The following is a 115,343-nucleotide window of genomic DNA, read 5'->3' as shown; positions in this document are numbered from 1 at the left end:
TTAGTTCTTACCACAATGGAAATTACCGTTCTGCATTAGTAATGTTATATTCTGTAACCATTTGCGATTTGCTTTATAAAGTAACAGACTTAAAGGAACTATATAATGACCAAACTGCTATTTCTATTATGAGTGAAGTAGAAGCACTGCAAAAAGCTAATTCAAAATCGTCTGAATGGGAAACAAAGTTAGTAGATTTGATTCAGGATAGAACGTCCTTAATCAATGTTGCAGAAAAGCAACATATTGAAAATCTAAGATTAAATCGCCACTTATCTGCACATCCTGTAGTGAATGAAAATTATATCTTGTACGCTCCGAACAAGGAGTCGGTTAGGGCGCACATTAGGAACATTCTTGAAAGTGTGTTAATTAAGCCCCCTCTTTTGTCTAAAAAAATTACAATTGAGTTGCTTGAGGATTTAGCTAGATTAGATGGGGCATTGTTAGATGATCAAAGATTAAAAAGGTATTTGGAAACAAAGTACTTACGACACTTTGTCCCTGAAGTTGAATCTAAGGTCTTCAGAGACTTTTGGAAAATGGTGTTCAAGACAGAGAATGATGAAACAACTAAGTATAGAGATTTAAACTACCGAGCCTTAAAAATAATGTATGAAAGAAACCATGTGAATCTTTTAACACAAATTAACAATGAAAAAAATTACTACAGTGATATTACACTAGGCGTCCCAATAGAGTATCTGATAAGTTTTCTTACTCTGTATAACGGCGTATACAATGCACTCAATGAAGCTTGCAAAGCTTTAATTGAAAGGACTGTCGAAAATAGTAGAAGTTTACTCATTTCTGCTTGGTTTTTGCAGGATAATATAGAAAGGCATATTGATTATGTGAAGTCTACAATGGTTTCTGAGTTAGGTAACTATCTTGATGTAGAACGAATAAGAGATCTAATAATAATTGCTGAAGACCAGGGATTGCAAAATAAAGTATACGAACTCAACATAGCTATTTTTGCTAACAGTTATAATTTTGACCAAGCTGATTATAATTATAGCCAATTTATTAAACCTTATATTAAAAAATTCAATAAAGATAATATATTATCTTTGTTAAAAGAAGCAAACGGTAGTTCCCAAATATACAATCGTTCAAGAAAACGAGAGGAATCTGAAGAGATTAAAGAAGTTGTGATTCAAATCCTTGGAAATGATTTTGATTTGAGTGAGTATTCTAGGTACTTTTGATTCGTGGACTAAGAATTAATGCTTTGTTTTTAACGAGTGTTTTCCTAGCGGAATATATCTAGTAGTTAAAGTATCATGTGGGGAGAATTGCGATTTGGTTCAAATTGTAGGGAGCCATCCTAAAAATACTTATGATGGGGCGTTATTTTTAAACAATGAACATGACTTTGAATTCTTTTATAAGTAAGGAACGAAAAAAATGAAGTCAACCGCTGTTGCGGTTGGCTTCATTTTTTTATCTTATAACTATCGTTGTCTGATTTCAACATAAAATATTCATTTTGTCTATTAATGTTATATAATTGTGTTTTTGTGCTTTTTCAACGCTGACATCAAATTATTGCATGTCAATTAGGACAATGATTTGATATTTTCAATTTGAAACAACAAGCAGTTTTGTATAAGTGTTATATACTCACTCCTCAGTATATATGTAAAAGGAATGATTTTTAATGCTTTAAAAAGTTAAAGGAGAATTCAGTAACTAATGCTATTATGTATAAATTTTGAATTAGATAAAGACAATACAACAGAAAACCAATAATAAAAGAAGGTAGGGTGATGGGAAGATGGGAAGAGGCAACGCGTGGAGTAAAAGAAGTAGTTAAACCGGCATACGATGCACTTGTTGGTGGCTATAAGGGGGCAACAGATATTCTTCAATCATGTAGCGAGGCAGCATTAGCGCGAACACCAAGATTGATTCTTGATACAGTAATATCTCCATATATATCGTATATTCAGATTTTAAATAAATACCGAATTATACCTTCGGATTTAATCGATGATATATGGAATTCGATATTTAGAAAAGTTAAACAAGATCCTGATCCTCGTCTATATCGGGTGACAAATCCCGGTCCAGCTGCTCGAGGGGAGGAAGCCTATAATCTTGTAAGGGTACCGAAATCAGATTCCTTAAACGATTACCCGTACATATTTATATATGGGATGGAAAATGATAATAGCGAAAAAGATTCTTTGGATTTTTATAAAGCTTTTGAGAAAACTGCTAATATGTTTACAAACAGCCATACAAATTATGACCACGTCAGCATATATATTCTTGCATATGATAGTAAATTATCTGATGAGAAGAAGACTTTAGTGCAAAAAGCAATTGAAAGTATTTTCGGCACATTTCCTGGAGGAGTACCTTTTGATTTGTACACATCAGTAGTTTGGCGTGAATTGGAAAGAAGAGCTAGAGTTTCTGGGGATTATCTTAGTACTAATTTCTTAAGTAAAATGTCTAATTACTCACAAGGCCGAGTCTTCACTCATTCACTGGGGTGTTACGTCTTTGCACATGCTGCGCATCTATTAAATGCCGACAGGCCTCTTTTTGCGAGCGGGTTCTGCATGGCTGCAGCGTTACCTTCAAATGCTTTTGCACCTAATGGGGAATTTTATAATGCTCCAAAGGCTATTGCTATTGGAGATAGCCATGGTACTTATGGAACGACTGTGTGGTTCTCGATGCTTGACTCTATTCTCATGTTAGCTTATCCCGCAGCTACTTTTTATACAGCATTAGGGCAAACGGGTTCTCTTCAATCGAATTCAGTGCTCGTTATAGATTTGGATGTAACTGCGTGTGTAGGTGAGGCACATATGATTAAACAAGATTATTTCAAAAAAGCAGGCAAAGATATCAGGAGACTTCTTCGTACCGAATTATGGTCAGAAACTCCACAATGTTCTGTCTTTATTCCAGGATACGGCTACCCAGAATCATTAATGAAAATTACCAGTAATTAGATACCTATATGAGGGACAAAATCATGATCTCATTGAAAGTCGCTAATTAGCGGCTTTTTTATTTTTTTGGGACAAGTTCTTGTCCCAAGCCAAGGACAGTAACCTGATACGATTACCGATTAGACTTATACCTGATCAATTTTCGCCCGTAACTTATTAAGCTAACGGGCAGATAAGAAGCTTATAGATCATGAGTGTACAAATAAGTGTTAAACTAACGGGAAACGATAGCTTAATAAAACCAACAAAGCAGCTGAACAAAGTAATCGGCTGCTTTGTTAACTAAACGGATAGGTTAATAGCAATCTCTCCAGTGAAAAGCCCCTAGCCCCTAAATGGGACTTTTTCACTTTACTAAGTCTGCAGTTCAACTCCAGTTTCAATGCCCGACCTCAGCATGCATACTTCTGCAAGACCGCGATATCTGAACGTGGCATTTATAATTCAGTATTCCTTGATCAATTGTTTCTGTGGGGAACAATAGCTCTGCAAAGAAAAACGGCAGCCGCAGTTAAACCCGTTATCATTAATGGTATCAGGAGTAAGAAACCATACGCTAACGGGAAACCATAGCTCAATAAACTCAAGTGAAGTCAATCATATTAGTGGTTGGCTTATTTGATTTTAAAGATTTCATTTAAAGTATAATTTAAACTGCCTCTAACTCAAATTGTACATTTTGAATCTCGAAACCGATAATTTTAGTGATTTTTCATTCATAAAGGTCCTGAAACGGTCACTTTTTGCACATTTTCAAAGCGGAATAGGAATGTGTGTTTGCATATGGGTGAATTGGAAGCATAAGGTTGCCATGATCTTTTGGAAGCATAAGCTTGCCAAATGGCAAACTTATGGGTTAAGTCGCAGAGGTTCCTGTCACCATAGACGTATTAAAAGTTGCACACCACGGTAGCAAAACATCGTCAACGGAAGCTTGGTTACAGTACTGGAATGCATCTGCATCCGTGATATCTGCTGGGGCCAACAATACATATGGACATCCCAATCCTGGGGTGCTTGAACGTCTTGTAAATTCGGGTACAGAGATCTATCGAACAGATCAAATGGGGGAGATTCAGATGAAGATCAAAGATGGGAAGATTGATGTGCGCTACAAGTTGACGATGGATGATTCATGAATTTCTGTGGGAGTTGGCTAAAATGGATTACTCTCTTGCTTTTGAAATACCAACTATTAAGCTAATTATAGTCGCACTGAATAAGTTAATCGTGTGATCGATTTGATCCCAAGTTTTATGGCGTATCATCATATTATATACAATAAATAATAGACTACAGAGTAGAAAAAATCCCAGGAAGTACTTTAAAAAGATTTTCAAATTCATTTAATCTGCCTCATATCTGCATAGAAATTTTGTTGCGCCGTTGTGAGTTCTAGTTCGTCTTTGCGACTTGAATTACTATTAAATAGTGTCCAGTTTTCCGTTAGTTGTCTGATTTCGCTCCTCTACGTGCCTATATTTTCTATTTTAAGTTATAAAATGGGATTGATTATGCTGTTTATGTGAAATTAATGTAAAATTTCGTGAAAGATACGTAATACTTCTGTGTTCATCATGTTCGCTCAATAAAGATAAAATCTATACAGTCCCAATCTACAACTGGTTGTCATTTATTAATTTTCTCTATGAAGTACATCATTTGCTCGAAGAATGAAACCAAAAGCCCGCTTTCCGGTATGCTCCTCGGGGAGAATGCCGGAAAGCGGGCTAATTTTGGAATGACTTATAACAACGAATTATTCAACGCCATCTTTGAAGTGTTTACTCCAATGTTTGTCGCCTTTGTGCAACAGATCTTCTACGGTTTTCTCAAGCGTCAGCAAGAGCTGTGCTCGTACATCAAGCACGGTTTCTCTGTACAAGCGTTCTTCCGATCCGACGATTTTATCGCCGTATAATGCCTGTGCAGCGGTGTATTTCCGATGTTCCTCAACCAGAGTATCAATAGACTGCAAAGCATGTTCCACAAAATGGGATATGCTTTGATATTCTTTGGGCATTTGTTCTTTTAACGCTTGAATTTTTGCAAGAGCTGGCATGCTCATCACCTCGTGTTATGAATGTAAATTTACAATACACTGTTTTCATGAAAATTACATTAAAACGAGCTTAAATTTGTACAAAATTTGAACTTTTTTATTTTCAATGCTATAAGTGTTGTTAGCTATAATGTATGCCATTGTAATAAAATTGAGTCGTGTAAGTACTGGAATGACTTTTGAGCTGGCTTGATGACTCGTTATGCAATTTCTGTTATTCTAAGAGAAGATTTCAGCGGCCCCAATACATAAGCCGTTATTTTGTTATGGCAATAAAAAAAATACTTAACTTTGCAACAATTTTATTGATGGTCACGTCTGTAAGGTTGCAGGGAGAGGGGGATCCTTTGTGGTAGAGCCGGAACTCATCAGAGCCGCTCAATCGGGCGATCGCGACGCTCTAATTACCCTATTGCGGGACATTGAACAGCATGTTTATCGGACCGCATATTACATTCTAAATAATGAACAAGACGCTTTGGATGCTGCTCAGGAAGCGTTGATCCGAATTTACACCAAGATTAATTCATATGAGGAAAAGGCCCAGTTTAAGACATGGGTTCAGCGCATCGTCACGAATATCTGTATTGACAAATTCAGAAGAACCAAGCCCTCCGTCTCCATTGACGAGCATGATATGGTTTTTCAGGACAATCAGGATGTGGAATTCGAAGTGATGTCCACATATGTGGCAAAGGATATTCAGGATGCCATTAACAAGCTGCCTGAGCATCATCGTACCGTTATTGTTCTAAGATATTTGCAGGACTTATCCTATAACGAAATTGCGGATTGCCTCGATCTTCCGTTGAATACGGTTAAATCTTATTTATTTAGAGCCAGACAGCAATTACAGAATCTACTACAGGAGTATCAGAAAGGTGGTGTGACAGGATGAAATGCGAAGAGGTGGTGGAATGGATGCACCGGTATCTGGATCATGATCTGGGCGAGGCGGAAACTGCGCAGATGCTACAGCATGTGGCCCAATGCGCGGAGTGCGCCGAAAATTTTAGTTTGCTCAGAGCTCTCTCCAGAGAACTGGAAGATTTGCCGCAGGTAACCCCGAGATTCAGTCTGGTTGATGCCATTATGCCGCAACTGGATGCAATCGACGAAGCGAAAAGGGAACAAAGCAGTACAATACAGGAAATGAGTCCTGTCCCTGCTGCATTTGAGAATTTACAGCGTTCAAGTGAGCGGAAACCGAAGCAAAAATGGTTGAATTCTATGGCGGGCCGGATGTCCATGGGCGCAGCAGCAGCCGCTGTTGTACTGGGCGTTGCCATTTTTGGATATCAGCCAGAGAAGATTGAAAATGCAGAAATGATAATGAGCACGGGCAGTACCCAAGAAGGCGGGAATGAGGATCAAAATCCACTGAGCAGAGAGATCAACAATGAAGATTCTTCCTCCTCACTACAGAGCGATAACAGTGTGTGGATCGATAGTTCGGAAAGTCAGCCATCCGCTGAAGATAAACAAGCTCAAGAGGTTGGTCCTGAAGAAAATGGTTCAGAAAAGGTGCAGGAACCAGAATTGAAGGAAGACCAACCTTCTAAACAGCCGGATACTGGATCAGAATTGAAAAAGAGTGATTCAACGAAAAACGCCCCTTCCAGTTCCAATCCTGCCGATAGTACCAAGAGTGCAGATCAGCAAAAAAGTCAGGGTTCAGGAGCTGCTACCGGACCTTCGGCAGGTTCTACTGAGAGCGGAGCAACGGAGCCTGAAAATGGGGATGCACAATCATTCACTACTTCTCAGGATATGCCTGATGTTAAGGTAGAAGAGCCAACAGAGGGCGTGACGAGTCCTGATTCCGAGACAGGCATGGATGCAGCGGGAGGAAATAAGGGATTGGCTGCCACGGATTCAGGTGCACTTGCTACGACGACTCCAAAAGAATGGAAGTCACCCGATGGCTCCTATCTGGTCATGCTACTCGGCGATCAGATCAGCATTTACTCTAAACCTGCTGCTGACCCGGATGTGCTTAATCTGGTCGAGCAACGTAGTGTGGAGGGTACACTAAAATCTGCGAGCTGGTCCAAGGATAGCACCGTATTCAATTACGAGACAGATCAAGATGGGACAACAGTGAAGAAATCGTTTAATGTGTCCACTGGTTCAAGCGGGACCTCTGGTAAATAGGCTGTAAATTATACGTTTGGCCTTAAGACTTGCCGAACATTTCTGTTGTATCAAGAATATATTGAAAGTAACAACAACGTCCTATCTCAGTTGGCATAACTGACGTCGTATGACCGCGCACCAGCTTTTTCTAGAATTGTTGGTGTCAGCGTTTATATAGATGTAGGACAGGGGGCCTTCATCCGTAACCGGATGTAAGGCCCCTTTGTTGTCTGTCACGATTTCTGGTAGGATAAGAGGGATAAGGGGGCACCGTGATGGATGTAAAGAGTGCGACAAAGGCAATACGTAATGGAGAAACGGCTCCGGTATATGTGCTGTACGGAACGGAGAAGTACCAGATACAGCAATTTACGGATATGTTAAAACAACAGGTAATTGAAGAAGAGCACCGAGAATTTGCGATCATTCCATATGATCTCTCTGAGACACCTGTGGAGGTGGTCATTGAAGAAGCGGAGACGGTTCCTTTTCTTGTTCCACGTAAACTCATTATCGTTCGCGATGCTAATTTGTTTACAGCAGGCAAGGATTCCAAAATGGATCACCAGATTGATCGGCTGCTTACATATATGGACAATCCGGCAGATTATAGTATTATTGTGTTTCTGGCCCAAGGGGATAAGCTGGATGAGCGTAAAAAACTAGTTAAGGCAGCCAAGAAACAAGCCGTTGTCCTTGCGTTCGCTCCACTAAGTGGTGAAGAGCTGCTGGGTTGGATTGTAAAGCTGGCGAAGCAACGGGATGTATCTTTTGAGACTGGAGCAGCTGACACGCTTGTTAGTTATGCAGGAACAGGCTTGCAGACGTTATCTGCGGAAGTGGACAAGTTGTGTTTGTTCGCTGGTAACGGAGGCACGATTAAACGCGCAGATATCGAATCTTTGGTGGCGCGAAGTACCGAGCAGAATGTGTTCGCGTTGGTGGAGGAGCTTGCTAACTTGAGGCTGGAGAAAGCGTTGGGTCTTTTTTATGAGTTGCTGAAGCAGCGTGAAGAACCAATCAAAATTGCTGCCTTGATTGCCCGTCAATTTCGAATTATGATTCAGGTAAAGGAGTTAGGGCAGCAGAGTTACTCCCAACAGCAGATTGCCAGTCAGCTTGGTCTGCATCCGTATGCTGTCAAAATTGCTGGTGAACAGGCTCGCAAGTTTCAGGCAGAACGTTTGAGGCTAATTCTGAGTCATCTCAGTGAACTGGATTATCAGATGAAGACCGGGGCAGTGGATAAAGTGCTCGGACTAGAGCTTTTCTTGTTAAGGCTCGGTGCTTAAACTTAGATATAACTGTAACACAAAGCGGCCTCTATTCCGTTGATGGTGAGATCATCGGAATAGAGGCCGCCCCGTTTGAATGAGTGCTTATAGAATCAGATACTAAAAAATCCTGAAAGCTCGTGCTGTTCAGGATTTTTCCATTAGATCGTATAAGTAACGCTTCTTACGCTTGTGCGGAAAGAGCGTTCAGTTTTTTCGCCAAGCGAGACTTTTTGCGGGCTGCAGCATTTTTATGAACCAGACCTTTAGTTACAGCCTTGTCCAGCTTTTTGGAAGCAGCTTGAATCGCAGCTTTTGCAGTATCAACTTCGTTACTTACCAGAGCAGCATCAGCAGCTTTAACAGCTGTACGGAGTGCAGATTTCTGGGAAGCGTTGAGTGCGCGGCGCTTGTCGCTCGTTTTTACGCGTTTAACAGCGGATTTGATGTTTGGCATTACATTCACCTCCTGTAAGGCATTTGCATGAATACAAACGTTTCACAACTTAAAATATTCTAGCACGCTGGCATGCAAATTGCAACAGATTTTCCTATGATGTTCGATGGTGCTGCATAAAGCACACCATTTTCCCACACAATATGCTCAAATGCGGTAAGGGAGGCAGGGACAGATGACACTGGATTTGCAAAATTATGCAGTTCGTACCGACTTGGCAATTGACTCCAAGGAGATGGCTCAGGGGGGACAGAAACAGACGATTCCCGGGCTGCGGGAGGATGTGGATGAGAAAGACGGTATCAAAATCACACGTATTGATGTGCTTGATGATGCAGCCGCTACAGCAATTGGGCGTGTAAAGGGGCACTATGTCACTTTGGAGGTTCCATCGCTTCGTAACGGGGATACCGATCTTCAGGAGCGGGTGGCGGCAGAATTCACGCGAGAGATGGAAGATTTTTTGGCCAAAGCGGGAATTAACAAGACGTCCAAGGTGCTGATTGTGGGTTTGGGCAACCTGAACGTCACGCCTGATTCACTTGGTCCGCTGGTAGTGGAGAATCTGATGGTTACCCGTCAGTATTTTGAGCTGGTGCCGGATCAGGTTGCACCGGGGTATCGGGAAGTCAGTGCCATTGCGCCAGGTGTGCTGGGGACAACGGGTATAGAATCCAGTGACATCGTACAAGCGATCGTGGATCGAACGAAACCGGATGCAATCATTGCGATTGATGCGCTGGCTTCACGCTCCCTCGAACGTGTTAATACAACGATTCAAGTGGCAGACATCGGCATTCATCCTGGCTCAGGAATTGGGAACAAGCGACGTGGACTGACACGTGAAATATTGGGTGTTCCCTGCATTGCCATCGGTGTACCTACCGTATGTTATGCGTCGACCATTGTGAATAACGTCATCGAAATGATGCGTACTCATTTTCGGCAGGAGACCGACCAAACGAAACAGATTATGGGCATGCTGGACGATATCGGCGAAAATGACCGTCTCAGTTTGGTAAAAGAGGTACTGGAGCCACTAGGCCATGATCTGATCGTTACGCCCAAAGAAATCGACGAGTTTGTCGAAGATATTGCCAATATTATTGCAACCGGTCTAAATGCAGCTCTCCATGATGCGGTAAATGCGGAGAATGTAGCTGCCTACACCCATTAATTAACATTTGAAATTTAAATGCTTGAGACTCCTGTGAAGAAGGTCCGAATCTATCGGACTTTCTTTTTTTGTGCAATCTTCTTTTTCCTGTTCTATCAAATCTGGCAGGCTCATAGAGTTGAAGTATAAGCGTTGTCCAGCAGGGAAGGAGACAGAAGCAATGAACAAAATATTGGCCTGGAATATTGGTAAATGGAAAAAGAGATGTTTGCACGTGCTGGCCATGGGCCGTACGTTGTTGTTGCTTATGATCATATCTGCTTTGTTTTTTGTTGTACTCGGTCTAGGGGGCATGGCAGAGAAGCGTTTGAATAGCTCACCCGTTTCTTCTATGAAAGGGTTTGCGGGAGCCGTATCAAGCAGCTTTTTTGTGGACATGCTCGGCATGGAAATGCCGCATCTAACTCAGAAGGAACAAGCCTCTGCATTTTCTGGTGAAAATCTGACTTCATTTGTGTTCCAACTGCTGACGAATGTGAATCCGCAAGACCCCAAAAGCCTGATCGCTAGAGAAATGCCTGGCATGGGTTCCAATCAACCCGTACTGCTGCGACCGGGCTCGGGAAATGAAAAAGCTGAAGCTCCAGAAGATTATCAGCCGGGTCCTGGACTCATTGATACGGCATCGGCAGGCGGAGGGAAATCAGGTGGCGAGCAGCATATCCCACCAGGTCAGGATAACCCCGATCCATCTGATCCGCAGAATCCGGGTGATGGTGAAGTAAAGGGTGATCCCCCACCGAAGAGTGGCGGTAAAGATGAACCGAGCAAACCAACGACAGGAAAAAAAGCGATTCTTGTCTACCATTCCCATCCACGTGAAGGATACAATCCTCTCTTGGGCACAAAGAGTGACAATCCTTCTTCTGGTAAATCGACGGGCAATGTTTTTCAAGTGGGAACCTACTTATCCGACAGTTTGGAGAAGCTGGGGATTGGGGTGGAGCATGCACAGGAAGATTATCCGACCAAGGTGAAGGATTATAACTGGAATTATTCCTATAAATACTCTCGTCAGACGGTGAAAACTGCACTCGCTCAAAATGACGATCTTACGTATCTCATCGATATCCACCGTGACTCACAACGTCATAACAAAACAACAACGACCATTAATAATCTGGGTTATGCCAAAGTATATTTTATTATAGGACATGAAAATCCAAACTGGCAGCAGAATGAGGCCTTTGCGGCCAAAATTCATAAGAAGCTGGAAGCGAAATATCCAGGGGTATCTCGGGGCGTATGGGGCAAGGACGGCGGCGGGGCCAACAATGGTGAATACAACCAGACGCTTTCTCCCAACAGCATATTGATTGAGATTGGCGGCATCGACAATACAGCTGCTGAACTGGAGCGGACATCCAAAGTGCTCGCCGACATGATTGCAGAGGTGTACTGGAATGATCAGAAGGTGGACAAAGCTAGTGCGGAAAAGACATCACAAGGTGGCTAGTATTCCTGATATGGAAGAATAGAAGAATTGAAGATATAACAGGAGGCGAGGAATGTGTCCAGATTCGGCAAAAGATTGTTTTCCATCTGTTTATTAATGTTGCTGGGTGTGCTGTTTGGAATGCAGCTGGCAGGCAGCAACTTTAATAGGGGCGATGATTCGACTGGCAACCCTGCAGTGGTGAAAACTGAGCCGGCGGCACCGGCTGCCGAGTCTGTTCCGATCGCGGCGGTACAACAGGAGGTCAAAGAACCCCCAGCCGTACCTGTTCTGTCACCGAGTCAAGTGCTTGGCGCAGAGCAGAGCAAAGCACCGGTCGACGTGCTGGCTGACAAAACGGCAGGTCTTCTTCAAAATCTGTCCCATAACGGAATGAAGTGGGTAGTATCCTTATTTAGCGGAGTCGCTGAATAAAAGGTTATGAAATATAGGCAAAATATACCCTTGGGAGTTCGCAATTGTGACGATAATTATAAAGTTGGGGCAACGCGGGATTGATGCACCCTGCATCAACTGTTATAATGATGTGATTGACACTAGGCTGTTTCTGGGGGTAAGGAATGACTGACATTCGGGCAAGACAACGTAAAATTCGTAACTTTTCAATTATTGCACATATAGATCACGGCAAATCAACACTTGCGGACCGGATCTTGGAGCACACAGGTGCGCTCACGTCACGTGAAATGCAGGAACAGGTTCTCGATAAAATGGACCTTGAACGCGAACGTGGAATAACGATCAAGCTACAAGCAGTAGCCTTGACTTACAAAGCGGATGACGGTGAAGAGTATTTATTGAATCTGATTGATACACCAGGACACGTAGACTTCACGTATGAAGTATCACGCAGTCTTGCTGCATGTGAAGGTGCTCTGCTGGTTGTAGATGCGGCTCAGGGAATTGAAGCCCAAACACTTGCCAACGTGTATCTGGCGTTGGATAACAATCTTGAAATTTTACCGGTTATCAACAAAATTGACCTTCCGAGCGCTGATCCTGAACGGGTGAAGCAGGAAGTGGAAGATGTTATTGGTTTGGACACAAGTAATGCGGTTTTGGCTTCGGCCAAATCAGGAATCGGAATCAAAGAAATTTTGGAGCAAGTGGTGAAAAGTGTTCCGGCACCAACTGGTGATCCTGAACAGCCTTTGAAAGCGCTGATTTTTGACTCGCACTACGACCCGTACAAAGGTGTAATCGTATATGTGCGTGTTGTTGACGGCAAAATCAAATCCGGTTCCAAAATCAAAATGATGGCAACAGGTAAATCATTTGAAGTCATTGAAGTTGGAGCGTTCAAACCTCGTATGACCATCGTGGACGAGCTGAACGTCGGGGATGTTGGATTTATTGTTGCCGGTATTCGGCATGTAGGCGATACACAAGTCGGGGATACGGTAACGGATGCCAAAAATCCAACACCGGAACCTTTGCCGGGTTATCGTAAAATTAACCCAATGGTATATTGTGGTCTCTATCCGATTGAAACATCGGACTATGTTGATCTGCGTGAAGCGTTGGAGAAATTGCAGTTGAACGATGCGTCTCTGAGCTTTGAACCGGAAACATCCAGTGCACTCGGTTTTGGATTCCGTTGCGGATTCCTTGGACTGCTTCACATGGACGTTATCCAGGAGCGGATCGAGCGGGAGTTTAATATTCCGTTGATCACAACGGCACCAAGCGTAATCTATCACGTCACCTTAACGAATGGTGAAGTGATGAAAATCGACAACCCATCCAACTATCCTGAGGTGGGACGGATTGATTACGTCGAGGAACCATATGTCAAGGCAGACATTATCGTACCGAATGATTATGTAGGTACCATTATGGAGCTGTGTCAGAATAAACGTGGTGAATATGTGAATATGGAATATCTGGACACAACACGGGTTACCATTACCTATGAGATTCCGTTGTCCGAGATTGTATATGACTTCTTCGACCAGCTGAAATCCGGTACCAAAGGATATGCATCCCTTGATTATGAGCTGTCCGGTTACCGTCAGTCCAATCTGGCGAAAATGGATATTGTACTCAATGGCGAACAGGTGGATGCTCTGTCCTTCATCGTTCACCGTGACCGTGCCTATAACCGTGGACGCATTGTCTGTGAGAAACTGCGCGAGCTGATTCCACGGCAAATGTTCGAGGTGCCAATTCAGGCATCTGTAGGTACCAAAGTTGTAGCTCGTGAAACGGTAAAAGCAATGCGTAAAAACGTACTTGCGAAGTGTTATGGCGGTGACATCTCGCGGAAACGGAAACTGCTTGAGAAGCAGAAGGAAGGTAAGAAGCGGATGAAGCAGGTTGGTAACGTAGAGGTGCCGCAAGAAGCATTCATGGCGGTGCTGAAAATTGATGATTAAGAACGCAATCTCTGAGTACATCAAATTTTGTGTATCGGAGAATGCGTTTAAAAAGACGTTTGCTTGCAAACGTCACGTGAACCCTTTCGGTACATCAATAATTTGTGTATGAAAGGATAAACGATATTTTGTCTCGGGTACAGCACAAATGTGTGTATTTAAATTAGATTAATAATTCATTTTTGGGTACAACACTGAGTGTGTGTATCAAAATTGAATTGCAAGACGTTTGCTTGCAAACGTAGGTACAACACAGAATAACCAATAAACCAAGCTGAAAGGGAAGCCGGATGGCTTTCCTTTTTTCAAATAGAGGGGGACTTGCCATGACATTGGCAGCACACAGCCGGAAAACAGGTGCACCCCAAGCGGTGTATCTTCACATTCCCTTTTGCACAAATAAATGTTTCTACTGCGATTTTAACTCTTATGTATTGAAGGACCAGCCTGTTATGCAGTACCTTGAAGCGCTGGAACGGGAGATGGAACATACGGTTAAAGCGAATCCGCCGGGAGAAATCAAAACCATATTTGTGGGCGGCGGTACGCCTACTGCACTGAAACCGGATGAAATGGCCGTATTCCTGAAGTCCGTTAAGACCTATTTCCCCAATTGGGCAGATGATATTGAGTTTTCGATGGAAGCTAATCCGGGCACGACCGATGCGGAGAAACTCGCCGTTATGAAAGAAGGCGGAGTGAACCGCGTCAGCTTTGGGGTACAGGCTTTTCAAAATGATCTGCTGACAGGTATTGGCCGGATTCATAATACAGATGATGTATACCGCAGTTTGGAAAATGCCCGAGCAGCTGGATTGCATAACTTGTCCATTGACCTCATGTTTGGTTTGCCAAACCAAACTGTCGAGATGCTGAACGAGAGTATTGATAAAGCGCTGGAACTGGATCTGCCGCATTACTCCATATACAGCCTGAAGGTGGAAGAGAATACTCTTTTCCATACGTTGTATCAGAAGAACCAGCTACCGCTTCCTCATGAAGACGATGAGTTGCAAATGTATCTTCTATTAATGAAGCGTATGAAAGAAGCAGGTTACGGACAATACGAGATCAGTAACTTTGCCAAACCCGGCTTCGAGAGCCGTCACAATATCACGTACTGGCGTAATGAGGACTATTACGGTCTGGGTGCAGGTGCACATGGATATGTAGGCCGCGAACGCCATATGAATATAAAAGGTATAAACCCGTATGTTGAAGCTTCCAAAGGAGGTCTGCCGCGTCTCGATCATTTTGAGATCAGCCGCGCCGAGGCAATGGAAGATTATCTGATGGTTGGATTGAGAATGCTGGAAGGTGCTTCATCCTCACGGTTTAGCGATCAGTTCGGGGAGCCTATGGAGGAAGTGTTTGCGAAGCCTTTGGGCAAAATGCTGAATGCAGGACTGCTGGAGAAGACGACAGACGGCTTCCGGCTTAGTGAACAGGGCATCCTGTTCGGAAATGACGTTTTTGCCGAGTTTATCGGGTCTATATCGCTGAATTCGTAGCTTGAAATTCTATACGCTCTGTTGTATATTTATTCATATTGATTTTACAGAGCGTGTAATTTATACAACTACGAAGTCGGCTTTCCTCTGGAAAGCTTCTTATAGGAGGAGAGCTGGATGTCGGCCATATGCAGAAAAGCCGTACCGGAAGATGTTGAACCATTATTTGAAATGATTAAGGGCTATGCAGAGCGTGGGATCATGCTTCCGCGTTCACGGGAAGTACTGCAACGGCAGCTGGAGCACTTTGTTGTAGCAGAAGTGAATGGTCAGGTTGTAGGCTGTGGATCTCTCTGCCGTTTGGGAAATGATCTGGTGGAAGTCAGATCGCTCGGCATCTCCGAAGGTCACAAAGGCATGGGCATTGGCTCACTGCTGCTGGACCGGCTGGTAGAGGAAGCGGAGAAACAGCAAATTCCCAAGGTCATGGCGTTGACATATGAGGTGTCCTTTTTTCTCAAAAACGGTTTTGCCGTTGTGAACAAGGAAATTTTCCCGGAAAAAGTATGGACCGACTGTGTTCATTGCAGCAAGCAGGATTGCTGTGATGAGATTGCTGTATTGAAAGAGTTGAATATTTCAGCCTGATAAATGAATGAACCGTATGGATTGAGCCGAGTATACTCTATCTCACCTGCGGTTCTTTTTAATTCATGAGATGTACAGTAAAGTTGTTATGTCTTGGAGACATTGGTCTATACTATAAATAGATGAGCGTACTCATCAAACTGACTTGACAATGCTCACGTCATTTTGGTATTTTTGTATTACCGCTTAGCACTCATCTAACCGGAGTGCTAACGACATGGGACAGTACAGTCAGAAGGAGGGAATACTCACCATGTTAACAGAGCGTCAACGAATGATTCTGAACGCTATAGTGGATGACTATATCCGTTCAGCTGAGCCCGTAGGGTCCCGGAGCATTTCCAAAAGGGGAGATGTTGGATACAGTCCGGCGACGATCCGTAATGAAATGGCGGACCTTGAAGATATGGGCTTTCTGGAACAGCCGCATACATCGGCTGGTCGCATACCTTCGCACAAAGGCTATCGATATTATGTCGATCATTTGGTTCCCTGGAATCAGGTGGAGCCGCAAGAGCTGGACGACCTGAAATCATTTTTCGCAGAAAAGCTGAACGTGATGGAACAAGTTATTCAGCATGCCTCAGTCATTTTGTCACATATGACGAATTATACTTCGATCCTGCTTGGACCGGAAGTTTTCCACACGTCACTTCGTCATTTTCAACTGCTTCCGCTTAATGAAAGCGAGGCTGTAGCCATCATCGTAACGAACACGGGTCAGGTAGAGAACAAGACAGTTCAGATTCCACCTGAAATTTCGGTAGCGGAGATGGAGAATGTAGTTCGTTTATTAAACAGCAAGCTGGTCGGCGTGCCGATTTACAAATTAAAGTCTCGTCTCTACACCGAGCTTGGGCAAGAGATGGAACGGCATATTACACGTTATGAGGAAGTCATGCAGGTGCTGAACAGTGCCTTTGACAACGAGCATGATAATCGTCTGTTCCTTAGTGGTGCCACCAATATGTTGACCCAGCCAGAGTTTAAAGATATTGAAAAGGTAAAAGATATTCTTGACCTGCTGGATGAGACACCAACACTCATGAAATTGATGATGCCCGTGCAGGGTGGATCTGGTATTCAGGTGCGAATAGGCACCGAGAATGATCATGAAGCCTTCGCCAATTGCAGCCTGATAACGGCATCCTATTCATTGGATGGAGAGGCTTTGGGCTCCATCGGAATTTTGGGACCTACGCGAATGGATTACGCACGTGTCATTCATATTTTAAATACATTATCCCGTGATTTGACGGCCATGCTAACGCATCGCTTCAAATAAGGGAATGAACCATTTCATTCTTATAAGGAGGTGAACATCTTGAAAGAGGAGCAATCATTCGCAGCAGAAGAACAGGAACAGCAAGCAACTACAGCAGCGGAGCAGGAGCCTGTCAACGAAGCCGGAGCTGCAGAAGCGCAGGCGGAAGAGATGACAGATCAGGAGCAAGATGAGATCGCACGTTTGAAGGAGGAAGCTGAGGAACATCAACAGCGTTTTGTCCGTGCGCAAGCTGATTTTGATAACTTCCGTCGTCGTACACAAAAAGAAAAAGAAGAACTGGCGAAATACGCTTCGATGAAGCTGGTCACCGAACTGGTGCCGGTCATTGATAACTTCGAGCGTGCCATGGCTACTGTACCGGAAGGTGCTGAAGTCGAGTCCTTCTCCAAAGGTATCCAAATGATCTTCCGTCAGCTGGAAACTGTGCTGAACAATGAAGGTCTGACGTCAATGGATACGGTAGGACAACCGTTTAATCCCGAATTCCACCAGGCGATTATGTCCGTGGAGAGCGACGAGTATGAAGAAGGTACCGTTGTCGAGGAAGTCCAAAAAGGCTATATGCTGAAGGATAAAGTACTTCGTCCGGCTATGGTTAAAGTTAGCTCATAATTTCTATTAAAGAATGAAATGAGTTCACTCTTGATTGTACGATGCCACCGAAGTTTAATATAAAGGTTAGTACACACATAGAGCACGATTAGGAACAACAAATACAAATAAGGATCAATCTGATCCATTTTAAATTGTCGAGGGAGGAAATTTTCCGATGAGCAAAGTAATCGGTATTGACTTAGGAACAACAAACTCATGTGTAGCGGTTATGGAAGGCGGCGAGGCTGTCGTTATTCCAAATCCGGAAGGCGCACGTACAACCCCATCCGTAGTGGGTTTCAAAAAAGATGGAGAACGCGTTGTCGGTGAAACGGCTAAACGTCAAGCGATCACGAATCCGGATCGTACGATCATCTCGATCAAACGTCATATGGGTACATCCCACAAAGAAACAATCGATAGCAAAGACTACTCACCACAAGAGATCTCTGCAATCATCCTGCAAAAACTGAAATCCGATGCTGAAGCTTATCTGGGTCAAACGGTAACTCAAGCGGTTATCACAGTACCAGCTTACTTCAATGACAGCCAGCGTCAAGCAACAAAGGATGCAGGGAAAATCGCAGGTCTGGAAGTTCTGCGTATCGTCAACGAGCCAACAGCAGCAGCTTTGGCATACGGTATGGAGAAATCCGAAGACCAAACGATTCTCGTATATGACTTGGGTGGCGGTACATTCGACGTATCCATCCTTGAACTGGGTGACGGCTTCTTCGAAGTTAAAGCAACTAGTGGTGATAACCAACTGGGTGGCGATGACTTTGACCAAGTGATCATTGATTATCTCGTAAGTGAGTTCAAAAAAGATCAAGGCATTGACTTGAGTAAAGATAAAGCAGCGGTTCAACGTTTGAAAGATGCAGCAGAAAAAGCGAAAAAAGAACTTTCCGGCGTATTGACTACAACTATTTCCCTGCCGTTCATTACTGTGGCTGATGGCGTTCCTCAACATTTGGAGTTGAACCTGAGCCGTGCGAAATTCGAAGAAATCTCTGCTGGTCTGGTTGAGCGTACGCTTGAACCAACTCGTCGTGCACTGAGCGATGCTGGAATGACAGCTAACGATATCGACAAAATCGTCTTGGTTGGTGGTTCCACACGTATTCCTGCAGTACAGGAAGCAATTAAAAAACTGACAGGTAAAGACCCTCACAAAGGTGTTAACCCGGATGAAGTTGTAGCTTTGGGTGCTGCTGTACAAGCGGGCGTACTGACAGGTGACGTGAAAGACGTTGTATTGCTTGACGTAACTCCATTGTCCCTGGGTATTGAAACTGCGGGTGGCGTATTCACTAAAATGATCGAGCGCAACACAACGATCCCTACAAGCAAATCCCAAGTGTTCTCCACTTATGCAGACAACCAACCAAGCGTTGAGATTCATGTTCTGCAAGGGGAGCGTGAGATGGCAGCGGGTAACAAATCCCTCGGTCGCTTCATGCTGGGAGATATTCCTCCAGCTCCACGTGGCGTTCCACAAATCGAAGTTAGCTTCGATATTGATGCTAACGGTATTGTTAACGTATCTGCAACAGACAAAGGTACTAACAAAACTCAAAAAATCACCATCACTTCTTCCAGCGGTCTGAGCGATGCTGAAGTTGAACAAATGATGAAAGATGCTGAGTTGCATGCTGAAGAAGACAAAAAACGCAAAGAACTCGTTGAAGCGAAAAACAGCGCAGATCAACTGATCTACTCTGTTGACAAAACGATCAAAGATCTTGGCGAAAAAGCTGACGCTGGTGAAGTTGAAAAAGCGAATGCTGCAAAAGAAAAACTGCAAGGCGTTCTGGCTTCCGACAATCTGGAAGACATCAAAGCCGCTACAGAAGAATTGACAGAGATCGTTCAACAACTGTCTGTAAAACTGTATGAGCAAGCACAAGCTCAAGAGCAAGCAGCTCAAGGTGCTGAAGAGCAACAAGGTTCTGCAAAACGTGACAACGTCGTAGACGCTGATTACGAAGTTGTGGATGAAGATAAAAAACAAAACTAATTCACGATTTCTAGTGAATTAATCATCGGTGACGTTCGGATCGAAGGGAAAGTCATAGCCGGGGCTCCCGTGCTTTGGCTTTCCTTTTGTCACGATGTGCGATATGGTGAATGATATGGGGGTGGAAGAGTGGCTGAAAAACGTGATTATTATGAGGTACTCGGCGTCGGCAAAAATGCCAGCGACGAGGAAATCAAAAAGGCATACCGCAAGCTTGCCCGTCAGTATCACCCTGACGTAAACAAGGCTGCTGACGCGGAAGCCAAGTTTAAGGAAGTTAAAGAAGCTTATGATGTGGTCAGTGACGGCCAGAAGCGGGCGCAGTATGATCAATACGGTCATATTGATCCAAATCAGGGCGGATTCGGCGGCGGTGGCGATTTTGGCGGCGGCGGCTTTGGCGACATCTTCGATATGTTCTTTGGCGGTGGCGGTGGACGACGTGATCCAAATGCTCCGCAACGGGGGAACGATCTGCAATACACCATGACGATTGAGTTCAAGGAAGCGGTATTTGGTAAGGAAACTGACATTACCATTCCTCGTACCGAAGGCTGTGATACTTGTCATGGCTCAGGTGCGAAACCGGGAACCAAACCAGAAACCTGTTCCGTCTGCCAAGGTAGTGGTCAACAGGAAGTGGTTCAAAATACACCGTTTGGCCGTATGGTCAACCGTCGTGCTTGTTCGAACTGTAATGGTTCGGGACAAATTATCAAGGAAAAATGTACTACGTGCAGCGGCAGCGGTAAAGTACGTAAACAACGCAAAATTCATGTTCGCATTCCAGCGGGTGTAGATGATGGCGCTCAATTGCGTATGACTGGTGAAGGTGAAGGTGGTCTGCGCGGAGGACCAGCAGGAGATCTGTATATTGTCATCCGTGTGAAATCACATGATTTCTTCGAGCGTGAAGGCGATGATATCTATTGCGAAATTCCGCTTACCTTCGCTCAGGCAGCATTGGGAGATGAGATTGAAATTCCAACGCTGTCCGAGAAAGTGAAGCTGAAAGTACCTGCCGGTACACAGACAGGAACGTATTTCCGTCTCAAAGGCAAAGGCGTACCACGCCTGCGCGGTATGGGGCAAGGGGATCAGCATGTGAAAGTCGTTGTAGTTACGCCTAGCAAGCTGAATGACGAGCAGAAAGATCTGCTTCGCCAAATTGCTGCGCTGGATGGAGAACAAACTCATGAGCATGAGCAATCCTTTTTTGACCGGGTGAAACGGGCATTCCGTGGAGACTGAGTCTTAATCATTAATTTAAAAAAGGACACCACAGCGGTTTTTCCGCAGGGTGTCCTTTTTTGCATAATATGGGCACGCTTGCGGAAAGATACCAGACATGAGCATTCAGTGGTTTACTGATGTGCCGAAACTAGGGAAGCAGGTGAACCGGATGACCGAAAAAAATATTTTGGCTTATTTCCATAGCCCGGAGCAAGCGGAAGGGGCAGCCAAAAAACTGGAGGCATTACGAGTGGAAGACCTGTCTATCAATCGATTCAGTCGTTACGCGGGTGTCGGGCCAAGTGGAGCATCCTATACGCCGGGTGTTTCCGGCAGTTTTTCTTCCTGGGTACCAGGTGCTCTAGGCACAAATGCCAGCGCGGGAATCATGGCTGCAGCAGATCCTTCTGCAAGCGGTATGAGCGATGGCGGACAAGAGGGCCCGACAGGCAGAGATGTATTACTGACCGTCGTTGTTGACGAGGCAGTACATCATCGTGCCCTATCCATTATCGAACAAGCCGGCGGTATGATTTAGTTTTTCAATTAATTTCTATTCACTGAGCATCTATATAAGTTTCAACCTAAACATTTACACGATAACGGAGAGGACAGAAAAAACTTGGAGAAGCGAAGCGTTCGCCTTTATCCCTGGATTTTCCCTTTTAAGGAAGGGAATCAAAAAAATCTGGGGATAACAGCGATCGGAAGGTTGTTCTGTCATCGGAGTGTCAGTGTAAATACTCTTTAGTTGAACTTATACAATTTGAAGGAGGAACATAACGATGGCAGAACATGAACGTCCAGGCAAGATTTTAACGAAAACGGAAAAGATGAAGCGGATGCAGTCCGCCAAAAATGAGGATGTGGAATTCAGTGCCGAAGCTGCGGATCATGAAGATATAGAGGCTTTGCGCCGCAGTGAAGCGGCCGATCGTCGTCAGGGTCGGGAGATTCATGACTGAAGATCGCTCTGCAGTGATTATCGAAGCGGTGTTTACGAGCTGGTCCGAGGCTGAATCTGCACGCAGAGCTCTGGAATTGCTGCACCCAAACCAGTTGAGTATCGAGAGTCTGAATGACTCATCGTCTTCAGTGGATCTGGAAGCGCCTGAGAGCACAGATAATTCGACTATGGCTGTGATTGGGGGATTCAGTGGTGAGCTGAATGTACTTTCCCTCATTAGCGATGAGACCGAGGTGTTGTCGGGTGGACAAGTGTATGACGATCCGGATGCTGGCTCTGAAGGCAGGTCCAAGCAAGAAATCTTGCTGACCGTATCCGTATCCAGTGACTCTCTCCCGCAAGCTGCAGAGATGATTACGCAGAACGGTGGACGCTTTTGCTAACAAGTTAATCGAGTTTAGTCATAATTAAAACAGGGTATTCGAGCAGTCAGGCTGCGGGTATCCTGTTTTTGTTGTTTCTTTACTGCCGCGGTTTTGTACTCCTGCTCGCTTGTGTAGTACAATAGTTGGGATGTTTGAAAAATGAGGAGGAAAAACGAAGTATGTTATGGCATGAACTAACAATACATACCACAGAAGAAGCTGTGGAGATGATTTCGAATTTTTTACATGAAGCGGGTGCTGGAGGGGTCTCGATTGAAGAGTCCGGTACTTTAAATAAAAAACGGGATACGACGTATGGCGAATTGTACGAGTCTCCTTTGAATGATATTCCTGAAGGCTTTGCGGTCATTAAAGGATACTTCTCCGAAGGTACGGACATGGACGCATTGCAATCTGAAGTGAGTCCACGCATTGCGCAGCTTTCCGAATTCGATATCCAAACGGGTGAGGTTCGTTTTGAGACTCGAACAGTGGATGAAAATGACTGGGCGAACGCCTGGAAACAATATTTCAAGCCAGTACGTGTCTCGGAACGTCTAACCATTAAACCGACATGGGAAGAGTATACGCCGGAAAGCCCAAATGAGAAAATTATTGAGCTTGATCCAGGCATGGCGTTTGGTACGGGAACACATCCAACCACTTCGCTTTGTCTACGTACACTGGAATCGGTCATTCAGGGTGGCGAGGAAGTCATCGACGTAGGTACAGGCTCTGGCATCTTGGCCATTGGAGCTGTTCATCTCGGTGCAAAACATGTGTTGGCGCTTGACCTCGATCCGGTTGCGGTAGCAAGTGCCAAAGAAAATGTAGAACTGAATGGGCTGGCACAACAAATTACGGTGAAAGAGAGTGATTTGCTGTCTGTTCTGGGCAGTCAGGACCCTGCGCTGGGCGTGAAGCTTCCGGTGAAAGTTATTGTTGCCAATATTTTGGCCGAAATTATTATGCTATTTGTGGATGATGTCTATCATGCGCTTGAGTCTGGCGGTGTTTATATTACTTCAGGCATTTGGAAAAATAAAGAGCAGCTTGTCCATGATGCGCTCGTTGCTTCCGGCTTCGAAATAAGTTCGGTTCATCGCGATGAGGACTGGATCGCGTTTGTGGCCAGAAAGAGGTAACCGATGGATTTAAACTCGTTTTTTCGTTATCCACTGGATCAACTTCCGTTTTTCCTGTTGACGATCCTGATTGCTTTTACGGTCCATGAATTCTCTCATGCCTATTTTGCCAACAAATTCGGTGATCCAACAGCCAAGCTGCTAGGCCGGGTTACCCTCAATCCGGTCGTACACTTTGACTTGTTTGGGGTGCTATTGCTCGTTATTGCTGGCTTCGGTTGGGCACGACCCGTTCCAGTTAATCGGGCGAACTTTGACAAACCAAGATTGATGGGTGTTATCGTCTCTGCAGCAGGGCCACTAAGCAATCTGCTACTTGCGATTATTGGTACAATTATTTACGCTTCATTGGTTGGTTCAGGAGCGCTGGGGAGTATAGAAAATGAGCGATTGCTCACAGCGATATCCATGTTTTTCTCTATTTTTAACCTGACGAACTTTTTCTTGTTTCTGTTTAACCTTATACCGTTGCCACCCCTGGATGGTTATCGGATTCTTGAAGACGTATTGCCACCATCTATCAGTCGCAAGCTGCAAGGAGTGGAGCAATGGTCGATTTTTATCTTCCTGCTGATTTTGGTTATACCTCCGCTGCAAAATGTGACGATTCAACCGTTGTATGAGTTTGCACAAACGATGTATGTGGATCTGGCAAAACTAATCATTGAATTATATCGATAAGCAACACGTACCTCTAGGGCTGAAATACTGGTCAGATAGACATAAAAGTTGTATGATCATCTGTGGCGATTGGATTCACGCCTGCCATCAGGCGGGGTGAATTCCAGTCATAACAGGACAGAATGGGTGGATAGACGAATGCAGCGTTATTTTGTATCTGCAGAACAGTTTAATGAACATTCCGTAGTCATCACGGGTGATGATGCGCGCCATATCGGCAAAGTGATGCGTGGTAAACCTGGAGATAAACTGATTGTCAGTGACGGAAACTCCAAAGAAGCTTTGGTGGAGATTGAAAGCATCGAAGCCCAGCAAGTAACAGCGAATATTGTGGAACCTCTCGAAATGGACCATGAAGCACGGATACGTGTAACCGTGGCTCAGAGCTTGCCAAAAGGCGATAAGATGGAGACGGTCATCCAAAGATGTACAGAGATCGGAGCAGTTTCCTTTGTTCCTTTCCTGTCTGAGCGTACGATTGTGCAATATGATGCCAAGAAAGAAGGCAAACGGTTGGAGCGGTGGCGGAAAATCGCCAAGGAAGCCGCTGAACAAAGCCATCGGAACCGCATTCCATCCGTCGAGCAGCCACTTTCCTGGAAAGGGCTGCTATCTTCTTTTGAGGGCTACAGTCTGGTATGTTATTGTTATGAAAAGGAAAACGGCAAGCAATTAAGAGACGCATTGAAGCCGTTTGTGGAGCAACTTGCACCTGGTGCGAGTGCTGAAGTGTTGATCGTTGTTGGACCTGAGGGTGGATTCTCGGAGAGGGAAACGATTGAAGCCGATCAGGCGGGTGCTGTATCCGTTGGACTGGGCAAACGCATCTTGCGGGCCGAGACAGCTGGAATGGCGGCGCTAACTTGCGTCTTATATGAATCCGGAGAAATGGGGGGAATGTAATTATGCCATCCGTGGCGTTTTACACCTTAGGCTGCAAAGTTAATTTTTATGATACAGAGGCGATTTGGCAATTGTTCAAAAACGAAGGATACGATCAGGTAGACTTTGACGAACAGACAGCGGATGTATACTTGATTAATACTTGTACAGTAACCAATACCGGCGACAAAAAGAGCCGCCAGATTATCCGTCGTGCCATTCGGCGCAACCCGGATGCGATTGTAGCCGTTACAGGCTGTTATGCGCAAACTTCTCCGGCAGAGATTTTGGACATCCCTGGTGTGGATCTTGTTATCGGTACACAGGATCGGGACAAAATTTTGCCATATGTCAATGAAATTCAGGAATCACGTCAGCCCGTCAATGCTGTGCGCAACATCATGAAAACGCGGGTATTTGAAGAGATGGACGTACCGGATTTTGCCGATCGTACCCGTGCATTTCTGAAAATTCAGGATGGCTGCAATAACTTCTGTACGTTCTGCATTATTCCGTGGTCACGTGGACTTTCCCGTAGCCGGGAAGCAAATAGCATCATCCAACAGGCTCATCAACTGGTGCACGCCGGGTACAAGGAAATTGTCCTGACAGGCATTCATACTGGTGGATACGGGGATGACATGGAGAATTACGATCTGACGGATCTCCTATGGGACTTGGACAAAGTTGAAGGCCTGGAGCGTATTCGGATCAGTTCGATCGAAGCCAGTCAGATTGATGATCGGATGCTGGATGTGATCAAACGTTCAGACAAACTCGTACGCCACTTCCACATTCCGCTGCAAGCGGGCGATGATACCGTACTGAAACGTATGCGCCGTAAATATACGACCGAAGAGTTTTACAATAAAATGCTTCGCATTCGGGAAGCGATGCCGGATGTAGCGATCACAACTGACGTTATTGTTGGGTTCCCGGGTGAGACGGATGAGATGTTCCGTAATGGCTACGAGTTGATGAAAAAAATTGGTTTTTCCGAAATGCACGTATTCCCATATTCCAAGCGTACCGGAACACCGGCAGCACGTATGGAAGATCAGGTGGATGAAGAAGTCAAAAATGCACGCGTGCATGAACTGATTGATCTATCCGAGCAAATGCAACTGGCATACGCCAAGCAGTTTGTGGGACAAGTACTGGATGTCATTCCTGAAGGTGAAGCCAAGGGCCGTGAAGGCAGTGGTAAACTGCACGGTTACAGTGACAACTACATTCAGCTGGTCTTTGATGGTTCGATGGATATGGTCGGCAAGGTATGCCGTGTCAAAGTGACCGAAGCGGGTGTGAATGAAAGCCAGGCTACGCTGGTTCGTGTGTTGGAAGAAAATCTCAAGTCCGCAGCGATGTAATCGAGGCGTCAGAAACAAGGATTTCATTTCCTTGGGGAGCGTACCCGTGGAGATGAGGTCCTTCTTTTTCCAAAAAAGATGAAGACAATTCCGTAATGGGGGAGAGCAACATGAACAGAAAAGAAATTTCGGCAGGCGGAGTCGTCTACCGCACGGGAGAAGACGGAAAGCTTCAAATTCAACTGATTGTAGATCGCTACGGCAAAACGACTCTCGCCAAGGGCAAAATGGAAGATGGAGAAACGGTGGAACAGACCGCGCTGCGTGAGATTCTGGAAGAGACAGGCATGGTCGGCCGAATAGTAGAACCCGTCGATATCATTTCCTATACGTATCAGCATGCAGAGTTTGGTCCGGTGGACAAGGAAGTTCATTATTATCTCGTTGAAGCGGAAAGCGGCGACCTGCAGCCTCAGATTGAAGAAATCAAAGGTGTGGATTGGTACGCTCCTGAAGAAGCTTGGTCTAGACAGCAGCATAGTGGATACGATAATAACGATGACATTTTACGAGTGGCGCTGAACAAATTAGGCATTAACGTATAGCTGTTTTCTATTGAATGACGTAACGCTACTGTTTGTTGAGAGAGTTTTGAACATCAGGCCATGGGTGACTTCGCCACTGGGGTGGAGACCGGTGGTTTTTTGTGCCAAATCGGCAAGTAACAGAAAGGCAATGCAAGCATTGAACTGGTGACGTTAAAAAGGGTCTGGGCGTGCGCAATCTGCGCCCCGTTATCCGCTGATAGCCAGGCCGAGGCTGCATGCAGCTGGCCGATCAGCGGCATAAATAGCAGCGCCCCCGCAATGTTTAATACGACATGGGAGGCTGCGACAAATTTGCCTGCGGATGCTCCGCCAGCGGCTGCAATCACGGCGGTGATACAGGTCCCCACGTTCGACCCAATCACAATGGCGATGCCGATCTCTACAGGCAGTACGCCTGTGGCTGCAAGCGTAATCGCCATGCTGATTACGGCTGCGCTGCTATGAATGAGCGCCGTCAGACAGGCACCTGCCAGAAAGCCCCACCACAAGCTGTCGGCTGAGCGATCCAGAAACCACTGGAATACGCCCATACTACGCAGGGGCACGGCAATGGATTGCATCACTTGAATGCCTGTCATGACGAGGGCAAATCCGGCGGACGCGAGAAAGCTGTATTGCATGGTAGACAGCGTCCGACGCGTGCGTTCAGGAGCGAACTGATTTCGTTCACCAAGCACAACAAAGACGGCCCAGCCTGTCAGTGACAAGGCAAGCAGAGGCAGGGAAACCCGTCCGATCTGCAGTCCGACCAGCTCGGTGGTCAGGCACGTTCCGATGTTGGTTCCAAGAATAATGCCAAGTGTGCGTCCGTAGGTAATTAATCTGGCGTTCGCCAGTCCAATAGTGAGTACGGTGACGGCGGTACTGCTTTGCAGCAGGGCAGTAGCGCCTGCGCTAAAAGCCATGCCTTTCCAGGGAGCAGAGGTAGCTCGGCCCAACCATCCAGCCAGCATGGGCCCGGCCATCCGCTGTAAGGCTGTTTCCATCAGCTTCATCCCACCAAAAAAGATAAGAAGCCCATATAACAGGGGCAGCACAACATCTCTGAACATGAGTTAACATCATTCCTTCCGTGCATATCCTTATTCTCATCCTATGAGTAAATAAGGACAACCATGACAGGCTAACGGAATTCTGGAGTCAACAGCATTTGAAAGACCTATAAGTTTCCTTAACGGTCACCCAAATTACCACCACAATTCAAAAGATACGGAGACTCTGCAAACGTAGCGAAGGGGATGGAATTGGAACTGTAGAAGCGAAGCGTTCGCCTTTGTCTCCGGATTTTCCCTTTTGAGAAAGGGAATCAGAAAAATCTGGGGATAACAGCGATCGAAAGTCCGATTCATCCCCGAAGCGGACACCCAAATTAACGCGCCCCTATTCAAAAGATACGGAGATTCTGCAAACGTAGCGGAGGGGATGGAATTGGAACTGTAGAAGCGAAGCGTTCGCCTTTGTCTCCGGATTTTCCCTTTTGAGAAAGGGAATCAGAAAAATCTGGAGACAACAGCGATCGAAAGTCCAATCCATCCCCGTAGCGGTCACCTTTGCACCAAACCTATCTTTTCAACAACTAACTATGAAAGAAGTGGATCTATCTTGCCATCAGTTACACTGGAACGCAGCCGCAAAAAGCGGCTTGAACATGCACATCCATGGATATATAACAATGAAATTGCCTCTGTTGAAGGAAACCCCGAGCCGGGAGATCTGGTCAACGTATTGAATCACCAAGGTCGCTATCTTGCGACGGGATACTATAATCCTGCATCTCAAATCACAGTTCGAGTCGTGGCCTATCAACCTTTGGAGTTTGAACAGATGGACACCGCGTTTTTTGCAGCGCGTTTCCGCGATTGCTTGCGCCACCGGGAGCGTTTTATCCAGGATGGAGAGGCATACCGTCTCGTTTATGGGGAAGCTGATTTCCTGCCAGGACTGATCGTTGACCGTTTTGGCAGCATCCTTGTAGTTCAATTGCTCACATTGGGTATGGACCGTTGCCGCGAAGCAATTGTACAAGCTCTAATTGAAGTAATGCAGCCGGAAGGCATCTATGAACGCAGTGATGTGTCCATTCGTGAACTGGAAGGCTTGGAGCAGACGAAAGGACCATTGTATGGGGATTGCCCGCGTCATGTCACGGTAACGGAGAATGGATTGCTCATTAAGGTGGATATCGTAGAAGGCCAGAAGACAGGGTACTTCTTTGACCAGCGAGAGAATCGTGCAGCCATCGAACCACTTATGAAGGGTTGGGGTTACAAGAGTGGCATTACGCTCCAACAGACCGAGCAGGATGGTACGCAGCAGTTGCTTCCTGTGAATAAAAGTGGCAAGGTTGTGACGTTCCCTTATTGGGATGGGGCTACTGTGCTGGAATGTTTCTCCCACACAGGCAGCTTCACATTGAACGCCTGCAAATATGGAGCCAAAAAAGTAACATGTCTTGATATCTCAGAGCATGCGATTGAAAGTGCACGTACCAACGTAGAGCTGAACGGTTTCACTGACCGGGTTGAATTTGTCGTTGCGGATGCATTCCAATACTTGCGTGAGCAGGTGAAAGGCCTCGATGAGCGTAACGTACGTGCACGTGCTGGCGAACAGAAAGTGGATACGTCCAAGGCGCTTGCAGCCAGTGGTAAAACATTTGATGTGGTTATCCTCGATCCGCCAGCCTTTGCCAAAACGAAATCAGCAGTCAAAGGCGCATGCCGTGGATATAAGGATATCAATCTGCAAGGAATGAAGCTGGTGAATGAGGGCGGGTATCTGGTAACGGCAAGCTGTTCATATCACATGCGTCCGGATCTCTTCCTGGAAACCATTGCGGATGCAGCCGAAGATGCAGGCAAAGTACTGCGTCTGATCGACTGGAAAGCAGCCGGTAAGGATCACCCGCAAATTCTGGGCGTAGACGAAGGTCATTACCTGAAATTTGCCATCTTCGAAGTGCGCAGCAAAAAGAATTAATCGAGCGATTTCCATTTAAGTCGAACATACATTTACGCAAAGAGTCCACAGTTTTCATAAGCTGCGGGCTTTTTGCTATGCTCGTGCATATGATCTCTGGAATTGCCGGATAGTGGCAAACGTATGTTCCGAACCAAGTCAGATATGTTATACTGGGAATTAAAATCTGTTCGTGATGGTTTGGAGGATTAAACATGTCCGTACGCTTTGTTATTGGCCGGGCAGGCAGCGGCAAGAGTACGCTGATTACCCGGGAAATCACATCCCTGCTACAAAAGGAACCGCAAGGTAAACCACTGATTCTGCTGGTCCCGGAACAGAGTTCGTTTCGAACCGAACAGTCACTGGTTTCTTCAGGTGCTATAAAAGGTACCATGCGTGCTGAAGTGCTTGGTTTTCGCCGATTGGCCTATCGGGTAATGCAGGAGGCAGGTGGTTCTGCACGTATTCCCATTGGAGCTGAAGGTAAAAAAATGCTGCTCTACAAAGTGCTCCAGCGTCGTAAGGAAGAATTGAAGCTGTTTGCAGCATCAGGCAGTCAGCTGGGATTTATCGGAGACTTGAATGATCTATACAGTGAGTTTAAACGTTATGAACTTGACCCCACTTCACTGGAAGAAGGACTTTCCGCATGGAATACTTCCTCTTCTGCACCGATTCTGGGAGACAAGCTGCATGACTTGCTTCTTATATACCGTGATTATGAACAGGAATTAACCCAACTATATATCGATGATGAAGACACGTTGACTGAACTAACAGAGCGGTTGCCGGAGAGCACGCTGCTGCAAGATGCACAGATCTGGATCGATGGATTTCAGGGATTTACCCCGCAGGAAATGAGTGTCATTGGAAGATTGATGCTGCAAGCTTCTTCCGTCACAATTGCATTGACGTTGGATCGTGCTTACGACCACGGCGCACTTCCAGGAGAACTGGAGCTGTTCCATCCCACAGCGAGTGCATATGCACGTCTCAAAGGCATGGCTGAGGATCTGGGTGTTCTTAATGAGACAACCGTGCTTCAACTGGAAGTTTTGCCAAGATATGAAGGCAGTCCTGGACTGGCGCATTTGGAGGCTGGCTTTGATCGTAGAGTCCGCTGGAAGAGTGAGGGGCGTGATGCGGGTGTCCGACTTTACGCCGCTGAGAACCGCCGGGCTGAGATGGAAGGAGCACTTCGTGAGATGCGTCGTCTGGCGCAAGATGAAGGTGCGCGTTATCGAGATATGGCAGTGCTCGTTCGTCAGTTGGATACATATGCCGACATTGCTGAGCCTCTATTCAGGGATTATGGCGTGCCTGTCTTTCTGGATCGGAGAAGAAATGAACTACATCATCCATTATCGGAATTTATTCGTTCAGCACTCGATATCGTTCGCCGTCGCTGGCGTTATGAGGATGTATTTCGCTGTGTGAAAACGGATCTGCTGCTCCCACGTGGCGGTTCCATTACACGTGAAGATATGGACCAGCTCGAAAATTATATATTAGCTTGCGGAATTCACGGATACCGCTGGACAGATGGCAAGCCATGGAAGTATGTACCCAGCCTGTCCCTGGAAGACAACGATCAGGATGTCCGCAGCCGGGGCCGGGAACAAATGCTGTCCTTAATGGAAAAATGCCGTACGGTGATTGTTGATCCACTGGGTGCTTTTGAGAAACGAATGAGCAAGGCAAAGACAGCTAAAGACCAATGTGCGGCGCTTTACAGATTACTGGAAGATGCCGAGATTCCTTGGAAGCTGGATCAGATGTCTGCAGAAGCCAAGGCTCAGGGTGATCCGGAACGTTCGAGAGAGCATCGTCAAATGTGGGGTGCCGTCCTTGATCTATTAGATCAGATGGTTGATATGATGGGGGCCGAACGGCTGGATATCGATTTATTTGCCGGGCTAATGGAGACCGGATTAACCGAACTGAAGCTGGGACTTGTTCCTCCAGCGCTTGATCAAGTGTTGATTGGATCGATGGATCGTACACGTCTTCAGGGTATCAAGTACGTATTTATTCTGGGTGCAGTAGAGGGTGAACTGCCTGCTGTCCCTCAAGATGATGGTGTATTAACTGAGCAGGAACGGCTGCTGTTGACGGAGAGAGGTTTGGGGCTTGGGCCAGGAGCAACAAGACAAATGTTGGATGAACGCTTTCTGATATATACAGCCCTGACAGCGGCGAGCAATCAGTTATGGCTGAGTTATCCCGTTGCAGATGATGAAGGGAAAACATTGCTACCCTCAGAAATTGTACGACATGTACGGAAGATGTTCGGTCTGCATGAGCAGCCATTACTTGCCCAGCCGCCGGTTACAAATGCTGAAGAGGTGCACTGGTCTTATGTTATTCATCCTGGTCAGAGCCTCTCTTATCTCATCGGACAGTTGCGCAGATGGCGCCGTGGAGAAGATATTTCTGAAATGTGGTGGGCGATCTATAACTGGCATGTCTCTCGGGAGACAAGCAGACCTCAGCTGAAACAATTGCTTGGATCGGTCTTTTATCGCAATCGGGCGTTACCTCTGCGTACGGCTACCAGCCGTAGATTATATGGTACAGAGGTAAGGACCAGTGTCTCCAGAATGGAGCGTTTTGTGGCGTGTGCGTTCTCCCATTTTGCATCCCATGGGCTGCGACTGAAAGAGCGCCAGTTGTACCGCTTGCAAGCCCCTGATATAGGACAATTGTTCCATGCTGCCTTGAGTCAGCTTGCCATGCGTTTGCGTGAGCAGAATCGCAGTTGGGGCAGTCTGTCTCCGGATGAATGTCGGAAGGAAGCGGAGCACACCGTGGAGCAGATTGCACCACAGTTGCAGGGAGAGATTTTGCTTAGCACGAAACGGTATGGTTATATCTTCCGCAAGCTGAAGGATATCGTTAGCCGGGCGTCGGTTATTCTGGGTGAACAGTCCAGACGAGGAAGCTTTGAACCGATTGGGTTGGAGCTTGATTTTGGGCCAGGTAAACCCCTGCCACCGCTTCGTTTTGAATTGGAAAATGGCTGTGTGATGGAGATTGTGGGGCGGATCGACCGCGTGGATGTGGCCGAAGGAGAGAACGGCCTGCTGCTGCGGGTTATTGATTACAAATCGAGCCAGACCGACCTCAAACTCCATGAAGTGTATTATGGCCTGTCATTACAGATGCTCACGTACTTGGAGGTTCTGCTTAGTGCTGCCGAGGAGTGGCTTGGAGAATCGGCGATGCCTGGAGGAACACTCTATTTCCATGTGCATAATCCGTTGCTTCAATCCGCGAACGGCATGACTTCTGAGCAGGCAGGACAAGAACTGCTGAAACGGTTCAAAATGAAAGGCTTGCTGCTCGCGGATCGGGATGTGATCGCTCAAATGGACAATACCCTGGACAAAGGCTACTCAGCTATTATTCCAGTTGCGCTTAAGGCGGATGGCAGCTTTTATAGTAGCGCTGCTGTAGCTACGCCGGAGCAATGGGATACATTGCTTGCTTCAGTTCGCAGCAATATACGTGAGATTGGCACCCGGATTACGGACGGGGATGTCGCGATTGAACCTTACCGTATCCAGCAGGAGGTTGCATGCACCTTCTGTCCGTACAAGCCAGTCTGTCAATTTGATGAAAATATCGAAGGTAATGAATATAATCTGTTGTCCAAACCGGGCAAACAGCAAATCTGGGACATGCTGTCTCATGGCAAAGGAGGGGAAACATCATGACGAATATGCCAAAACCGGAAGGAAGCTTCTGGAGTGATGACCAATGGAGTGCCATCTCACAGAGTGGAGAAGACATTCTGGTTGCTGCTGCAGCGGGTTCCGGGAAGACGGCTGTATTGGTTGAACGGATTATTCGCAAGATTGCAGACCCTTCCCGTGGATTCAGCGTAGATCGTTTGCTGGTTGCGACATTTACGAAAGCTGCTGCTGCTGAGATGAAGCAGCGGATTCGGGAAGCACTGGAACGTGCACTTGAAGAGCAACCTGCCGAAGAACATCTGCGCAAACAACTGTCATTGCTCGGGCGAGCATCGATTACGACACTGCATTCATTCTGTATGGAAGTCATTCGTCGTTATTATCAGCAAATACCGCTAAACCCGGCTTTTCGGATTCTGAATGAAAATGAAGCCGAAATTATGCGGCAGGAATTGTTGGAGCAGTTGTTTGAGGAAAAGTATGGGGAAGAAGACGAAGGCAGTACATTCCGCGAATTGGTGGATTGGTTCAGTGGGGAACGAAACGATGATGCCATGCATCGACTTGTGCAGCGTTTGTATGATTTCTCACGCAGTCATTCTTGGCCGGATCATTGGCTTGCAGAGATGGCATCTGCTTTTCAGGTGGAAAGTGTCGAGGCACTTGGACATTCTGCATGGGTTCAGAGTATTTTGCGTGATGCAGCTCTTGCCCTAAGTGGTGCTGCTGGTCTGCTGCGTCAAGGGATCAGCATATCGATGCAGCCGGAAGGTCCGAAACCTTATGCAGATACATTGAAAGAAGATTTAGCAATGGTCGAAGAGCTTCTGTCAGCTGTTGAGGTCATGCCATGGGAAAGATTGCCTGAAGTGTTTCAGCCAGCAGCTTTTGGCAAGCTGAAGCCTTGCAAAAAGGACCAGACAGACCCGGGGTTACAAGAACAGGTCAAGGAACTTCGTGAGGCTGCGAAAAAAGCCGTGACGGACCTGAAAGGGTCATTGTTTGGAAGAAGTGCGTTTTCTTTCTGGCAGGAGCTGGAGCAGGCGGCACCACTAATGCAGGAGCTATCCAAGCTCGTCAGTGCATTTGGAGAGCGATACCGACAGGCCAAGCAGGAGCGCGGTCAGGTCGATTTTAGTGACCTGGAGCATTACTGTCTTCATATTTTGCGCCATGAAGATTCAACCCCTGAGCTGTCCATGCCTTCGGATGCAGCAATGGAATACCGGGCACGTTTCGATGAAGTTCTGCTGGATGAATATCAGGATACCAATACAGTGCAGGAAGATATCGTCCGACTGATTTCCAGAGAAAATCCAGGAAACCGATTCATGGTTGGTGATGTAAAACAGAGTATTTACCGTTTTCGTCTGGCTGAACCCGGTCTGTTCCTGAACAAGTACCGTCAATACGCAGCGAATTCGGATATGGATATGGAAATGGACGGAGAGAGAGAATCACTGCATGCAGGAAGACGTATTGATCTTGCACGTAACTTCCGTAGTCGTGCAGAAGTAGTCCATTCGGTCAACATGTTATTCAAGCAGCTCATGAATGAAGGGGTAGCCGAGATTGCCTATGATGAACGAGCTCAGCTCGCTTATGGGGCTACTTTCCCGGCAGAGACGCTTGGAGATGAGGCATACACACCTGAACTCATATTGATCGATCGTCAAGGCGGAGGACCTGATCTGACGGAAAGCACGGATGAGAATGGGGATGCGTTACCTTCTGCTGAGCTGGAGAGTGCCGAGCTTGAAACCGCTCAGCTGGAGGCTCGGGCCATGGCTCGCCGTATTCGTGAAATGGTCGGAGATACGGATAAACCAGCCCTCAACGTTTATGATAAAGCCCTCAAATCCATGCGACCTGCGCGTTATGGAGACATTGTTATTTTGCTGCGTTCTGCCCTGATGTGGGCTCCACTCATGATTGAGGAATTTAGACAGCAGGGTATTCCTGCCGGAGGGGAGCAAAGCAAAGGGTATTTTCAGGCGACGGAAGTGGAAGTGATGTTGTCCTTGCTGCAGATTGTGGATAATCCAAGGCAGGATATACCGCTTGCTTCCGTGCTTCGTTCGCCGATTGTCGGACTGGATGAAGAGGAACTGGCTCAGATTCGCCTTGGGGACAAGCGACAGTCTTTCTATGATGCTGTTATATCAGCTACAGGAGCATTCTCAAGTTCGTTGAATGTTTTCGGGCAGCATGGTGAGAAAGCTTCGAATCCGGATTCATCTGCAATCCAGCTGCAATGGCCCGAAGTCTGGTCAGAAATGGAACAGGGGCAGCGGGAGTCGGCAGTATCCGCCGAAGCAGACGTTATCGAACGTATATATGAAACCTCTGTACATGCAGGTAAAGATGAGATTATGGATGCTGGTATAGATGCAAGTATGGGTGGACGTATAAGCGACGATGCGGATAGGGACAACGGTACTAGCACAGAGTTGCAACAAAAGTTAATTCGCTTTATGCGTCAGTTGGAACATTGGCGACTTGAAGCCAGACAAGGCAGCTTGAGTGAACTCATTTGGCGCATGTACCGGGAAACGGGTTATCTGGACTGGGTTGGCGGCCTACCGGGAGGCATGCAGCGTCAAAGTAATTTGAAGGCTTTGTATGATCGCGCGCGGCAATATGAGGAGGCAACGGCCAATCGTGGATTGTTTCGCTTCCTGACCTATGTATCCAGACTACGTGAGAACGGGGGAGATCTTGGTACCGTAGCAAGTGGTTCTGGTGAGCAGGACAATGCGGTACGCATCATGACGATTCACCGGAGTAAGGGCTTGGAATTCCCTATTGTTTTTGTCGGGGGTATATCCAAGATGTTCAATCAGCAGGATCTGAACTCGCCGTTTCTGATGCATAAGGAGCTGGGGTTTGGCCCGAGGTTTGTAGATCGTGAGAATCGGGTTGCCTATCCAACCTTGGCGAATCTGGCGATTCGTCGTCGTGCCCAGTTTGAGCTGCTTGCCGAAGAGATGCGGGTGCTCTATGTGGCTCTAACCCGTCCAAAAGAGAAAATGATTTTGGTCGGTACGGTAAAAGATGTTGTTAAAAAGGCAGTGGGCTGGTCTCAGATTAAGGACAGTCCGGAACGGGTATTGCCTGACTATCTGCTTGCAGCCGGACGGAGTTATCTGGACTGGATCGGTCCATCCCTGATGAGACATCCAGACGCAGCTTTGCTGCGTGAACTTGCGGGAGGCACTGATTCATATGCTGCCTGTCTTGTGGATGATGAATCACGCTGGGGCATTTCCGTCATTTCTGCTGATCAAGTATCCCGGGAAATATTTGTGGATCAGACGCTTGGTGAAGAAGAGGGCATGACAGAAGTGCGGAAACATCGAATTGCTGCCCTAAAAGCCGTTCAGCCTGTGGAGCTGTTTCCTTCCTCAACTGAAGAAGAGATGATCGAGGATACACAAGATGCAACACTACGAGACATCAGTGAGGAAAGTGTATTTACAATAGGTGAGCAAGAGGGTGTACAGCTGCTTCGTGAAGTAGATAAACGGCTTTCATGGACATATCCTCATCAAGCAGCAACTCAAGTAGCTGCCAGCACATCGGTTACCGAACTGAAGACATTGCTTGCCATGCAGGACCACCAGTCGTTACAGATAATGGAGGAAGTTGAAGAACAATCTGAGGCGTCCGTGGATTCTGAGAACCGTGGGATGAAGGATGGAGGCTCGTCCTTTAAATTGCATCTGCGTCGCCCCAAATTCATGGAGGAGAAACAGTTGACTGGAGCCGAGCGAGGAACGGTGTATCATACGTTGATGCAGCATCTTCCTGTAGATGGTTCACCCGTTGATTCGCAAATCGTTGAGCAGACACTTTTGCGGTTAGTTGAGCTCCAGATTTTGCTCCCCCACCAGGCAGAGGTTATTGAGTCTGATCAACTGGCCGAATTCTTCAATACAGAATCTGGGACAGAATTGTTGCGTGCGGAGTGGGTGAAACGGGAGATTCCATTTATTTATGGACTTCCGGCACATCATTCTCCTGCCGAATGGCTTCATAGTTTGTCACCAGATGCAGGGATGCAAACGTTGGAAGAAGACGGTAAGATGCAGGCATCACTAGAAAATGAGACGGTGCTAGTACAGGGGATTATTGACTGCCTGTATGAGGTGGATGGCGAGCTTGTTTTGCTAGATTACAAGACAGACCGGGTGTTGGAGCATCGCGGTGGACTGGACAAACTGACGGAAAACTATCGCTTTCAGCTGGAGCTGTATGGCCGGGCTATTGAAGATATTCTGGGTCGGAAAGTCGACCGGAAGTGGCTGTACTTTTTTGATGGCGGACATGCTGTGAAACTATAAAGTGAAATTTTAAAACGGCCAGATGGAATTTGTATCATCGGATTTTGCATGAGAGAGGGGTTGAACGGACGATGCGTATTTTGCACACAGGGGACTGGCATCTGGGGAAAACGCTGGAGGGACGGAGCCGGCTGCGAGAGCAGGAGGATTTTGTGGATGAGCTTGTTAGACTCGCGGATGAGCAGCAGGCAGATGCCATATTGATGGCTGGAGACGTGTATGATTCTGTAAATCCGCCTGCATCGGCGGAACAGCTTTTTTATGAGGCTGCGGCGCGTCTGACAGAACAAGGAAGACCACTTGTGGTAATTGCCGGGAACCATGATCAGCCGGAGCGAGTGGCTTCGGTAACCCCGCTTGTGAACAGACAGGGAATTACACTTGTAGGTATGCCTTCTTCAGAAGCAGTCACTATCCATGCGAAGAGAACTGGAGAGACTGCGCAGATTGCTGCATTGCCATACCCCTCGGAAGCGCGACTGAATGAACTGCTGACAACGGATGGGGATGAGAATGTGCTTCGCCAGGCATACAGTCGCCGGGTTGGCATGTTAATGCAGCGTCTGGCTGCTTCTTTTCGTCCGGATACGGTGAATTTGGCAATGAGTCATATTTATGTTCTGGGCGGAGTGGAAAGTGATTCGGAACGTCCCATTCAGGTAGGGGGCGCCTATACGGTTGACCCTTCTGCATTGTCGACAGGTGCGCAATATACAGCACTGGGGCATCTCCATCGTGCGCAGGCAGTTAAAGGAGAAGGTGTGATTCGTTATAGTGGCTCTCCACTGGCCTACAGTTTCTCCGAAGCGGGGCAGAGTAAGTCCGTCACCATGGTTGATGTGGCACCAGGAGGCGCCGCAAACGTGGAAGAAGTGCTGTTGACCTCCGGACGTCCCCTTGTACGCTGGAAGGCGCGTGGCGGTCTGGCTGAGGTTTATCGGTGGCTGGATGAAGGGCGTGATCCTCAGGCTTTTATTGATATGGAAGTATGGCTGGATGACGCCATGTCTCTGAAAGAAATTCAGCAGCTCCGTAAGTCGCATGACGGGATCATCCATATCCGTCCGGTGTATCCCGAGATGGCAGCCGCAGGGCTTTTGGAGCAACGATCCGAGCTTCCGGTACATGAGCTTTTCCGCAAATTTTATCAGCGTCAGACAGGTGGGGCATTACCTGAAGACAGTCTGGTTCAACTGTTCCTGGAACTCGTAGATGAGGACGAGCCGGGCGTGCGTGAGGAGGTCGAGGGGAATTGAAGCCGATTTTATTGAAAGTCGCAGGTCTGCAAAGTTATCGGGAGACTCAGGAGATTGATTTTACTGTATTGACGGAAACGGGACTGTTCGGTATTTTTGGTCCTACAGGCAGTGGGAAATCGTCTTTGCTCGACGCGATTACGCTGGCCATGTACGGAAAAGTGGAACGTGCGGTTAATGGTACCCAGGGAATCATGAACCACGCTGAGGATTCGTTGTCCGTTGCTTTTACATTTGAACTTGTATCGGCGGAAGGCACAAGAAGATTTCGGGTGGAACGACGCTTCAAACGAAACAATGAGGTATCGGTAAGCAACACAATAAGCAAATTCATTGAGACCGTCAACGGAGAGGAACAGGTGCTGGCTGATAAACTGGCAGACGTGAACCGCTGCGTTGAAGATGTCATTGGGTTGAAAATGGATGATTTTACGCGGGCCGTTGTGCTTCCACAAGGGAAATTTGCTGAGTTTCTGTCACTGAAAGGCAGTGAACGACGCCAGATGCTGCAACGTTTATTCCATCTGGAGAAGTATGGAGATCAGCTTGCCATCAAGCTCAGCCGTCGGGTGAAGGACAATGATATGGTTCATCAGTCATTGGCCGCGGAGCAGCAGGGGCTTGGGAATGCCAGCAAAGAGACGTTGGCAGAAACGGAGCTTCTTCTTCAAGCTGCTGTGAAAAAGTCTGAATTGTCACGCAAAACGCTTGATGAAGCGATGAAGGAAGCCGAGCAACTCGGTAAAGTCCGTGAGTTAAGCCATGAACGCCAGGTTCGTATGGAGGAACACGAAAAGCTGAAAGCACGTGCACCACAGATCGAAGCTGGGGAACAACGGCTGAAACTGGCCGGGGCGGCAGACGCGATACTGCCTTCATTGCAGACGATGCGTGACGCAGCAGCACAGCAGAAGTTACGTGAGGATACAGCCGGGATTGCTCACCAGCAAGCGGTGGAACATGAACGGCTGTCTGTACTGGAAGCCGAGAAGGCCGAAACGGCCCGTGTACAGATGGCTGAGGAAGAACCCAAGCTGCTGCTTCGTTTGGAACAGCTTGAACAGGCCAAGGAGTTGCAACGGGAACGGGATGGGCTACGAGAGGATAGTACCCGTCTTAAGCAGCTTTTGGACAAAGGACAGGCTGAACAGAGTGTCATCGGACAACAGCTGGAGAAGGAAAAAGAACTACAGCAGCGTGGCCGCAAACGGCGGGAAGAATTACAGGAAAGCCTGAAGCCGAATGAAGTGAAGTCCGAAGAACGCAGACAGCTGCAGGCTGCACTGGAATTGAAGCATCGGTTGGATACTGCGGCGGAGCAATTGCGCCAGAACAAGGCTGAGATGGAAGCCAATAAGCAGTCGGCTGAACAGGGGGCAGATCGGCTGAAGCTGGCTGTCCAGGAAGAGAGCCGTCTGAGTGAACAGCGTCAGCATCTAATCGAACAGGCGGCAGTGGGCCTTGAGGCCTTGCTTGCCTGTGAGCAGGACATTGGCCGCGAACAGAGCCTGCTGGCCAGGGCGGAGGAGCAGCTGCGCGGAACCATGCGTGAGCAGGAGCTGCATAGGCTCTCCTCCGCCTTGCGCGCCGAGCTGCGCGACGGCGAGCCATGCCCGGTGTGCGGCTCCGCACACCACCCGCTCCCGGCTGCGCCGCCGGGAGAAGGTCCGCCCGCAGGCGATGCGGACCTGGAACTGCTGCGCAGCCTGCACGCGGAGCTGCAGGAGCTGCGCTTTGGGCTGCGCCAGCAGCTGCACGAACGTCGCAGCCTGCTGACGCAGCTTGGCGCTGCGGCCGGCGAAGCCCCGGCCACAGCCGAGGCCGCGCCTGCGGCTGCGAAGCCAGAGCCCGCCGGTTCGCCCGTACACGGGCGCTCCCCGGCGGACTGGGCGGAGCGTGCCGCCGCACTGCGCGAAGCCGCGCGGGCGCTGGCCGCAGCCGCAGCGCCGCTGCAAGCGGAAGCCGCCGCGTTGCAGCAGGCGGCTGTGGGCGCGCAGCAGCGCCGCATGGAAGCGGCTGCTGCGCAGGAGGCAGGCCAAGCCGGACTCGCACAGGCGGAGCGCCGGTTGGCCGAGAGTGAGGCCGCCGCAGCCGCATTGCACGGCCGCTGGGCCGCGGAACTGCCCGGCATCGTTCAAGAGCAGGCCATGGCCCTTCACCAGGCGATGCAGGAGCGAGACGCGCGCGCAGAAGACATCAAGGAACGGCTGAACAAGAGCGTGACGTTCCTTGAAGAAAAGGAACAGTTGGTACAGTCCCTTCAGCAGAAGCTGGTTGAATTGGACAAACAGCTGATTCAATGGCAAACGGAATGGCAAGGCAACAGCAAACAGCTTGCCGAGAAGGAAGAACGTCTGCGTCAATGGGTTGGCGAGCAACGGGTCGAGGATTTGATTGCTGCGGCCCAGACTCGTCTGGATGGACTACGGAAAATTGCTGCCGATTCAGCACAGCGTTTCAAGGAAGCGGATGTGTTGAAACAGGAATCGGCCAAGAAGGATGTCATGGCTCAACAAGCAGCAGCCTCGGCAGCAGAGCATTTGCAGCAGGCACAGGAACGCTGGAAGCAATTGATGGAACAATCGCCATTTGATTCGGAGAATGATGTTGTGGAGGCAGCCCTCCCTTCCCAAGAAGCGGAGCGTCTTGCCGCGGAAATTCAGCAGCATCGGGAGCGTGATCGTGAACTTATTTCTCAATTGCGTGAGCTGGAACAAAAATTGGGCGGAGTCGTTGTATCCGAGGAACAATGGTTGGCATGCTCAGAGCGACTGAAACTGTCTCGTGCAGAGGATGAAGCAGCTCTTAGAGCCAAGGCGCGTGCAGAGCGGGATCTGGAAGATGTGCAGCAGCGACACGTTCGCTGGACCGAGTTGGAGAACAAACGGGTAGAAGTGAGCAGACAAGGTGAGATGCTTAGCAAACTGCAAGCAGCTTTCAGAGGTAATGCATTTGTCGAGTATATTGCAGAAGAACAACTGATGCAGGTAAGTCAGGCTGCTTCACAGCGTCTGCGCTTCCTGACCAAACAACGTTATTCACTTGAGGTGGATTCAGGCGGGGGCTTTGTCATCTGTGACGATGCAAACGGTGGAGTTAAACGTCCGGTGTCCACCTTGTCTGGTGGAGAGACGTTCCTGACCTCATTGTCACTGGCCCTGGCTCTGTCTGCCCAGATTCAGCTGCGCGGTCAGTATCCGCTGCAATTCTTCTTCCTGGATGAAGGGTTTGGCACATTGGACCCTGAACTGCTGGATACCGTCATTACATCGTTAGAAAAATTGCATGATGACCGTCTTGCCGTCGGTATTATCAGCCACGTTCCGGAGCTGCGAGCACGCTTGCCACGCAAACTTGTAGTTATTCCAGCGGGCGAGGCCGGAGCTGGCTCTCGCGTAGTATTGGAAACATTATAGGAACTTGAACACAGAACACATACGAATGAATGACCCCAATTGGGATGCCCTCAGGAACCGGCCGTACAAGGTTGTTCCTGAGGGGGAAATCTCCTGATTGATTGAGTTTTGTTGGTTTGAATCTCATTTATATACTCGTTGTAACAGTTGAGTGAGATAGCTCACAGATACAGGTTCATCCTGTTGTTATACTACAGTTAAGCCGACAAACTTATGTTAAGCACCCCGGCGGACGTCTGATCAGGAATAATCCTGGTTAGACGTCCGCGACAGCAGACTTCCGCATGGAAACTGCAACGGGGTGCTTCTTTTTTTAATAGGCCCTTATCTTGAAACTCTTGTCATTCACAGTGTCATTTCGCCCAGATCTGAATACGATGAAAGGGTGATGAAGAGCAGAACAGATTCGGGAGGCGATCGAACGTGGAAAAGGTAGAAGCGAAGAAACTGTGTAAGGAACACATGCATCGCTATGTATGTATACAGATGCATGACGGTGCCCATTATGATGGCATTGTGGAAAATGTGGATGATGACATGATTTATTTGGCTGTTCCCGTGGGGCATGAAGCTGTGGTTAATCATGCAAACGCAAACTGGGGACCCAATATGATGCCAGTTACTTATCCCGCTCATGCACGGGGATTCTTCCCGGGCTATGGCTACCCATACCCTTATTATGGTTACGGTCGCAGACGGTTTAACAGGCTGGTCCTTCCGTTGGTCGGCCTGACTGCATTATCTTTGTTACCTTATTATTAATAGGGCCTTGAAAGCATTATCATTTACCAATGAAAACTGAACCTTTCACATCTTCGGTGTATTCTTTGCACTTCACTGAGATGTGAGAGGTTCTTTTGTTGCTATTATTATTGAATTGAAACAGGTTAAATTGGACGTGAGTTTTCAGTTCCGGTATGATAGTAGGGTATACATAATTTTTAATTCGAAGGAGGGTATGAACAATGGATTGCTTATTTTGCAAAATTGTAGAGGGCAGCATTCCCTCCAATAAGGTACTGGAGAATGACCATGTCATCGTCTTTCATGACATCCAGCCCGCTGCACCGACCCATGTACTCGTTATTCCCAAGAAACATATTGCTTCCATGAATGAAGTAACGGCGGAAGACTTGCCGTTGATCGGTGAGATTCATTTGGCTGCGCAGGAAGCGGCCAAGCGTCTCGGCGTGGAAGAAACAGGTTACCGACTGATTAATAACTGCGGCAAGGATGGAGAACAAACCGTTCATCATCTGCACTATCATTTGCTTGGTGGGACCCGACTTGGCGTGTTGACAAGTTTGTCAGACTCACACAAATAAACGATCCAAGTTACTTTAAATCAGGACTGATTCATATATGCATAAAAGGCATGAATATGGAGCTGAAGTTCACATAAAATAAATGATCATTACGTTAAGGTTGACACCTTTATTACCTTTCGCCTATAATGAAAGGTGATGAACCGTGTTATTGCTCTTGGACGGTCTGGTCGGAGGGAGGGAAAACTGGTGTCTGAAACTAAAGTTCGCAAAAACGAGACTATTGATGCTGCACTTCGTCGCTTTAAACGTTCCATCGCAAAAGATGGCGTATTGGCTGAGGTGAAGAAACGTAAGCATTATGAGAAGCCAAGCGTAAAGCGCAAGAAAAAGTCCGAGGCTGCTCGTAAGAGAAAGTTTTAGGAGGATTTTAACTACATGAATCTTAGCGAACGATTGAACGAAGATATGAAGCAAGCGATGAAGAGCAAGGACAAGTTCAAGCTCTCCAACATTCGGTTGATTCGTTCGACGATCAAGAATCTTGAAATAGATTTGAAAAGAGATTTGGATGATAACGAAGTGCTTGATATTCTGAGTCGTGAAATCAAACAGCGCAAAGATGCCCTCCAAGAATTTGACAAAGCGGGCCGTGAAGACCTCGCGGCAAATGCAAAAGCGGAAATTGAATTACTCAGTCAGTACCTTCCCGCACAGCTTACCGAAGAAGAAATTAAAGTTATTGTACAGCAGACCATCCAGGAAACCGGTGCTTCTTCGAAAGCCGAGATGGGGAAAGTCATGTCTGCCCTTATGCCGAAAGTCAAAGGCAAAGCGGATGGCAAACTGGTAAATCAAGCAGTTCAACAATTTCTGCAATAAAGCAAATCAATAAACACCTCCTGACTTGTCAGGGGGTGTTTTTTCCATTTTACATCATTGATACGGTACTCATTTCCCAGCAGAAATTTGAAACGTAATTAGTAATCGTTCATTTGTTCATGGAAATTCACAAATATTGCTTTTAAATGGATAATATATATGATTATGGATTTAAAATGTTGCAATTGCTTCCGGTTTCAAATATAATTTTAAGATTTTGAAACGAAATGTTGCATTGTACGTAATAAATACCATAAGCTGGACAGTATAACATTAATGGAAAAGGGGGGACTATTTGTGAAGGGAAAGCGCCGGAAGAAGCTTACGGGGCCATTGATGCTCATGATGCTACTGACGCTGCTGCTTCCTGTCTGGATTGGATCACCGTCAGCGCATGCAGCTGAGAAAAGTGGCGCCGTATATATCATTCCGGTGGATAAACCAATCGAGCAGGGACTTGGCAAGTTTATGGAACGCGGGTTCAAAGAAGCAGAAGAGATGAATGCTGGCCTGATCGTTCTGGATATCAATACGCCGGGAGGGCGTGTCGACACGGCAGAAGAACTGGGTACATTAATTAAGGAAAGCCCAGTTGAAACCGTTGCATTTGTCCGTGGAGATGCTGCCTCGGCCGGAAGTTTTCTGGCTTTGAATGCAGATAAGATCGTAATGTCGCCAGGGAGTATGATTGGTGCGGCAGCGATGGTAGACAGCACGGGTAAACATGTTGATGATCCGAAGCTGGTTGCATTCTGGAAGAGCAAGATGCAGGGAGCGGCTGAGAAAAGTGGCCGTGACGGCAAAATTGCAGCCGGAATGACGGATGTTAACATGGTCGTGGAGATGCCTGAGATTAATAAAACTAAGCAAAAAGGTGAAATTATTGCTCTCTCGGCCGAAGAAGCGCTGAAAGTGGGCTATGCGGACCATATCAGCAACACGCCGGAAGAAGCTGCAGCTTGGCTTGGTTACAGTCAGGATGATGTGTTCACTGTTCAGAGAACAGCTGCAGAGAACATATCCACATTTCTCACCAATCCTGTCGTCATGACGGTATTGCTATTCCTCGGAATAGCCGGTGTGATCATTGAGTTGATTGTACCTGGGTTCGGAGTGCCTGGTATTGTTGGTATCGTGTGCTTTGTGCTTTATTTCTCAGGGAACTACATTGCCGGTTTTGCCGGAGCGGAGACATGGGTGTTATTCACTGTCGGACTCATCATGATGATCCTCGAGATGTTTATCCCGAGCTTCGGTATTCTGGGGATTTTGGGATCGATTGCGCTTGTCGCTGGTGTCGTGCGAGCCGCCTATGATACAAGTGATGCATTTATATCGTTAGGTATTGCTTTTGGAGCCGCGCTGGTAGTCATTGCAATTGTTGTTATTCTGTTTAAGGATCGAGGCATATGGAATCGATTCATATTAAGTGACAGGCTGTCTGCTGATCAAGGATACTCTTCGGCGACAGAACGCAAAGAGTTGATCGGTTTGCAGGGCATCAGTTTGACTCCACTTCGTCCCTCGGGAACAGCGATACTTAACGGAGAGCGTGTCGATGTGGTGTCGGATGGAGATTTCATTCCGATTGATACACCAATTATTGTGATCAAAGCGGAAGGTACCCGGATTGTGGTTCAACAAGCATTACCGGTGTAACCCGCTCTGTTGCCGGAGTTGATTAAAGCTTCGGCAATGTACATAACCATTCTACGGAGGCTGCTAGTCGAGTGGTGTAAATCAATGCACAGCAGCAAAGTTCCACACTGTTTTTATCATGTTTCTTACAAAAATTAAATTGCAAATGGAGGAATTTTGACTATGGAACCAACCTTGATTACGGTTTTACTTATTGCGGTAGTTGCGATTATCGTATTGAGCGTATTCTTCAGCTTTTTCCCGGTTATGCTCTGGATCTCAGCCCTTGCATCGGGCGTACGCGTGGGGATTATCACGCTGGTAGCGATGAGACTAAGACGTGTAACACCTAGCAGGATCGTAAATCCACTGATTAAAGCAACCAAAGCTGGACTTCAATTGACAATGAATCAACTGGAGAGTCACTTCCTAGCCGGTGGTAACGTAGACCGAGTGGTCAACGCCCTGATTGCTGCACAACGTGCGAACATTCCACTCGAATTTGAACGTGCTGCTGCGATCGACCTTGCGGGTCGTGACGTATTGCAAGCCGTACAGATGAGTGTAAACCCACGTGTTATTGAAACGCCGATTGTTTCTGCGGTAGCCAAAGATGGTATCGAAGTTAAAGTAAGAGCGCGGGTTACGGTTCGTGCCAATATTGACCGCCTCGTCGGTGGTGCGGGTGAAGAGACGATTATTGCCCGTGTCGGTGAAGGTATCGTAAGTACAAACGGTTCCTCGAATTCCCATAAAGACGTCCTGGAAAATCCGGATCTGATCTCCCGTACCGTATTGTCCAAAGGTCTGGATGCAGGTACCGCTTTTGAAATCCTGTCTATTGATATCGCGGACGTGGATGTAGGTAAAAACATTGGTGCCTTCCTGCAAACGGAGCAGGCAGAGGCTGACAAACGTATTGCACAGGCAAAAGCGGAAGAGCGCCGCGCAATGGCCGTAGCCCAAGAACAAGAGATGAAAGCGCGCGTAGTGGAAATGAGAGCGCGTGTAGTTGAATCCGAATCCCAAGTACCTCTTGCTATGGCTGAAGCACTCCGTAGCGGTAAAATTGGTGTAATGGACTACATGAACCTGAAAAACATTGAAGCAGATACTCAAATGCGCAACACATTAGGAAAACCTGGTGAAAATACAAACTCCAACGATCACGGTGATTCCAAAAACGGAAGATAGGCGGTGAGTGCATATGGGCCTATTTGAATGGATTTTTAACAATCTGTATATTGTAGCAGTCATCGCTTTTGCACTCTTTTCCTTCCTTGGAAAAGCAGCCAAATCGGCTGATCCGAACAAAAAGCGTGCAAATAACGGGATGCCTACGTTTGGAGGGAGTGGTGATTCGGACCGGAATGATCGCTCGCGGGGAAATACCGCACCGCAGCAGTCATCGGCTCCTTCAGATCCCCGCTATGATGAGCAGTATGACGAACGATACGACGAGCGGTATGATGACGATCAGTACGATGATCGATATGATCAAACCTATTCGCAGCCAGCAACGACATCTGCCCGTCCTGTGAATGACGACTTTGGAGGGCAGAGTTCTCTGGGTGGAATGGAAAACTCCCTCGAAGAACAAATGAAAGTGATGGAGCAACGACAACGTGAAATTCGAGAGCGACTCGATCGTATCTCTACTGCAAATACACCGGTTGTGTCTGACTCCAGTTGGGATGAAGTTTCATCCAGCGAGTCCGGACCGTCCCAGCTCCGCCGGGAAGACATTCGTACTGGTGTGTTGTGGGCAGAGGTTCTCGGTTCTCCGCGCTCTAAACAACCCTTTGGAACACGAGGAAAACTATAACTTTATATTATATTAATAAGTGAAAAGCCGTCTCTGGTGAGCATAAATCCAGACGACGGCTTTTTTCTGTCTCGGTCTCTTTTTATTTTCACATCTAACACGTTCCGTAGTTTTCATAATTTCAGGAATCTGCGCATAAGTTGAACTGTAGAGGAAGGGGGAAGACCTTCGAATGACCCGGATCAGCCGCAAGCTGCGCAGATGGACCAGTGAAGTTCTGGATCTGCCGCAGGACGTGCTTTACGATATGCCACGGTTAACCCTGATCGGCACAAAGCAATTGTATATAGAGAATCATCGTGGTGTCATTCATTTTACACCGGATCGCATCGTTCTGGCTCTCTCACAGGGTCAGCTGGAGATCAAAGGAACTGAACTGATGATTCGCAATATTTTGCCGGATGAAGTGGCTGTTGAAGGAACAATTCTGGATATTCATATGAATGGAGCGGAGGGGAACGGATGAAGCAGCCCAGTCTGTACAAACTGCGCGGAGCAGTCCGAATCACGGTCACAGGGGGGGATATTGAAGCATTAATCAATACGGTGGCAGAGCAGGGACTGGAAGTATGGGACCTGCGTGCCTATGATGGACGCAAGGCAGAAATGAATATTCTGCTACCGCATTTTTTCAGGCTGCGTCCTTTGCTGAAACGGACAGGCTGCCGGGTAAAGGTGACACACCGGAGTGGATTTCCTTTTTTTGCAGCCCGTTTGTTAAGAAGGAAGTTCTTTCTGGGCGGCATGCTATTTTTTGTAGCAGCTCTGTTTGCGTTATCATCAATGGTTTGGAATGTAGAAGTGAAAGGCAATGTGACGATTCCCACGGATGAAGTGCTCGCGGCAGCAAAGAAAGAAGGCATCTACCCCTTCCAGTGGGGATTTCGGCTGCAAAGCCAGGACAAGCTCTCCAGACAGCTCGCGCTGGCTCTGCCAGATGTAACCTGGATTGGGGTGAGCAAAGAAGGGACAACCATCACCATCCAGGTTGTGGAGTCAGCACAGCCCAAGCGTGAACCGCTGCTGAACCCGAGACATCTAGTCAGTAAAACAGACGCTGTAATCACTCAAATTTACGCGGAGCAGGGGCGCCCTGTCGTGCAGAAGGACATGCGTGTCAAGAAGGGGCAGGTACTGATATCCGGTATTTTGGGAGATGAAGAGAATACAAAGACCATTGTAGCCAAAGGGGAAGTGCGCGGACTGGTGTGGCGTGAATATCAAGTCGAAGTCCCTCTTGTGCAGAAACATAATACGATGACTGGAGATAGCAAGGAACGTTTTTACATTGTGCTGGGAAAATGGGCGATACAACTCTGGGGATACGGGAATACGCCTTTTACCACATTTGATACCGAAAGTGATCATAAACCGCTGACCTGGAGATCCTTCACACTTCCCATGGGATGGCTGACTGAGAAAGATTTGGAAACTCGGGAACAAGAGGAGCAGCATACGATTGAATGGGCTAGAACGAAAGGATTGGAAGGAGCAAGAAACGATATTATCGCCAAAAATGGCAAAGGAACGAAAATTTTAAGCGAAAAAATTTTGCATGAGAAGAAAGAGAATGGTAAAGTTTATATGAAAGTATTATTTGAAGTGGAAGAAAGCATTGCGGAAGAACTTCCGTTAGTCCATAGTCAAGGAGAATGAGGCTATTTGTCAGAGCAAACACGCAGCATACGAATCTCCCTCCAAAGTGCGGGAGAGGGTCAATCTCTTTTTGGACCCCAAGATATTTTTCTGAAACTGATTGAATCCGAGATTCCCGCCCAGATCGCATCCCGTGAAGCGGAGATTGTGATCCATGGCAACATCCAGAATGTGGAATCGCTTGAACAATTATTTGATGTGTTGTTGCAATTGGTACGTAACGGATATGTGTTAACCGAAAGGGACGTTAAGTATGCTATTGAGCTTGCAAAGGAACTGCGTGCAGACCAGCTTCTGGATCTGTTCAAAGGCGAGATTACAACTACGTACCGTGGTAAGCCGATCCGTGTTAAAACGATTGGACAGAAACACTATGTAACTACAATAAAAAAACGTGATGTTGTATTTGGTATCGGTCCAGCCGGTACAGGTAAAACGTATCTTGCTGTTGTCCTGGCTGTGGCAGCAATTAAGGAAGGAAGCGTCAAGCGGATCGTGCTCACAAGACCTGCAGTTGAAGCGGGAGAGAGAGTCTTGGTTTCTTGCCTGGTGATCTTCAGGAAAAAGTTGATCCTTATTTACGGCCGCTGTACGATGCTTTGTACGATGTTATGGGACAAGAGCAGACTGCGAAGGCACTGGAGCGCGGTTTGATCGAAATTGCACCTCTTGCCTATATGCGGGGACGTACACTGGATGATTCGTTTATTATCCTGGATGAAGCTCAGAATACGACACCGGAGCAGATGAAAATGTTTCTGACTCGTCTCGGTTTTGGTTCCAAAATGGTTATTACCGGTGACGTGACACAAATTGATTTACCGCGCGGCAAAAAGTCAGGGCTTGTGGAAGCCAATGCAATACTGGGCCAAGTGGAAGAGATTGGATTTGTCTATTTTGCCGAGCAAGATGTTGTACGGCACTCCCTCGTCCAGAAAATCATCGTCGCCTATAACCACGCCGCAGAAAATCAAGAATAGAAAGGGATTGTCTCGATGACCTCGAAGGAACTGTCAAAAGGCAAATCTTTTCAAAATAGAGCTACAGGATGGAAGTATAGCGTGTGGGCACGCTATCTTCTGTTTTTGTTTCTGGTGATCCTCTTCTACGTGAGTCTTGCTTCCAAGCTACTCCCAGAGCGGTATGATATTCAGGAAGGCACACGAAGTGAAGTGAATATTGCTGCGCCCATGCAGATCCCGAATACCAAGGCTACACTGAAAGCACAAGAAGAAGCCGCTGAACGTGTACAGCCGATGTTTCAGATCGTGCAGATGCGGAACGAAAATCTGATGACGACTCTGCTTGATCGTATTGATCGACTGAATCAGGATGATCAGATTTCTAGTCAGGACAAGATTGACATCTATCGTGATGAAATACCGCAGCGTCAGAAAGATTTTGTTTCCAATTTCATCAACAACAACCGGAAAGCGGGTACATACTCCGAAACTCTGTTGGAAGAGATCAGAAATGTGGTACAGGAGCAAAGCTACCGCATCCCGGAAGAGACATATATCAAAATTTCACGTCTGACTTCGGATGATATCCAGGAGATGAAGGCCGTTGCTCGGGATATCGTCTCCAGATTAATGACCGACCAGATTAGTGAGGCTACAACAGCTCGTGCCAAAGTGGCCGAGATGGTGAGTGTGAGCTCTCTAAGCAAGCGTACGCAGCGTGAAGTTGTACAGGAGCTTGCTCGTCTTGTGGTAACGTCTAACCGCTTCTACGATGAAGAGGGTACAAAAGAAGCTAAAGTACAGGCTCGTGAGAACACTCAAACGGTCTTTATCAAGCAAGGAGATACGCTTGTTGCCAAGGGTGAGATGATTACCCCGGAGATGTACACCCTTCTGGGCGAGAACGATTTGCTGAAAAACGAAGTGAACTATTGGCCTCAGCTTGGACTGCTTATGCTGTCTTGTCTGTTGTCGGCAGCGATTCTCATGTATATTCAGCAATTCAGCGGAACGCATTTCAAATATAATAATGCTCAGCTGCTGATGCTTGTTCTCATATTTATTATTACGATTGTGGTTATGCATGTTACAGCGATACTCCAGACCAGTGAGAATTCATACGTAGGCTTTCTTGCTCCTGTTGCCGTAGGCGCAATGTTAATTGCATTGCTGCTGGATACATCGCTTGCCTTTGTCTGCTCGATTATTATCGGCATGCTGTCGAGCATTATTTTGAATACACATCAGGGTCAGATTTTTGACTTTGAACTTGGATTCTTCGCGGTGTTGGTATCGTTTGTTGCGATCTTCGCCACCCATCGAGCAAGTCAGCGGTCTACGATCCTGAAAGGCGCCATTATGGTCTGTCTGTTCGGATCGATGGCAGTCTTCACGCTGGCGTTGATTGACTCAAGTGACTGGAACCGTACGACAACGCTCTATGGCATTGGATTTGCGTTTGCCGGAGGCGTACTGACCGCCATATTGGTTATTGGGCTAATGCCATTTTTCGAAACCTCATTTGGCATCTTGTCTGCGCTGAAGCTGGTGGAACTGTCTAATCCCAATCACCCGCTACTACGTAAACTGCTAACAGAGACACCGGGAACCTATCACCACAGTGTGATGGTAGGAAACCTGTCAGAAGCCGCCGCAGAGGCGATCGGTGCCAATGGGTTGTTATGTCGGGTCGGCTCGTATTACCATGATATTGGCAAGACCAAGCGACCGATTTATTTCATTGAAAATCAAAACAATATGGAAAATCCGCATGATTCGATTGATCCAAAGCTGAGCAAGTCCATTATCGTGGCTCACGCACGCGATGGTGTGGAAATGCAGAAGGACTACAAGCTGCCGAGGCCTATTCGGGACATAGCTGAGCAGCATCATGGAACAACCTTCCTGCATTACTTCTATCACAAAGCACTGCGTCAGGCTGAGGAAGCAGGAGTGGAACCTGATTTTACGGAAGATGATTTCCGTTATCCGGGTCCCAAGGCTCAGTCCAAAGAGTCGGCGATTGTTGGTATTGCTGACAGCGTGGAAGCTGCGGTCCGTTCCTTGCGGAAGCCTACTGTAGAGCAAGTGGAGTCCATGATCGAAAAGATTATTAAAGGTCGACTGGACGATCATCAGTTTAACGACTGTGATCTGACAATGCGGGAGCTGGATATCGTCGCCAAGACCCTTAAGGAAACCGTCATGGGTATATTCCACTCCAGGATTGAATATCCGGAAGAAATGAAGAAACCGAAGCCAACCTCGCCTGAAGCGGGTTGATTCGCTAATATGAGAAGACAGGAGTATGAAAGAATGAGTCTTAACCTAGCATGGAATAATGAACAACAGGATAAAGAAATCACCGAACCGATGATCGCAATGCTGGAGCAGCTGCTGAACCTTGCAGGGGAAGCAGAGGGTGTTGCGGACGGGGAAGTGGCCCTGACTTTCGTAGATGATGAGCAGATTCATGAGCTGAACCGTGACTATCGCGGCATTGATCGTCCAACAGATGTATTGTCTTTTGCAATGAATGAGACTGTGGATGAGGAACTGGATATCATCTACGAACTGGATGAGGATGAAGAAATGGAAGAAATGCCGGATGTTCTGGGGGATATTATTATTTCTGTTCCACGGACCATCCTGCAGAGTGAAGAATATGGGCATTCATTTGAACGTGAGCTCGGGTTCCTGTTTGTTCATGGCTTCTTGCACCTGCTTGGATATGATCATCAGGATGAAGCCAGCGAAGCCGAAATGATGGGCAAACAGGAAGCGGTACTCGCCCAAGCCGGGTTGACACGATAATGAAAAGGCGCTCCTGGGGGATGGTATTCCGCAATGCTGCGGAAGGAATCGTATACGGGCTGCGGACTCAGCGGAATGTAAGAGTTCATACAGGAGTCGCCATTTTGATGTGTGCAGCCGGCTTTTTTTTCGGGATTTCCAGAACGGACTGGATGTTTGTACTGACAGCCGTTTTTCTGGTTCTTGTGACGGAGCTGATGAATACAGCTGTGGAAGCTGCTGTAGATCTGGCGCATCCGCATATACATCCGCTGGCAAAAGCGGCGAAGGACACCGCGGCCGGTGCAGTTTTGCTGGCTGCGGTGTTCGCCGTCATCATCGGGAGTATCGTTTTCATTAAACCGGTGATGAGCTGGCTGGGTTTGCTGTGATTTTGTTTTTGTTTTGATTTTAATATTACACACAAATTATAAAGTTGGACTCATTTTTAAGTTGAACTTCTGGTTTGCACAATAACGGAGAGGTCAGAAATAACCTGTAGAAGCGAAGCGTTCGCCTTTATCACCGGATTTTCACTTTGGAAAAGGGAATCAATAAAATCCGGGGATAACAGTGATCGTAAGGTTGTTCTGACAGCGGAGAGGCCAGTGCAAATATTTTTAAGTTGAACTTAACTCATTGAGTGCAACTTTATATACACCCTAAGGGAGAGATTAATTATGGATAATGATTTGTTGATGCAAGAAGCAATTAAGGCACGTACGAAAGCGTATACGCCTTATTCTCATTTTGGTGTAGGTGCAGCTTTGCTTGACAGTGAGGGACATGTGCATCATGGTTGTAATATTGAGAATGCTGCTTATACGCCAGGCAACTGTGCTGAGCGTACAGCCATGTTCAGTGCGATTGCAGGAGGTAAGCAACCACGCAGTTTCAAAGCCATTGCCATTGTAGGAGATACAGACGGCCCGATTGCTCCATGCGGCGTATGTCGTCAAGTGATGTATGAACTGTGTGAACCGGATATGAAAGTTATTCTGGGTAACATGAAAGGTGATCTGCAGGAGACTACAGTTGCCGAGCTATTGCCATGGGCTTTTGGACCATCTGATCTGAACTCTGCTAAAAAGTAAAAACCAATATATTCCAGGCCTAGGCGCCTGAGGAGGAACAAATGAAAAAACAAGCATTCAAATCCGGCTTTGTAGCCATTATTGGACGTCCCAATGTAGGTAAATCCACACTGATGAACCAAGTCATTGGACAGAAAATTGCGATTATGTCGGACAAGCCACAAACGACTCGTAATAAGATTCATGGTGTTTATACATCGGAACACCAACAAATCGTTTTCCTGGATACGCCAGGGATTCACAAACGTCAATCCAAGCTGGGCGATTACATGAACCAGACCGCTTTGAATACGCTCGGAGAAGTCGAAGCTGCTCTGTTCCTGATCGATGCCTCGGAAGGCATGGGCGGTGGTGACCGTTATATTGCAGAACAATTGAAAAATGTACGGACGCCTGTCATTCTTGTCATGAACAAAATTGATAAAATTGAGCCGGAAGCATTGCTTCCGCTGATTGAGGAATATCGCAAGCTGCATGATTTCGCTGAAATCGTACCTGTTTCTGCCATGCTCGGCAGCAACGTAAGTACCTTGCTTGAGCAGCTCGGCAAGTATTTGCCGGAAGGTCCGCAGTACTATCCAGATGACCAGGTTACAGACCATCCGGAGCAGTTCGTTTGTGCTGAGTTGATTCGGGAGAAAATTTTGCAAATGACGCGTGAAGAAGTGCCTCACTCCATTGCGGTCACGATTGAGGATATGAAAGTACAGGACAACGGCGTCGTTTATATTTCTGCCGTCATTTTTGTGGAGCGTGATTCGCAAAAAGGGATCATTATCGGTAAACAGGGTGCCTTGCTTAAAGAAGTGGGGAAACGTGCCCGCCATGATATTCAAAACCTGTTAGGTTCCAAAATCTTCATGGATCTGTGGGTTAAAGTGAAAAAAGACTGGAGAAATCAGGATCGAGTTCTGCGTGACCTTGGCTTTGGCCGCGACTAATCGTCGGAATTGTATCCAGTAATTGCAACACATAGTTTACCTTGCAAGACTCCATCCTATCTGGTAGAAGCAGACGTCATTTCCGAAGAGAGGATGAAATTCCGATGCGAGATTTTTCGTGGAAGGTTTTTGCGATGACGGGGGATGTGGAATCCTATCTGTTGTATGCCGAGGCATGTAGCTCAGTGGGACAGGAGTCGGAACCTGCAAGGGAAGTGATTGAAGATGAAGAAGCCGAAGGTTAATTGGCTAATTCGGGAATGGTTAGGTGACGAGGCATGCTATACAGGGTGGAAGGGATTGTCATCCGCAGCATGGACTACGGCGAGGGAAACAAAATCATTACGCTTTGCACCGAAAGCGGCGGGAAAGTAGGGGTACTCGTCCGCGGTGCCAAAAAGCCCAAAAGCCGACATGCTGCACTGGTGCAGCCATTTACGTATGGTCAATATGTATATTTTCGTAACACCGGTCTGGGAACACTAAACGCAGGTGAGATCATCGAATCTTATCATGAGCTGCGTGAAGATCTGATTAAGGCCTCCTATGCATCTTATGCTTGTGAACTGTTGGATCGTGTGTTGCAGGATGAAGAGACAGGTACGTTCTGGTTCAAACAGTTGAAAGCCTGTCTTCAGGCGTTGAAGGAAGAGAAAGATCCGGTAGTCATCACAAGCCTGTATGAAATGAAAATATTACAGGCAGCCGGGTACGGACCTCAGCTGGATGATTGCATTTCTTGTGGTCACGAGCGTCCGGATGAGCAATTATTTGTTAGTCCAAGGCTTGGAGGCGTTCTGTGCCGTGCTTGCAAACACTTTGATCCTCCGGCGATGTCCGTGAGTCCGAAGGCGTTGAAACTCTTGCGTCTGTTTGCACAGCTGGATCTGCAAAGGCTTGGTAATATATCGGTTAGCGAAGGCACCCGGGATGAGATCAAAAAGATCATGCGGGCCTTTATGGATCATCAACTTGGCTTGAATCTAAAATCCCGTTCTTTTCTTGATCAAATGGAAAAGTACGGGATTTGAGTCGTCTTGATGTGAAATAAGTAATATATCTTGACTTCGTACTTATTTTTATATATTATGAACTATAATTTCTCTTTTGGAGACATGCATTGAACGAGAAAGTAGGAGACTTGATTTATACATTCAGGAGCAGAAGAGGTCGGTTGACCTTACTAATCTTGTGTGAGCGAGCCGGGGATGGTGGGAGCCGGGTTGAATCGGTCTGTGAAACGGCACTCGGGAGCATGAATGACACGGAAAAGTGGGCTTGAATGAACAGGATCTCTGTTTATATCTAAGCCAAGTAGGGTGGAACCGCGGGAATAGCTCTCGTCCCTATGTCTGTATAACAGGCGTAGGACGAGGGCTTTTTATTGTCTGTACCGTTCTAGGCTTGTTCATCACAAACCATCGAAAAGGAGCATGATTATGAATTTTCAGCAGATGATTCTCACGCTGCAACAATTCTGGGCCGCGCACAACTGTATTATTGTTCAACCATATGATACGGAAAAAGGGGCAGGTACGATGAACCCGATGACCTTTTTGCGTTCGCTTGGACCCGAGCCTTGGAAAGTAGCTTATGTAGAGCCGTCCCGCCGTCCTTCGGATGGTCGTTATGGAGAAAATCCAAACCGTCTCTATCAGCATCATCAATTCCAGGTTATTATCAAGCCTTCGCCAGACAATATTCAGGAGATTTACCTGGAAAGTCTGAAACAGTTGGGTATTGATCCGCTCAAACATGATATTCGGTTTGTTGAAGACAACTGGGAGAACCCTTCCCTCGGCTGTGCTGGTCTTGGCTGGGAAGTCTGGCTGGACGGTATGGAAATCACCCAATTTACGTATTTCCAACAAGTCGGTGGAATCGAGACGAATCCGGTAGCAGTTGAAATTACGTATGGTATGGAGCGTCTTGCTTCATACATTCAGGAAAAAGAAAATGTGTTTGAGTTGGAATGGGTAGACGGAATTACATATGGTGATGTGTTCCGTCAGCCTGAATTCGAACACTCCAAATATACGTTTGAAGTATCTGATGTCAAAATGTTGTTTACGCTCTTCAACATGCATGAAGAGGAAGCGAACAAGGCTATGGCACAGAATCTGGTTTTCCCGGCATATGACTATGTGTTGAAATGTTCCCATACGTTCAACCTGTTGGATGCGCGCGGAGCAATCAGTGTAACGGAGCGTACTGGGTACATTACCCGTGTCCGTAATCTGGCTCGTCAAGTGGCTGCAACATATGTGGAAGAGCGTGAGAAGCTCGGCTTCCCGCTGATCAAGAAAGGGGGAGCTGAGCATGTCTAAGGATCTGTTATTTGAAATTGGTCTGGAAGAAGTGCCTGCACGCTTCATGCGAGCAGCAATTGAACAGCTGCAGGATCGTGTCGTGAAATGGCTGGATGCATCCCGCATTTCTTACGGTGAAGTGAATGCCTATGCCACACCGCGCCGATTGGCTGTTTTGATCAAAGATGTTGCCGAGAAACAGGAAGACGTGGAGGAAGAAGTTAAAGGACCTTCCCGTAAAATAGCACTCGACGACAGTGGTAACTGGAGTAAAGCTGCACTCGGATTTGCCCGTAGTCAGGGAGTTGAACCGGATCAGTTTACATTCAAGGAACTGAGCGGCGTGGAATATATCTACGCGACCAAGAGCAGTAAAGGCGTTGAAACCTCATCTGTAATTGGTCAAGGTTTGCTGGCTATACTGCATGCAATGACGTTCCCGAAATTCATGCGTTGGGCTTCGTATGATTTCAAATTTGTGCGTCCGATTCGCTGGATTGTTGCTCTGCTGGGCAGCGATGTTATTGAATTGGAAGTTGCAGGCGTAAAGTCTGGCAATGTAACACGTGGACATCGTTTCCTCGGAAAAGAGGCGATCATTTCGGATCCCGCTTCGTATGTGGAAGTGCTTCGTTCCGAGCATGTCATTGCGGATATTAAAGAACGTGAGCAGATGATTGTATCCCAGATCCAGGCTTTGGCTTCCGAGAAGAAATGGGATATTGCGATCAAGGAAGATTTGCTGGAAGAGGTCCTGTTCCTGGTTGAGATACCAACAGTGCTGTTCGGAACATTCGAATCTTCATTTTTGAATATTCCACAAGAGGTACTGATTACTTCGATGCGTGAGCATCAACGTTATTTCCCGGTGCTTGATAATGATGGACAATTGCTGCCATACTTCGTTACGGTTCGCAACGGCGGCAGTGATTCACTGAATGTCATTGCAAAAGGAAACGAAAAGGTACTTCGTGCACGTCTGTCTGATGCCAAGTTCTTCTACGAGGAAGACCAGAAGCTGGAGATTAAGGATGCATTGTCGAAACTGGAAAGTATCGTCTTCCAGGAAGAGCTGGGAACGGTTGGAGATAAAGTTCGCCGTATTCGCAAAATTGCGGATGGTCTGGCTAGCAAGCTGCAAGTACCAGCCGATGTAGCCGAAGCGGTGAATCGTTCTGCGGATATCTGCAAATTCGACCTTGTTACACTTATGGTGGGAGAATTCCCTGAACTGCAAGGTGTGATGGGTGAGGATTATGCCCGTAAAGCTGGTGAAAAAGAAGAAGTGGCCAAAGCGGTATTTGAGCACTATCAGCCACGATTCGCTGGAGATCAATCTCCTGCTTCGCTTGTTGGTGCTATTGTGAGTGCTGCGGATAAAATAGATACAATTGTAGGTTGTTTCTCGATCAATATTATTCCTACAGGATCTCAAGATCCTTACGCGTTGCGCCGTCAGGCAGCAGGGATCGTACAAATTTTGCTGGATCACAATCTTCCGCTGACATTGTCCGATGTATTCGGCGTTGCACTTCAAGTGCATGCTCAGATGAACCTGTTGAAACGTGCGGATGAAGAGGTTCGTAAAGATTTGCAGGACTTCTTCGGTCTTCGTGTGAAAAAACTGTTGTCGGAAACGGTCCGTTATGATGTTGTGGACGCAGTGATTTCTTCCGGATTTGATGATATCAGCGCGGTAGTTCCAAAAGGTGAGGCACTCATGGCAGCTGTCCAAACGGGAGATGCCTTCAAAACAACCGTCGAATCCTTCAACCGTGTCGGTAATCTGGCTGCCAAAGCATCCAATGCTTCGGTACATGCAGAACTCTTCACAGAAGAAGGAGAGCGCCAGCTGCATGCAGCATGGAGCAAAACCAATGAGGAATATCGTCAGGTATTGTCTCAGCATGCTGCTGCTGAAGCGCTCGCGATTGCATCAGCTTGGAAGGAAGCTATCACCGTATTCTTCGATTCGGTTATGGTTATGGCTGAAGACGAGGCTGTGCGTGCGAATCGTCTGGCATTGCTTGCAGCCATTGACCGTGATCTGAAAGCTTTTGCTGATTTCTCCAAATTGGTCTGGTAGTCGGGTCCTTTTCTGCTCTGAGTGGACAGATCTGCGGCAAAGCATAAATTCAGTATTAAAGAAGGATATATGAGGGTATAAATATACGGAACGGATTGTGAAAAATTTATATTTACAGCCGTTCCGTATTTTAGCCTTTGATTTCCATAGACCGGTCAGAAGGATTTTGACTGGCTGGGGTCGTATATTACAATATGCAGCTATTTTATGAAACCGGGTGGTCTGGCTTTGAGTGAGTTGAATGTACGCCACATTGTTGTGGATGGTGATGCTTGCCCGGTCAAGGCTGAGATCGCAGAAACAGCTCTCCAATTCAAAGTTCCTGTATTGATGGTTTCTTCATTTGATCATTTTCTTCAGGGCGGAGAAGGAGTGCGTACCGTTCAGGTAGATCGAAGTGATCAGAGTGCAGACCTTTACATTGCCAATCACATCAAGCCATACGATGTGGTCATTACACAGGATTATGGACTGGCGGCGCTCGCACTTGGCAAACGTTGTTATGTTTTATCATTTCGTGGTCGTGAATTTAATGATCGTGACATTGATTTCATGCTGGATTCCCGTCATACTGCCGCCAAAGCACGAAAAAGAGGACATTATGGAAAAGGCCCAAAGCCTTTCACAGAGCAGGATCGGGAAATTTTTCAACATAAACTGACAAAACTTTTGAAACATTTGCAGGAGAATGTGTAAGTTTATCGAATAATATTTACGTGTTAAAGAGATGAAGGTGGACCAAGATGAGTACCGGACAAGGCGGTATACCCGAAAGCATTATTGAATCGGTGTTACAGCAGCATGATATCGTCGATACGGTGAGCCGATTTGTACATCTGACCAAACAGGGGAAATATATGAAAGGCCTCTGTCCTTTTCATTCTGAGAAGACGCCTTCGTTTACAGTTACGCCTGAGAAACAAATTTTCTATTGCTACGGTTGCGGCACGGGTGGAAATGCCATCAAATTCAGGATGGAAATCGAAGGGTTATCCTTTCCCGAGGCCGTCAAGACGATGGCAGAAGAAAGCCACATTTCAATGGGGGACTGGCAGGGGCGTGAATCGGCTCATGTTAATCCAGAAACCGAACGTTTATTGGAAGCATATGAGCTTACCGCGAAGCTGTATCATTTCTTATTGAAAAATACAGAGCACGGTAAAGTGGCTATGGAATATTTACGCTCACGTGGGTTCAGCGACAAACTCATTGACCAATTCCAGATTGGCTATGCGCCTAATCGCTGGGATACCTTGGTACAATTTCTGGAAAAGCGCGAATTTCCGCTTGAAGAGATGGAAAAGGGTGGTTTACTGTCACAGCGAAACGAAGGTCAGGGTTATGTGGACCGTTTCCGAGACAGGGTGATGTTTCCGATTAACGGCAGGAGCGGAAAGCCGATTGCATTTGCAGGTCGCATTTTGGGAGACGGGCAACCGAAGTACCTAAATTCACCGGAAACCCGGTTATTTAACAAAAGCCGTGTTCTCTACAATCTGCATCATGCCAAAAATGCAATTCGCAAACAAAGGCAGGCCATATTGTTCGAAGGGTATGGGGATGTTATCTCCGCCTGGGATCAGGATATCCAGAATGGTGTAGCGGCAATGGGTACCGCGCTCACTGAGAATCAGGCATTGATGCTTAAAGGCATGTGTGATGAAGTCATTGTATGTTATGACGGTGATCGAGCTGGACAGGCTGCGGCGCTCAAAAACTTCCCTATACTCGAGGAAGCTGGGTTACAGGTCAAAATTGCTCTGATTCCGGATGGACTCGACCCGGATGATTTTATCCGAAAGCATGGTGGCGAGCGGTTCCGAAACCAAATTGTGGATGGCGCCGTAACGACTACAAAATTTAAGCTTATAAACCTTAAAAAAAACCATATACTGCTAGAAGGCGGCGGACAAATCGCTTATTCCAAGGAAGCGGTGAAACTTATTGCTCCATTGTCTTCTCCTACAGAACGGGAAGTATATCTTCGGGAACTGGCTGCGGAAGTGGACGTATCTTATGAAACACTGAAGCAGGAGTGTAATGAAGAACGGGAGGCCATGAAAAATAACCTCCAGTATGGGGATAATAACCCGAAAAGGTGGAATAATGGTAGGCAACAAAATAGGCAGGTGCCTACACCCAATCTGTTGCCGGCTTATCACGCTGCTGAACGCAAACTGCTTGCCTGGATGCTTCAGGATGATGAGGCTGCCCAGTACGTGAATGAGCATCTTGGTGAAGCTTTTAACTTGGATGATCATGCAGCTATTGCTGCTTATCTATATGCCTATTATGCGCAAGGCAAACCGTCGGATACAAGCCGTTTTATGTCTTCACTTCATGACGACCGACTGGAAAAGACGGTCAGTTCAATCTCAATGATGGATGGTCCAGGTGAATGGAGTATTCAAGCACTTGACGATTGCATCAGGGAAGTGCTGAAGTATCCGCGTAAGAAAGAGTACGATCTGAAAAAAGAAGAAATGATTGCTGCAGAGCGGGCAGGTGATTCTGTACGCGCGGCACAAATTGTACTTGAAATGATTGCCCTAGAGAGACAGTGAACATCTGAATGTTGGATGTTTCTAGGGAGGAGGGAGTCGAGTTATGGCGAATGATCAGCATACTGAACTAGAAACAGAATTGACGCTGGATCAGGTTAAAGATCAATTGATTGAATCAGGTAAGAAAAGAGCTTCGTTGAACTACAAGGAAATTATAGAAAAACTCTCCCCGTTTGAGCAAGACGCAGAGCAGATGGATGAGTTCTATGAACAACTGAGTGACCTGGGTATTGATGTCGTGAACGAAAATGATGAAGAGGTAACCCTTCGCCCTAGTGAAGATTCCGAGAACAACACCAGAGAGGGAGACGATGAATTCCACTTTGATGATGATCTGAGCCTTCCACCAGGAATCAAAATCAACGACCCTGTTCGGATGTATCTCAAAGAAATCGGTCGTGTACCTTTGTTGTCTGCGGATGACGAAGTGCAGTTGGCCAAACGGATTGAAAACGGGGATGAAGAAGCGAAACGTCGTTTGGCTGAAGCTAACCTTCGTCTCGTGGTAAGTATCGCCAAGCGTTATGTTGGACGTGGCATGTTGTTCCTGGATCTGATTCAGGAAGGTAACATGGGTCTGATCAAAGCGGTTGAGAAATTCGACCACAAAAAGGGTTATAAATTCAGTACGTATGCGACATGGTGGATTCGCCAAGCGATCACCCGTGCGATTGCGGACCAAGCACGTACGATTCGTATTCCTGTGCACATGGTGGAGACGATTAATAAGCTGATCCGGGTATCCCGTCAGCTGTTGCAGGAACTTGGGCGTGAACCGACACCGGAAGAAATCGCTGCCGAGATGGATCTGAGTGTGGAAAAAGTTCGTGAGATTACGAAGATTGCTCAGGAACCGGTTTCCCTGGAAACACCGATTGGTGAGGAAGATGATTCCCATCTGGGTGATTTCATCGAGGATCAGGAAGCATTGGCTCCGGCGGATGCTGCTGCTTATGAGTTGCTAAAAGAACAGCTCGAAGATGTCCTGGATACATTGACTGAGCGTGAAGAGAACGTGCTTCGTCTGCGTTTTGGTCTGGACGATGGACGTACAAGAACGCTGGAAGAAGTGGGCAAGGTATTTGGTGTTACGCGTGAGCGTATTCGTCAAATTGAAGCCAAAGCTCTTCGCAAATTGCGTCACCCTAGCCGCAGTAAACGGCTTAAAGATTTCCTCGAATAACATCACTATGGGAGACTTTCCGCAAGACGCTTTAGCGGCGGCGGGGTCTCCTTTATTTTTAAATTGAACATCTAAATTTCTTGGTTTTGGTAATTCATCCTTGAAATGTTTTATTGGATTTCATTTTATCGCTTTTCGTTGTTCAATGCAAATCAATAAATTAAATGAATGGTGTAGGTGCTTCATGAAACTTTCGAATCGATTACAGCGGATACATGATCAAATTCCCGAAGGCAGCCGCTTGGCTGACATTGGCTCAGACCATGCTTTGCTTCCAGTTGCGGCAGTACGCAGCGGGAAAGCAGTAGGTGCAGTAGCCGGAGAAGTCAACCCAGGCCCTTATGAAGCTGCACGCAAGCAAGTCAGCGATGCAGGCCTGAAGGAACGAATTACAGTACGTCGTGGAGATGGCTTGGATGTCATCTCTGCTGGAGAAGTGGACGTTATCACCATTGCCGGTATGGGAGGAGCACTCATTGCCTCCATTCTGGACCGTGGCCTCTCCAAACTGGATGAGGTCAAGCTTCTTATTTTGCAGCCTAATGTTGGTGAGGATATTCTCAGACGTTGGTTGTTGGAGCATCACTGGGTGGTCGTTGCAGAACAGCTGCTTGAGGAAGATGGCAAAGTGTACGAGATTATTACAGCAATGCCGCAAGAACTCAGTCCGATCGCCAATGAGGAAGTGTATCGCTTACGTCCGCTTGAAGGCGGAGTGGAATTGACATCAGATTTGCTGCTGCGCATGGGGCCTTATTTAACAGACCGTCCAACGGATGTGTTTTTTGCCAAATGGGAGAGCGAAATCGTCAAGCTGCAAAGTGTCGCGCAGTCCATCTCCAAATCTGATCAGGTGTCTTCACGGGACAAGGCGGCTGAGGTGGAGCGTCTTATTGTGAACTTGAAGGAGGTACTCTCATGTTTGCCAAAGGTCAAACTGTAATTCAATTGATGGAGCAGCTTGCTCCCAAACATCTGGCTGTGCCGGACGATCGGATTGGTCTTCAGCTTGGCAGTTTGCAAAAGGAAATTACGCACGTTCTTATCGCACTTGATGTTACGAACGAAGTTGTAGACGAGGCCATTCGGATTGGAGCCAATCTGATTATTGCGCACCATGCCATCATTTTCCGTCCGGTCAAGTCATTGAATACCGATACACCCATGGGGAAACTGTATGAGAAGCTAATCAAGCATGATATTGCGGTGTACATTAGTCATACCAATCTGGATGTGGCTGAAGGCGGCATGAATGACTGGATGGCCGAGGCCATTGGTATTGAGAGCAAGGAATCACTTGAGGATGTACATACAGATCATTTGTTCAAACTGGCTGTATTTGTACCTCGCACCCATCATGAGCAGGTACTCCAGGCGGTTCTCGAAGCGGGTGCTGGCAGTATTGGGCAGTACAACAAGTGCAGCTTCAATACGGAGGGCACAGGTACTTTTGTACCGGGAGAGGGGACACAACCTTTCATCGGTACAGAGGGGCAGATGGAGCGTGTAGAGGAAATGCGGATTGAGACCATTGTACCGCAGAGTCTGCGCAGCAAGGTTGTACAAGCAATGCTTAAGGCGCATCCGTATGAGGAAGTGGCCTATGACCTGTATGCAATGGATTTAAAAGGCCGTACGCTGGGTCTGGGGCGCTTGGGACCACTCAAACAACCAAAGACACTCGGTGAGCTTGTGGAGGTCGTTAAGGCCCAACTGGATGTGCCATACGTTAGGGTAGTAGGCGATCTCAATCGGCAGATCAAAAAAGCAGCAGTGCTTGGAGGCTCAGGTAGCCGTTATACTCTTCCTGCACGGTTCAAAGGTGCCGATGTCATCGTAACTGGAGACATTGATTATCATACGGCTCACGATGCGCTGATGGCGGGTATGTGTATCATCGACGCCGGGCATAATGCCGAGAAAATCATGAAACCGAAAACTGCGGATTGGCTGCGCTCACGTTTGGAAGACAAACGTTATGACACGCAAGTGACTGCATCGGAGGTAAATACGGAAGTATTCCAATTTATCTAAAAGCACTCGGGTTCAATGCTTCCTGTAAGATTAAGCTTGTTTGTAAACTAAAATGCCTGTATACTATGTAATGTTGTTCGGAAAGCTTGACAGACAATCGCTGGTGGCCTTCGTTGCCACGAGAGGAAAGTCCGGGCTCCACAGGGCAGGATGCTGGATAACGTCCAGTCAGCGCGAGTTGAAGGATAGTGCCACAGAAATGGACCGCCGATGGCCGGATTTTCCGGCACAGGCAAGGATGGAACCGAGGTGTAAGAGACCCCGAGGAACGCTGGTGACTTCGTTCCTGGTAAACCCCATCTGGAGCAAGACCTAATGGGACACAGTCGACTCTTCGGAGAAGGCAGCCTTAGCCCGAGGTGTGTCTAGGTTGGTCGCTTGAGCTGTGCAGCAATGTATGGCCTAGATAGATGATTGTCGCTTGTGGTGGGAGGGTAGTTCCCGTCTGAACCACGAAGAGCACAGAACCCGGCTTACGGTAAGCTTTCCTAACTACAACACAAACTGTAACAAGTGCAGTCCACTATCAGTCACGGGCAAACAGAACGATTGTACCTGATGTGCCTGACTGATCAGAAGGATGCGATTAAACTTCAAAAGAATTCCTGCACTTGCAGGTCATATAAATAAGGCGTCAGACTTCGAGCTTTCTCGGGTCTGACGCCTTATTTTTGTGTTATTCGTTGGAATGAGAAATTGTTCCTAATGATACAGTGGATGACAGTTCGTTACAGTGTAACTACACTGTCTGACTGTAATGATGCATGCCAGCGTTGAATGGCACGATCCATACGCTCTACAGCCTCGGGAAGCAGATCTGGATCCGTATGAGTAAAGTTGATCCGCATACGGTTCAGCTCCGGTGTACCCGCATAGAATGAATCCCCTGGTACAATACATACTTTTTCCTGAATTCCATAGGTAAACAGATTGCTGGCCAGCATGCCCTCAGGCAATTGCAGCCACAGGAACATTCCGCCTTGCGGTGAGTTCCAAGAGATACCTTCCCACGATTTTGCAGCCATGAGAGTGGTCATTTTTCTCATCCGTTGTTCATAATCCTGTGAAATATTGCGAATATGGCCGTCCAGATCGAAAGATTCCAGTAGTGCATGAAGTGCTCTTTGGTCGATGCTGCTGGAATGCAAATCTGCCCCCTGTTTGGCGCGGGCAGCTATTTGGATAACATCCGGAGCAGCCAGTATCCAGCCAGTGCGGAGGCCAGGAGCAACTGTTTTGGAGAATGTGCTGGTGTAGATGACATTGGATGGACCCTCATAGGATTCCGCATCCAGTTTCGCCAGTGCAGGGGCATCTAGTTGTTCCGGTTTAAAGCGGATTTCACCATAAGGATCGTCTTCCAGGATCAGTACCCCATATTTCCGGCACAGGTCTACGGCTTGCTGACGTCTGGCGCGACTCCATACTTTACCTGACGGGTTGGAGAACGTAGGGTTAATGTAAACGAGCTTTGGACGATGCAATTGCAGCTGTTCCTCCAGTGATTCAGGCAACATTCCGTCATCATCACAGGCAACACCGTGCGCTTCAGCCTGATAGGAATGAATGACTTGAAGGGCAGCCAGATAGGTTGGTGATTCAACTAGCACGCTGTCGCCTGGATCGAGCAAGATTCGGCACACCAGGTCAATGGATTGCTGGGAACCTGTAGTCAGAAGCATATGATCAGGTGAAGCGGGAATGCCCTTGGATTCAAGACGTTCTGCAATTTTGGCACGTAGTGGTCGGAATCCTTCCGTCTCTGCATATTGAAGAGCCGCTGAACCACCCATGAATACCTTTTCGTATGCGTCACGGATGGCTTCAAGCGGGAATGATGACTGGGCAGGTAAACCGCCGGCTAGAGAAATCATTCCAGGCGCCTGTGCAGCCTGTAACATGTCGCGAACGACAGAGGACGGGGTATTTTGTGCCATTTTGGACCAAGGGATATTCATATTATTCTCATCTCCTGTTATTCACTGTTATACTGATATTATAAACTATAATAGACGGACTGCAGTATAACAGTAAAATGCTGATCATAACAGTTGGGAGGGTGCATGTGTGCATATTGAATTGAAACGGGGAAGCAGCACCAAATTGTATATTCAGATTGCCCTTACACTTGCTGACCGAATAAGGTCTGGACTAATCGAGCCTGGAACCCGTCTGCCGTCTGTTCGTAAAATGACCACAGATCTGGGCGTCAGCCTGGTCACTGTGTCCAAAGCCTATGCCGAGCTTGAAGCCATACAGCTAATTACGTGTTCCCAGGGGAAGGGTTGTTATGTACGGGGGGCGCATGAGCTGGAGATAACGGAGGATATGGAGAGGACTCACCGCACTCATGCAAAAAATGAATCCAGCACAACTTGGAACTGGCAGATGGCCCTTGTGGATTATTTGCCCCGAGCTCAGCTCTGGAGACATTTTGATGCATCTCCACAAGTTAGATATGAGCTGCATATGTCGGCAATTCAGCCTGAATTGTTGCCAACCCGAGAGATTATCGATAGTGCGTACCGGCTTTCCTCGGATCATCCAGAGCGCATGGCTGCCTATGGGTCTTTTCAGGGAGATCGCGAACTGCGTCAGACGTTTTCCGGGCATTTTGCGGAAAGAGGTTTGCGGGTAATGCCCGAACGGATGCTGATTACGAGCGGTACCCAGCAGGGAATCGATCTTGTCGCGCGTACGTTTGTTGGTCCTGGTGACGTCGTATACATGGAAGCACCAAGCTATACCGGAGCAATAGATGTGTTTACAAGCAGAGGAGCAAAGATTATTACGGTGCCAATGGATGACGATGGTATGCGTATAGATCTGTTAACCCGGTTATGTGATACATACCCGCCCAAGTTGATATATACCATTCCTACGTTTCACAATCCTACAGGCATTACGATGAGTGCCAAACGGCGTGCGCAACTGCTTAATCTTGCTCAAAGTTATCATTGTCTCATCCTGGAGGATGATCCGTTCGCCGATCTGTATTTCCGTGATCCTCCCCCTGCTTCCATTAAATCCATGGATGGGACGGGGCATGTGATATATATCAAAAGCTTCAGCAAAGTACTGTCTCCAGGCTGCCGTGTGGCGTGTGCGGTTGCAGACGGAAGTGTGCTCACCCGACTTGTTGCAGCCAAATCCACTGCGGATCTCGGGAGTCCGCTGCTTACACAAAAGGCCTTGCAATCGTTCATACAGCATCAATACAGTGCGTATACAGCGCGATTGAGGGATGAGTTATATTCCCGGCTTCTTGCCGCATCAACGGTACTGGAGGAACATGGTTCTCCCGGGATGTACTGGACTTTGCCTGATGGTGGACTAAACTTGTGGCTGCAATTGCCTGATGGTTTGGATATGCGTGAACTGCACCGCCAGTCGCTTGTCGCAGGTGTTTCCTTTTTACCTGGCTCTGCCTGTTATGTAGGGGAAACGGATATGGCGAGTCTGAGGATCTGCTTCACGGTTACGAATCAGGAGCTGTTATGTGAAGGTCTACGGGTATTATGCAGGGTTATTAAGAACATTACCCCTCAACAGGGTGGGGCTAAAGCGGACAGGCTCCCGCTTATTTAATTTTTGGAACACGGACATACATCCAATCCACATTGGACCCAGTGCAATACGTTATAGTATCACTTGAAAGGGAGTTGGTTTGAAATGAACCATTTCTGTCCACCGCTTTGTCCGATTGTTTGTGACCCAATCCAGGTTGTTGAAGATTATTACATCCCACAAATCGTACCCGTAATTCACCCGATCGAAGTCATCAAAAAACATCACTGTGTGCCGATCCATCATCACATGTATCCTGTCGTGGTCAAAGAAGAAGATCCTTGTTATGTTTCAAGCCACAACGGTAAGAAAAAATCCGTGAAAAAATCAAGCAAATCCCGCACAACTTCTCGCAAGCGCTAGTCGCAGCGGGTGCCCCGGGGAAATAGGTAAACATACCAAAGAGCAGCATACGCCCCGGGGCGCAGCTGCTTTTGTTTTTTTATATCCAGTGTACGGTTATTGTTTGATGTACTTTTTCATTGTATTATCCATTTGCTGTCTCACATGTTGTGGCCAGAACTGGAGTGGGGCACTGTTACCAGAGGCCGCCTCCAATGCTTTAAACACATCGATTTGACCATAACCGAAATACTTGTCATGACCTGGGTCTCCGAGATCTATGACGCTTTGACGCATGAGATCCATGACTTCTGTGTTGGTCAGATCAGGATTGAGTGAGCGAATCAAGCCTGCAAGTGCCGCTACATGGGGGCTTGCCATCGACGTTCCGGACAAGGCTGCATATTGGTTGTTCGGATACGTACTTGCAATGCTGGAGCCTGGAGCCGTCACATCGACGTAATCCCCGTAGTTGGAATAGGAAGCTTTGTTCATGTCCGCATCCGTAGCGGATACCGCAAATACTTCTGGATAAGCGGCAGGGTATCCCGGACGCTCCGTATTATCGTTACCGGTCGCTGCAATTAATACGATGTCGCGATCAAAAGCGTATTTGATAGCATCATGAAGAAATTGGGCATCTGCGTAGTTACCCAGACTCATGTTAATGACCTTGGCTCCATGATCAGCGGCCCAAATGATGCCTTCTGCCACAGCATAGGTTGTGCCTGACCCCGAATTGTCGAGCACTTTAACAGGTAGTACCTTGTTATACCAGCTCATGCCTGCTACACCTTCGTTGTTATTCACAACAGCGCCGATGATGCCTGCTACATGTGTACCATGTCCTACGTCATCAAGTGGTTTGCTCGCTGGATCGACAACGTTATAACCTTTCAGCAGCTTGCCCTTCAAATCAGGATGAGTCAGATCGACGCCGGTGTCTACCACGGCAACGATAACATCCTTGTTGCCCTTCGTAATATTCCAGCCACGGTTAGTCTCAATGGCGGGCAGGTTCCATTGGTAGTCGGAGAACAAAATATCATTGGGCACGGTTACATCTTTTTGTTCAGGTACGGTTTCATTGGTTAAATACATGTAGTGGGGTTCCATATACAGCGGATTCCATTTACGTTCGAAATAAGCATGTAATTGTTGATAATTCATATTTTCCGACCGAAAAACATACGTGTATCCCAGCTTGCGTGCCGATTGCGTCCGCAGGTCAGATTTAATGATGCGCATATCCCGTTCACCTGGATCCTGACGAAAACGGATGACGATTTCATTTTCGTAAAAATGGCTGGCATTGGCATTATCATGTCCTGTTTTTACAGTAATTTCTTTTAGGGTGTCGGGGTGCACAGACTCGATTTTGAATTTACCTTCACGCGGATAAGGGATCATGCGCAAATTTTTGCGCTGATGCTGTTCCACGGCATTCAGTACATTTTGGCTAAACAGAGCGATGACGGCACGTTCTCCATCCTTGGAAGGTTGCGCCATAACAAAAAACTTTTCCTTGCCTAGAGGAAAGGAAGAAGATTCGAAGCTTTGACGTTTGCTCACAGCTTTTTTGGCTAGGGCGAGAGAATGTTCCAGCTTTTGCTGTTCCATCTTGCTTCCTTTTGCTGCTGTTTTGTCAAAGTGCCGGCTGCGAGATCCCTTGGTATTCATTACATCAATAGACCGTATATGATCATGTGTTTGTTGTAGCTCTTTAACGTATTGACTTATTTGCACATCGTTCATTTTGGAGGTCTTCTCAAGCATGATGTTAAGGTGTTGTTTGGCATCCGCACGGGTCAGCAGATCGGTTGATTTTACATCCTGAACTTTAAGACGTTGTTTGCTCGCATGCTCCTCGTGTGGAGAATCGGGCATGGCACTTGGAGCAGGAACAGGGCGATTGGACGTCGGAAGCAAAAGCGTCAAGGCAAGTGCGCCCGCACCCGCGGCAATGGCCCAGTTAACCCATTTCGGTCTGGACATAGGGGATGGAACCTCCTCGTTTATTTTGACAATCATCTTACAGTGCTCTGATTTCATCGTTGTCACTGGATATATCTATCGTTAGGAAAAGCGGTTATTTTTATGCAGGTGAACATCAGGTGAGCTGTGTGTAATGGGCATGTTCAGGGACAGAAAGGGAAAGCCTGATTAAGGGATACCGCTCGTCATCTTTTTATGGTAGGATAGTACCTGAGAATTCAAGGTCAGGGGAGAATCTCCCGTTGGCCGATCTATATGTAAGGACTTATTTAAGGGGGAGCTACCTTTATGTCAGCAGCCAATGTACAGAAAACATGTGAGTCAACTAGGGAAAAGTTAAAACCGGCTATCGATCGGATCGAAAAATTTTTGAATGAAAATGCCTTGCCTGAACTAGATCAGAATCAGACGGAGGAGTCATCAGCCTTCTACAAAGGATTTCTTTCGGATCTCCGTCATTTGCTCGTTTTTTCTGAAGTTTCTTACGAAAAACTTGGCGTTGTGCTGCGTCGTGCCAATTTTGATGTCGATTTTGCCGAAAAGGCTCTCTATAACACATACCATCAAAGCATAAACAGCTTTTTTTATCCTAAAAATGAATGTTACTCCGAAGATGGAAGATATGCTTACACTGGTCAGGATGCGATCCGATTCCGTGATAAGCCGATTCGTGCAGTACGTGATGTCATTCTTGAGATATCGAAAACGTACGAAGAATTGCGTGATGATCTGGCCTTTTATGAAAGTGACTACCTCACGCAGCGTCGGATGCAAAATCAACGCAATCACGCGTAAATACATTTTTTAACTTATATGCGAATTGGACAAAACCGCCCTTGTGGCGGTTTTTTTTGCGTGTTCTTTCAACTGGCATCGCGTATAAAGGAGCATGTCATCATCTGGCATTTCGTTGGAGAATAGCCGATTTACGGTGCGGAGACAATAGATGTCGAGGTGATAAAAATGAGCCAAGAGAAGCCGATCGTCAAATGCAGTGTTGCTAACTGCCACTTTTGGGGAGAAAACAATTTCTGCCAGGCTGATGCCATCATGATTGACATTGACCAACATGCCACCCGTCGCTTACATGAGGAATTTGCCGGAGAGACCTTTGATTCTGATCATCATGATCATGCCCGTACTTCATCTGCAACTTGCTGTCACACATTCAAACCGAAATGAGCAGTCATTCCCATTTATATGGAGGTGCTTTGCATTGAATAATGACCGTAGAGATGATCACCCGTTGCAACGTCCAAAAACGACTCCGTTAGATGAAAAGCAGCGTCAGCGTGTAGACTATCCAAGACGTAGCCACAGGGAAGAGTATGGTGCAGAGGTAGCGCCCCCAACAGGTTCTATTCGAACAGAACCTACGGAAAGAACCGATCATACCCCTGTGAAGCGTGAAGATGACGACGGTGTCATGAAATCTACTGGCCGAATCTCCGGATATATGGGTCTGGCCTTTGGTATCGCATCCTTATTTATGTGGTCCATTGTCCTTGGTCCAGCTGCAGCGGTACTTGGTTACTATGCTTACGTCAATGGCCGGAAAACGGCGGGTGCGTGGTCCATTGGACTTGGCGCAGTGGCAACACTTAGCTATTTCTTCATGATTCCATTCGCCCGTTAATAAAGCAAAAACATGATCTGATTATCAGTACAAAAAATGATAACCGAACTGGATATGAGTTGGTTATTTGCAGCCTTCTGCTTCCACCTTACTTAAGGGGTGATTGCAGAAGGTTTTTTCGCATATACGCAATGAAGTTGTAAAATCGGAATATTTTTTTGAAAACAATGGAACCTGCCTGTAAAATAATGTAGAATAAAGTCATAATCTACGTTTACATTATACGGGAGTGAATATAACTCATGCAGATTGATCCGCGCGCGTCGCGGCAGTTGCTGGAACTGCAATTGTCCAATAGTCTCAACGAAACAAATGCATCGGATGGAAACTCCGCTTCAACAGTGGATTTTGCCAGTATGATGGACGGGCTGCTCGGGACGAATTCAAATACTTTGAACAATACTAGTACCGTAGGCGAAGAAGTGAATTCTGCTGCGATCTCCAAACGATCCAGTGACGGTCTGTTGTGGCTGCAACTGGGCAGCATGTATAACCCGGATGCAAGTTCTGTTTCTTCCTCGAACAGTAATGTGGTTTCTTTATCTTCCCTGTTAAATACTGGAGCAGTCGATTCGGGTGCATCTGTACCTACAGATTTTGAATCTTTGATTGCCTCAGCGAGCGCCAAATATGGGGTGCCTGAATCTTTGATCAAGGCGGTTATTGATACAGAATCCGGTTTCAATCCAAATGTAGTGTCTTCCGCAGGTGCCAAGGGACTAATGCAGTTGATGGATGGGACGGCAGCAGGGTTGGGAGTAAGCAACGCTTACGATCCCGCTCAAAATATAGATGGTGGAACCAAATACCTTTCTCTCCAGCTCCAGCGTTTTGGTGGCGAGGTGAAGATGGCACTTGCTGCTTATAATGCCGGACCGGGACGGGTTTCGAGTCTGGGTGTATCGAGTGACGCTGAACTGATGAGTGTACTTAACCGCCTCCCTTCGGAAACACAGGCTTATATCTCCAAAGTGGAGAAAGCACAGTCGAAATATTCGGTATAAATGGTATAGACCAAAGAAATGGCAACACAACAGTACGCCCAGGAAGAGATCAAACGCGGGAACAGCAGTCTTAAATGTGCTTAGTTCCTGTTTGGTCTTTTTGTGTTGAGCGGGGATCGTGTTACAATGCTCACTGTAGATTCCACAACGAAGAGACAAGGAGGGGAACCTCATTTGAAATATTTTGATTATGCAGCAACGACGCCTCCTCATCCGGATGTCGTTCGTACAATGGCCGAGATTATGGAGGCGCAATATGGGAATCCGTCATCGATACATGGATATGGTGAGCGAGCCCATCAATTGTTGCGCCGAGCGCGATCTGGTTGTGCCGCCGCAATTGATGTGAAACCGGAAGAAATCGTATTTACCTCAGGCGCAACTGAGAGCAACAATCTTGCCATTAAAGGGGCGGCATTACAGTATCAGTCTCGGGGCAAACACATTATTACAACTGCAACGGAACATGCTTCAGTTTACGAGAGTTTTGTGCAGCTACAGCAGTGGGGATGGGAGGTCACTTGGCTTCCCGTGGATTCCGATGGTCTGGTTAGCGCCCAGCAGGTAGTGGATGCCATAAGATCGGATACGGTGCTTGTGAGTCTGATGCATGTGAACAATGAAACAGGAGCGAAACATCCAATTGCTGAAATCGGTGTACGACTGAAAAAGGAAGCACCAAAGGTGCTTTTTCATGTAGATGGTGTGCAGGGTTTTGGCAAGATGGAAGCTAAACCTGCGGCATGGGGCGCGGATCTTTACAGCTTGTCTGCTCACAAGATTCGTGGTCCCAAAGGAGCTGGTCTTCTCTACGTACGAAGTGGAGTCGAGCTAACGCCTTTACTGTCAGGGGGTTCCCAAGAGCAGGGACTAAGAGCGGGTACTGAAAATGTACCTTTGCTTGTGGGTATGGCGAAGGCGATGCGTCTCGCTGCGGAACGTCAGGCTGACTTTGCACAGCGTACAACGATTTTGCGAGATCGTATCATGGAGGTCATAGATACTATTCCCGGACTTGTGTTAAATAGTCGTAAGGAGGGTGCGCCGCACATTGTTCATTTTTCCTATCCTGGAATGAAGGCAGAAGTGGCGCTGCATACCCTTGAACAACTTGGAGTAACTGTTTCTACACAATCTGCCTGCTCTTCGCGATCGGCTGAACCCAGCAGGGTATTGCTTGCCATGGGCAGGGATAATGCTTGTGCTGCTGGTGGATTGCGTATTAGTCTTGGAGATGAACATACAGAAGAAGATGTGGCACTGCTGGAGCAGGCTTTACATCAGATGGTGGCGCAGCTGCGCCCGTTGGAAAGGCGGATGTGATTTTAGATGAAATATGATATGCTGCTTCTCCGTTTCGGAGAGTTTATGTTAAAAGGAAAAAACCGTGCCCGGTTCGAAAAAACAATCATCACCCAGGTACGTTCCCTGCTCAAACCTTATCCAGGTGCAAGTCTGCGGAAGGAGTTTGGACGGTTGTATGTTGATCTGGGTGGCGAATCTCATACAGAGCTGATCGCTGTGCTGAAACGAGTATTCGGCGTTATGTCGATCAGTCCGGTTAAAGTGACCCCATCGGAGACTGACCAAATCGTGGAGACAGCCGTTGCTTTTATGGATGAAAGAGAGTCTGAATTCAAAGACGGTACCACGTTTAAAGTTAATGCACGGCGTGTTTGGAAAGAGTTCCCCAATTCTTCGCATGAAATGAACCATCTGGTAGGTTCTCCGATTCTTCGGAAATTCCAGCAGTTAAGCGTCGACGTGCGTCAACCTGACATTGAACTGCGCGTGGAAATTCGGGATCAGGGCACGTATATCTTCAGTGAGGTGATTCCGGCCGTAGGCGGGTTCCCCCTTGGCACAAATGGAAAAGCGATGCTGTTATTATCGGGTGGCATAGACAGCCCTGTAGCGGCATGGTCTTCGATGCGTAGAGGCCTGGAAGTGGAATGTGTACACTTTTACAGTTATCCGTTCACAAGCCAGCGTGCCAAAGAAAAGGTCATTGATTTGGCGCGTGCACTTGCTGATCATGCAGGCACAATTAAGCTGCATCTGGTCCCTTTTACGGAAATTCAAACTGCATTTACCCAACTGGGACAGGATAACTTGATCATCACACTGATGCGCCGCTCTATGTTACGTATTGCAACCAAGCTGGCTGAACGTGAGCGTGCGCTTGCACTGATTACCGGAGATAGTCTGGGTCAGGTAGCGAGCCAGACCCTGCCAAGCATGAATGTCATTGGACGTGCGACGGATCTGCCGTTGCTGCGACCACTTGTCATGATGGACAAACAGGAAATTATAACTTTATCCAAACAGATCGGGACGTATGATATATCGATTCTGCCATATGAAGACTGTTGTACTCTTTTTGTACCGAAATCCCCATCCACCAATCCGAATCTTCGCATTGTGGACAAGATTGAAGCAACCATGAGTCAACTGCCGGAATGGGTGGAGCAGGCGGTGGAGCAGACAGAAACAATTACGCTTCATGCAGGTGAAAACTTTATTGTCACCAATCAGCAGAATGAAGTTAATGACATGAAAGAAGAGTGGTTCTGAGGAACCGTATTGTGGATTGAATAACATAATAAGGACTATGTTATCTTCTTGAAGAAAAAGGACTGCCGATGTATTATCGGTCAGTCCTTTTTTTATGGTTGTGTTTGATGGGAATCCCATTTAATAAAGCTTAGGAATAGGAGTGCTGCCGTTCTCCACCTGGTTTATTGCTGCTTGCACGTTTGCGATATCCTGCAAATACAACACCAGCAGTAACGAGAACGATAAATAAGATTCTCAGTGCCGGATGCTCAGTGAAGAAAGGTACAAGACGCTGCTCCTCTGTGATCATGTTTGAAGCCGTATACCCAAGCACGATAGCTCCAAGATAAATGATCCAAGGGAAATGGTTAATTAATTTGATAAACAACGTACTGCCCCACACGATAATAGGTACACTGATCAGCAGTCCGAGTATAACAAGCACCAAGTGCTGCTGTGCTGCACCAGCAACGGCGATGACGTTATCCAGTCCCATGGCAGCGTCTGCGATGACAATCGTTCGCACGGCTACCCAGAGAGAACTGCCAGCCTTGATATCCGAATGCTCTTCCCCTTGATCTGCCAATAGCTTGTACGCAATCCAGATCAGGAGTAATCCCCCAACAAGGAGTAGCCATGGCACTTTAAGCAGCCAGAGCACAATCACGGTGGCTACAATGCGAATCAAAAGTGCACCGCCTGTTCCGTAAAGAATCGCCCTTTTCTGCACAGAAGGGTGCAAATTTCGAGCTGCGAGACCAATCACGATGGCATTATCGCCAGCCAGAATTAGATCAATAAATACAACGTTCAACAACGCTAGCCAAAAAGCGGGGCTAAACAGCTCCATACGATGTCACTCCTTCTATATATCCAAACCTGAGAAAGCTTGTTCAACGTTTAAGAATAGCATGGACAACTTTGACATACAAGTTAGAGTGGGGGGATGAGGAGCATGGATACGCTATGGCTGCTGACCGAAATATTAATGATCAATCTGGTTCTGAGTGGAGATAACGCGGTTGTTATTGCCCTTGCAAGCAAGGATTTGCCGGCGAGACAGCGCAAGCAGGCGGTATGGTGGGGGGCTTTCGGCGCTGTTGTTTTGCGTTGTTTGTTAACCTTTGCAGCTGTGCTGCTGTTGGGTATTCCTTTTATTCAGGCGGCTGGCGGTTTGCTGTTGCTCTGGATTGCTGTCAAGCTGCTGCTTCAGAATGAAGATGAAGTACATATTCGTAAGGCGTCCACGACCTGGAAAGCGATCCAAACGATTTTGATTGCTGACTTTGTCATGAGTCTGGATAACGTTCTCGCGATTGCTGCGCTGGCGGATGGGGACTTGGCGCTCACGGTCATCGGAATTGCCATAAGTATTCCGATTGTGGTATGGGGCAGCGGATTAATTGTCGGTTTGTTGAAGCGGTTTCCGATTCTGGTATTTGCCGGTTCAGGTATTCTGGCCTTCACAGCAGGTGAGATGGTGATGAATGATCCGAAGCTGGGACAGTGGCTCGGTGGCTTGGCTGCTGAGGCGCATACACTGCTGCCTGTAGCTATGGCTTGTCTTGTAATCGCGATTGGAGGAGCGCACAAGTTTGTTCGTCGAAACGTGTAAGTCGATTTGAGCAAATGGAAATGTGAATTTTCTGGCGAACTGCCCGTAAAGGGCAGTTTTTTGCTGTATTTATTTGTTCAGAAGAAATGGGTGAACTTGAATAAGTCATAGACCGATCATTTTAGGGTAATACAGGATAATGGAGAGAGGCGAAGTACGACATAAAGTGTAGTTTTTTGCATACACATCGGCTACACTAGAAGAAGGCTGGGAACAGTCAGTCATCATGGTGTGCTTATAGTTTATCTTACGGGGTACATAGCCAAATGTTATAAGAGGTGATTGTAGATGAGGATGAGAAATGAAAAAGCAATCGGAATATTTATTTTTGTTGCAGGTTTAATAATTTTACTCGGTAAACTAGGTGTGTTTGGCTTTATTGGACGGCACTTCTGGCCTTTGCTCATCTTGTTGCCTGGTATTGCTCTTCATGCATTATATTATGCAAGGCTCACGCCATCATGGTCACTCGTTCCAGCAGGAACATTAACCGTCTATGGTCTGTTGTTCGGAATCACGAATACATGGGGCAGCGGATTGATGAGCAACCTGTGGCCTGCTTTTTTGCTTGGAATTGCCGTTGGTTTGCTTGAATATGCACTGGCTGATCATCGAAGACCCGCAATGGTACTTCCGGTGGCATTGGGCGTGGGCATCCTTTCAATTATTTTATTCGGATTTACACTGCTTCACACCGGTATTATCTATGTACTGGCGGTAATTTTGATTGTAGGCGGGATGTGGTTGCTGTTTGGCCGAGGACGCCAAGGGAGAGGCTGGTAACATTCCCAGTGGTCTTTCAAGCGAAATATCTTGATTTTTACCTATGATCAACTATAATATAAGGGATATAGGCATGCGTCGGGATATCACCGACGCTTATTTTGGGTGAGTAACCTGCGAATTTGCGGGAAGTTTAGTAGATAAGAATTGAAATTGGAAAGGATATGGATACAAACCATGCATTCAAGAGAACACATTCGCAATATTGCGATTATTGCCCACGTCGACCACGGGAAAACAACGCTCGTCGACAAGTTGCTCCAGCAATCCGGTACTTTCCGTGATCACGAAACGGTACAGGAGCGCGCAATGGACTCCAACGATTTGGAGCGTGAACGCGGTATTACGATTCTGGCCAAAAACACAGCTATTACCTATAAAGATTACCTGATCAATATTGTGGATACACCAGGACACGCCGACTTTGGTGGTGAAGTGGAACGTATCATGAAAATGGTTGACGGCGTTTTGCTCGTTGTTGATGCTTACGAAGGATGTATGCCGCAAACGAAATTCGTACTTCGTAAAGCTTTGGAGCACAACCTGACACCAATCGTTGTTGTAAACAAAATTGACCGTCCAGCGGCTCGTCCGACTGAGGTTATTGATGAAGTACTGGACCTGTTCATTGAACTGGGTGCCAACGATCAACAACTTGAATTCCCTGTTGTATATGCTTCCGCATTGAACGGAACATCCAGCATGGATAATGATCCTGCAAAACAGGATGACAACATGATGGCGATTTACAATACCATCGTTAGTCATATCCCACACCCTACCGAAAATGTTGAAGAACCACTTCAATTCCTCGTTACTTTGATGGACTACAATGAATACCTTGGCCGTATTGCCATTGGTCGTGTTAACCGCGGTGTGATCCGTCAAGGACAATCGGTAACGGTTATTATGCGTGATGGTAAGAGCAAAACTGCACGTATCGAGAAACTGTTCGGTTTCCAGGGTCTCAAACGTATTGAGACGGAAGAAGCAGGAGCAGGTGACATCGTTGCGATTGCAGGAATCAAGGACATCAACATTGGTGAAACCATCGCTGATCCGAACAACCCAGAAGCACTTCCAGTTTTGAAAATTGATGAGCCTACACTGCAAATGACGTTCCTCGTGAACAACAGTCCATTCGCAGGTCGTGAAGGTAAATGGGTAACTTCCCGTAAACTTCGTGAGCGTTTGTTCAAAGAATTGGAAACTGACGTATCCCTTCGTGTTGACGAAACGGATAGCCCGGATGCATTTGTCGTTTCTGGACGTGGTGAGCTTCACTTAGGTATCCTGATTGAAAATATGCGTCGTGAAGGATATGAGCTTCAAGTATCCAAACCAGAAGTTATCGTTAAAGAAGTTGACGGTAAGAAAATGGAACCTCTAGAGCGCTTGTTGATTGATATCCCTGAAGAAAGCATGGGTTCCGTAATGGAGAGCCTGGGCGCACGTAAAGCAGAGATGGTTAACATGGTCAACACAGGTAGTGGTCAAGTTCGTCTGGAGTTCCTGATTCCAGCACGTGGTTTGATCGGATATAGCACCAACTTCCTGACATTGACTCGTGGTTACGGTGTAATGAACCATGCATTTGACAGCTACGCTCCAGTAGTATCCGGTCAAGTAGGTGGACGTCACCAAGGCGTGCTGATCTCAACTGAAACTGGTACATCTACGTTCTATGGCATGATGGGCGTTGAGGATCGCGGTACGCTCTTCTTGGAGCCGGGTACTGAAATCTACGAAGGTATGATTGTTGGTGAACATACACGTGACAATGATATCGTTGTTAACATCTGCAAAGAAAAACAACTGACTAACGTTCGTTCTTCTGGTAAAGATGATACGGTTAAAATTAAAACTCCGATTATCTTCTCGTTGGAACAGGCGCTTGAATATCTGAATGAAGATGAATATTGTGAGATTACACCAAAATCTATTCGTCTCCGTAAGAAGATCCTGAACAAATCCGAGCGTGAGCGTGCAGAAAAACAACGCAAAATGGCTACAAAATAACACCTAACTACAACTAAAATAAATGATATAAGTTAACGTTTGATGGAACACATATACACCATCGACGTCGATTACAACCCGCTGAAGTAGTGGAGGATTCGGAATCGATTCTGTAGGAGCGAAGCGTTCGCCTTTATCCCCGGATTTTACCATTGAGAAATGGATCAAAAAAATATGGGGATAACAGCGACCGAAAGAACGATCCGAATCCGAAACGGTCACATGCAGAGTTTTGTAATTTATGTTGTTGGAAGGGTTCCATCAACCAGTTAACTTATATCTAGCATGAACACGAAAGGAGCTGGCTGTGCATGCAAGCATGGTTCGCATCAAACCCGATCGTAGCCTACATCGTCATCTTTGTATTGATTACTTACGTATATAACAAGGTGTTTCGGGTACGTCAGAAATTGCCACTTGGTAAGGAAATCGTTCTCTATATATTGATGGCGATGGGCACATTCATGCTTCTTGTGTTTCAAATCGACAAGTTGCCAATTATTCAATGTTTGCTGGTGGCTGTTGGTTTGATGCTGTTAGTGAGAGTTCGGTATTTTATTGAAGGTCGTCAAAAGAAAAAAGCGGAAGCTGCCGCTCGAAACTCATAAATTCTGTATAGTATAGACCATCCGTTTTCCTTAGGGAAAGCGGTTGTCTTATATATAGGCCAAAACAGATGTGATAAAGGTGTTGAAGATATGAACTCGAATTCGAACGGACTGCCTCCACGGAGACAGGCACCGACTCAATCCGGCGCTTCTGGATCGAAGAACGGCAAAGGTAAGCAACCAAAGAAGAAGAAAAAGATGCGAACCTTTGGCAGACTGATTTTAAGTTTATTGGTTATTGCAATTGTGGTAGGCTGCGGATATCTCTATTGGGTATACAATCAGGTAGCTGATACGGGCATTGACAAGCCAGTACCGGCTGGAATGTCAGCGAAAACCAAACCCATTACGATGTTGCTGCTAGGTACGGATAACCGTCCCGAAACAGGTACGTATCTATCGGATGTGGTTATGGTAGCTTCTCTGAATCCGGAGACCAAGACGGCAACCATTGTATCTTTACCTCGGGATACCCGTATTCAGTTGGATGGATATAAGGCGAATAAATTAAATTCCTATTATCCTAAATTTAAAGCCCAAGAAAAAACCTCTGGCAAAAATGCAGAGGATCAAATGAAAGAAATGATGGGCAAATATCTGAATGTGGATATCAATTATACGACAGTACTGAATTTTCAAGCATTCCGGGATGCGGTTAATGCTGTAGGTGGCGTGGATGTAACAGTGGATAAAAACATGTGTTACAAAGATACGGCCGATGGCACGGATATTAACCTGGTGGCTGGTGCACAGCATTTGGATGGCAAAGAAGCACTTGATTTTGTTCGTTACCGTAAATCGAATTGTAAGCCGAAGACAGATGAATCCAACGATTTTGACCGAAATAAACGTCAGAATCAAGTGTTGAATTCTATGTTGGATCAGTTGAAATCACTGGGAGGCGTAACGAAGATTGGTAAAGTGATAGGCGCTGTTGACGACAACATGACAACTGACGTGGAATCGGAGCAAATGAAGAACTTCATTTCAACCTATTGGAATATTTCCAAATCGGATGTGCACTACACACCTGTAACCGGAGAGTGGAGAAGTCCATATGTATATATCAACGAAACTGAATTGGCTAATGCTAAACAGGCGTTGCAGGATACACTTTCAGGTAAAGTAACAGCATCTCCGACAGCTGAGTAACATTGATTCTTTTGGGATTGGAAGCAAGTTTGATGGTATGCTATAATAACATCAACAACGAATCAAGAATTGCATAAAGAAGATTAGGGGGCTGGTTGGATGTCCGAAGCCGTCACACAATTGACTGAATCTCTTTTACAGCAATTCAAGAACGAAACCTTTGTGCTCTTGAGCACCGTGGACATTGAATCTGGAGGTCCGACATCAACAGCAATCTCCTGGATTTATGCGGAGAATGCTTCTACCCTTCGTGTGGCGATTGATCATCGTTCACGTCTCGTGAACAATATGATCGAGAATCCGGCTATTACGGTCACCATTTTTGGAGAAGAGATGGTGTATGCGGTAAACGGACGTGCTTCCGTACGACAAAATCCGTTACAGGATGTTCCGTTTAATATGTGCTGTTTCGACATTTCCATTGAAGCGGTAAGGAATGCCCTTTTTTATGGAGCCCAGCTATCTTCTGTGCCTCAATTTGTCAAAATATATGATCAGCGTGCTGCTGAGAAATTAGATGAGCAGGTTTTTACTGCAATGAAAAAAGCCTAGTGAGAGATCACTGGGCTTTTTGTTGTCTTTTGTCAGAAGAATGCAGCTGCTGCATTTGTTGTTCACGTTCAACATGTTCATCCGGATTTTGACGGACTTTGACATCTTTGGGTAGTTGGGGAATGATCCGGCCCACCATGTCTGCGAGTTCTGAAGCGAAACCGGATATTGGATGACCTTGACGAATATGTTCACCGATTTCCTTAATACGCTCGGTGACATCAGCATCTGCGGTAACAATTGAATCCACACCTTCCGGATCTTTGCGGAGGGCTTCGGCTACTGAGTATTTAATTGTACCTACTCGTGCACGTTCCAGTTCACCGTCAACATCAATGCCAACTACGGCTGTATTTCCAAGAATGACACAGTTGGCATCTTTGACACCTTCCACTTGCTTGGCAAGTGTTTTGAGGTGGGTGACCCTTTTTTCATTTGGCATCCGATCGGCCTTGGTGTTGTCCATGACGTTTTTTTCATGAACCTCACCTGTATTTTCGGTCAGATGGTCCACAGCTGAAGGGTGCAACCGATCTTCCTGAGTATTGAGCATGTGAGATCCTTTCCTTTGGTCTTGCTGAGTTGTAACATTTCCTCCGTAACCTTTGGCATGCTGACCTTGTTGCTGCGAGGCATTACGTGTAGAACTGTTGCAGCCTGTAAGTATAAAGATCAGAAGCAGCGTGCAAACCCAATATTTCATAAATGTTCATCCTTTCCTGGAGTTTTTCAGAATGGTTGACAATTATTTTGTCCTAGTCGAATACATTTATGTATGGGAGCATGATTGTCCATGTCGCTGCTGAAAGATCAAACTTATCCATGCCTTTAACGACGCCGCTTTGGAGGGGATTGAATGAAAAAGATTTTTGTATTGGATACGAACGTGCTTCTGCATGACCCCAATGCCATATTTGCCTTTGAGGAACATGAGGTAATCATTCCCGCGGTTGTACTGGAGGAGATCGACTCCAAAAAAAGAAATGCCGATGAAATTGGGCGTAATGCCCGTAATGTATCGAGACTTCTTGATGGGTTGCGTGAATTGGGACATCTGCACAGTGGCGTCCCTTTAGCTAATGGAGGCAATCTGAAAGTGGAACTGAATCATCGTAGTTTTGTGAAAGTACAGGAAATGTTTGGAGAAGTGTCTAACGATAATCGGATTTTGGCCGTCGCCCTGAATTATCAGATTGAGGAAAATGAGAAAGAGGTCGTTGAGCGACAGGTGGTTCTGGTCAGCAAGGATGTGCTTGTTCGTATCAAAGCGGATGTACTCGGTCTTTTCACACAGGATTACTTATCAGATCGCACGGCAGGTCTCAGTGAATTATATCCAGGCTACACTGCCCTCAAGGTTCATCCTTCGGTCATTGATGAGTTTTACACATATCGCTTTCTACCGATCAAACCATTACAGTTGTCTTATTCGCTTTACCCGAATGAATTTGTAATTCTCAAGGATGAGATGGGAACCAATAAATCGGCTTTGCTCAAAGTAAATACAGAAGGAACGAAGTTGGAACCACTGTTCCTGAGTAATGATAATGTATGGGGCATCAGTGCACGTAACGCGCAACAGCGTATGGCCCTAGAACTGCTCCTGAATGATGATATTCCACTTGTCACGATTACAGGAAAGGCGGGTACAGGGAAAACCTTGTTGGCGCTTGCTGCAGGTTTGCTTAAAGTGGAGGATGATCATAAGTACAAAAAATTATTGATCGCTCGTCCAGTTGTTCCGATGGGGAAAGATATCGGTTATCTCCCTGGTGAAAAAGAAGAAAAACTAAGACCATGGATGCAGCCGATTTATGATAACTTGGAATTTTTGTTTGATACCAAAAAAGCAGGCGACATTGATAAAATTTTGATGGGTCTTGGCAGTATTCAGGTTGAGGCACTCACTTATATTCGTGGTAGGTCTATACCAGGACAGTTTATCATTATCGATGAAGCGCAGAACCTGTCTCGACATGAAGTGAAGACCATTGTATCGAGGGTGGGCGAAGGCAGTAAAATTATTTTGATGGGTGACCCTGAGCAAATAGACCATCCTTATCTGGATTCAGCAAGTAATGGTCTGACGTATATTGTGGAGCGATTCAAGCAAGAGGGAATCAGCGGACACATTATGCTGGAAAAAGGAGAACGTTCCAAGTTGGCTCAGCTTGCAGCAGATTTATTGTAAGGTAACGGAAAGTTATTTCCCGGAAAATGTTTCTATTAAACCGGCTCTTCGAGCCGGTTTTTTTGCTGAAAAAATAAAAATCAGTTATTGCACAGAACTCGATATGCTCGAAGTATGCAAAATATCGGAAAACTGTTTTTTGGCAGGATAGGACAAGAGCACTACTTATTTGTTACAATGAGTGTTGCAGGAAAAAATTAGGGAGCAAGGAGGGAAAGTTAATGAAGCGTGGACACCAGGTTGTTTTGTTCGCAGTGCTGCTGCTTTCGTTAACGATTCTGTCTCCCAGCTTTGATTTTAGAGGTTCACAGCTTAATCAGGAACGAGATCAGGAAAAAGATGCATTTCCCAACACGTCATCTCGTAGCGAAGACCAACATGCCCCACTAGAGATTGTAGTCTCGATGTCTGAGATCGACTTTAAATCATTTAAAAAGATGGCTAATGAAGTAGCAACTTCTCAACATGTGGAAATCAGTCTTCGGAATTTGGAGCCGGATACATATAAGCGAGTGCTTGATAATAAATTTTCGGTAGGAGAAAGCGGAGATATCATTCTTCTGGATAGCGCGGAAGTTCAATATCATGCCAAAAAAGGACATCTGTATCCGTTGAATGGTACAACACTGTCCAAGTCTTTGGGAGAAACTGTGGTAGGCTTACGGGAAATGACAGAGTGGAATGGTTACCAATGGGGGATGCCGTTTGATTTTGACGCTTATGTACTTGCAGCTCGCTCTCCATTCCTGGACGAAGCCGGTTTGGCAGGTTTACCGAAAAATAAGGAACAGTGGAACAAACTTGTACAACAAGCAACGCAGGATGAAACGGATTTAATAAGCATAAATTTAAATGACCCTCACGCGGTAAGTGCGTGGTTGAATCAGTTTGATCCAGGCATGGCTCCCGACAAAATTAAGAAAGCGCAAACTTCTTCGCAAACGGAGGCGTACCAACAGATTATACAGTTGATAGATCAGATCCAGTCGCATATTAACGTCGAATCAATGAATCCGACGATCTCTTCTTCGGGTGAGCAGACGGGAGTTCCTATGGTAGTAACGTTGCTGTCTCGTTTGTTGAGTGGAGATCAAGGCGTGGCAGGCGAACAGGAATCATCGGAGAAGATAGCTCTCAGTGCGTTAGAACCGCTGAGATCAAGAAGTCTTGTTATCGCAGCTGGATCACTTGAGGCGGAAGAGGCCAGCCGCTGGATTGAAGGGATGACATCCTCTGCCGTGCAATCGGAGTGGTACCAACAGGCTAACTATTTACCAGCAAAGCAACAGGAACTAGATCTTGAGTCACAGAAACTAATAACGAAGTATAATACGACGGATGTAAAATCCTGGTTTCCAGCTGACTCTTCGCAGGCTGTTATGACGGAAAGTCCTATACTAACTTCTGCCTTTCAAAAGAAGATCCAACAACTTCTCGCGGGAGAGATCACGGCTAATCAGTACGTCAAAAGCATTATTGCCTTGCAAAGCTCGTCAAAATGAAATGGCGAGCTTGACTTCAAGTATGCCTTCGCTTGTGGATACCTCTGTGGCTTTGACAAACGACAGAATTTTCTGTGGGTAAAATCCGAGATCGAATTCTCGTTCCAGCATACGACGTGTGGTATCGGGCAGTTCTAACTGATTAAACACAAGTTTATCTACATGAAATCGAATTGAATTCTGAGGTTCATTCTCAACCGTATAATGGCCTTCAATGCTTAATTGCAACTGATCACGCTGCCCAGAAGCAGTGATTCGATCTTTGTCGAACTGAAAGGCGAAGTCTTCAAAGATCGGATTCTGTGATCGTAGAAACGTATTTAACTCATCTTGTCCAATTCGAATGGTGTACGATGTTCCGGTAGTGGAGATTCCTCCGTTTTGTTCCTGGATAAACTGTGGCAGGTTCTGCATAGCTGATGCCAATGCTTTAAAATATCGCTTGACCTCGTATATGCCGATGTTCTCCCAATAGATAGTCAACTCATCCATCAATTTCTGCATGGCTGCAGCATCCCCGCTGGCAGCTACTTTTCCGTCCACTTCTTTCTGCAAAGCTAGTACTCGTTCACGTTGATTTTGAAGATTGTTTTTGAGTTCAGACAGTTCTGCAGAGGTCTGATTAATCTGGGCGGACGTTTGCTGCATGGTGCGATATCGATCCTGATACTTGTCCAGTACAGCCTGATCCCTGCCAATAATAATCTGATAGTAATCGTATAGAATGAACAGGTCCTTAAAGGATCTTGCCCCCAGTACCGTCATCAAGAGACTATCACGCTCCCCGGTATAGTAGGATCTTACAACTGCACCCGCTCGGTCTTGCTGAGTATGTATCTGGTCTTCCTGTTCCTGAAGTTGCATGGATAACGTCTGACGCTGTTCGTCTAGCTGTTTTTGTTTGGCTGCAATACGTTCGATTTCATGATCGATTTCGACGATGGATAGGCTTTGTTGCAGTATTTCGCGTGTTTCCTCAGAGGAAGGTTCTCCATAGGCATAAGTCCAAGGTATCTGGATCAAAAATATAATACATACGATGAAGCCAGGAATGCCGTATCGACGTTTCACCTATCATTCTCCTTTCCATATCTACATATGATGCGAACAGGCTTATCTCTTCCAGACAATATATGAAATAGATACGTGAAATATCCGTAGTGGTTACATAACACAAAGAATAGTCATTTAATCTGAAAACGACAAAAAAGCAATCCGACATTAGCCGGATCGCTTTGATGCTGCAGGCGGATTAGAGCGGCAAATCCATTTGGAATACGGTCCAGTAGCTGAACCCTGTGAATGTCACGATCATATAACCCCAGAAGAGCAATATGTACGTACGTTCGGTAAATTTCAAATATCCCAAAATGACAAAAAACGCAGTCTGCAGGAAAAAAAGCAAAGCCATTTCGACCAGGTCTCCCGCAAAAGCCATCAGGCCAATCGCTAGCGTGAAGAACCCGAGTACCCGAAACATGCGCGCCACGGTAAGTCCTCCTCTCCTATGTACGATCATAGATTGTCTACACAACATTATACCGGGAAAGGAAAAAGGTGTAAACAAAATTGGATATGAAAGCGAATTCTTTTTTTTGGCCTAAAAGAGTTAAAGTATGGTTTGTTTTGCATATGTAACGTATGAGTACTCATAAATGTGGAAATACATTTTAGTATGAAATCAATTCTATGAACTCTATGAGAGGCATAAGAATGAATGAAGCAGCTTTTATACCTAATTCACATACCGGGAAATCGGTTATGGGGACGGTTATTTTAGGATGTTGTTAGGAGGGTATTATAGCATGACTGCAGTGAGACAGGATGCTTGGAGTACAGAGGACGATTTGATTTTGGCTGAGGTTACTTTGCGTCATATTCGGGAAGGAAGTACACAACTAGCTGCTTTTGAAGAGGTTGGCGAAAAAATAGGCAGAACTTCTGCCGCTTGCGGTTTTCGCTGGAACAGCTGTGTACGTAAGAAGTATGAGTCTGCTATTAGCAATGCTAAGGCTCAACGACAAAAACGGAGTTATCTCCGGAAACAACCGGCTTTGCTTGGACCACAAGTAGCAGCTTTGTCCACCCTGGATACAGAAGAAAATCTATACAAAGCGGATGGTATTTCGGAAGATTCTCTATCCATTGATGCAGTTATACGATTCTTGCGGCAATGGAAGGGAACTGTGCAGGAAAACGGTCGTCAGCTCAAGATGCTTGAGAAAGAGCTTCGTGAAAAAGAGGATGAACTTCATGAACTGCGTTGCGAGAATGATCGTCTGTCTAAGGAAGTGAATGAAGTACAGACTGATTATCGTGTTGTAAACGACGATTATAAAGCACTGATTCAGATTATGGATCGTGCTCGCAGACTCGCATTTCTGACAGAAGAAGAAGAGGAACTCAAAACGAGATTCAAAATGGATGCCAACGGGAATCTGGAACGAATTGAATAAAAGCAAATTGTATCTGATGATCAGCATTAGATCAGGACCCGTCACACCTCCGTTACATAACGGCGGGTATGATGGGTTTTTTGTTTGCTGTTTTTGTTCTATTATAGATAAAAGCAATTATTGGAGCAGAGGTAGGGATGCAGCATGATCATTGACGTCGTAGGATCAGGGTCACTGGGTCTTTTGTATGGAGGTAAGCTTCAGGACGCAGGCAACGAGGTTCGGTTTTGGACCAGAACGGCTGAACAGGCAAATAAACTGAGTATAGAAGGATTTAAGGTCATCGAACGGGAGAAAACCATCCAGATTACACCTGATCATATCCAGGTCAAGCCGATTACGGAGTTAACCCGAGTGTGGCAACACTCACCTGGAGATTGGCTACTATTAATGGTGAAACAGACAGCGATACTTGATGTTATACGTGAAATTGGTTCATTGAAGACGCAAGTGCTCAACATCGCATGTTTCCAAAATGGGGTTGGGCATCTGGATCATGTGCAATCCAATATGCCGCATTCTAATATATACAGCGTCATAACTACAGAAGGGGCGAAACGTCAGCAAGATGGAGTCATCCGTGCAGGTATAGGAGAGACCTGGTTGGGCAAAAGTGCAGATGTACGTATCTCACCTCTAACGCCAATGAATCAAAATGACCCCATTCGTTTACAGGGACTTTTGCAGCAGGCAGGATTTGGCTGTACAGTGTCGAATGAAATCGATAAGCTGATTTATAGGAAGTTGTTAATCAATGCTGTCATTAACCCTCTTACCGCGATATGGCGTATTCCTAACGGTGAGTTAATTACAAAGGAAGAGCGAATCGTGTTTATGCGTCAGCTGTACGATGAGGCATTGGCGGTATACAGAGCAAGCGGAATACTTCTTGATGTTGATGTGTGGGAACAAATCCTCTCCGTCTGTCGTTCCACAGCCTCAAATACATCTTCCATGCTGTCGGATGTTCTGCATGGACAACAAACGGAGGTGCAATCCATTAACGGGCAAATCGTAAGCATGGCGTGTCGGTGTGGCCTATCCGCTCCGATGCATGAAGTACTGCTTCATCTGATTGAAGGTATGCAACCGGAAGGAGTGAGTTAATGGGATTTTTTATTGTGCTGAGCATACTGCCGTTCTTTCCATTTTTTCTTGTGTATTGGATCATGTATGGATGGAAAAAAGATAAGCGTGTGGCGCTGCGCTCGGCAATGGATGTAACAACCTTATTCCTTATATTCTCTGTATCGGCGTTATTCAACTTAACATTTGATTCGAATTTTGGATTTTATTTAACACTAATACTCATACTAATAGCGCTTGGATTCATCGGAGGTGCACAAAATCGGCTCAAAGGTAAGGTCGATAGGGGTAGAATGTTCCGGGCCGTTTGGCGCATGGCTTTTGTCATAATGAGTTTTGGGTATGTTTTGTTTACTATATTTGGATTATTTAGATACTTCATGAAACAGATGTGAGGATACATAACGCAAAAGGGCTAAAAAATGTGTCGATTTTGTCGAAAACTGAAAAAAACATTACTTTCTGAAAAAGTAATGTAGATTTTTTTGACCGGTGGTTGTATAATCTATAAACATATACCACATCAATTTAGGGGGAAAGTGTTAGATGAAAAGGAAAAGTCTATTAGTCCTTTTGACGCTGATTTTGGCGTTCGGTACCGTACTTGCAGCGTGCGGATCGAAAAACGAAGGCACAGGTAACACCGATACTGGTTCTGCAACCGAAGGAAATGGTCTTGCTAAAGATCAAGTCCTGAAAATTAACCTGTCAGCTGAACCTCCTACGTTAGACCCGGCTCAAGCAAAAGACAGCCAAACCAACACTGTACTGAAATTCTTGTATGAAGGTCTTGTGCGTATCGACCCTGATGGCAAAGAAGCTCCAGGTGTTGCTAAAGACTGGACAATTTCCGAAGATGGTCTGAAATATGTTTTCAACCTGAACCCGGATGCTAAATGGAGCAACGGTGATGCAATCACTGCCGAAGACTTTGTACGTTCTTGGGAACGCGCTTTGAAACCGGAAACAGCTTCTCCATATGCTTACCAATTGTATTACATCAAAGGTGCTGAGGGTTACAACCTGAGCAAAGACGAAACATATAAAGGTACTAAAATCACAGACTTCTCTCAAGTAGGTGTTAAAGCTACTGATGAGCACACACTGGAAGTAACGTTGGAAAACCCAACACCTTACTTCTTGGGTCTGACAGCATTCTACACGTACTACCCAGTACACAAGTCTGCTGACACGAATGACAAATTCTTCACAGACTACAAAAACATGATCGTTAACGGACCATTCACAATGGATCAATACGCTAAAGGTCAAAAAATCGTCGTGAAGAAAAACGAAAGCTACCATGCAGCTTCTGACATCAAATTGTCTGAAATTAACATGTCCCTGACAAACAGCAGTGCTTCCGAACTGCAAGCTTATAAGTCTGGACAATTGGACTACACAGGCGCACCTAACGGTGAAATTCCTTCCGACCAAATTCCTTCTGTAAAAGCGGAATTGCCGGACGAGTTTAAAGCTACTGGTATTGCAAGTACTTACTACTACCAGTTCAACGTTAATGAAGCTCCATTTAACAACGTTAAAATCCGTAAGGCTTTTGCAATGTCAATCGAGCGTCAATTGATCGTTGACAAAGTAACACAAGGTGGACAAATTCCAGCTTTCGGCTTTGTACCTCCAGGTATCCGCGGTGAAAACGGCGAATTCCGTGATGAGCACAAAGATGACTACTTCACTGAGAACGTAGAAGAAGCTAAGAAATTGCTTGCTGAAGGTATGAAAGAAGAAGGCTACACAACATTGCCAGCAGTAACTTTGATCTACAATACTAGTGACGGTCACGCGAAAATCGCGCTTGCTGTTGCTGATATGTGGAAGAAAAACCTTGGTGTTGACGTGAAAACGGAAAACCAAGAGTGGGGCGTATTCCTTGAGAACCGTCAAAACCAAAACTTCCAAATCGCTCGTGCGGGCTGGTCTGCTGACTACAACGATCCGTACAACTTCTTGGAAATGTGGACTACTGGAAACACAAACAATGATTCCAAATTCAGCAACGAACAGTATGACAAAGATGTTAAAGAGACTGTAAAATCTGCAGATCCAGCTACTCGTATGGCTGCTTTTGCTGACGCTGAGAAAATCCTGATTCAAGATGAAATGGGCGTATTGCCGATTTATTACTACACTAACGTATCTTTGACTAAGCCTTACCTGAAAGGCATACAACTTGATTTCAGTGGAGCTATTGACTTCACTCGTGCATATCTGGAAGAGAAATAAGTTGTTCTGAAGTCTATATGATTACTTCGGGATATATATGTGGAATTCCATATATATCCCGATTTTTTTGTATGTGCACCGATTTTCCTTATAATTCTTGAAATTTCCGATAAATGGATTGGACATTATTCTTGTCTAATTCTACAATCGATTTGTATACAAAATATTGTTTGTGGAGGTGTGCAAGGGTTGGTTAAGTACGTGCTGAAAAAACTGCTATTTATGCTGCTATCGCTTTTCATACTCGCATCAGCAACCTTCTTCCTGATGAAGGCCATTCCGGGTGACCCTTTTACATCCGAGAAAAAAGTATCTCCTGAAATCCGGGCACTTTTGGAAGTGAAGTATGGTTTGGACAAACCGATGTATGAACAATACCTGAAGTATATGGGTGGAATCATCAAAGGTGATTTCGGGGTTTCTATGAAATACCTGAATCAAGATGTAACGGGTATGATCACTCAAACGTTTACAGCATCGCTGAAGCTAGGAATCTTTGCGATTATTATCTCAATTGTTGTGGGTGTCTTGTTGGGGCTTATTGCCGCAGTGTACCATCGCAAGTTGATTGATGATATTACGATGATTCTGGCTGTTATCGGGATTGCTGTTCCGAGTTTCTTGCTCGCATCCCTGGTGCAATATGTTTTTGCATTCAAACTCGGCTGGTTTAATGTTATGGGCTTCGATGGCCCGCTCGACTATGTGCTTCCGGTTGCCGCATTGTCAGCATCTCCAATTGCCTTTATCGCACGTTTGACGCGTTCAAGCATGTTGGAAGTGTTGCATGCAGACTACATCAAGACAGCCAAAGCCAAAGGTTTGAAATGGCCTGCTATCATGTTTAAACACGTTTTACGGAACGGTATTCTGCCAGTCGTTACTTACGTTGGTCCGATGACAGCAAATATTATCACAGGCTCCGTTGTTATTGAGCAAATCTTTAATATTGGTGGAATTGGTAAAGTATTTGTAGAGAGTATTACGAATCGTGATTACACGATGATCATGGGGATTACAATCTTCTATGGTATTCTCTTGATGCTTGCACGTTTCCTGACAGATATCGCTTACGTGTTGATTGATCCTAGAATTAAGCTAGAAAGCCGGAAGGGGGCATAACGTTGTCTGGCAAGAATAACAACAATAATGAAACGGCGAACACAGGCCTGGATAGTCAGGCAGCGTTGAAATCGCAAGAGAGTGTATCGCTATTCAAAGACGCTATGTACAGACTTGCAACCAACAAGGCCGCTATGATTAGTTTGGCTGTTCTAGTCCTTGTTGTCATTTTCTCTATGATTGGTCCAACTTCGTTGTTCTCAAGTTATAATTATTATTCCAATGATTTGTTGAATGCCAATGCTGCACCGAGTGCTGAACACTGGTTCGGAACAGATGAACTGGGTCGTGATGTATGGGTAAGAACCTGGGTAGGTGCACGTGTGTCTCTTACTGTAGGTTTGGCTGCTGCTTTGATTGACCTTGTCATCGGGGTAATTTATGGAGCCATTATGGGCTTCTACGGTGGACGTGTTGACGGCATCATGAACAAGTTCTCCGAGATCTTGTACTCCCTGCCATACATGCTCGTTGTTATCCTGTTGCTGGTTGTATTGGAGCCAAGTCTGACAACGATTATCATTGCACTTACCATTACAGGATGGATCAGTATGTCCTGGATTGTGCGTGGTGAGATTATGCAACTCAAAAACAGAGACTTTATCCTTGCTGCTCGTTCCATGGGCGCAAGCACTGGACGTCAACTCTTCCGTCATTTGTTGCCAAATGCTGTCGGACCAATACTCGTTACATTGACATTGTCCATCCCAAATGCCATCTTCGCAGAAGCATTTTTGAGCTTCCTCGGATTGGGTGTATCTGCACCTAAATCCTCTCTTGGATCTATGATCAATGATGCACTTACAGGCTGGACGCTGTATCCTTGGCGGATGTGGTTCCCTGCAGGTTTGATGGTTATGACAATGCTCGCATTTAACTTGCTTGGTGACGGCTTGCGCGACGCGCTTGATCCAAAATTACGTAAATAGAAATAGGAGGTGGGATTATGGAGCCGATTTTAACAGTCAAAGACCTGAGTGTGTCATTCACGACGCGTTCTGGTGAGTTTGATGCCGTTAAAAATGTGAGTTTTGAACTTGGCAAAGGAGAGACGCTGGGGATCGTAGGTGAATCCGGTAGTGGTAAGAGTGTTACTGCCCAAACCATCATGAAATTGATTCCCTCCCCGCCTTCGAAGGTCAAAAGCGGAGAAATTACTTTTCACGGGCAGGACCTGCTGAATAAGACAGATAAACAGATGGAAGCCATCCGTGGTAAAGATATCGGCATGATCTTCCAGGATCCAATGACTTCTTTGAATCCTACCATCAAAATTGGTAAGCAAATTACCGAGGTACTGCGCAAGCATCAGAATATGTCCAAAAAAGAAGCTGAAAAAAGCGCATTGGAAATGCTCGAACTTGTAGGCATCAAAAATGCGGAATCGCGTATGAACCATTATCCACACCAATTTTCCGGTGGTATGCGCCAGCGTGCTATGATTGCGATTGCCTTGGCATGTCGTCCATCCCTTCTGATTGCGGATGAGCCAACAACTGCACTCGACGTAACGATTCAAGCACAAATCTTGGATGTTATGAAAGACATGCAGCAAAAGCTTGGAACTTCGATCATGCTTATCACGCATGACCTTGGAGTAGTGGCAGGAATGTGTGATCGTGTTGTCGTTATGAAGGAAGGCGAAGTTGTTGAAACAGGAACAACTGCTGAAATCTTCAGTAATCCTCAACATCCATACACGATTAAATTGCTGAATGCTCTCCCTCGTCTGGACGAGCCTAAAAAAGAAAAGCCTACTCCAGTTGGTATTATCAAAGGTGCCAACAAGCCGCTGGTTCAAGTGAAGAACCTGAAACAATACTTCAACTTGGGCAAAGGCAACATTCTAAAAGCGGTTAATGATGTTAGCTTTGATATTTTTGAAGGCGAAACACTTGGAGTTGTAGGGGAGTCGGGCTGTGGTAAGTCCACAACTGGCCGTACAATTCTGCGCCTTTATGAGCCAACAGGCGGAAATGTTAACTTTAATGGAACGGACATCTACAAGCTGTCTCCGCGCAAGATGAAAGAAATGCGTAAAGATATGCAGATGATTTTCCAGGATCCTTATGCATCTTTGAACCCACGTTTCAACGTTATGGATATCATCGGTGAATCTCTTGATATTCATGGTCTGGCGTCAAGTCGGGCAGAGCGGAAGAGACGCGTTGAAGAATTGCTTGATCTTGTAGGTCTGAATCCTAGCCATGCACTCCGTTATCCACATGAATTCTCAGGTGGTCAAAGACAACGGATCGGGATTGCCCGTGCATTGGCTGTAGACCCTAAATTCATCATCTGTGATGAGCCATTGTCTGCATTGGACGTGTCCATTCAGGCTCAGGTCGTTAATTTGCTTGAAGAACTTCAGCAACGCCTCGGCTTGACATACCTGTTTATTGCACATGACTTGTCCATGGTTAAACATATCAGTGACCGTGTAGCTGTAATGTACATGGGTAAAGTGGTGGAGTTGGCAGAAAGTGAAGAACTTTATGCTAATCCAATTCACCCTTATACCAAAACATTGCTGTCCGCGATTCCTGTACCTGATCCGGAAGTAGAAGCGAGCAAACGTCGCATTTTGCTGCCGGAAGAACAAGCACTTAAGAATGGATCTGGTGGTCCTGCAAATGATCCATACAACCTGCAGAACGCTCAATTGATTGAGATATCCAAAGGTCACTGGGTAGCAGAACCTTACGTATAAAAAGTACAATTTTCATTTGGACTTATCCATGAATATCAAACCGCCGACTTTGTTCGGCGGTTTTTTATTTTTTGATGCACTTTCTTTTGACGAAGAGGGCTCTCATTCGGTACAATCAAGAAAGGCTCTTTGAAGCAGAATAGGAGGCAGACCTCATGAAAGGTATTACCGAGGCACTCCGCAGCGGAACGCGACTTGCAGAAGACTATGTCTGTTCAAGGGATGCTGCGCGTGGCCTTTACCAATATGACATTCGCTGGGAATCGGGGCTTCATACGCGTGCCGAGTGGCTAGACCAATCGGAGAACACACGTATTCCTCGTCAACATCTGGCAGAGTATCTACGTATATATAATAAACGGGTGAACGATCATGGTGCAGTCCATGAATCCATCACACGTCTCGCGGAACAAGAAGCGTTGGTTGTTACGGGAGGACAGCAAAGCGGCCTGCTTACTGGTCCGTTGTTTGTAATTTATAAAGCAGCAAGTGTAGTTGCAGCTGCGCGGGAAGCGGAGAACAGGCTACAACGGCCGGTCGTTCCCGTTTTTTGGATTGCAGGCGAAGACCATGACTGGGATGAAGTGAACCACACATACTTGCCTGACGCCAACGGTGACATGACGAAGATCAAGTTACAAGGGCGGTTTGCAGGCAGGGATTCTGTGAGTTATGTCCATGTGGAAACAGAACAATGGATGACCGTGCTGAAGCAGGTGGAGCATCTGTTACCGGATACGGTGCACAAACCTGGTTTGATGAAGCTGGTTACGGAAATTCATCAGTCGAGTTCGAATCTGAGTGATGCGTTTGCTCGGTTAATCTCAGCATTGTTTGGCAGCAGTGGACTTATTCTGATGGATGCTGCAGATCCAGACTTGCGCAGGCTTGAGCAGCCTGTATTTGAGCGTTTGATTCGTGAAAATGGGACATTACGCCAAGCATATGCACAAGGTGCCTCCGCATTGGAACAAGCCGGATATGCCATGCCAGCTGAAGTTGCGGAAGATGGGGCCAATCTGTTTTACATACATGAAGGGGCACGGTTGCTTCTGATGTTGAAAGACGGCTTGTACAGCGACCGTAAAGGTCTGGTTTCATTTACAGAAGATCGACTGCTTCAGGAACTGGCTGAACATCCCGAGCGGTTTAGCAACAATGTATTGACCCGGCCATTGATGCAAGATTCCATTTTACCTGTAGCGGCTGTTATCTTAGGTCAAGGTGAGATCGCGTACTGGGGATTGACACGTGAAGCGTTTGGACGCTTTGGGCTGCAGATGCCTATCTTGCTTCCACGTCTGTCCTTTACCATTTTGGAAGATGTTCATCACAAGCATATGAAGCAGTACGGTCTTTCTTTCCAGGACGTTCAATATCATATGGAAGATAAGAAGGAACAATGGCTGGCACAGCAGGAGACCTTCCAGGTCGATGAACAATTCGAGCGCGTTCAGCAAGCATTTGCCGATCTATATCGTCCATTACTTGATCAGATCACAGAGATCCATCCTGGTCTGGACCGAATTGGAGATACCAATGTAGGTAAGATCAGCGAACAGATGCAATATCTGCAACAGCAGACCCACAAAGCCATCAAAGATAAACACAATGTGAGTCTAAGACACTGGAACGGGATGCAAAACTCACTCTTTCCCATGAACAAACCACAGGAACGAGTACATAACGTACTCTTTTACCTGAACCGTTATGGAACCGAGTGGATCGGACAACTGATTGAAAGTCAGAACGAGTTCCGTGGACAACACCAAGTGATCACATTGTAGTGACCTTTTATAATAGAAGGAATAGATAATCGAGGAGGATGAGGAATGACTACCCCTGCATTGCAAAACAGTATCGTTAAGGATATGGGACTCGCTTCGGAAGGTCATCTGAAAATTGATTGGGTAGAAGCACATATGCCGGTGTTAAACCGCATTCGTCGCCAATTTGAACAGGATCTTCCGTTTAAAGGTTTGAAAGTAGCCATTTGCCTTCACCTTGAGGCCAAAACAGCTTACCTGGCGAAAGTCATTCAAGCTGGTGGTGCAGAAGTGACGATTACACACAGCAATCCATTGTCAACACAGGACGATGTTTGTGCTGCTCTGGTGGAAGACGGCGTTACTGTGTATGCCAAATATAATCCGGACCCTGTTGAGTTCAAAGAACTGCAACTTCGTGCACTTGAAGTGAAACCTGATCTGATCATTGATGACGGTGGAGACTTTGCCACTATCATTGCATCTGAACGTCCTGACCTAGCTGCCACCATTCGTGGTGGAGCAGAGGAAACGACAACGGGCATCATTCGTTTGAAAGCTTTGGCGAAAGAAGGACAATTGCGTTTCCCAATGGTTGCAGTCAATGACGCTTATTGCAAATACTTGTTTGATAACCGTTACGGTACAGGTCAGTCTGCATTCGATGGTATCATCCGTACAACTAATTTGGTCGTTGCAGGAAAAAACGTAGTTGTAGTGGGTTATGGATGGTGTGGTAAAGGTGTAGCGATGCGTGCCAAAGGGCTCGGAGCAAATGTCATCGTAACTGAAATTGATCCTATTAAAGCCGTAGAAGCACATATGGACGGATTCCGTGTCATGACGATGGTAGAAGCTGCAAAATTGGGTGATTTCTTCATCGCTGTTACCGGCAATAAAGATGTGATTACTGGAGAGCATTACGATGTGATGAAGGATGGAGCAATTCTTAGCAATGCGGGTCACTTTGACGTGGAAGTAAACAAACCTGAACTTGCTAAACGTTCCGATTCGATTCGTACCGTACGCCGCAACATTGAAGAATATCGCTTCAAAGATGGCCGTAAGATGTATTTGCTGGCTGAAGGACGCCTCGTAAACCTGGGTGCAGCCGATGGACACCCTGCTGAGATTATGGATACAACGTTTGCATTGCAAGCGCTGGGTCTGCGTTATGTGAGCGAGAACTATGCGGAACTGGGTAAAACCGTTGTTAATGTACCTTATGACATTGACCAACAGGTTGCCAGTTACAAACTAGAAAGCTTGAATATTGCCATCGACTCTTTGTCCGCCGAGCAGGAAAAATATCTGGACAGCTGGAAATTCTAAGAGGCATCCATTAATTACAAGCTGATTAAGTGCTTCAAAGGGTTTAAAATGGTTTATTAATGATATGGCTCATATGCGGGTGTACGTGCGATTGCCCGTAAACGGGAAACGTCTTTGATCCTGAGTGACAGGATCAAAGACGTTTTTTTGCGGTTGGAAATTAAAAAAAAGTAAAGCCCGTAAGAAGGGTTTTGATTTTTTTGTGCGAATCTATTATGCTTAGGTGGTGGAAAGTGGGGCAAAGTGGGAGAAACGGGTGAGGAGTGAGTGGGCCAATGTTTATGGGGGAGTTCCAACATAGCATTGATGACAAGGGTCGGGTTATTATTCCGGCTAAATTCCGCGAATCTCTGGGACCGTCTTTCGTTGTCACACGGGGTTTGGACCAGTGTCTTTTCGTGTACCCCATGGAGGAGTGGGGGGTCATGGAACAGAAGCTCAAAGCACTGCCGTTGATGAAATCCGATGCACGTGCGTTTACCCGGTTTTTTTTCTCGGGTGCCACCGAATGTGAATTGGACAAACAGGGCAGGGTAAATTTGCCGGGCAATCTTAGAGAGTATGCCAAGCTGGACAAGGATTGCGTTGTTCTTGGCGTGTCGAACCGGGTGGAGATTTGGAGCAAAGGCATATGGGAGAGTTATTTCAATCAATCCGAAGAAGCATTCAACGACATTGCCGAAAAGCTGGTCGATTTTAATTTTGATCTATAAAGTCAGGAGGGGTGCAGGTTGTTTCACCACATAACCGTACTCAAAGAAGAGGCAACAGAGGGATTAAACATCAAGCAGGACGGTATATACGTGGACTGCACTTTAGGCGGTGGCGGACATAGCTCCGTGATTGCATCCAAGCTCGGTCCAGGGGGACGTCTGATCGCACTGGATCAGGATGATTGGGCTTTGGATAACGCGCGTGAAAAATTGGCTCCATATGGAGAGCGGATTACATTGGTGAAAACCAATTTCCGTGATCTCGAACAGGTACTGAAAGAACTGGATGTACCGATGAAAGATGGCGTGCCACAGGTAGATGGCATTTTGTACGATTTGGGGGTATCATCGCCGCAATTCGACGAAGGAGAACGTGGATTTAGCTACAATCACGATGCTCCGTTGGATATGCGTATGGATCAGGACGCATCCCTTACCGCCAAAGAGATTGTTAACGAATGGCCGGAAGAGGAGATTGCCCGCATTTTGTATCGCTATGGTGAAGAGAAATTCTCTAGACGAATTGCGCGTGTCATTATTGAAAAGAGGAAGCAATCCACTATTGAGACTACTGGCGAACTGGTGGAATTGATCAAAGAAGGGATTCCGGCGGCGGCTCGTCGTACCGGAGGACATCCTGCAAAACGCAGCTTCCAGGCATTGCGAATTGCGGTTAATGATGAGCTGGGCGCGTTCGAAGAAGCGTTACATCAGGCCGTTCGGTGCTTGGCACCGGGCGGACGTGTATCTGTTATTACTTTTCACTCACTTGAGGACCGAATTTGCAAACAGATTTTTAGCAGTTATCTGGAGAAATGTACATGCCCTCCCGATTTTCCGTTGTGTGTTTGCGGCGGTAAGGGTACCATGCGTTTAGTGAACAGAAAGCCGCTGATTCCAACGGAAACGGAACTGGCCGAAAACTCCCGTGCTCGTTCAGCGAAGCTGCGCGTAGCCGAGAAACTGTAAATCAAGAGCGGAGGAGGAGCCTTTGTATGGCATATACACGTGGTAATCTGGCAGTGAAAGAAAAAGCGTCCCAAGAACGTGTGGCCCAGCAACGGTACAAGGAAACTACCAAAGTGGTGACCCGTCGTACCGGTCTTCCGGCACGCGAGAAATTTTTGTATCTGATTACTCTGGTTGCAGTCATTGTTGTGGGTGGTGTAATGATGTCACGTTACGCTCACATCTATGATCTGAATAAGCAGGCACAGACGACGTTGTCTGATGTGAGAGACGCAGAGAAAACGATTGCAGATCTGCAAGTGGAGAAAGAAAAACTGAACAATCTGGTCATCGAGAATGCTCGCAAACTTGGTTATGTTGAGGCTTCCGGTAAGGATGTCATTTTTGTACCTCGCTCAACAAGTGCAACGAACTCGACAGGTACTGAATCGTCCTCGGATACAGCAAATAAGTAGAACATTTTGTATCAATCCATACAAAGTGCTGAAGCAAAAGAGGTGTACCGATGGTAAAAAGAATAAAGATGCGCACGCTGCTTATAGGGGGATGTATTACCCTCTTTTTTCTTGTATTAATAACCCGCATATTCTTTATTCAGGTTGTTAATGGCGGTATTTGGCAGGAGCGAGCAGCTGGTTTGGTCGAACGTGAACAAACCATCAAGGCCAGTCGCGGGACAATCACAGACCGCAATGGTAACATCCTGGCCACAGATGCACCTGCTTACACGGTATCTGTAAACCCGGAGATGATTAATAAACTTGGGATTGAAGATGTGGTTATTAACAAATTATCTAGTTTATTGGGTAAAAGCGAGAGTGAAATGCGCGCACTTGTAACAGCCAAAAAGAAAGATGGGACATTCTTTCAACAACGTGAAGTGCGCAGTGAAGGGTATAAAATTAGCCCTGAACTCGCTGCTAAAGTAGACGAATTTCGCGAAAAACTTCAGGATGACTACAAGGCTAAAAACGCGATTGTCATGACACAGGAGTCGAAGCGATTTTATCCAGAAGAAACGCTCGCCTCTCATCTGCTGGGATACATGAGCCGTGATGGCAAAGCGGTTAACGGACTTGAGGTCTCGTATGATGAACAGCTTACAGGTACAGATGGTTATCTGAACTATCAGAAGGATGCCAAAGGGTACAAGCTGCCTGATTCCCAGGACAACTACCTTCCACCGCAGAATGGAAGTAACTTGAAACTGACGATTGATGATACAATTCAGTACTACATCGAAGATGCAATGAAAGAAGCGGTAGCCCAGTACAATCCACTGAGCATGACTGTCATTGCAGCAGATCCTAACACGATGGAAATCTTAGGAATGGCCAATTGGCCGACCTTTAATCCTAATACGTATGCGGAAACGCCGGATCAGAAGAATTTTATCAATCATGCGATACAATCCATCTATGAACCAGGGTCTACTTTTAAAATTGTTACTCTGGCGGGTGCGGTTGAAGAGAAGCTGTTTGATCCGAATGCTACGTTTGAATCCAAGCGAGTCTATATCGGTGGCTACCCAATCAGTGATAACGGTCACGCCTATGGCCGGATTTCCTACTTGGAAGGTGTCAAACGTTCAAGTAACATTGCGTTCGTTAATCTGGGCTATAACATGCTTGGCGGTGAACGTTTGCGTCATTACATAGACCAATTCGGTTTTGGTAAAAAGACGGGCATTGATCTGCCGAGTGAATCGGCTTCACCAATCAAGCCGCTGGTTTATAAATCGGAAATTGCCACAGCAGCATATGGTCATGGTCTCGTACAGGTAACGCCAATCCAGCAGGTAGCGGCCATTTCGGCCATTGCCAACGGCGGCAAACTTATGGAACCGCATCTGGTAAAGGAAATTATTAACCCGAATGACGGTACATCAGAAGTAATCAAGCCGAAGGTCGTTCGTCAGGTCATTTCCAAGGAATCTTCCAAACTGGTGAGTGGGTATCTGGAACAGGTTGTAGCCGACCAAACGATTGGTACAGGGCGCAATGCTTATATCGAAGGATACCGTGTGGCTGGTAAAACGGGTACGGCAAGAAAAGTTGTGAATGGGACATACAGTAAATCCAAAGACGTCGTTTCGTTTATCGGATTTGCACCTGTAAATAATCCCAAAATCGCGATGTTAATTGTGATTGACCAGCCTGACGGTGCCAATATTGGCGGCGGTACTGCAGCTGCTCCGGTATTCAAGAAGATTGTGAGCCAGACCCTTCAATACATGGGAGTTCCCAAAGATACAGTAAAGACCACTGACAAAAAGTCAAAAACAACGCCGGTCGTTCAAGCTAAAGCTCCTGATCTGTCAGGTAAGACAGCCAAACAGGCTAGAAGCCAACTTTTGAACGCAGGAATTGCCTATGAGACGCTTGGTCAGGGTGAAAATGTCATTCGCCAGTATCCTGTGGCGGGTGCAGCCATGAATCCTGGCCAACGAATCTACCTTTTGACCGAAGAGAGCAGCAAAATGAAGATCCCTGATCTGACTGGCGAATCTCTACGAGATGCACTTGAAGTGCTCTCCCTCATGAAAGTGGGCGTAACCGTTAAAGGTGAAGGATATGTGGTGAAGCAAACGGAGCAGGTGGCAGGCGAACAGAGAACGGTTGAGCTTGTGCTGCAGACGGCCAAAGCGGCAGTTACCGGTATAGCAGATGAAGCTCCTGAGTCTTCTGATCCAGCATTAGGGGACGAGACTAACAATCAGGGAGCAGCTGATGGAACGGGGAACACCGAAGAAACGGGCAAAACGGATCCACCTTCAAATGAGACAAAATCGTCTGGTAACACTTCGGACGGGGCTTCGCTTCCATAGAGATCACAGACAGCTTGTTCTAACCCCCGGTTGTCCTGAATATTCATGAATTGAACACAATCATGATTTTGGGACGAGTGGGGGGATCTTTTCGTGAAGGGGTCAAGCGTAAATCTGCGGCGTAGGTTGTTATGGAGTTTAGTGATTTTAGTTCTGTTATTCTCAGCCTTGGTAATCAGGCTTGCTTATGTACAGTTAGGGAAAGGACCGGAACTCTCTGCGAAAGCGGAAGAGTCTTGGCGGCGGAATATTCCTTATTCAGCCAAACGGGGAGAGATCCTGGATCGAAATGGAACCTCTCTCGCCTACAATATAACCACACCAACCATTATGGCGATTCCTGCCCAGGTCAAGGAAGCGGAGACAACAGCAAGAGCACTGGCTCCTTTGCTGGGGATGACCGAAGAGAAAGTGCTGGCAACCATCAAGAAAAGAGAACTAATTGTACGACTACAACCCGGTGGCCGCAAAATTACGATGGAGAAAGCTCAGCACATCCGTGATTTGAAGCTTCCGGGTATCGTTGTTGCTGAGGATAATAAACGCTTTTATCCTTATGATGATCTGGCGGCTCATATTCTTGGTTTTACGGGTATTGATAATCAGGGCTTAACGGGTGTAGAGAAAAAGTATGATGATAAGCTGAACGGTTTGAATGGCAGTGTGTCCTACTTGTCCGATGCGGCCGGAAGGCTTATGCCGGGCTCATCTGAGAAGTATGTGGAACCAAAGGATGGTCTGAACCTGAAGCTGACTATTGATAAATCGATTCAGTCCATCATGGAACGCGAGCTGGATCAGGCTATGGTCAAGTTCCAGGCCAACTCGGCGCTTGCTATTGCCATGAACCCTAAGACGGGTGAAATCCTTGGCATGGCCAGTAGACCCGGATACGAACCAGCCGATTATCAGCAATATCCGGCCGATGTATACAACCGGAATTTACCGATCTGGATGACGTACGAACCGGGTTCAACGTTTAAAATTATTACGCTCGCAGCAGCACTTGAAGAGAAAAAAGTAAATCTGACGCAGGATCAGTTCTATGATCCCGGATTTGTTGAAGTTGGAGGCGCTCGCCTGCGTTGCTGGAAAAAGGGCGGCCATGGAAGTCAGACCTTCCTCCAAGTCGTGGAGAACTCCTGCAACCCTGGATTTGTTGCACTGGGTCAGAGGCTGGGCAAAGAATCATTATTCTCCTATATTAAAGACTTCGGTTTTGGCACCAAAACAGGCATAGATCTGAGTGGTGAGGCCAGCGGGATTCTGTTCAAACTGTCACGGGTCGGTCCTGTGGAGCTTGCGACCACTGCTTTTGGTCAGGGGGTATCCGTTACGCCGATTCAGCAAGTAGCGGCTGTGTCAGCAGCTATTAATGGTGGTAAACTATACAAGCCATATGTTACAAAGGCTTGGGTTCATCCCGAAACGGGTGAAGTGATGGAAGAGGCCAAGCCGGAACTGGTTCGTCAAGTCATCTCGGAAGATACGTCCAAGCAAGTACGTGAAGCACTTGAGAGTGTCGTCGCCAAGGGTACGGGACGTCCGGCGTTTATTGATGGATACCGGGTTGGCGGAAAAACGGGTACGGCCCAGAAGGTAATCAATGGACGTTACTCCTCTACCGAGCATATTGTATCCTTTATCGGTTTTGCTCCAGCGGATGATCCGCAGATTGTTGTGTATACTGCGGTGGATAACCCGAAAGGGATTCAGTTCGGCGGCGTGGTTGCCGCACCGATCGTACAGAACATTCTGGAGGATGCGCTGCATTATATGAATGTTCCGGTTCGAAAGGATCAGGTAGCCAAAGAATACAAGTATGGAGAAACCAAAATCGTGACGGTTCCCGATCTGACAGGAGCTACGGTCGAAGACCTGTATGAGGATCTGAATATGAACTTTATGCTGGCCAAATCCGGCAGTGGGAAATATGTCATTAACCAGGCTCCAAAACCAGGAGCACGGGTTGATCAGGGTTCTACTATACGCATCTATATGGGTGATGTTCTGAATGATATTCATGATCATACCAAGGAGGAAGGACAAGAGCCCTGATGGGGCTCTTGATCCCCACCGCAACAAAATGCACTGAGTTGCGTTTCATTAATTGGCTGTGTTTACGATATTAATGATTACAGAGAACTGTTGAAATTGAAGTAAACTTGGAAAAAGTGAGGTTATTCATGTGCTTTTAAAACAACTTTCATCAATGCTAACAACCGCCCGTGTCATTGGCGAACCAAATACAGAATGTCAAAACCTACAGACAGATTCTCGCCAGGTACAACCGGGAGATCTGTTTATCTGTCTTCCAGGACATACGGTTGACGGACATAACTATGCTGAGAAGGCTGTAAACGCTGGAGCTGTCGCTCTGGTTGTGGAACGAGAGCTGGATCTGCCTGTTCCGCAGTTGCTGGTAAAAGACAGCCGTTTCGCCATGGCTGTACTGGCAGATTCCTTTTTTGACTCACCAAGCCGTAAGATGAATATGATTGGTGTAACGGGAACCAACGGAAAAACAACGACTACCTATTTAATTGAAAAAATCATGAGTGACTTTGGTCAAAAAACAGGATTAATCGGGACCATTCAAATGCGCTATGACGGGCGCACATACCCGATGTCAGGTACTACACCGGAAGCACTTGATCTACAGCGCAGTCTGAATGATATGGTTCAAGCAGGCACGGACTGTTGTGTTATGGAAGTTTCATCCCACGCTTTGGAGCAAGGTCGGGTGAAGGGGACGGAATTCCGTACGGCTGTATTTACCAATTTGACGCAGGATCATCTGGATTACCATCATTCCATGGAAGAATATCGTGGAGCGAAAGGACTGTTCTTTGCACGGTTGGGTAACGGATATACCGAGGATGCTTCCAAGCGCAAATTTGCAGTAATCAACGCAGATGATCCCGCTGCAGCTTACTTTATATCTGTAACGGCAGCTGAAGTCATTACATACGGCATGGAGGAAAATGCGGATGTACGCGCATCCCAGATTTCAATTACCTCGCAGGGGACTTCTTTCCATGTAGACACATTCAGAGGCAGCACTGATATTCGTTTACGCATGGTAGGCAAATTCAATGTGTATAACGCAATGGCTGCCATCGCTGCTGCTCTGGTTGAAGACATTCCGCTGGAGGAGATCAAACGTAGTTTGGAAACGGTACCCGGCGTAGATGGACGTGTTGAGGCTGTTGACGAAGGACAGTCTTTTGCAGTCATTGTTGACTATGCTCATACCCCAGATGGCCTGGAGAACGTATTGCGGACGGTGAAGGAATTTGCTGAAGGCCGTGTGATCTGCGTATTTGGATGTGGTGGTGACCGAGATCGCACGAAGCGGCCTCTAATGGGCAAAATTGCTGCGAAGTATAGCGATATCGTATTTGTTACTTCCGACAATCCACGGACAGAAGATCCCGATCTGATTCTCAAGGATATTGAACAGGGCTTGATTGAAGATGCCATTCAACCTGACTGTTATACGATGATTGTGGATCGGCGCCAGGCGATTCATGAAGCTATTGAAATGGCAAGCCCTGCCGATGTAGTATTGATTGCGGGCAAGGGGCATGAGACCTATCAAATCATCGGCACAACCAAGACGGACTTTGACGATCGGATCATAGCGAAAGAAGCGATAAGGGGCAAATCCAATTGATAAAAAGAACATTGGCACAATTGGCCGAGATGTGTGGAGGAACACTAACTGACATTGCTGCTTATGGTGATGTTGGTGTTGAAGGTGTATTTACAGATTCGCGTAAGCCCATTCAAGGCAGTCTCTTTATCCCGCTTGTTGGCGAAAGGTTTGACGGACATGAATTTGTGCAAACCTGTGTAGAGAAGGGCGCTGCCGGAGCTTTATGGCAAAAGGATCATGGAGCTGCACCTCAAGGTGCTGTGATTATTGTGGAGGATACCCTGGTTGCATTGCAGGAGCTTGCGTCCTCCTATTTAAAAGAAAACAAGGCCTCCGTTGTAGGCATTACAGGCAGCAATGGTAAAACAACAACAAAGGACATTGTGGATGCCATTCTGTCTACCACGTTCAAAGTGCATAAGACCCAAGGCAATTTCAATAATCATATTGGTTTGCCGCTTACCGTACTTAGCATGGAACCAGACACTGAGATCGTAATTCTGGAGATGGGCATGAGCGGCCGAGGAGAGATTGAAGAATTATCTTTAATTGCCCAGCCGGATGTCGCAATCATCACGAATATTGGTGAATCCCATCTACTTCAACTGGGATCTCGATTGGAGATTGCTCGGGCAAAAGTTGAAATTGCTGCTGGCATGAAACCAGGTGGATTGCTGATATACAACGGCGACGAACCGTTGATTGAGCAGGTTCTGGCGGAGCCAGCGACTAAGCTGCCTGAAGGGCTTCAACGGTATACATTTGGCTTGCAGACGGATAACGATGATTATCCTACTGGAATTATGAATGCACAGAGTGGGGTTGCGTTTACAACCAAGCAGTTTGGAGAGGATGCTCTTACACTGCCATTATTGGGGACACATAATGTGGTCAACTGTCTTGCTGCATTAGCGGTTGCCCGTCATTTTGGAGTGGCTGCTGAACAGATTGTAGCAGGACTGTCACGTTTGAAATTAACCGGCATGCGCATCGAGATTATTAACGGGGTCAGTGGTTTGACCATGCTCAATGATGCTTACAACGCTAGTCCAACCTCCATGAAAGCCGCTGTGGATGTGCTGGAGGGCCTTAAGGGGTATCGGATCAAAGTTGCCGTGCTCGGTGATATGCTAGAACTGGGGCCTCAGGAGCATGAGCTCCATCGGGGAATCGGTGAATATATTACACCCGACAAAATGAATATGGTGCTGGCTTATGGCCCTTTATCTGCGAGTATCGCAGAAGGAGCAAGACAAAACATGCCAGCAGAAGCCGTACACACTTTTGAGAGCAAGGAAGAATTGACCCGATATCTACTGGAGAATCTCCAATCCAGAGATGTTGTCTTGTTTAAGGCCTCCCGAGGCATGAAGCTTGAGGATGTGGTCGAAGCGCTAAAAATAGCTCCATTACAGAATAGAGTAGACTAGAGGGGTGAACCCATGGATTTTCAGGTATTACTGTTAACAATCGGTGTTTCATTTATTTTGGCGGTGATTGCTGCACCGCTCTTGATTCCATTGCTGCGTCGAATGAAGTTCGGACAGCAGGTTCGGGAAGATGGGCCACAGAGCCATCTGAAAAAAAGCGGAACACCTACAATGGGCGGAGTAGTTATTTTACTCGCGTTCACATTGGCCTTTTTGAAATTTTCAGCGGTCAAAAATACGGACTTTTACGTCCTGCTGGTGGCTACACTCGGCTTCGGTCTGATTGGTTTCCTGGATGACTACATCAAGATTGTATTCAAACGTTCACTGGGGCTGACGGCTAGACAAAAGATGATTGGTCAGTTGTTTTTCAGTGCAGTGATGTGCTATTTGCTTATCCAGAATGGACACAGCACAGCCATATCGATTCCAGGTACATCAGTCTCCTTTGACTGGACGGGATGGTTCTACTATCCGTTTGTGGTATTCATGATGCTTGCCATCACGAATGCAGTTAACTTTACCGATGGTCTGGACGGCTTGCTGTCCGGCGTGAGCGCCATCGCATTTGGGGCATTTGCCATTGTGGCGATGCAGGCAACATCCATGCCAGCAGCGGTATGTGCGGCGGCGATGATTGGTGCGGTACTTGGATTCCTGGTATATAACGCACACCCGGCCAAAGTGTTTATGGGAGATACAGGCTCACTCGGAATTGGTGGTGCGATTGGTGCCGTCGCCATTGTGACGAAGACAGAACTTCTTTTTGTCATCATTGGCGGTATTTTCGTCATCGAAATCCTGTCCGTTATCATTCAAGTAGTATCTTTCAAAACTCGTGGCAAACGCGTATTCAAAATGAGCCCGATTCATCATCACTTTGAACTGAGTGGCTGGTCGGAATGGCGAGTTGTCATTACTTTTTGGGCGGTAGGTGCCATTTTGGCCGCTCTCGGACTTTATCTCAACAAGGGGTTGTAAACAATGAATCATCCTGAATCATATCGTGGACAACAAGTGGTCGTGCTTGGACTGGCCAAAAGCGGCGTGCAGGTCGCCAAAGTACTGGATCGTGCCGGCGCAATCGTTACAGTTAATGATAAAAAAGAGAGAGAACAGTGTCCCGAAGCATCCGAATTGGAGGCTTTGGGAATTTCTGTTGTATGCGGGGGACATCCGGACGACCTGATTCATAGTGATGTGAAGCTTGTAGTCAAAAATCCGGGCATTCCTTATCAGGCACCTCCTGTGCAACAGGCACTTGCCTTAGGCATAGAAGTGGTGACTGAGGTGGAGGTAGCTTACCATCTATGCGCTGCGCCTATGATCGGGATCACGGGCTCTAACGGGAAAACAACCACAACAACGTGGGTAGGCAACATGTTGGAGCTTGCCGGTTTGAAACCAATCGTTGCCGGTAATATTGGAACGCCATTGTGTGAGGCGGCAGAGCAGGCTTCTGCGGATAACTGGATGGTGGTGGAGCTTAGCAGTTTCCAACTGAAAGGCACATCCGATTTCCGTCCACGCATTGCAAGTTTGCTAAACGTGGCGGAGACTCATTTGGATTACCATGGGGACATGGATGATTATGTGGCTTCCAAAGCCAAATTGTTCTCCAACCAGCAACCGGAGGATGTAGCTATCCTGAACTGGGATGACCCGGTATGTCGCGGACTGGTTCCTTATATTAAAGCAAGACTGCTCCCATTCTCGCTGACAGAGAAGCTTGAAGCAGGGGTATATGCCGATCCTCCATACGTGGATGGGGAAGAGGATGATGTGAAGCGCCAGGTGATCTATGCAGACGGTGAGGGCAACCATCATGTCATTATTGATGTGGAAGACATCGGAATACCAGGACGATTTAATGTGGGAAATGCATTGGCAGCAGTAGCTATTGCTGTCTCCGCTGGAGCCGATCCATCTGTGCTTGCTGCGCCTCTGGCTGACTTCAAGGGGGTTGAACACCGTCTTGAGTATGTACTTGAACATAATGGAGCTAACTATTACAACAATTCCAAAGCGACTAACTCCAAAGCAACCGTAATGGCGTTGAACTCCTTCAAGGAACCGGTCGTGCTCATTGCCGGCGGACTGGATCGTGGATCAGACATGATGGAATTGCTGCCATTGTTCCAGGAGCGGGTGAAAGCTGTGGTTGCTCTTGGAGAGACACGGGAGAAAATTGCCAAGGTCGCGGAACTGGCGGGATTAAAGCAAATTAAGGTCGTCGATAATGAGGAGGACGCTGCCCGGACGTTAACCGCTGCCGTGCAGGAAGCTTCACAGTTTGCAGCTCCAGGTGATGTGGTCTTGTTATCACCAGCGTGTGCAAGCTGGGACATGTTTGCTTCCTATGAAGAGCGGGGACGCATTTTTAAAGAGGCGGCGCATAACTTGTAAGTAGGGGGGTGGAAAAGCCCCTACTTCCATGCAAGGGGTGGCCTCCTGATGAAACAGACGCGACCGGCGCCGGATTTCTGGCTCCTAATTTGTATTCTGGCATTGCTTGCCATCGGCATTATTATGGTATACAGTGCGGGCTCGGTGCTTGCTTTTCATGACTACGGTGATTCATTTTACTTTGTCAAAAGACAGCTGTTGTTCGCCGGACTTGGACTTGCTGCCATGTTTGTTACGGCAAATGTGGACTACCGGGTCTGGAGAAAGTATGCAAAGCCTATACTGATTGCCTGTTTTATAATGCTGATTGCGGTGCTGATTCCTGGCATCGGAGTGGTTCGGGGAGGGGCACGAAGCTGGTTGGGCATTGGCTCGTTCGGCATACAACCTTCAGAATTCATGAAACTGGGTATGATCCTGTTTCTCGCTCACTGGTTAAGCAAGGAACCTGGCAAAATCAAAACGTTCACGACGGGGCTTCTGCCACCGCTCGGCTTGATTGGTTTGGCCTTTGGTATTATTATGCTTCAGCCCGATTTGGGGACAGGCACCGTGATGATGGGTGCATCGATGCTGATTATTTTCACAGCAGGAGCACGGATGAAACATCTATCACTGCTTGCCCTCGGCGGTATAGTAGGGTTTGCCGGACTGATTGCGGCAGCTCCCTACAGATTGCAGCGAATAACGGCTTTTTTGGACCCGTGGTCCGATCCACTTGGTGCCGGATATCAGATTATTCAATCTTTATATGCGATCGGCCCTGGAGGACTTGCGGGCTTGGGGCTGGGTATGAGTCGACAAAAATACAGCTACGTACCCGAGCCACAAACGGATTTTATTTTTTCCATTTTGGCAGAAGAGCTAGGCTTCATTGGTGGAATGATTGTATTATTGCTGTTTCTGGTCTTGGTGTGGAGAGGGATGCGCGTAGCGATGACGGTACCGGATGCTTTTGGCAGCCTTCTGGGTGTAGGTATTGTGGGTATGGTGGCTGTGCAGGTCATTATCAACATTGGTGTCGTGATCGGGCTTATGCCGGTTACGGGGATTACGCTCCCGCTCATCAGCTATGGCGGTTCATCTCTGACCTTGATGTTGACAGCGCTAGGCATATTATTGAACTTATCCCGTTATGCGAGGTGAATGTACGATGCGAGTCGTTCTAAGCGGCGGCGGTACCGGTGGGCATATCTATCCGGCCGTTGCTATAGCAAGGCAATGTGAGGCGGAGAATCCCGACTCGACATTTTTATATATCGGTGGTACCCGTGGACTGGAAAGTAAACTGGTGCCACAAGAGAATATTCCGTTTCAATCGATTGACATTACAGGTTTTCGCCGGAAATTGTCCTTTGACAACGTGAAGACTGTGATGAGATTTTTGCAAGGTGTTCGCAAAGCCAAGAAAATGCTCAAGGAATTCAAACCCGATGTTGTCATCGGTACGGGGGGCTATGTGTGTGGGCCTGTCGTATATGCAGCAGCCAAACTTGGTATTCCAAGTGTCATTCATGAACAGAATGCCATTCCCGGGTTAACTAACAAGTTCCTTACCCGGTATGTGGACACGGTAGCTGTTAGTTTTGAGGGTTCGGAGAAAGCATTCTCTGGAGCCAAAAGGGTTGTGTATACCGGCAATCCAAGGGCTACAACGGTAGCTCAAGCTAGCCGTGATCGTGGTTTTGCGACACTGGGTGTACCGATGGACAGCCGAGTTGTTCTTGTGGTTGGTGGTAGCCGTGGTGCGAAAGCAATCAATAAAGCCATGGTGGATATGGCACCGATGCTGGCCAAGCTTGAAGATGTGCACGTGGTCTACGTGACTGGTGATTCTTATTTTGATGAAACGCGTGAAGCGATTCGCAGTTCCCTTGGAACGATGCCAAATCATCTGCATGTGCTGCCCTACGTACACAACATGCCTGAGGTTCTTGCATGCACGTCGCTGATTGTAAATCGTGCTGGGGCATCATTCCTTGCCGAGATTACATCTCTAGGTATTCCATCCATTCTGATTCCGTCACCTAACGTGACGAATAATCATCAGGAGGCGAATGCTCGTACACTTGAGGGTGGTGGTGCATCGCTTACGATGCTGGAGAAGGATCTGACAGGCCAGGCGCTATATAAAGCGATTGCTGGAATTATGAATGACGAAGCGGCGCGCAAAAGGATGGCGGAAGCCTCCAGGGAACTGGGGAAACCTGATGCAGCCGAGGTGCTTGTGAGCGAGATTCGGCGTCTTGCTGCAGGGCGTTAAAGTGCGTTTTGGGCGATTGTCACACACACGGCGGGACTGACATAAGATACCCTATAAATCGTGACAATCGTTCCATGGCGCCGCAACACGGCTTGCAGCAACGAAAACTGCCGTGCTCATCGGTTTTGAAGTAAAGGAGGATGTTAATATGCAGCAGTGGATATCGTTACTATCCCAGAACAATGTCGGCAAAGTTCTTGAAAACGAGCCGCTAGCCAAATACACCACATGGAAGATCGGCGGTCCTGCAGATGCGCTGGTCATACCGGAAAACAAGGAGCAGATGATCAATCTCATTCAATTGCTGCACAAGCATCAGATCCCATGGATGCAGCTTGGACGGGGTTCAAACATGTTGGTGTCTGACAAGGGAATACGCGGAGTTGTCGTGAAACCGGGAGAAGGCTTTGATTATGCCGAATTTCACGAGGGCGGGGTAACTGCCGGAGCGGCACATTCCTTTGTTAAACTCAGTGTTGTTGCTGCAAAGAAAGAGTGGACCGGTTTGGAATTTGGTAGCGGCATCCCCGGAACGGTCGGCGGAGCCGTATATATGAATGCTGGTGCCCATGGATCGGATGTGTCACGGATATTTCAATCCGCTGAGATTGTACTGGAGACAGGGGAATTGGTACGTTACAGCAAGGAGGACATGGAATTTGCCTATCGCCACTCTGTTCTTCATGACCGGAGAGGTATCGTGCTGGAGGCTACATTTGCACTCCAGCAGGGAGAACGCAAAGTCATTTCGGAATCGATGGCCGCGTATAAAGACCGTAGACGCCGTACACAGCCACTGCAGATGGCGTGTGCTGGCAGCGTGTTCCGGAATCCA

At 46.7% G+C, this 115,343-nt stretch carries 98 protein-coding genes, 1 other RNA gene and 1 pseudogene (2 of these 100 running past the window's edge); 91 read left to right on the top strand and 9 right to left on the bottom strand.

The genetic code is table 11. The annotated features are described in order from the left end of the window. From PTQ21_RS27845 to PTQ21_RS27835, 3 genes are all read left to right on the top strand, one after another. A protein-coding gene (locus PTQ21_RS27845; RefSeq protein WP_274567852.1) for a hypothetical protein crosses the window boundary here: on the top strand, window positions 1-1,211 show its 3' portion. The gene continues 73 nt to the left of window position 1, outside the view; the window shows 1,211 of its 1,284 coding nt (coding positions 74-1,284); its start codon lies beyond the left edge, outside the window; its stop codon occupies window positions 1,209-1,211. 561 nt (window positions 1,212-1,772) lie between these two features. Then, window positions 1,773-2,972, top strand: coding sequence for a hypothetical protein (locus PTQ21_RS27840; RefSeq protein WP_274567851.1), 1,200 nt, complete (start codon window positions 1,773-1,775; stop codon window positions 2,970-2,972). A gap of 965 nt (window positions 2,973-3,937) precedes the next feature. After that, window positions 3,938-4,111 carry a hypothetical protein gene (locus tag PTQ21_RS27835; RefSeq protein ID WP_274567850.1) on the top strand — a complete coding sequence of 58 codons (174 nt, stop codon included), beginning with the start codon at window positions 3,938-3,940 and terminating at the stop codon, window positions 4,109-4,111. Between the two features lie 620 nt (window positions 4,112-4,731). On the opposite strand, the gene PTQ21_RS27830 is transcribed toward PTQ21_RS27835, so the two are convergent. Then, window positions 4,732-5,034, bottom strand: a complete 303-nt coding sequence (locus PTQ21_RS27830) for a hypothetical protein (protein WP_053781298.1) — start codon at window positions 5,032-5,034, stop codon at window positions 4,732-4,734. A gap of 349 nt (window positions 5,035-5,383) precedes the next feature. On the opposite strand from PTQ21_RS27830, the gene PTQ21_RS27825 reads away from it, so the two are divergent. The 3 genes from PTQ21_RS27825 (at window position 5,384) to holA (ending at window position 8,462) form a co-directional block, all read left to right on the top strand. Then, on the top strand, window positions 5,384-5,932 hold the full coding sequence (locus tag PTQ21_RS27825) for an RNA polymerase sigma factor (RefSeq protein ID WP_024628507.1): 549 nt from the start codon (window positions 5,384-5,386) through the stop codon (window positions 5,930-5,932). Next, complete coding sequence (locus tag PTQ21_RS27820; RefSeq protein ID WP_274567849.1) at window positions 5,929-7,188, top strand: anti-sigma factor family protein; 1,260 nt, start codon at window positions 5,929-5,931, stop codon at window positions 7,186-7,188. The genes PTQ21_RS27825 and PTQ21_RS27820 overlap by 4 nt, the downstream gene beginning before the upstream one ends. Window positions 7,189-7,445: 257 nt before the next feature. Continuing rightward, window positions 7,446-8,462 carry a DNA polymerase III subunit delta gene (gene holA / locus PTQ21_RS27815; protein WP_274567848.1) on the top strand — a complete coding sequence of 339 codons (1,017 nt, stop codon included), beginning with the start codon at window positions 7,446-7,448 and terminating at the stop codon, window positions 8,460-8,462. A 166-nt stretch (window positions 8,463-8,628) separates the two neighbouring features. Here holA and rpsT read toward each other — a convergent pair whose 3' ends face one another. Further along, window positions 8,629-8,901, bottom strand: coding sequence for a 30S ribosomal protein S20 (gene rpsT / locus PTQ21_RS27810; protein ID WP_024628504.1), 273 nt, complete (start codon window positions 8,899-8,901; stop codon window positions 8,629-8,631). A 175-nt stretch (window positions 8,902-9,076) separates the two neighbouring features. Between rpsT and gpr the strand changes: the two genes are divergently transcribed. The 18 genes from gpr (at window position 9,077) to PTQ21_RS27720 (ending at window position 27,098) form a co-directional block, all read left to right on the top strand. Then, a complete protein-coding gene (gpr, locus tag PTQ21_RS27805) occupies window positions 9,077-10,078 on the top strand; it encodes a GPR endopeptidase (protein ID WP_063567283.1) in 1,002 nt (333 codons plus the stop codon). A 160-nt stretch (window positions 10,079-10,238) separates the two neighbouring features. Then, complete coding sequence (locus tag PTQ21_RS27800; protein WP_064636355.1) at window positions 10,239-11,534, top strand: stage II sporulation protein P; 1,296 nt, start codon at window positions 10,239-10,241, stop codon at window positions 11,532-11,534. A gap of 54 nt (window positions 11,535-11,588) precedes the next feature. Further along, window positions 11,589-11,948, top strand: coding sequence for a hypothetical protein (locus PTQ21_RS27795; RefSeq protein WP_063567285.1), 360 nt, complete (start codon window positions 11,589-11,591; stop codon window positions 11,946-11,948). A 146-nt stretch (window positions 11,949-12,094) separates the two neighbouring features. After that, on the top strand, window positions 12,095-13,909 hold the full coding sequence (lepA, locus tag PTQ21_RS27790; RefSeq protein ID WP_063567286.1) for a translation elongation factor 4: 1,815 nt from the start codon (window positions 12,095-12,097) through the stop codon (window positions 13,907-13,909). A gap of 326 nt (window positions 13,910-14,235) precedes the next feature. Further along, window positions 14,236-15,420, top strand: a complete 1,185-nt coding sequence (gene hemW / locus PTQ21_RS27785; RefSeq protein WP_274567847.1) for a radical SAM family heme chaperone HemW — start codon at window positions 14,236-14,238, stop codon at window positions 15,418-15,420. Window positions 15,421-15,537: 117 nt separating this feature from the next. Beyond that, window positions 15,538-16,008, top strand: coding sequence for an N-acetyltransferase (locus PTQ21_RS27780; RefSeq protein ID WP_063567287.1), 471 nt, complete (start codon window positions 15,538-15,540; stop codon window positions 16,006-16,008). A 253-nt stretch (window positions 16,009-16,261) separates the two neighbouring features. Then, on the top strand, window positions 16,262-17,293 hold the full coding sequence (gene hrcA, locus PTQ21_RS27775) for a heat-inducible transcriptional repressor HrcA (protein ID WP_062328691.1): 1,032 nt from the start codon (window positions 16,262-16,264) through the stop codon (window positions 17,291-17,293). A gap of 39 nt (window positions 17,294-17,332) precedes the next feature. Then, window positions 17,333-17,908, top strand: a complete 576-nt coding sequence (gene grpE / locus PTQ21_RS27770; protein ID WP_274567846.1) for a nucleotide exchange factor GrpE — start codon at window positions 17,333-17,335, stop codon at window positions 17,906-17,908. 157 nt (window positions 17,909-18,065) lie between these two features. Further along, the gene (gene dnaK / locus PTQ21_RS27765; RefSeq protein ID WP_063567289.1) at window positions 18,066-19,910 is read left to right on the top strand and encodes a molecular chaperone DnaK; all 1,845 of its coding nucleotides are present in this window, start codon (window positions 18,066-18,068) and stop codon (window positions 19,908-19,910) included. Window positions 19,911-20,039: 129 nt separating this feature from the next. After that, on the top strand, window positions 20,040-21,161 hold the full coding sequence (gene dnaJ, locus PTQ21_RS27760) for a molecular chaperone DnaJ (RefSeq protein WP_063567290.1): 1,122 nt from the start codon (window positions 20,040-20,042) through the stop codon (window positions 21,159-21,161). A 151-nt stretch (window positions 21,162-21,312) separates the two neighbouring features. Then, window positions 21,313-21,681: a hypothetical protein gene (locus tag PTQ21_RS27755; protein ID WP_063567301.1), complete on the top strand. Its 369-nt coding sequence runs from the start codon at window positions 21,313-21,315 to the stop codon at window positions 21,679-21,681. Window positions 21,682-21,928: 247 nt separating this feature from the next. Further along, on the top strand, window positions 21,929-22,108 hold the full coding sequence (locus PTQ21_RS27750; RefSeq protein ID WP_024628492.1) for a YfhD family protein: 180 nt from the start codon (window positions 21,929-21,931) through the stop codon (window positions 22,106-22,108). Further along, complete coding sequence (locus PTQ21_RS27745; RefSeq protein WP_072734512.1) at window positions 22,101-22,493, top strand: hypothetical protein; 393 nt, start codon at window positions 22,101-22,103, stop codon at window positions 22,491-22,493. The genes PTQ21_RS27750 and PTQ21_RS27745 overlap by 8 nt, the downstream gene beginning before the upstream one ends. A gap of 161 nt (window positions 22,494-22,654) precedes the next feature. After that, complete coding sequence (gene prmA, locus PTQ21_RS27740) at window positions 22,655-23,620, top strand: 50S ribosomal protein L11 methyltransferase (RefSeq protein ID WP_072734511.1); 966 nt, start codon at window positions 22,655-22,657, stop codon at window positions 23,618-23,620. A gap of 3 nt (window positions 23,621-23,623) precedes the next feature. Continuing rightward, on the top strand, window positions 23,624-24,301 hold the full coding sequence (locus tag PTQ21_RS27735; protein ID WP_063567293.1) for a site-2 protease family protein: 678 nt from the start codon (window positions 23,624-23,626) through the stop codon (window positions 24,299-24,301). 138 nt (window positions 24,302-24,439) lie between these two features. After that, window positions 24,440-25,204, top strand: a complete 765-nt coding sequence (locus PTQ21_RS27730; protein WP_063567294.1) for a 16S rRNA (uracil(1498)-N(3))-methyltransferase — start codon at window positions 24,440-24,442, stop codon at window positions 25,202-25,204. Window positions 25,205-25,206: 2 nt separating this feature from the next. Next, window positions 25,207-26,553 (top strand): tRNA (N(6)-L-threonylcarbamoyladenosine(37)-C(2))-methylthiotransferase MtaB, encoded by a 1,347-nt coding sequence (gene mtaB, locus PTQ21_RS27725; protein WP_063567295.1) that lies wholly within the window; start codon window positions 25,207-25,209, stop codon window positions 26,551-26,553. A 110-nt stretch (window positions 26,554-26,663) separates the two neighbouring features. Next, entirely contained in the window at window positions 26,664-27,098 is a 435-nt protein-coding gene (locus PTQ21_RS27720) for an NUDIX hydrolase (protein WP_064636374.1), read from the top strand. A gap of 53 nt (window positions 27,099-27,151) precedes the next feature. Here the strand turns inward: PTQ21_RS27720 and PTQ21_RS27715 are convergent, their stop codons facing one another. Then, window positions 27,152-28,153: a Na/Pi cotransporter family protein gene (locus tag PTQ21_RS27715; RefSeq protein WP_274567842.1), complete on the bottom strand. Its 1,002-nt coding sequence runs from the start codon at window positions 28,151-28,153 to the stop codon at window positions 27,152-27,154. Window positions 28,154-28,703: 550 nt separating this feature from the next. Between PTQ21_RS27715 and PTQ21_RS27710 the strand changes: the two genes are divergently transcribed. The 30 genes and pseudogenes from PTQ21_RS27710 to rnpB all read left to right on the top strand — a co-directional run bounded on the left by PTQ21_RS27710 (window position 28,704) and on the right by rnpB (window position 66,495). Then, window positions 28,704-30,080, top strand: coding sequence for a class I SAM-dependent rRNA methyltransferase (locus PTQ21_RS27710; RefSeq protein ID WP_274567841.1), 1,377 nt, complete (start codon window positions 28,704-28,706; stop codon window positions 30,078-30,080). 194 nt (window positions 30,081-30,274) lie between these two features. Beyond that, window positions 30,275-33,778: a helicase-exonuclease AddAB subunit AddB gene (addB, locus tag PTQ21_RS27705; RefSeq protein ID WP_274567840.1), complete on the top strand. Its 3,504-nt coding sequence runs from the start codon at window positions 30,275-30,277 to the stop codon at window positions 33,776-33,778. Then, a complete protein-coding gene (gene addA / locus PTQ21_RS27700; protein WP_274567839.1) occupies window positions 33,775-38,100 on the top strand; it encodes a helicase-exonuclease AddAB subunit AddA in 4,326 nt (1,441 codons plus the stop codon). Before addB ends, addA begins: the two co-directional genes overlap by 4 nt. Before the next feature lie 71 nt (window positions 38,101-38,171). Beyond that, entirely contained in the window at window positions 38,172-39,356 is a 1,185-nt protein-coding gene (locus PTQ21_RS27695) for an exonuclease SbcCD subunit D (RefSeq protein WP_274567838.1), read from the top strand. After that, a complete protein-coding gene (locus PTQ21_RS27690) occupies window positions 39,353-42,772 on the top strand; it encodes an AAA family ATPase (protein ID WP_274567837.1) in 3,420 nt (1,139 codons plus the stop codon). Before PTQ21_RS27695 ends, PTQ21_RS27690 begins: the two co-directional genes overlap by 4 nt. Window positions 42,773-43,195: 423 nt before the next feature. After that, complete coding sequence (locus tag PTQ21_RS27685) at window positions 43,196-43,534, top strand: hypothetical protein (RefSeq protein ID WP_063567035.1); 339 nt, start codon at window positions 43,196-43,198, stop codon at window positions 43,532-43,534. A 203-nt stretch (window positions 43,535-43,737) separates the two neighbouring features. Further along, on the top strand, window positions 43,738-44,097 hold the full coding sequence (locus PTQ21_RS27680; protein WP_024628477.1) for a histidine triad nucleotide-binding protein: 360 nt from the start codon (window positions 43,738-43,740) through the stop codon (window positions 44,095-44,097). 189 nt (window positions 44,098-44,286) lie between these two features. Continuing rightward, window positions 44,287-44,460: a 30S ribosomal protein S21 gene (gene rpsU, locus PTQ21_RS27675; RefSeq protein ID WP_005547957.1), complete on the top strand. Its 174-nt coding sequence runs from the start codon at window positions 44,287-44,289 to the stop codon at window positions 44,458-44,460. Between the two features lie 15 nt (window positions 44,461-44,475). Continuing rightward, the gene (locus PTQ21_RS27670; RefSeq protein WP_053781272.1) at window positions 44,476-44,919 is read left to right on the top strand and encodes a GatB/YqeY domain-containing protein; all 444 of its coding nucleotides are present in this window, start codon (window positions 44,476-44,478) and stop codon (window positions 44,917-44,919) included. Window positions 44,920-45,255: 336 nt separating this feature from the next. After that, window positions 45,256-46,578: an NfeD family protein gene (locus PTQ21_RS27665; RefSeq protein WP_090810045.1), complete on the top strand. Its 1,323-nt coding sequence runs from the start codon at window positions 45,256-45,258 to the stop codon at window positions 46,576-46,578. A 162-nt stretch (window positions 46,579-46,740) separates the two neighbouring features. Then, window positions 46,741-47,751, top strand: a complete 1,011-nt coding sequence (floA, locus tag PTQ21_RS27660; protein ID WP_162493573.1) for a flotillin-like protein FloA — start codon at window positions 46,741-46,743, stop codon at window positions 47,749-47,751. Window positions 47,752-47,764: 13 nt separating this feature from the next. Further along, the gene (locus tag PTQ21_RS27655; RefSeq protein ID WP_064636387.1) at window positions 47,765-48,382 is read left to right on the top strand and encodes a hypothetical protein; all 618 of its coding nucleotides are present in this window, start codon (window positions 47,765-47,767) and stop codon (window positions 48,380-48,382) included. Between the two features lie 172 nt (window positions 48,383-48,554). Continuing rightward, window positions 48,555-48,848: a sporulation protein YqfC gene (gene yqfC, locus PTQ21_RS27650; RefSeq protein WP_024628472.1), complete on the top strand. Its 294-nt coding sequence runs from the start codon at window positions 48,555-48,557 to the stop codon at window positions 48,846-48,848. Beyond that, window positions 48,845-50,038, top strand: coding sequence for a sporulation protein YqfD (yqfD, locus tag PTQ21_RS27645; protein ID WP_072734503.1), 1,194 nt, complete (start codon window positions 48,845-48,847; stop codon window positions 50,036-50,038). Before yqfC ends, yqfD begins: the two co-directional genes overlap by 4 nt. Before the next feature lie 6 nt (window positions 50,039-50,044). Next, window positions 50,045-51,018, top strand: a pseudogene (locus tag PTQ21_RS27640) (PhoH family protein). Window positions 51,019-51,033: 15 nt separating this feature from the next. Next, window positions 51,034-53,283 carry an HD family phosphohydrolase gene (locus PTQ21_RS27635; RefSeq protein WP_064636393.1) on the top strand — a complete coding sequence of 750 codons (2,250 nt, stop codon included), beginning with the start codon at window positions 51,034-51,036 and terminating at the stop codon, window positions 53,281-53,283. 33 nt (window positions 53,284-53,316) lie between these two features. Continuing rightward, complete coding sequence (gene ybeY / locus PTQ21_RS27630; protein ID WP_063567028.1) at window positions 53,317-53,814, top strand: rRNA maturation RNase YbeY; 498 nt, start codon at window positions 53,317-53,319, stop codon at window positions 53,812-53,814. After that, window positions 53,814-54,185 carry a diacylglycerol kinase family protein gene (locus tag PTQ21_RS27625; RefSeq protein ID WP_063567027.1) on the top strand — a complete coding sequence of 124 codons (372 nt, stop codon included), beginning with the start codon at window positions 53,814-53,816 and terminating at the stop codon, window positions 54,183-54,185. The genes ybeY and PTQ21_RS27625 overlap by 1 nt, the downstream gene beginning before the upstream one ends. Window positions 54,186-54,473: 288 nt before the next feature. Next, window positions 54,474-54,887, top strand: coding sequence for a cytidine deaminase (locus PTQ21_RS27620; protein ID WP_063567026.1), 414 nt, complete (start codon window positions 54,474-54,476; stop codon window positions 54,885-54,887). Between the two features lie 41 nt (window positions 54,888-54,928). Beyond that, window positions 54,929-55,828, top strand: a complete 900-nt coding sequence (era, locus tag PTQ21_RS27615) for a GTPase Era (protein WP_063567025.1) — start codon at window positions 54,929-54,931, stop codon at window positions 55,826-55,828. Window positions 55,829-55,932: 104 nt separating this feature from the next. Further along, window positions 55,933-56,073 (top strand): YqzL family protein, encoded by a 141-nt coding sequence (locus PTQ21_RS27610; protein WP_079696207.1) that lies wholly within the window; start codon window positions 55,933-55,935, stop codon window positions 56,071-56,073. Between the two features lie 33 nt (window positions 56,074-56,106). After that, window positions 56,107-56,859: a DNA repair protein RecO gene (recO, locus tag PTQ21_RS27605; RefSeq protein ID WP_063567024.1), complete on the top strand. Its 753-nt coding sequence runs from the start codon at window positions 56,107-56,109 to the stop codon at window positions 56,857-56,859. Between the two features lie 408 nt (window positions 56,860-57,267). Beyond that, a complete protein-coding gene (gene glyQ / locus PTQ21_RS27600; RefSeq protein WP_063567023.1) occupies window positions 57,268-58,155 on the top strand; it encodes a glycine--tRNA ligase subunit alpha in 888 nt (295 codons plus the stop codon). Next, the gene (gene glyS / locus PTQ21_RS27595) at window positions 58,148-60,223 is read left to right on the top strand and encodes a glycine--tRNA ligase subunit beta (protein ID WP_274567836.1); all 2,076 of its coding nucleotides are present in this window, start codon (window positions 58,148-58,150) and stop codon (window positions 60,221-60,223) included. Before glyQ ends, glyS begins: the two co-directional genes overlap by 8 nt. Window positions 60,224-60,430: 207 nt before the next feature. Continuing rightward, entirely contained in the window at window positions 60,431-60,919 is a 489-nt protein-coding gene (locus PTQ21_RS27590; protein WP_274567835.1) for a YaiI/YqxD family protein, read from the top strand. Between the two features lie 47 nt (window positions 60,920-60,966). Beyond that, window positions 60,967-62,787 (top strand): DNA primase, encoded by a 1,821-nt coding sequence (gene dnaG, locus PTQ21_RS27585; protein WP_063567020.1) that lies wholly within the window; start codon window positions 60,967-60,969, stop codon window positions 62,785-62,787. A gap of 43 nt (window positions 62,788-62,830) precedes the next feature. Then, a complete protein-coding gene (rpoD, locus tag PTQ21_RS27580) occupies window positions 62,831-63,970 on the top strand; it encodes an RNA polymerase sigma factor RpoD (protein ID WP_053781258.1) in 1,140 nt (379 codons plus the stop codon). A 184-nt stretch (window positions 63,971-64,154) separates the two neighbouring features. Further along, on the top strand, window positions 64,155-64,913 hold the full coding sequence (locus tag PTQ21_RS27575) for a tRNA (adenine(22)-N(1))-methyltransferase (protein ID WP_274567834.1): 759 nt from the start codon (window positions 64,155-64,157) through the stop codon (window positions 64,911-64,913). Next, the gene (locus PTQ21_RS27570) at window positions 64,889-66,004 is read left to right on the top strand and encodes a Nif3-like dinuclear metal center hexameric protein (protein ID WP_072734500.1); all 1,116 of its coding nucleotides are present in this window, start codon (window positions 64,889-64,891) and stop codon (window positions 66,002-66,004) included. Before PTQ21_RS27575 ends, PTQ21_RS27570 begins: the two co-directional genes overlap by 25 nt. Window positions 66,005-66,085: 81 nt before the next feature. After that, an RNA gene (gene rnpB, locus PTQ21_RS27565) (RNase P RNA component class A) lies at window positions 66,086-66,495 on the top strand. Between the two features lie 237 nt (window positions 66,496-66,732). Here the strand turns inward: rnpB and PTQ21_RS27560 are convergent. Continuing rightward, complete coding sequence (locus PTQ21_RS27560; RefSeq protein WP_072734499.1) at window positions 66,733-67,962, bottom strand: aminotransferase-like domain-containing protein; 1,230 nt, start codon at window positions 67,960-67,962, stop codon at window positions 66,733-66,735. A gap of 109 nt (window positions 67,963-68,071) precedes the next feature. On the opposite strand from PTQ21_RS27560, the gene pdxR reads away from it, so the two are divergent. Next, entirely contained in the window at window positions 68,072-69,592 is a 1,521-nt protein-coding gene (gene pdxR, locus PTQ21_RS27555) for a MocR-like pyridoxine biosynthesis transcription factor PdxR (protein WP_274567832.1), read from the top strand. 84 nt (window positions 69,593-69,676) lie between these two features. Next, window positions 69,677-69,934 (top strand): hypothetical protein, encoded by a 258-nt coding sequence (locus tag PTQ21_RS27550; protein ID WP_064636406.1) that lies wholly within the window; start codon window positions 69,677-69,679, stop codon window positions 69,932-69,934. 96 nt (window positions 69,935-70,030) lie between these two features. On the opposite strand, the gene PTQ21_RS27545 is transcribed toward PTQ21_RS27550, so the two are convergent. Beyond that, complete coding sequence (locus tag PTQ21_RS27545; protein ID WP_072734497.1) at window positions 70,031-71,908, bottom strand: S8 family peptidase; 1,878 nt, start codon at window positions 71,906-71,908, stop codon at window positions 70,031-70,033. A gap of 288 nt (window positions 71,909-72,196) precedes the next feature. On the opposite strand from PTQ21_RS27545, the gene PTQ21_RS27540 reads away from it, so the two are divergent. The 6 genes from PTQ21_RS27540 (at window position 72,197) to thiI (ending at window position 77,122) form a co-directional block, all read left to right on the top strand. Next, entirely contained in the window at window positions 72,197-72,703 is a 507-nt protein-coding gene (locus tag PTQ21_RS27540; protein WP_063567014.1) for a YpuI family protein, read from the top strand. Between the two features lie 168 nt (window positions 72,704-72,871). After that, window positions 72,872-73,090, top strand: a complete 219-nt coding sequence (locus PTQ21_RS27535) for a DUF1540 domain-containing protein (protein ID WP_064636410.1) — start codon at window positions 72,872-72,874, stop codon at window positions 73,088-73,090. 34 nt (window positions 73,091-73,124) lie between these two features. Further along, entirely contained in the window at window positions 73,125-73,544 is a 420-nt protein-coding gene (locus PTQ21_RS27530) for a hypothetical protein (protein WP_371121652.1), read from the top strand. A gap of 242 nt (window positions 73,545-73,786) precedes the next feature. Beyond that, complete coding sequence (locus PTQ21_RS27525) at window positions 73,787-74,548, top strand: lytic transglycosylase domain-containing protein (RefSeq protein WP_090809936.1); 762 nt, start codon at window positions 73,787-73,789, stop codon at window positions 74,546-74,548. A gap of 174 nt (window positions 74,549-74,722) precedes the next feature. Continuing rightward, the gene (locus PTQ21_RS27520; RefSeq protein WP_274567831.1) at window positions 74,723-75,871 is read left to right on the top strand and encodes a cysteine desulfurase family protein; all 1,149 of its coding nucleotides are present in this window, start codon (window positions 74,723-74,725) and stop codon (window positions 75,869-75,871) included. A gap of 6 nt (window positions 75,872-75,877) precedes the next feature. Next, window positions 75,878-77,122 (top strand): tRNA uracil 4-sulfurtransferase ThiI, encoded by a 1,245-nt coding sequence (gene thiI, locus PTQ21_RS27515; RefSeq protein ID WP_274567830.1) that lies wholly within the window; start codon window positions 75,878-75,880, stop codon window positions 77,120-77,122. 130 nt (window positions 77,123-77,252) lie between these two features. On the opposite strand, the gene PTQ21_RS27510 is transcribed toward thiI, so the two are convergent. After that, window positions 77,253-77,954: a TerC family protein gene (locus tag PTQ21_RS27510; protein ID WP_063567010.1), complete on the bottom strand. Its 702-nt coding sequence runs from the start codon at window positions 77,952-77,954 to the stop codon at window positions 77,253-77,255. Between the two features lie 105 nt (window positions 77,955-78,059). On the opposite strand from PTQ21_RS27510, the gene PTQ21_RS27505 reads away from it, so the two are divergent. The 6 genes from PTQ21_RS27505 to PTQ21_RS27480 all read left to right on the top strand — a co-directional run bounded on the left by PTQ21_RS27505 (window position 78,060) and on the right by PTQ21_RS27480 (window position 83,833). Next, the gene (locus PTQ21_RS27505; protein WP_063567009.1) at window positions 78,060-78,719 is read left to right on the top strand and encodes a TerC family protein; all 660 of its coding nucleotides are present in this window, start codon (window positions 78,060-78,062) and stop codon (window positions 78,717-78,719) included. A gap of 288 nt (window positions 78,720-79,007) precedes the next feature. Then, on the top strand, window positions 79,008-79,502 hold the full coding sequence (locus PTQ21_RS27500) for a hypothetical protein (RefSeq protein ID WP_063567008.1): 495 nt from the start codon (window positions 79,008-79,010) through the stop codon (window positions 79,500-79,502). 177 nt (window positions 79,503-79,679) lie between these two features. Next, complete coding sequence (gene typA / locus PTQ21_RS27495) at window positions 79,680-81,521, top strand: translational GTPase TypA (protein ID WP_063567007.1); 1,842 nt, start codon at window positions 79,680-79,682, stop codon at window positions 81,519-81,521. A gap of 311 nt (window positions 81,522-81,832) precedes the next feature. Further along, entirely contained in the window at window positions 81,833-82,129 is a 297-nt protein-coding gene (locus tag PTQ21_RS27490) for a YlaH-like family protein (protein ID WP_053781242.1), read from the top strand. 90 nt (window positions 82,130-82,219) lie between these two features. Beyond that, a complete protein-coding gene (locus tag PTQ21_RS27485; protein ID WP_072734494.1) occupies window positions 82,220-83,281 on the top strand; it encodes an LCP family protein in 1,062 nt (353 codons plus the stop codon). A gap of 99 nt (window positions 83,282-83,380) precedes the next feature. Then, window positions 83,381-83,833: a pyridoxamine 5'-phosphate oxidase family protein gene (locus PTQ21_RS27480; RefSeq protein WP_063567005.1), complete on the top strand. Its 453-nt coding sequence runs from the start codon at window positions 83,381-83,383 to the stop codon at window positions 83,831-83,833. A gap of 7 nt (window positions 83,834-83,840) precedes the next feature. On the opposite strand, the gene PTQ21_RS27475 is transcribed toward PTQ21_RS27480, so the two are convergent. Further along, entirely contained in the window at window positions 83,841-84,536 is a 696-nt protein-coding gene (locus tag PTQ21_RS27475) for a YhcN/YlaJ family sporulation lipoprotein (RefSeq protein ID WP_064636421.1), read from the bottom strand. Window positions 84,537-84,689: 153 nt separating this feature from the next. Between PTQ21_RS27475 and PTQ21_RS27470 the strand changes: the two genes are divergently transcribed. Both PTQ21_RS27470 and PTQ21_RS27465 read left to right on the top strand, forming a co-directional pair. Beyond that, complete coding sequence (locus PTQ21_RS27470; RefSeq protein WP_024628438.1) at window positions 84,690-86,024, top strand: PhoH family protein; 1,335 nt, start codon at window positions 84,690-84,692, stop codon at window positions 86,022-86,024. Between the two features lie 221 nt (window positions 86,025-86,245). Further along, window positions 86,246-87,526: an extracellular solute-binding protein gene (locus PTQ21_RS27465; protein WP_274567829.1), complete on the top strand. Its 1,281-nt coding sequence runs from the start codon at window positions 86,246-86,248 to the stop codon at window positions 87,524-87,526. Here PTQ21_RS27465 and PTQ21_RS27460 read toward each other — a convergent pair. Further along, window positions 87,518-88,597, bottom strand: a complete 1,080-nt coding sequence (locus PTQ21_RS27460) for a coiled-coil domain-containing protein (RefSeq protein WP_072734492.1) — start codon at window positions 88,595-88,597, stop codon at window positions 87,518-87,520. The genes PTQ21_RS27465 and PTQ21_RS27460 overlap by 9 nt on opposite strands. A gap of 181 nt (window positions 88,598-88,778) precedes the next feature. Beyond that, the gene (locus PTQ21_RS27455; RefSeq protein ID WP_053781237.1) at window positions 88,779-89,015 is read right to left on the bottom strand and encodes a DUF2626 domain-containing protein; all 237 of its coding nucleotides are present in this window, start codon (window positions 89,013-89,015) and stop codon (window positions 88,779-88,781) included. 316 nt (window positions 89,016-89,331) lie between these two features. Here PTQ21_RS27455 and PTQ21_RS27450 point away from each other — a divergent pair, with 316 nt between their 5' ends. From PTQ21_RS27450 to murB, 21 genes are all read left to right on the top strand, one after another. Next, on the top strand, window positions 89,332-89,982 hold the full coding sequence (locus tag PTQ21_RS27450) for an RsfA family transcriptional regulator (protein ID WP_063567002.1): 651 nt from the start codon (window positions 89,332-89,334) through the stop codon (window positions 89,980-89,982). A 144-nt stretch (window positions 89,983-90,126) separates the two neighbouring features. Beyond that, window positions 90,127-91,089, top strand: a complete 963-nt coding sequence (locus tag PTQ21_RS27445; protein ID WP_274567827.1) for a ketopantoate reductase family protein — start codon at window positions 90,127-90,129, stop codon at window positions 91,087-91,089. Beyond that, window positions 91,089-91,463 carry a DUF3397 domain-containing protein gene (locus PTQ21_RS27440; protein ID WP_063567000.1) on the top strand — a complete coding sequence of 125 codons (375 nt, stop codon included), beginning with the start codon at window positions 91,089-91,091 and terminating at the stop codon, window positions 91,461-91,463. The genes PTQ21_RS27445 and PTQ21_RS27440 overlap by 1 nt, the downstream gene beginning before the upstream one ends. Window positions 91,464-91,614: 151 nt before the next feature. Next, window positions 91,615-93,312 (top strand): peptide ABC transporter substrate-binding protein, encoded by a 1,698-nt coding sequence (locus PTQ21_RS27435; RefSeq protein ID WP_063566999.1) that lies wholly within the window; start codon window positions 91,615-91,617, stop codon window positions 93,310-93,312. Between the two features lie 222 nt (window positions 93,313-93,534). Then, the gene (locus PTQ21_RS27430) at window positions 93,535-94,434 is read left to right on the top strand and encodes an ABC transporter permease (RefSeq protein ID WP_420800385.1); all 900 of its coding nucleotides are present in this window, start codon (window positions 93,535-93,537) and stop codon (window positions 94,432-94,434) included. Window positions 94,435-94,481: 47 nt separating this feature from the next. Then, window positions 94,482-95,363: an ABC transporter permease gene (locus tag PTQ21_RS27425; protein ID WP_371121656.1), complete on the top strand. Its 882-nt coding sequence runs from the start codon at window positions 94,482-94,484 to the stop codon at window positions 95,361-95,363. A 17-nt stretch (window positions 95,364-95,380) separates the two neighbouring features. Beyond that, window positions 95,381-97,144, top strand: a complete 1,764-nt coding sequence (locus PTQ21_RS27420) for an ABC transporter ATP-binding protein (RefSeq protein WP_063566996.1) — start codon at window positions 95,381-95,383, stop codon at window positions 97,142-97,144. A 155-nt stretch (window positions 97,145-97,299) separates the two neighbouring features. After that, window positions 97,300-98,931, top strand: a complete 1,632-nt coding sequence (gene bshC / locus PTQ21_RS27415; RefSeq protein WP_072734489.1) for a bacillithiol biosynthesis cysteine-adding enzyme BshC — start codon at window positions 97,300-97,302, stop codon at window positions 98,929-98,931. 45 nt (window positions 98,932-98,976) lie between these two features. After that, the gene (locus PTQ21_RS27410; RefSeq protein WP_274567826.1) at window positions 98,977-100,242 is read left to right on the top strand and encodes an adenosylhomocysteinase; all 1,266 of its coding nucleotides are present in this window, start codon (window positions 98,977-98,979) and stop codon (window positions 100,240-100,242) included. Between the two features lie 275 nt (window positions 100,243-100,517). Further along, window positions 100,518-100,955 carry a division/cell wall cluster transcriptional repressor MraZ gene (mraZ, locus tag PTQ21_RS27405; protein ID WP_017687291.1) on the top strand — a complete coding sequence of 146 codons (438 nt, stop codon included), beginning with the start codon at window positions 100,518-100,520 and terminating at the stop codon, window positions 100,953-100,955. Between the two features lie 18 nt (window positions 100,956-100,973). After that, a complete protein-coding gene (gene rsmH, locus PTQ21_RS27400; RefSeq protein WP_063566992.1) occupies window positions 100,974-101,924 on the top strand; it encodes a 16S rRNA (cytosine(1402)-N(4))-methyltransferase RsmH in 951 nt (316 codons plus the stop codon). Between the two features lie 26 nt (window positions 101,925-101,950). After that, the gene (locus PTQ21_RS27395) at window positions 101,951-102,379 is read left to right on the top strand and encodes a hypothetical protein (protein WP_063566991.1); all 429 of its coding nucleotides are present in this window, start codon (window positions 101,951-101,953) and stop codon (window positions 102,377-102,379) included. A 50-nt stretch (window positions 102,380-102,429) separates the two neighbouring features. Continuing rightward, a complete protein-coding gene (locus PTQ21_RS27390) occupies window positions 102,430-104,751 on the top strand; it encodes a penicillin-binding transpeptidase domain-containing protein (protein ID WP_274567825.1) in 2,322 nt (773 codons plus the stop codon). A gap of 93 nt (window positions 104,752-104,844) precedes the next feature. Further along, window positions 104,845-106,809, top strand: a complete 1,965-nt coding sequence (locus tag PTQ21_RS27385) for a stage V sporulation protein D (protein WP_053781224.1) — start codon at window positions 104,845-104,847, stop codon at window positions 106,807-106,809. 130 nt (window positions 106,810-106,939) lie between these two features. Continuing rightward, on the top strand, window positions 106,940-108,427 hold the full coding sequence (locus PTQ21_RS27380; protein WP_090953439.1) for a UDP-N-acetylmuramoyl-L-alanyl-D-glutamate--2,6-diaminopimelate ligase: 1,488 nt from the start codon (window positions 106,940-106,942) through the stop codon (window positions 108,425-108,427). After that, window positions 108,427-109,839: a UDP-N-acetylmuramoyl-tripeptide--D-alanyl-D-alanine ligase gene (locus PTQ21_RS27375; RefSeq protein WP_274570576.1), complete on the top strand. Its 1,413-nt coding sequence runs from the start codon at window positions 108,427-108,429 to the stop codon at window positions 109,837-109,839. Before PTQ21_RS27380 ends, PTQ21_RS27375 begins: the two co-directional genes overlap by 1 nt. 12 nt (window positions 109,840-109,851) lie before the next feature. Then, window positions 109,852-110,820: a phospho-N-acetylmuramoyl-pentapeptide-transferase gene (gene mraY / locus PTQ21_RS27370; protein ID WP_063566988.1), complete on the top strand. Its 969-nt coding sequence runs from the start codon at window positions 109,852-109,854 to the stop codon at window positions 110,818-110,820. A 3-nt stretch (window positions 110,821-110,823) separates the two neighbouring features. Next, window positions 110,824-112,245 carry a UDP-N-acetylmuramoyl-L-alanine--D-glutamate ligase gene (murD, locus tag PTQ21_RS27365; protein WP_274567824.1) on the top strand — a complete coding sequence of 474 codons (1,422 nt, stop codon included), beginning with the start codon at window positions 110,824-110,826 and terminating at the stop codon, window positions 112,243-112,245. 48 nt (window positions 112,246-112,293) lie between these two features. Continuing rightward, window positions 112,294-113,391, top strand: coding sequence for a stage V sporulation protein E (spoVE, locus tag PTQ21_RS27360; protein ID WP_274567823.1), 1,098 nt, complete (start codon window positions 112,294-112,296; stop codon window positions 113,389-113,391). A 7-nt stretch (window positions 113,392-113,398) separates the two neighbouring features. Then, on the top strand, window positions 113,399-114,508 hold the full coding sequence (gene murG, locus PTQ21_RS27355; RefSeq protein WP_063566985.1) for an undecaprenyldiphospho-muramoylpentapeptide beta-N-acetylglucosaminyltransferase: 1,110 nt from the start codon (window positions 113,399-113,401) through the stop codon (window positions 114,506-114,508). A 148-nt stretch (window positions 114,509-114,656) separates the two neighbouring features. Next, a protein-coding gene (gene murB / locus PTQ21_RS27350) for a UDP-N-acetylmuramate dehydrogenase (RefSeq protein ID WP_063566984.1) crosses the window boundary here: on the top strand, window positions 114,657-115,343 show its 5' portion. The gene runs 219 nt beyond the window's last position; 687 of the gene's 906 nt are visible here — the first part of the coding sequence; it begins with the start codon at window positions 114,657-114,659; its stop codon lies off the right edge, out of view.

The organism is Paenibacillus marchantiae (genome assembly GCF_028771845.1).
In the GTDB taxonomy this organism is placed as follows: Bacteria; Bacillota; Bacilli; order Paenibacillales; family Paenibacillaceae; genus Paenibacillus; species Paenibacillus marchantiae.
Note: the sequence above shows the minus strand (reverse complement) of the source record. Positions and strands in the feature narration are given on the sequence as shown.

Bases quoted from the DNA above. Each gene is read 5' to 3' on its own strand.
- PTQ21_RS27840 (WP_274567851.1), top strand. From the start codon at position 1,773: ATGGGAAGATGGGAAGAGGCAACGCGTGGAGTAAAAGAAGTAGTTAAA.
- PTQ21_RS27830 (WP_053781298.1), bottom strand. From the start codon at position 5,034: ATGCCAGCTCTTGCAAAAATTCAAGCGTTAAAAGAACAAATGCCCAAA.
- PTQ21_RS27820 (WP_274567849.1), top strand. From the start codon at position 5,929: ATGAAATGCGAAGAGGTGGTGGAATGGATGCACCGGTATCTGGATCAT.
- holA (WP_274567848.1), top strand. From the start codon at position 7,446: ATGGATGTAAAGAGTGCGACAAAGGCAATACGTAATGGAGAAACGGCT.
- rpsT (WP_024628504.1), bottom strand. From the start codon at position 8,901: ATGCCAAACATCAAATCCGCTGTTAAACGCGTAAAAACGAGCGACAAG.
- gpr (WP_063567283.1), top strand. From the start codon at position 9,077: ATGACACTGGATTTGCAAAATTATGCAGTTCGTACCGACTTGGCAATT.
- PTQ21_RS27800 (WP_064636355.1), top strand. From the start codon at position 10,239: ATGAACAAAATATTGGCCTGGAATATTGGTAAATGGAAAAAGAGATGT.
- lepA (WP_063567286.1), top strand. From the start codon at position 12,095: ATGACTGACATTCGGGCAAGACAACGTAAAATTCGTAACTTTTCAATT.
- hemW (WP_274567847.1), top strand. From the start codon at position 14,236: ATGACATTGGCAGCACACAGCCGGAAAACAGGTGCACCCCAAGCGGTG.
- PTQ21_RS27780 (WP_063567287.1), top strand. From the start codon at position 15,538: ATGTCGGCCATATGCAGAAAAGCCGTACCGGAAGATGTTGAACCATTA.
- hrcA (WP_062328691.1), top strand. From the start codon at position 16,262: ATGTTAACAGAGCGTCAACGAATGATTCTGAACGCTATAGTGGATGAC.
- dnaK (WP_063567289.1), top strand. From the start codon at position 18,066: ATGAGCAAAGTAATCGGTATTGACTTAGGAACAACAAACTCATGTGTA.
- PTQ21_RS27755 (WP_063567301.1), top strand. From the start codon at position 21,313: ATGACCGAAAAAAATATTTTGGCTTATTTCCATAGCCCGGAGCAAGCG.
- PTQ21_RS27750 (WP_024628492.1), top strand. From the start codon at position 21,929: ATGGCAGAACATGAACGTCCAGGCAAGATTTTAACGAAAACGGAAAAG.
- PTQ21_RS27745 (WP_072734512.1), top strand. From the start codon at position 22,101: ATGACTGAAGATCGCTCTGCAGTGATTATCGAAGCGGTGTTTACGAGC.
- prmA (WP_072734511.1), top strand. From the start codon at position 22,655: ATGTTATGGCATGAACTAACAATACATACCACAGAAGAAGCTGTGGAG.
- PTQ21_RS27735 (WP_063567293.1), top strand. From the start codon at position 23,624: ATGGATTTAAACTCGTTTTTTCGTTATCCACTGGATCAACTTCCGTTT.
- PTQ21_RS27730 (WP_063567294.1), top strand. From the start codon at position 24,440: ATGCAGCGTTATTTTGTATCTGCAGAACAGTTTAATGAACATTCCGTA.
- mtaB (WP_063567295.1), top strand. From the start codon at position 25,207: ATGCCATCCGTGGCGTTTTACACCTTAGGCTGCAAAGTTAATTTTTAT.
- PTQ21_RS27720 (WP_064636374.1), top strand. From the start codon at position 26,664: ATGAACAGAAAAGAAATTTCGGCAGGCGGAGTCGTCTACCGCACGGGA.
- PTQ21_RS27715 (WP_274567842.1), bottom strand. From the start codon at position 28,153: ATGTTCAGAGATGTTGTGCTGCCCCTGTTATATGGGCTTCTTATCTTT.
- addB (WP_274567840.1), top strand. From the start codon at position 30,275: ATGTCCGTACGCTTTGTTATTGGCCGGGCAGGCAGCGGCAAGAGTACG.
- addA (WP_274567839.1), top strand. From the start codon at position 33,775: ATGACGAATATGCCAAAACCGGAAGGAAGCTTCTGGAGTGATGACCAA.
- PTQ21_RS27695 (WP_274567838.1), top strand. From the start codon at position 38,172: ATGCGTATTTTGCACACAGGGGACTGGCATCTGGGGAAAACGCTGGAG.
- PTQ21_RS27680 (WP_024628477.1), top strand. From the start codon at position 43,738: ATGGATTGCTTATTTTGCAAAATTGTAGAGGGCAGCATTCCCTCCAAT.
- PTQ21_RS27670 (WP_053781272.1), top strand. From the start codon at position 44,476: ATGAATCTTAGCGAACGATTGAACGAAGATATGAAGCAAGCGATGAAG.
- PTQ21_RS27665 (WP_090810045.1), top strand. From the start codon at position 45,256: ATGCTCATGATGCTACTGACGCTGCTGCTTCCTGTCTGGATTGGATCA.
- floA (WP_162493573.1), top strand. From the start codon at position 46,741: ATGGAACCAACCTTGATTACGGTTTTACTTATTGCGGTAGTTGCGATT.
- PTQ21_RS27655 (WP_064636387.1), top strand. From the start codon at position 47,765: ATGGGCCTATTTGAATGGATTTTTAACAATCTGTATATTGTAGCAGTC.
- yqfC (WP_024628472.1), top strand. From the start codon at position 48,555: ATGACCCGGATCAGCCGCAAGCTGCGCAGATGGACCAGTGAAGTTCTG.
- yqfD (WP_072734503.1), top strand. From the start codon at position 48,845: ATGAAGCAGCCCAGTCTGTACAAACTGCGCGGAGCAGTCCGAATCACG.
- PTQ21_RS27635 (WP_064636393.1), top strand. From the start codon at position 51,034: ATGACCTCGAAGGAACTGTCAAAAGGCAAATCTTTTCAAAATAGAGCT.
- ybeY (WP_063567028.1), top strand. From the start codon at position 53,317: ATGAGTCTTAACCTAGCATGGAATAATGAACAACAGGATAAAGAAATC.
- PTQ21_RS27625 (WP_063567027.1), top strand. From the start codon at position 53,814: ATGAAAAGGCGCTCCTGGGGGATGGTATTCCGCAATGCTGCGGAAGGA.
- PTQ21_RS27620 (WP_063567026.1), top strand. From the start codon at position 54,474: ATGGATAATGATTTGTTGATGCAAGAAGCAATTAAGGCACGTACGAAA.
- era (WP_063567025.1), top strand. From the start codon at position 54,929: ATGAAAAAACAAGCATTCAAATCCGGCTTTGTAGCCATTATTGGACGT.
- PTQ21_RS27610 (WP_079696207.1), top strand. From the start codon at position 55,933: ATGCGAGATTTTTCGTGGAAGGTTTTTGCGATGACGGGGGATGTGGAA.
- recO (WP_063567024.1), top strand. From the start codon at position 56,107: ATGCTATACAGGGTGGAAGGGATTGTCATCCGCAGCATGGACTACGGC.
- glyQ (WP_063567023.1), top strand. From the start codon at position 57,268: ATGAATTTTCAGCAGATGATTCTCACGCTGCAACAATTCTGGGCCGCG.
- glyS (WP_274567836.1), top strand. From the start codon at position 58,148: ATGTCTAAGGATCTGTTATTTGAAATTGGTCTGGAAGAAGTGCCTGCA.
- PTQ21_RS27590 (WP_274567835.1), top strand. From the start codon at position 60,431: ATGAAACCGGGTGGTCTGGCTTTGAGTGAGTTGAATGTACGCCACATT.
- dnaG (WP_063567020.1), top strand. From the start codon at position 60,967: ATGAGTACCGGACAAGGCGGTATACCCGAAAGCATTATTGAATCGGTG.
- rpoD (WP_053781258.1), top strand. From the start codon at position 62,831: ATGGCGAATGATCAGCATACTGAACTAGAAACAGAATTGACGCTGGAT.
- PTQ21_RS27575 (WP_274567834.1), top strand. From the start codon at position 64,155: ATGAAACTTTCGAATCGATTACAGCGGATACATGATCAAATTCCCGAA.
- PTQ21_RS27570 (WP_072734500.1), top strand. From the start codon at position 64,889: ATGTTTGCCAAAGGTCAAACTGTAATTCAATTGATGGAGCAGCTTGCT.
- PTQ21_RS27560 (WP_072734499.1), bottom strand. From the start codon at position 67,962: ATGAATATCCCTTGGTCCAAAATGGCACAAAATACCCCGTCCTCTGTC.
- PTQ21_RS27550 (WP_064636406.1), top strand. From the start codon at position 69,677: ATGAACCATTTCTGTCCACCGCTTTGTCCGATTGTTTGTGACCCAATC.
- PTQ21_RS27545 (WP_072734497.1), bottom strand. From the start codon at position 71,908: ATGTCCAGACCGAAATGGGTTAACTGGGCCATTGCCGCGGGTGCGGGC.
- PTQ21_RS27540 (WP_063567014.1), top strand. From the start codon at position 72,197: ATGTCAGCAGCCAATGTACAGAAAACATGTGAGTCAACTAGGGAAAAG.
- PTQ21_RS27535 (WP_064636410.1), top strand. From the start codon at position 72,872: ATGAGCCAAGAGAAGCCGATCGTCAAATGCAGTGTTGCTAACTGCCAC.
- PTQ21_RS27525 (WP_090809936.1), top strand. From the start codon at position 73,787: ATGCAGATTGATCCGCGCGCGTCGCGGCAGTTGCTGGAACTGCAATTG.
- thiI (WP_274567830.1), top strand. From the start codon at position 75,878: ATGAAATATGATATGCTGCTTCTCCGTTTCGGAGAGTTTATGTTAAAA.
- PTQ21_RS27510 (WP_063567010.1), bottom strand. From the start codon at position 77,954: ATGGAGCTGTTTAGCCCCGCTTTTTGGCTAGCGTTGTTGAACGTTGTA.
- PTQ21_RS27505 (WP_063567009.1), top strand. From the start codon at position 78,060: ATGGATACGCTATGGCTGCTGACCGAAATATTAATGATCAATCTGGTT.
- PTQ21_RS27500 (WP_063567008.1), top strand. From the start codon at position 79,008: ATGAGGATGAGAAATGAAAAAGCAATCGGAATATTTATTTTTGTTGCA.
- typA (WP_063567007.1), top strand. From the start codon at position 79,680: ATGCATTCAAGAGAACACATTCGCAATATTGCGATTATTGCCCACGTC.
- PTQ21_RS27490 (WP_053781242.1), top strand. From the start codon at position 81,833: ATGCAAGCATGGTTCGCATCAAACCCGATCGTAGCCTACATCGTCATC.
- PTQ21_RS27485 (WP_072734494.1), top strand. From the start codon at position 82,220: ATGAACTCGAATTCGAACGGACTGCCTCCACGGAGACAGGCACCGACT.
- PTQ21_RS27480 (WP_063567005.1), top strand. From the start codon at position 83,381: ATGTCCGAAGCCGTCACACAATTGACTGAATCTCTTTTACAGCAATTC.
- PTQ21_RS27475 (WP_064636421.1), bottom strand. From the start codon at position 84,536: ATGAAATATTGGGTTTGCACGCTGCTTCTGATCTTTATACTTACAGGC.
- PTQ21_RS27470 (WP_024628438.1), top strand. From the start codon at position 84,690: ATGAAAAAGATTTTTGTATTGGATACGAACGTGCTTCTGCATGACCCC.
- PTQ21_RS27465 (WP_274567829.1), top strand. From the start codon at position 86,246: ATGAAGCGTGGACACCAGGTTGTTTTGTTCGCAGTGCTGCTGCTTTCG.
- PTQ21_RS27450 (WP_063567002.1), top strand. From the start codon at position 89,332: ATGACTGCAGTGAGACAGGATGCTTGGAGTACAGAGGACGATTTGATT.
- PTQ21_RS27445 (WP_274567827.1), top strand. From the start codon at position 90,127: ATGATCATTGACGTCGTAGGATCAGGGTCACTGGGTCTTTTGTATGGA.
- PTQ21_RS27440 (WP_063567000.1), top strand. From the start codon at position 91,089: ATGGGATTTTTTATTGTGCTGAGCATACTGCCGTTCTTTCCATTTTTT.
- PTQ21_RS27435 (WP_063566999.1), top strand. From the start codon at position 91,615: ATGAAAAGGAAAAGTCTATTAGTCCTTTTGACGCTGATTTTGGCGTTC.
- PTQ21_RS27430 (WP_420800385.1), top strand. From the start codon at position 93,535: ATGCTGCTATCGCTTTTCATACTCGCATCAGCAACCTTCTTCCTGATG.
- PTQ21_RS27420 (WP_063566996.1), top strand. From the start codon at position 95,381: ATGGAGCCGATTTTAACAGTCAAAGACCTGAGTGTGTCATTCACGACG.
- bshC (WP_072734489.1), top strand. From the start codon at position 97,300: ATGAAAGGTATTACCGAGGCACTCCGCAGCGGAACGCGACTTGCAGAA.
- PTQ21_RS27410 (WP_274567826.1), top strand. From the start codon at position 98,977: ATGACTACCCCTGCATTGCAAAACAGTATCGTTAAGGATATGGGACTC.
- mraZ (WP_017687291.1), top strand. From the start codon at position 100,518: ATGTTTATGGGGGAGTTCCAACATAGCATTGATGACAAGGGTCGGGTT.
- PTQ21_RS27395 (WP_063566991.1), top strand. From the start codon at position 101,951: ATGGCATATACACGTGGTAATCTGGCAGTGAAAGAAAAAGCGTCCCAA.
- PTQ21_RS27390 (WP_274567825.1), top strand. From the start codon at position 102,430: ATGGTAAAAAGAATAAAGATGCGCACGCTGCTTATAGGGGGATGTATT.
- mraY (WP_063566988.1), top strand. From the start codon at position 109,852: ATGGATTTTCAGGTATTACTGTTAACAATCGGTGTTTCATTTATTTTG.
- murD (WP_274567824.1), top strand. From the start codon at position 110,824: ATGAATCATCCTGAATCATATCGTGGACAACAAGTGGTCGTGCTTGGA.
- spoVE (WP_274567823.1), top strand. From the start codon at position 112,294: ATGAAACAGACGCGACCGGCGCCGGATTTCTGGCTCCTAATTTGTATT.
- murG (WP_063566985.1), top strand. From the start codon at position 113,399: ATGCGAGTCGTTCTAAGCGGCGGCGGTACCGGTGGGCATATCTATCCG.